Here is a 112,803-nt window from a genome sequence, read left to right as displayed (position 1 = left end):
TCCCCTTGAAACGCTAGGGTTAAACCTATCGCCCCGGACCCGAACGCACTGTAAAGTCGCGAACTCCCACTCAGTGATGGCTTTTTAATATTTCACAGCCATCCGCCCAGGTACATGGCGCACAATGACTTCTAAAAATAACTCTGCCACCGTGGTCTCCGATGTGTTGCCGACAGCTCCTGCGGAAAAACCTTCAGGTTCGAAGTCATTGAGCAGCCCCCGTCCACTGGCGACCCAGCAATACCTGTACTTCACCGAGACCAATACCGACCGCATCCTCGACAACCTCGACGGCCTGCGCGACATGGTGTTCCCGCGCCTGCCCCATCAGGAAGTCGATGGCGAGCCGCGCAGCGAACAGGAATTCCCCTCGGTGTGCCTGATCGGCCTGGGCCGCTGCGGTTCGAACATTGCGCTGGACGTGGCCGAGCTGGTCTATAACGCACGCAAGTTCTACCTCAACGAATTCAGTACCGAAGACAAGTCGACAGACAAGGGCTACAGCCCCGCCCAATGGATTCGCAACAACCTGCGCCTGGGCGTCGGCAAGGCCAGCAAACCGGTGTTCCTGGTGGAGCCGCTGGTGATGCTGGGCGACCTGGACAAAGACATCGCCGGGCGCATCCGATTCTCGCGCAAGGGCGAAAAAAGCGGCTTCCTGCGCGATTACAGCAAGATGAAAATCATGGACCTCTCGGAAGTCCATGCCGGTGGCGCCGGTAACGCGCCGATCCTCGGCCAGTACCTGGCCAAGATCATCCTCAATAAAGACACCCAGCGTTTTTCCAGCCCCGACTGGAAGATGATCCATTCGTACCTGATCGACTCCTGCGGCATCAAGGCCAACCAGTCGCGCCTGTATTTCTCGATCTTCAGCGCCGGCGGCGGCACCGGCTCGGGCATGGCGTCGGAGTTCGGCCTGGCCCAACAGCATTCGTACATGAACAAGACGTTCGACACCAAGCCGGCCGACGAGCACGACAGCAAAAGCGGCCACGCCTTCGTTTTCGAACCGATCTTCACCAGCGGCATCTGCGTGCTGCCGAACATCTCCGACCACCGCAGCGAAATGTCCGAGGCGCTGCACATCAACGCCGGGCGGCTGCTCTGCAAGTATCTGTCAGAAGAATGGGATTTCTCGTACAACTTCGCCAATGAAGACAGCAGCGAAGCCAGCGTCAAGGGCCGTATCCGCCCGTGGAACGCGATGATGCTGATCTCCAACGACATCATGCGTTACGCCGAAGAGAGCGATGACGGCAATATCCAGAACATTGATGTCAATGCCATGGAAAAGCACGCCAACCAGTATATCTCGCAACAGATCTTCAACATTCTTACCGCCCAGGCGGTCACCACCGACTACGACCAGAACTACTTCCGTCGCGCCGGTATCGACATCGGCGAAACCATCCGCCTGGATGCCAACGACCTGTTCATGAGCCTGGCCGGCCCGGTGGCGATTGCCTACGCCGAATCGGTGGTCCCGGAAACCCCGGCGCCGTCGGGTGACAAGTTCAAGGTGTTCGACAAAGAGCCGCAGCGCCTGAACATCGACGACCTGTTCTTCCGCTCCATCGACCTGCCGCACTTCAACAAAGTCACCCAGGCCATCGAAGGCATCAGCCTGCTGCCGATCGAATCCAAGCGCTACAAGGCCTCCCTGGAGCAGTACAAGAACTCCGGCTATGACGCGGCGGCGCTGCACGACCTGCACTTCTTCAAGAACTGCTCGTCGGTGGTGTCGATCGTGTCGCTGCCCAAGGACTACAAACTGTCCTACATGGACCTGAACCGCCTCAAAACCCACCTCAACAGCCTGTTCCCCAACACCACGCTCAAGCGCTACGCCCTGGTAATCGGCGCGTCGGCCAACCTGTCGCTGACCACCCTGATCGCCAAGAGCCCGTGCCTGTCGGATGATTTCCTGACGCTGATCGTGGCGTTCATCAAACGCTGCTTTGCGCGCAACCCGTACCGTTTCGACGACACGCTGGACAACTCGATCCTGGACTTCATCATCCACGAGGATTTCGACGAAGAGCGTATCGACGAACTGCTCAATGAGTTTGAAAACCCGGCGAAGATCCTCGACACCAACTGGTACGCGATCAAGCCGATGTATGAGAAGAAGTACCGTGAGTTGATCAATGACAAAGATAAGTTTGTCTCGATCAATGACATTCGCCTGTCACGGGATTGCGTGAAGAAGGCGATCAAGTACTTGCGTGAGATTTACCGTCATCGGATCGGCAAGACTAAGATTATTTCGTTGAACAACCATACCGGCAAAACCGCCTAGTTGTCTGTGGCGAGGGAGCACGCTCCCTCGCCACAGCGATCTGCTAACACCAAGAAACAATTCCCCGGGCATTTCGCCGTCGGCAAAACTGTTCCCGTGACGCGCACGTCACCCTCAGCTGTGACCTTTCTCCACGGCAAGATGCCATCACCGCATCAGCGGTTACTCCGCTACACACTTGCAGCGGCGCAAACCGCGCACCATTTTCGTGCAGGCTTTTCTTACACTGCCCTTTCCTGGATCAGAATCCACGGCGAAACCACCACCGCCCACAGGCTCGGATCACGCTCCAGCAGGTCCAATGCCCGCGTCGCAGACACTTCGCCCAGGCTCCCCGAGGCCAGCCAGGCAGCGACTTTATCGCGCTGATCCTCGGCCATGCCTTCGGCCGCCTCGATCAAATCCAGGCCGGCGTCGACCCACAATAGGGCACCCTTGGCAAAGAACGGTTCGAGCTCCTTCCAGGAGATTTCGGCGGTTTCACCGAGCAGCTTGGCATAGAGGGTGCTAGGTTCTTGCGTCATGGGGATTCACCTTGGGAAAAAATCGGCGCAATCATAACGTCGTGTCTCTCGTAGAAAAACCCAGTTGCAAATGAGTGAACGATTGAAAGCGTCAGGAAAGCCACGGATTGTCCGCCACTGCGGCAGCGTCCCGGCGCAATTCTGTCTTTTTCTTTCATTTAAGCGACACGCCCGGGTATTGCCCCCAGCAGCCAGCTTTTCAAGCGATCAACCGGCGCTCTACACTGTACCGGTACAGTTGCCAGGGCACTGCCGGGGGGATATTCAAGATATCTGATCCGGTTCTGCAGCTCACAAGGCCGCTAGAACTATAAAAAAGACAACAGTAAGAGTGGAGCACTATGAATAAGGCTACTAAGCAGATTTCCAAACTGTTTGCCGCTATGGTCCTGGCCGGGGTTGCCAGCCATTCGTTCGCAGCCGACACCATCAAGATCGGCATCGCCGGGCCTAAAACCGGTCCTGTCACGCAATATGGCGACATGCAGTTCATGGGTGCCAAGCAAGCGATCGCCGACATCAACGCCAAGGGCGGCGTCGATGGCAAAATGCTCGAAGCCAAGGAATACGACGACGCCTGCGATCCCAAGCAAGCCGTGGCCGTCGCCAACAAAGTGGTCAACGACGGCGTCAAGTTCGTGGTCGGTCACCTGTGCTCCAGCTCCACTCAGCCCGCGTCCGACATTTATGAAGACGAAGGCGTGATCATGATTACCCCGGCAGCCACCAGCCCGGAAATCACCGCCCGTGGCTACAAGCTGATTTTCCGCACCATCGGCCTGGACAGCGCCCAAGGCCCGGCGGCCGGCAACTACATCGCCGACCACGTGAAACCGAAGATCGTTGCCGTGCTGCACGACAAGCAACAATACGGTGAAGGCATCGCCACTGCCGTTAAACAGACCCTCGAGAAGAAAGGCACCAAGGTTGCCGTCTTCGAAGGCCTGAACGCCGGTGACAAGGACTTCTCCTCGATCATCCAGAAACTCAAGCAAGCCAACGTCGACTTCGTCTACTACGGCGGCTACCACCCTGAGCTGGGCCTGATCCTGCGCCAAGCCAAGGAAAAAGGCCTGAACGCCAAGTTCATGGGCCCAGAAGGCGTCGGCAACGACTCCATCTCGCAAATCGCCCAGGGCGCTTCCGAAGGCCTGCTGGTGACCCTGCCGAAATCCTTCGACACCGACCCGGCCAACAAAGCCATCGTTGAAGAGTTCGCCAAGAACAAGCAGGACCCAACCGGTCCGTTCGTGTTCCCGGCCTACTCGGCCATTGAAGTCATCGCCGGTGGTATCAAAGCCGCGAAAAGCGAAGACACCGCCAAAGTGGCCGAAGCCATCCACGCGGGCACCTTCAAGACCCCTACCGGCGATCTGAGCTTCGACGCCAAGGGCGACCTGAAGGACTTCAAGTTCGTGGTCTACGAGTGGCACTTCGGCAAACCGAAAACCGAAGTTTCCCCTCAGTAAGCCAGGCGTTACTGGTCAACAAGCCCACTGTGAGAGCAGTGGGCTTTGTTTTACGAGGTTTATGGGCCTGTCACCCGCGATCCGGGCGCTGGCTCACCTGAAAATCTTAAAACCGTCACCAGCGGTTCGCTGGCAAACGCTTTGCGCAAATGTGCTCACAGAACACAGCGCAGGGCCGGAACATGACTCCACCAGTGAAATGCGTATCGGGTTTTTAGGAGCGTTGTAATGCCTGAGATCTATCATTTTTTCCAACAGCTGGTTAATGGCCTGACCATTGGCAGCACCTATGCCTTGATAGCCATTGGCTACACAATGGTTTACGGCATCATTGGAATGATCAACTTCGCCCATGGCGAGGTCTACATGATTGGTTCCTACGTGGCCTTCATTGCCCTTGCCGGGCTGGCCATGATGGGGATCCACTCCCTGCCGTTGTTGATGACCGCCGCGTTCCTGGCGTCGATCGTCGTAACCAGTGCCTATGGCTACAGTATCGAACGGGTTGCCTATCGTCCCTTGCGTGGCAGCAACCGTTTGATCCCGCTGATTTCCGCCATCGGCATGTCGATTTTCCTGCAGAACACCGTATTGCTGTCCCAGGACTCCAAGGACAAGTCCATTCCCAACCTGATCCCGGGGAGCTTCTCCTTCGGCCCAGGCGGCGCACAAGAAGTGCTGATTTCGTACATGCAGATCCTGGTCTTCGTCGTCACCCTGGTGGCCATGCTGGGCCTGACCCTGTTCATTTCCCGCTCCCGTCTGGGGCGCGCCTGCCGGGCCTGCGCCGAAGACATCAAGATGGCCAACCTGCTGGGCATCAACACCAACAACATCATCGCCCTGACCTTCGTCATCGGTGCCGCGCTGGCGGCCGTCGCGGCCGTGCTTTTGAGCATGCAGTACGGCGTGATCAACCCCAACGCCGGTTTCCTGGTCGGCCTCAAGGCCTTTACCGCAGCGGTATTGGGCGGCATCGGCAGCATTCCGGGCGCGATGCTCGGCGGGCTGGTGCTGGGGGTGGCCGAAGCGTTTGGCGCCGATATCTTCGGCGACCAGTACAAGGACGTCGTGGCGTTCGGCCTGTTGGTTCTGGTGCTGTTGTTCCGTCCGACCGGCATTTTGGGCCGTCCGGAGGTTGAGAAAGTATGAGCAGATATCTTAAATCGGCGTTTTTCAGCGCCCTGTTGGTGTGGGCCGTGGCGTTCCCGGTACTCGGCCTCAAGCTGAGCATTGTCGGCATCAACCTGGAAGTGCATGGCACCGGTCCCGTGACCCTGACCATCATTGCCCTGTGTTCGGTGCTGATGTTCCTGCGCGTGCTGTTCACCCGGCAGGTCGGCGCGTTGTTCAAGGGCAACCGTGGCCCGCTGGTATCGCCCAAGGTCAGCCAATTCCTGACCCTGCCGCGCACCCAGCGCTACATCATCATCGGCCTGATCGTGGCCGCGCTGATCTGGCCGTTCTTCGGCTCGCGCGGTGCGGTCGACATCGCCACCCTGATCCTGATCTACGTGTTGCTGGGCCTGGGCCTGAACATCGTGGTCGGTCTGGCCGGCCTGCTCGACCTGGGTTATGTGGGTTTCTACGCCGTGGGCGCCTACACCTATGCGCTGCTCTCGCACTACCTGGGCTGGAGCTTCTGGATCTGCCTGCCCCTGGCCGGCATGGCGGCGGCGACGTTCGGCTTCCTGCTGGGCTTCCCGGTGCTGCGTCTGCGCGGTGACTACCTGGCCATCGTGACCTTGGGCTTCGGGGAAATCATCCGACTGTTCCTGCGTAACCTGACCGACATCACCGGTGGCCCCAACGGCATCAGCAGCATTCCCAAGCCGACCTTCTTCGGGCTGTCGTTCGAGCGCTCTGCGGCCGAAGGCATGCAGACCTTCCACGAGTACTTCGGGATTGCCTACAACCCGGTGAGCAAAGTGGTGTTCCTGTACCTGGTGGCGCTGTTGCTGGCCCTGGCCGCACTGTTCGTGATCAACCGCCTGCTGCGCATGCCGATCGGCCGTGCGTGGGAAGCGCTGCGCGAAGATGAAATCGCCTGCCGGGCCTTGGGCCTGAACCCGACCATCATCAAGCTGTCCGCGTTCACCCTGGGCGCCGCGTTCGCCGGTTTTGCCGGCAGCTTCTTCGCCGCTCGCCAAGGCCTGGTGACGCCGGAGTCGTTCACCTTTATCGAGTCGGCGATCATCCTCGCCATCGTGGTACTGGGTGGCATGGGCTCGCAGTTGGGCGTGATTCTCGCGGCGATCGTGATGATCCTGCTGCCGGAAATGATGCGTGAGTTCAGCGAATACCGCATGTTGATGTTCGGCGCCATGATGGTGCTGATGATGATCTGGCGTCCTCAAGGCCTGCTGCCCATGCAACGTCCACACATGGAGCTGCGCAAATGAGCCGCGAGATCCTGAAAGTCGAAAACTTGAGCATGCGCTTCGGCGGCTTGCTGGCGGTCAATGGCGTGGCCCTGACCGTGAAGGAAAAACAAGTGGTTGCGCTGATCGGCCCCAACGGCGCCGGCAAGACCACGGTGTTCAACTGCCTCACCGGTTTCTACAAGCCCAGCGGTGGCAGCATCCTGCTGGACGGCCAGCCGATCCAGGGCCTGGCCGGTCACGAGATCGCCCGCAAGGGCGTGGTGCGGACCTTCCAGAACGTGCGGTTGTTCAAGGACATGACGGCGGTCGAGAACCTGCTGATCGCTCAGCACCGTCACTTGAACACCAACTTCTTCGCTGGCTTGTTCAAGACCCCGGCGTTCCGCAAGAGCGAGCGCGAGGCCATGGAATACGCGGAGTATTGGCTGGACAAGGTCAACCTCACCGAGTTCGCCAACCGCCCCGCCGGCACCCTGGCCTATGGGCAGCAACGTCGCCTGGAAATCGCCCGCTGCATGATGACCCGCCCGCGGATCCTGATGCTCGACGAACCGGCCGCCGGCTTGAACCCCAAGGAAACCGAAGACCTCAAGGCGCTGATCGGCGTGTTGCGTGAGGAAAACAACGCCACCGTGCTGTTGATCGAACACGACATGAAACTGGTCATGAGCATTTCCGACCACATCGTGGTGATCAACCAGGGCACGCCCCTGGCCGACGGTACGCCGGAGCAGATCCGCGACAATCCTGAAGTGATCAAAGCCTATCTGGGGGAAGCGTAAAATGCTGCAATTCGAAAACGTTTCCACTTTCTACGGAAAGATCCAGGCCCTGCACAGCGTCAACGTCGAAGTGCGCCAGGGTGAGATCGTCACGCTGATCGGCGCCAACGGTGCCGGCAAGTCGACCTTGCTGATGACCTTGTGCGGTTCGCCGCAGGCCCACAGCGGCAGCATCCGCTACATGGGTGAAGAGCTGGTGGGCCAGCAGTCGTCGCACATCATGCGTAAAAGCATTGCCGTGGTGCCGGAAGGCCGACGGGTGTTTTCGCGCCTGACCGTCGAAGAGAACCTGGCCATGGGCGGGTTCTTCACCGACAAGGGCGACTACCAGGAGCAAATGGACAAGGTGCTGCACCTGTTCCCCAGGCTCAAGGAACGCTTCAGCCAGCGCGGCGGCACCATGTCCGGCGGCGAGCAGCAAATGCTCGCCATCGGTCGCGCGCTGATGAGCAAGCCCAAGCTGTTGCTGCTCGACGAACCTTCCCTGGGCCTGGCGCCGATCATCATCCAGCAGATCTTCGACATCATCGAACAGCTGCGCAAGGACGGTGTGACGGTGTTCCTGGTCGAACAGAACGCCAACCAGGCGCTGAAAATCGCCGACCGTGCCTATGTGCTGGAAAACGGCCGGGTGGTGATGCAGGGCACGGGTGAGCAGTTGCTGACCGATCCGAAGGTGCGTGAGGCGTACCTCGGCGGTTAACACCCGGTTGCTAAATGTGGGAGGGGGCTTGCCCCCGATGGCGCCATGTCAGGCACAGAACATGTGACTGATATACCGTCATCGGGGGCAAGCCCCCTCCCACATTTGTTTCGGGTGATCGCTGAAATTTTTTTCAAACGGCTTGTAACGAATTCCAGCGTCCAGCCTCTAGTGGTACAAGCAGGCAATCATGCCCGCCGACTCATTCCACTGCTGGAGATACACCATGACCGTTAAACACCGTTCGCTGTCCGCTGCTTCCCTCGTCCTCGCCCTGAGTTCCGCCCTGAGCCTGTCCGCCTTGAGCACCAGCGCCCACGCGGCCGACGACATGCAGAAATGCTTCGGCGTCGCCGAAGCCGGCAAGAACGATTGCGCCGCTGGCGCTGGCACTTCCTGCGCCGGCACCTCCAAAACCAAGGATCAGGCCAACGCCTGGAAACTGGTCCCGGCCGGCACCTGCACCCAAACCCCAAGCACCACCTCGTCGACTGGCTTCGGCCAGGAAGCGGCCTTTACCGCCAAGTCCTGAAGCAGCCCGCAGCCTGAGTACTGATGATGACGCTTTCGTTCCTGCAAACGCCCTCAACGGCTCAGGTGCCCGGCCTCCCCCTGCGGGCCGGGCTGGGGCTGAAAAACGAGCACTTCACCGAAGTGCTCGACACCTGCCCCGATATCGGTTTTTTTGAAGTGCATGCCGAAAACTACATGGTGGCCGGCGGCCCGTTTCATCACTACCTGGGTTTGATTCGCGCGCAGTACCCGCTGTCGCTGCACGGCGTGGGCCTGTCCATCGGCGGCGAAAACCCGCTGAACCGTGAGCACCTGGCACGGCTGGCAACACTGATCGAGCGCTATCAACCCCAGGCCTTTTCCGAGCACCTGGCCTGGTCGACCCACGGCCCGGTGTTTTTCAACGACTTGCTGCCCCTGGCCTACGATGTCGCCGCCCTCAATCGAGTGTGCGAACACGTTGATCAGGTTCAGAGCACCCTCAAGCGGCCAATGCTGCTGGAGAACCCGTCGACCTACCTGCAGTTCCAGCGCTCGACGCTCGACGAAACGGACTTCATCGGCGAAATCATCCGCCGCACCGGTTGCGGCCTGCTGCTGGACGTGAATAACGTCTATGTGTCGTGCATCAATCATCAGCGCGATCCGTTGACCTACATCGACGCGCTGCCCTTGCACGCCGTGGCTGAGATTCATCTGGCAGGCTTTGCCGAAGACACCGACAGCCTGGGCGAGCGCCTGCTGATCGATGATCACGGCGCGCCCATCGATAACGCCGTCTGGCAGTTGTACGAACACGTGCTCGCGCGTACCGGCCCGGTGGCCACGCTGATCGAAAGGGATAACCAGGTACCGGCCTTCAGCGTGCTGCTGGCCGAGGCACAGCAGGCCGAACGGCACTTGTCGCGGGGCCGCCCATGAGCCTTCTCGAAGACTTTGCCGCCGCCCTGCTGGCGCCGGACCAAGCCTGCCCGGCCGGCCTGTTCAGCAGCAACGGCGCCGACCCGGCCAGCCGTTTTGCGGTGTATCGCAACAATGTCCACGGCTCGTTGATCAACGCGCTGGCGACCGCTTACCCTGTGACGTTGCAACTGGTGGGCGATGAGTTTTTCCGCGCCATGGCCGGCTGTTATGTACAGGCGTCCCCACCGGCAAGCCCATTGATCAGCGAATACGGCGCGACATTTCCCGGTTTTATCCAGGGCTTTGAACCGGCCGCGAGCGTGCCTTACCTGGCGGATGTAGCACGCCTGGAACGCTTGCGGGTCCGTGCCTATCACGCGGCGGATGCCCTCGCGCTGGAGCCGCAGGCTGTTCTGCAGCAACTGCAAACGCACACCGAGCTGGGCACATTGCACCTGCAACTGCACCCATCCCTGGCCACGCTGGACTCGCGCTACGCCGTCGTCGCGGTATGGGCGGCGCACCAGACCGAGGGCGCGATTGCCACGTTGAATCCCTGGCATGCCCAGGGCGCCCTCGTGTTGCGCCGGGGCCTGGAGGTCAAGGTGTTCGCCATCGACAGCGGCTCGGTGGCGTTTATCGACAGCCTGAACCAGGGCGCGGTGCTGGAGAAGGCGCTCGCGCACGCACTCGAGGCCTCAGCCGAGTTCGATCTGCACCAATGCCTGGCGCTGCTGATCAACCAAGCCGCCATCACTCATCTGTCTCTGGAACACAAGGTATCGCCATGAACCCTCGATCAACGTGCCTGATCAACCGGGCCATCCAGCTTTTCGAAAAAATCCCCTACAGCTTGATCGCCTTTCTCGCACGCTTCTCCATCGCGGCGGTGTTCTGGAAGTCCGGGCAGACCAAAGTCGAAGGCTTTGCCATCGACTTGATCAGCGGCACCTTCCAACTGGGCGAGCCGCGCCTCGCCGCCTCGACGCTGCCGCTGTTTCGCAGCGAATACAAGCTGCCCTGGCTGTCACCGGAAGTGGCCGCGCACATGGCGGCATTTGCCGAACACTTCTTCCCGGTGCTGATCCTGCTGGGCTTGGCCACACGCTTCTCGGCCCTGGCGTTGATCGGGATGACCCTGACCATTCAACTGTTCGTGTACCCCGATGCCTACCCGACCCACGGCACCTGGCTGGCCGTCCTACTGCTGTTAGTGGCCAAAGGCCCGGGGCGCCTCTCCGTCGACCACCTGATCGCCCGCCGCTATCGCTAGAGTCGGTCGAGGGCTTCGCCGCTGCGCTTGAACCAGTCCACCAGGTAGTCGGCCAACACTTGGGTGCGTCGCGGCAAGCCGCCCTGATAGGGATGCACCAGGTACATCGGCAGGCTCCGCGTCTGATAATCCCGCAGCAGCCAGCGCAATCGGCCGTCAGCCAGTTCCGCCGGTAAAACGTAGGAAGGCAGCCGCGCAATACCAGCGCCCACCAGGGCGGCCTTTTTCAACAGGTTGTAGTGATTGGAGGCGAAGGTCCCGCTCACCCGCACGCGTAGCAGCTCGTGCTGTTGGTGGTACAGCCACTCTTCGCGGCCGCTGTAGTGGCTGTTCAGCAGGCAGGTGTGGGACGCCAGATCGGCTGGGGTCAGCGGTTCGCCGTGCTGCTCCAGGTAGGCCGGGCTGGCACAGGTCATCTCGTGCCAGGCCAACAACGGCTTGGCCACCAGGCGCTGATTTTCGATGGCGCCCGAGCGTACCCCCAGGTCGAAGCCATCCCGCGCCAGGTCGCGGTAGCTGTTGTTCAGCTCCAGTTCGATCTGCACCTGCGGGTAGTGCTCGGAAAACTCCAGCAACAAGCCGTCGAAGAAGGTTTCGCCCAACGACACCGGAACCGTCATACGCACCGGCCCGGCCAAGTCGTCCTTGAGCCGGGCCAGCGCCTGACGTGCCCGTTCGACCTGCGCCACCAACGCCTGCGCCTGGGGCAACAACGCAGCGCCGGCCGCGGTCAGGCTGAGCTTGCGCGTGGTGCGATGCAGCAACACCACCGAGTACCCCGCCTCCAGCTGGCTGATGCGCTTGGACAGTTGCCCTTTGCTGCAACCCAGTTGCTCAGCCGCCACGGTGAAACTGCCGGCCTCGATCAGTACGGCAAACGCCGCCAGGTCATCCATCTCGCTCATGGATTGTTTCCATTTGAAAACCAAAGGTTGCCTATTAGCGCGTTTATCCACTTGAAAAGCCACACTAGACTGAACCCTCACTTACCCACTGGAGAAACAGCACGATGAAAATCCTATTGATTGGTGCCAGCGGCACCGTGGGCTCGGCGGTCAAGGCGGAACTGGCGCAGCGTCACGAGGTGATCAGCATTGGTCGCAGCGGCGGCGACTTCCAGGTGGATATCAGCGACAGCGCCTCGATCCGTCGGCTGTTCGAGCAGACCGGCCGGTTCGATGCCTTGGTCTGCGCCGCCGGCAGTGTGAATTTCGTCGCGCTGGGTGAGATGAGCGAAACCGATTTCGAACTGGGCCTGCGCGACAAACTGATGGGCCAGGTCAACCTGCTGCTGATCGGCCGCGAGTACGCCAACGACGGCGCCTCGTTCACCCTTACCAGCGGCATCCTCAACCGCGACCCGATTCGCACCGGCGCCTCGGCGGCACTGGTCAATGGCGCACTGGATGCATTTGTGAAAGCCGCGGCAATCGAATTGCCACGGGGCCTGCGCGTCAATTCCGTAAGCCCGACAGTGCTGCTGGAAGCCATGGGCAGCTATGCACCGTACTTTCGCGGGTACAAACCGGCTGCGGGCGCCGATGTGGCACTGGCCTACGCGAAAAGCGTCGAGGGCTTGCAGACCGGCCAAACCTTTATCGTAGGTTGAACGCCAAAGCTGTAAGAAATGCCTGAAGCTGGCGCGTGGGCTTGTGATGCACCGCCAGCCTGCGTAACGTGGCGGCACTTGTCAGGAGACCCGATAATGCGTGCCGCCCGTACCCTCATGCTGTTTGCCTTGCTCCCCTTGTTCACCGCCTGCCAGTTGTTCGAAAGCGAGCCGGCCAAACCGTCCACTGCCGGGCTGACCCGCATGCAGGGCGAGCTCACGGCAGTCGCCGGCAAGCTGTTGTTCCAACCGTGCCACGACCAGCGCAACTACGTGGTCAAGGACACCGGCGGCACCAGCATCCTGCAGGAAGCCGCTTCCCTGGCCGGCCAGCAAGGCGCACTGTTTGCCGACCTGCGCGGCAAGTTCTCCGGCGTCGCCGCCGGCACCCAGGGCGAAGTGGAGCTGCAACAGCTGTACCGCGTCGAGCGCTCGATCTCGGCCTGCGATGATCCCGACTTCAAGCGCACGATCCTGCGCGCCAACGGCCACAAACCGGCCTGGACGCTGAACGTCACCGCCAAGGGCATGGTGCTGGAGCGCGAAGGCCAGCCACCGCTGCCGGTTCCCTATGTCGAGGAACAACTGGGTGACGGGCGTTTCAACCTGATGACCGAAGCCAATAACCAGCACATCGAACTGTGGGTGGCCCCGCAGCGCTGTGTCGACAGTGCCAGCGGCAGCCTGCAACACATGACCGCCGAGTTGCGGGTCAACGGTCAAGTCCAGCGTGGCTGCGCGGCTTTCGGCGGTTCGCGCGACGATTGATTCGGGCCCGCGCTGTTTTAACATGACGGGAACCTGCCGTTGGGGCTTATAATCGCCGGTTTGCAAAACCGCCGGCCCCACCAAACGCCGCACACCGGATCCTGTCATGTTACGAATCACCGAACTCAAGCTGCCCATCGACCATCCCGAAGAAGACCTGCGGCCCGCCATCGTGCAGCGCCTGGGCATCGCCAGTGATGACCTGCTCGATTTCACCCTGTTCAAGCGCAGCTACGACGCCCGCAAGAAATCGTCGGAGCTGTGCTTCATCTACACCGTCGACGTGAACGTGAAGGGTGAAGCCGCCCTGCTGCTCAAGTTTGCCGACGACCGCAACATCAACCCGGCGCCGGACGTCAGCTACAAGGTGGTGGGCCAGGCGCCCGCGGATCTGGTTGAACGTCCGATCGTCGTCGGTTTTGGCCCGTGCGGGATTTTCGCCGGGCTGCTGCTGGCGCAGATGGGCTTCAAGCCGATCATCCTCGAACGCGGCAAGGAAGTGCGCCAGCGCACCAAGGACACCTGGGGCCTGTGGCGCAAAAGCGTGCTCAACCCGGAGTCCAACGTGCAGTTCGGTGAGGGCGGCGCCGGGACCTTTTCCGATGGCAAGCTCTACAGCCAGATCAAAGACCCGAAATTCCACGGGCGCAAAGTGCTGCACGAGTTCGTCAAGGCCGGCGCGCCGGAAGAAATCCTCTACGTCAGCAAGCCGCACATCGGTACGTTCCGCCTGACCGGCGTGGTGGAAAACATGCGCGAGCAAATCATCGCCCTGGGCGGTGAAGTGCGCTTCGAGCAACGGGTGACTGACGTATTGATCGAAGACGGTCAACTGAACGGCGTGGTCATCGACGGCGGCGAGCAGATCCTCTCCAAGCACGTGATCCTCGCCCTCGGCCACAGCGCCCGCGACACCTTCCGTATGCTCCACGGCCGTGGCGTGTACATGGAAGCCAAGCCGTTTTCCGTGGGTTTCCGTATCGAACACCCACAGTCGCTGATCGACGCCGCGCGCCTGGGCAAATACGCCGGGCATCCGAAACTCGGCGCGGCCGACTACAAACTGGTACACCACGCCAAGAATGGCCGTTCGGTCTACAGCTTCTGCATGTGCCCCGGAGGCACCGTGGTGGCCGCGACGTCCGAGCCGCATCGCGTGGTGACCAACGGCATGAGCCAGTACTCGCGCAACGAGCGCAACGCCAACTCCGGCATCGTCGTCGGCATCACGCCTGAGGTCGATTACCCGGGCGGCCCGCTGGCCGGCATCGAGCTGCAGGAGCGCCTGGAATCCCACGCCTACATCCTCGGCGGCAGCAATTACGAAGCCCCGGCGCAACTGGTCGGCGATTTCATCGCCGGCAAGCCGTCCACGGCCATCGGCAGCGTGGAACCGTCCTACAAACCTGGGGTGTCCATGGGCGATCTGGCCCTGGCACTGCCGGACTTCGCCATCGAAGCGATCCGTGAAGCCTTGCCGGCGTTCGAGAAGCAGATCAAGGGCTACTCGTTGCACGACGCCGTCTTGACCGGGATCGAAACACGCACCTCATCGCCGTTGCGGATTACCCGTAACGAATCGATGCAGAGCCTGAACGTCAAAGGCCTGTTCCCGGCCGGCGAAGGCGCGGGTTATGCCGGTGGGATTCTGTCGGCGGGAGTCGACGGCATTCGGATTGCCGAGGCGTTGGCGCGGGATATGTTGGGTATCGAGGCCTGAAAACAGCGCCGTCCAAAGGTGGGAGCGCGGCCGCTCCCACATTGGTTTTTGTAGCGTGTCAGATATTCGCGCGCAGGATGTCGTCGGGCAGTGGCTCACCGCGCTCGACGCTGGCCGCCACCGCGGCTATCAAGCCCTGCAGTTCATACCCCTGCCCCGCCAGCCACGCCTGATCGTAATAGGTAGTGGCATACCGCTCGCCCCCGTCACACAAGATCGCCACGATCGACCCCGACTCCCCCGCCGCTGTCATCTGCTGCGCCGCCATCAGCGCACCGATCAGGTTGGTCCCGCTGGAGCCGCCGACCCGCCGACCCAACCGCTTGGCTAGGTAATGCATGGCCGCCAGCGACAGCGCGTCCGGCACCTTGACCATCGCATCGATGACCTTGGGCAAAAACGACGCTTCGACCCGCGGTCGGCCAATACCTTCAATCCGCGAGCCGCACTCCAGGCGCAAGCCGGCATCGCCGCTCAGGTAGTAGTCAAAGAACACCGAGCGCTCGGCATCGGCACACAACACGCGGGTGCAATGCTGGCGATAACGCACATAGCGTCCCAGGGTCGCAGTGGTGCCGCCCGTGCCGGGGCTGGAAATCAACCAGCTCGGCTCCGGATGACGCTCGAAGCGCATCTGCTGGAAGATCGACTCGGCGATATTGTTGTTCGCCCGCCAGTCGGTGGCGCGTTCGGCGTAGGTGAACTGGTCCATGAAGTGACCACCGCTTTCCTGCGCCAGGCGTTCGGATTCGGCGTAGATCTGCGTCGGATCTTGTACCAGATGGCTCTTGCCGCCATAGAAGCCGATCTGGGCGATCTTTTCCTGGGAGGTGGTGGCCGGCATCACGGCGATAAACGGCAGGCCGAGCAAGCGCGCGAAGTAGGCTTCGGAGATCGCCGTCGAACCGCTGGAGGCTTCGATCACCGGCGCTCCCGGCTTCAGCCAGCCATTGCACAGCGCATACAGGAACAGCGAGCGCGCCAGCCGGTGTTTGAGGCTGCCGGTGGGGTGGCTGGACTCATCCTTGAAGTACAACTCGATACCCGGTAAGCCGGGCAGCGCCAAAGGGATCAGGTGGGTGTCGGCGCTGCGCTGGAAGTCTGCTTCAATGATACGAATGGCTTCGCGGGCCCAGGGACGGTGGTCGCTCATGAGAGGATCTCTAAGGATTTCAGTCTCAATCTTAGGATGTTTCCTACACCACACACAGATACAGTAACGACTCAATCGGACACACAATTGCTAGGCTCCGCCCCAACTCCGAGCGCGCCCCCTTCTTATAACAAATAAGAATATAACTTTTGTTTTAACAACTAACGGTACGGGTTAGGGTACGCATCTATTGAATCTGGATTGGAGAGCACCCCTTGGCTCTGCGTAGCACGTTCACCCGTTTCTTCCAGCTGGAAGCCGCCAGCGGTCTGTTGTTGATCGCCGCAGCCGCGTTGGCGCTGATCGTCAACAACTCACCGTTGTCGCACCTCTACAGCGCGTTCCTCGACGTGCCCGTGGTAGCGCAGATTGGCGCGCTGAAGATCGCCAAGCCCGCGTTGTTGTGGATCAACGATGGCCTGATGGCCCTGTTCTTTCTGCTGATCGGCCTGGAGGTCAAGCGCGAGCTGCTCGACGGCCACCTGTCCAAGCCTTCGCAAGTCGTCCTGCCAGGCGCCGCAGCGATCGGCGGCATGGTCGTGCCGGCATTGATCTACTGGGCAATCAACAAGGATTACCCGGCGGCGCTTTCCGGCTGGGCGATCCCCATGGCCACCGATATCGCCTTCGCATTGGGCGTCCTGGCGCTGCTCGGCAAGCGCGTGCCGGTGTCGCTGAAACTGTTCCTGATGACCCTGGCCATCATCGATGACCTGGGCGCGATCATCGTGATCGCCGTGTTCTATTCCAGCGACCTGTCCGGCGCCGCCCTGGCGGGCGCGGGCGCCTGCTTGATCGCCTTGATTGCCATGAACCGCCTGGGCGTGATCAAGCTCGGGCCGTACCTGATCATCGGCCTGATCCTGTGGGTCTGCGTACTGAAAAGCGGCGTGCATGCCACCTTGGCCGGCGTGACGCTAGCGTTCTGCATCCCGATGCGTACCAAAAACGCCGAACCCTCGCCGCTGTTGACGCTCGAACATGCCCTGCATCCATGGGTGGCCTATGGCATCCTGCCGCTGTTCGCGTTCGCCAACGCCGGCGTGTCCCTGAGCGGGGTCAGCCTCGAGAGCTTCACCCACCACGTACCGCTGGGCATCGCCCTCGGCCTGCTGATCGGCAAGACCATCGGCGTGTTCGGCCTGACCTGGCTCGCCATCAAGACCGGCCTCGCCGCGCTGCCCAGCGGCGCCAGCTGGGGCCAGGTGTTCGGCGTAGCGATCCTGTGCGGGATCGGCTTCACCATGAGCCTGTTTGTCGGCTCTCTGGCGTTTGTGCCGGGCGCCAGCGAATTTGCCGGGGAAGATCGAATGGGGATTCTGACCGGGTCGATACTCGCGGCGTGTATCGGTTATGCGGTGACGGCGATGGCGAGTCGCAAGAAAGCCTGACTCGCACAAAACACCGCGCACAAAAAACCCCAGCCGGTCACCCGGCTGGGGTTTTTCTTTGCTCGCGGCTTAACGCTTAGCGAGTCACGCGGCTGGTACCATCAACGGTCATGATGCGAACGCGATCACCGATGCGGAAGATTTCATTTTCCTGCACGGCCTGCACGTAGGCGCGCATGCTGCCGTCGTCTTCGCGAACGGTGATTTCCACGCCCTGGGTGCGGGTCAGGCCTTCTTCGGTGGCCGAACCCAACAGGCCGCCGGCGACAGCGCCGATCACGGCGGTCACGATACTGCCACGGCCGCCACCGATGGCGCTGCCGCCCACGCCGCCAATGACGGCACCGGCCGCACCGCCGATTGGGGTCTTGGTGCCTTCGATTTTCACCGGACGCAGGGATTCAATGGTCCCCATGCGAACGGTCTGCACGCGACGCGCTTCGTCACGGGAGTATGAGTCGCCGGTCAGACTCGAGGCGCAGCCACCCAACAACAACGACAGGGTAGTAAAGCAGGCAACTAGTAAAACGGACTTACGCATAGCATCAACTCCAAAGGACAGGTGTTCATTAGACGCGGCCGCTTGACGCCTGTCACGGCAAGCTCCGCAGAAAATTGCTTTCATTCAGCCCTAGTACAGAGTGCCAGCACCAAAACAGACGACAAACGGTAGCTCTCATCTCGTAAACAGGACGCTCATGGATTATTTCATCATTATAGTCACGACCGTAGCCGGCTTGTATTTCCATGGCTGGTTATACCTGCGCATCCGCCGCTGGATCGACCGCGACCTGGCGCTATCCCTGGCGGGCAACGACCTGCACAAGCGGGCCTTCATGCTGCAACAACTGGAAAAAGCCCGCACCCTGAAGATCAACCGCCGCGAGCTGCCGGACTGGTTGAAAAACGCGGCGCAGCAGTACACGCCCGAGGCCTCTTGAACAGAGGCTTCGGGGTGACGGGCAACAGTCAGAAAGGGTGACGCAAGACGACGATCAGGGCGCCAGGCGCTCACGGGTCCAGTCGGCCCCATGCAAGCGGTAGTTCAGGCGGTCATGCAGGCGGCTGGCGCGGCCTTGCCAGAACTCGATGCGCTCGGGCAACAAGCGATAGCCGCCCCAGTGCTCGGGGCAGTGCGGCTGAGTGTCGCTGAACCGCTGTTCGGTGACCTTGAGCAAATCGTGCAACTCTTCGCGGTCACGGATCACCTTGCTCTGCGGGGAAGCCCAGGCACCCAGGCGGCTGCCCAAGGGGCGCACCTGGAAATAGGCATCCGACTCTTCCGGCGTGACCTTGACCACCCGACCCTCGATGCGTACCTGACGCTCCAGGGTCGGCCAGAAAAAGGTCATGGCCGCGAAGGGCCGCGCCGCAAGCTGATCGCCCTTGGCGCTCTCATAGTTGGTGAAGAAGGTAAAGCCCTGCGCATCCAGGCCCTTGAGCAGCAGGATGCGACAGTGCGGGCGACCGTCCTCGTCGACCGTGGCCAGGGTCATGGCATTGGCCTCCACCGGCGGCTGCTCGGTTTTCACCGCATCGCCGAACCACTGATGGAACAAGGCAAACGGCTCGCTCGGGGCCTGGGCCTCGCTCAAACCATCCCGTGTGTAGTCACGGCGCATATCAGCCAATGCCTGGGTCATGCGACTTTATCCTTCTGGTTCAGCGGATCAGTTTTTTGCCTGGTCGTTCGCAGCCGGTGCAGCGGCCTTGGCTTTGGCCGCTGCGGGTTTCTTGGCAGCTGCCTTGGCCGGGGCCTTTTTCGCGGCTGGCTTGGCGGCGGATTTCTTCGCGCCAGCCTTTTTCGCCGGGGCTTTTGCGACCGGTGCCGGCGCGGGAACGTCCTGCACGGCAACCATTTCAGCCACAGGCAGGGTCTTGCCCGAGTTGTACTTGCTCAGCAAGGCCAACATAGTTGTACGCTGAGTAAACATAATTTCCATGCGACGGTTCAGCGCACGGCCTTGGGTGCTGTCGTTGGCAGCACGCGGCATCATGTCGCCCATGCCACGCAGCATCAGACGGTCTTGCTTGAGGCCGCTGAGGCTGAAAATCGATGCGATGGATTGCGCGCGTTCTTTGGTCAGCGCCTGGCTCGCCGGGGCCGCGCCGGTGGCATCAACGTGACCGAGGACCAGTACGGCGGTCTTCGGGTCGGCTTCAACAGCCTTGGCGACGCGAGTGAACGGGCCCAGGGTGACCGGCAGCAACATCGCCGGGCGTTTCGGGTTGTAGGAACCGTCTACCGGGGCAATCACCACCAGTACGTTGTCGCGACGTTCCAGTTGCAGGTTGCTGTCCTTGATCGCGGCGCGCAGGCGCGGCTCATAGTCGTCCAGCCAGGCCTGGGTGATTTTCGGGTCGGGCATCGGCACGTTGGTCACGTCGACCTTGGCCAATGGCTTAGGCTTGGACGTGCTTTCGAACGGCCACCACCAGTGAGTCTCGGAGTCGGTCTTGGCCACGGCGGGGGCGGCAGGAGCAGCGGCTGGCGCCGGGGTGGCGGCCTTGAGGTCGACCTTCAGGTCAGCCTTGGCATCGGCGGCCTTTTCGTCGGCGCTCTTGGAGGAGAACGGCCACCAGCTGGAGCCGGTATCCGCTTTGGCCACCGGGGCTGGCGCAGGAGCGGCGGCTACCGGTGCGGCAGGCTTGGCGCCAGCAGCGGCAGCTACCGGTGCAGCCGGCTTGGCGCTGGCAGCAGCGGCTACCGGTGCGGCAGGCTTGGCGCCAGCAGCGGCAGCTACCGGTGCAGCCGGCTTGGCGCTGGCAGCAGCGGCTACCGGTGCGGCAGGTTTGGCGCCCGCGGCGGGTTTGGCGTCCGGTTTGGCGTCCGGCTTGGCGTCGGTTTGGCTCACTGCGTCCTTGGTAGCAGCCTTGTCAGATCCAAATGACCACCAATGCCCGCCTTCGGCATCATTTTGTGGTGTTTGTGCGCAGCCAGTAATAGATAGGCACAGCGCCAGTGCCAAGGACTTGTTCGATAACATGAGATATCCACAAAATGAGAAAAAACCGAGGGTCTGAATGACCCGTTAAACAGACGCTTCCAGAACATTAAAGTTACAATATTTTGCTCAGCGTCTTCTTATACTTGCATTTGTAACAAAAAAACGTGAAACAGCAAGGGGTTTACAGACAACCGGCCAATATTCTGACCAACTTCTGTGCACGTGGGTCCATAAGTACGTAGGGCCCCAGCGTATTAGTCACAAAACCGAACGCTACATCATGTTCGGGGTCGGCAAACCCCAGCGAACCGCCCGCACCAGGATGTCCAAATGCACGCGGGCCAAGGCCGAAGGTCGCATTCGGCAATTGCGGTTGATCCAACATGCAGCCCAGGCCGAAACGGGTTTGGGTCAATAAGGTTTTATCGGGCCCGATACTGTGTTCACGGGTCAATTGTTCGAGCATGTCGCTTTCCAGCAAACTACCGTCCAATAAACCACTATAAAAACCCGCCAGGCTACGCGCATTACCGTGACCGTTTGCCGCTGGCTGCTGCATACGCCGCCATTCGGGTTTATTAGTGCTGGTCAGAATAGACGGCGGATTGGCAAATGCCCGCGTCGTCATGGCCGTGGGTTCACGCATCATTACTTGCAGTAAACGTTGCGCGGCTTCATCGCCCATGTTGCCTTTGCCGCGCGCTACATGGGCCACGCGATAAAATTCTTCGTCCGCCAGGCCCACATGAAAATCCAGCCCCAACGGGCGTGCAACCCGCGCCACGATGGATTCGCCCGGCCCACGCCCGTCGGCACGGCGCAGCAATTCCCCGACCAGCCAGCCATAGGTGATCGCTTCGTAGCCGTGGCCTTGGCCCGGCGTCCACCACGGCGCTTCGGCGGCCAAGGTGTCGACCATCAACGACCAGTCGTACAGCGCTTCGGTGGGCAGCATCTCGCGGATCGCCGGCAACCCGGCCTGGTGGCAGAGCAACTGGCGCAAGGTGATCGCTTCTTTACCGGCCGCGGCAAATGCCGGCCAGTAGTTGGCCACTGGCGCATCCAGTTGCAGCTTGCCTTCGGCCACCAATTGCAGGGCCGCAACGGCGGTGAAAGTCTTGGTGCAGGAGAACAGGTTGACGATGGTGTCGCTGTGCCAGGCCTGTGCCCCGTCCTTGTCGGCGGTGCCGGCCCACAGGTCGACCACGGCTTCCCCGCCGATCTGGATGCACAGCGCCGCACCACGTTCCTGCGGGTCATCGAACAACGCGACGAACGCTTCACGTACCGCTTCGAACTGGAGTTCGTAATGCCCCTGAACCTGCACCTAAGCCCCCTCGGAAAACGCTGTAAAAAGTGGCCGACATTGTTCCAGCCCTTGTAGGATTTGTGAACCCGTCAACACTCAATCAATGACCATTTCCGGCATGCCCACCGGTGTGTCCGGCGCCCTGCCCCGCACCTTTACCGTCATGCCCGGGCTTGCTGCCTTCATGCTCGCGAACCGCGCGGGCCGCCTTGGCCTTTTCGGCTTCCTTGCCCAGTTGGTCGACCGCCGCCAGGTTGCTTCGACGCACGCTGTCGACAAAGCCCTGGAACGGCACATCGGTAATGCCGACCAGACCGAAGTGGCCGTTTTCGCCGTCCAGCAGACGCCCGGTCACGGGCTGGTCCAGGTACTGGAACCAGTGAACGCCGACAATCGACGGCTCGGCCATGGCCTGCTTGAGGAAGTTGGCATACGCCGCGCCGCGATCTTCTTCCTTGGCCAACTGGGTCACACCGCCCCAGAACGGGCCGCGGTCTGCCGAGCCGAAGTTGAATTCGGTGATCAACACCGGCTTGTCCAACGCGCGCAAGGCGGCGAAGTCATAGCCGTCCTGGGGTTTGAGCGTGTACATGTTGAAGCTCAACACGTCGCAATACTGCGCACAGGACGCCACCGCCTCCGGAGTACTCACCGCGTAACGCCCGCCCAGCAGCAACTGGTTGGGCGCGTGCCATTTGAGTGCATCGGAGATGGTCTTGAAGTACGTATCGGCGAAGGTCTTCTGGAAGTGTTTGAAGTCGGCTTCGATTTCCGGGTGCTCAGGGTTGGGCATCGGCGGTTCGAAGCCCGGGTCTTCCATCAGTTCCCAGCCCGCCAGGTGGATGCCCCAAGCTTTCGACAGGCCTTCTTCGTTACGGTATTTGTCGCGCAGTTGCTTGAGGAACGCGCGCTTGGCCGGTACATCGGTGGTCATGCGCAGGGTGCCGTAGGCCAGGGCGTAACGGGATTTTGCATCGTCACCGGGACCGGCCCAGGCCAGTTCGTTATCGGCAAAAAAACCGATCAGCCAAGGATCGTCACGATGATCGCGGGCAGCGATGGCCACGGCGCGCTCGGTGGCCATGGCGAAACGCGGGTCGAACGGGTCGGGCATGCCGCCCCACCAGTCGGTGCCGGTGCTGATGCTGGCGTAATCGCCGACGATCGACAGCGGCAAGGTGTACGGCACGCGGTCCGCACTGGCCAGTTGTGCAGCGCTCCAGTTGCCGACGGTGTTGAAACCCCAGGCCTGCAGGCGGTCGAGGGTGTGGCTGACCCAGCGCTTCTGGTCGAAACCGTCAGTGTCATACGTGCGCTGCAGGTTGGCGCGGTAGAAATCGTACCAACGCCCGGCGCCAAAGCTACGCCCTTCGCCGGCGCCGTTACCGGTGCGGTTGTCGCCGCTGCCGTAGTACTTGTCAAAGGGTTCCCCGGCCTTGGGCAGCGCCGCGAACATCCATTCACGGCCCGCCACGTAGGTCTGGTTGTTATCCGAAGCCACGGTGTTGACGCCCAGGGAATAGAACGGATGCCCCTCCGGCGTCACCAGATACCAACGACCATCGCGCTTCTCGGTGCGGAAAAAGCCGCTGGCGTCGAACGCCGGGCCTTTGTTCCAACCGCCGTACTGGTCCAGGGAGGATTTATCCCGCTCGGCCAGCCAAGCCTTGAGCTGTTGCTGCTCCTTGGTGGCGGCGGCCTTGAGTTGCTCGTCGCTGCTGACCTTTTCCGGCCAGCGCGCGCGGGTGGACTGGCCATAGGCATCCACCAGTTCGCTGTAGGCCGCCTTCAGCACCGGCTCGCTGTCCTGCACACCAAAGCGCTCCAGCAGAATACTCTGGGCGACATTCGGTTTGATCATCGACAGGGTCACCGACACCACCTGGCTGCGGTCGATGTCTCCGGCGCTGCTGGCCAGTAACACGCGCTGGCCGTCGACGCTGATCGGCATCGGCGGGCCGGCCTTCATGCCCTGGCTCAATGGCGAGTTGGCTTGCAGCGGGATCAGCAGGGTCTGGGCCGGACCGGCCGGCAGGTCGATGCGGCTGACCAGGGTCTTGCCGTCGTTGCTCTGCACCTTGACGTACAGGGTCAGCGCCCAGTCCATGGCACTCTGGATACGCAGGCTGATGGCGCTGGATTGCGACCAGTCCCAGGCGCCGGTCTGCGGGCTGAGCACCAGGCTCGGTTCGGCGGCCGGGTTGAAGGTGATGCGGCGCAGCACCTCGCCTTCAGGGGTTTGTTCGGCGTTGTATTGCGGCAGGCTGGCGTCCTGGGTCGCCACTTTGACCACATCGGCAGGTCGGACGAAGTTGAACAACGTTTGTTGCCCGGCGGGCGCGGCCAGCAGTGGCGCAGCGAACAGCAGGGCAAAAAGGGCGGGCAGCGTGCGAATCATACGAGCAAGGTTCTCCCAAACGGCCGATAAATGGCCTGATGACATAATGCGATGGCAGTGAGATAGACCACGAAGTGGGCGATTTTGCCCACTGTGGCTTAAGAAATTTCGCGCCGGAACGGCGGCAAGGCATTCAGGATGGCCTTGCCATAGCGCTGCGTGACCAGACGGCGGTCCAGCAAGGTGATGGTGCCTCGGTCTTCTTCGGTCCGCAGCAAGCGCCCGCAGGCCTGCACCAGCTTCAGGGACGCATCCGGCACCGATATTTCCATGAACGGGTTGCCACCACGGGCCTCGATCCACTCGGCCAACGCGGCTTCGACCGGGTCATCCGGCACCGAGAACGGGATCTTGGCGATCACCACGTGTTCGCAGTAGGCACCGGGCAAGTCCACGCCTTCGGCAAAGCTCGCCAGGCCGAACAGCACGCTGGAATCGCCGCCATCGACCCGCGCCTTGTGCTTGTTCAGGGTTTCCTGCTTGGACAGGTTGCCCTGGATAAACACCTGCTTGCGCCAGTCGCGGTCGAGGCCGTCGAACACGTCCTGCATCTGTTTGCGCGACGAGAACAGCACCAGGGTGCCGCGTGAACCTTCGACCAGCTCCGGCAAGTCACGGATGATCGCGGCGGTGTGGGCCGGCGCATCCCGAGGGTCGGCCTTGAGGTCAGGCACGCGCAGCACACCGGCGTTAGCATGATGGAACGGGCTCGGCACCACGGCGGTGACGGCTTTTTTCGGCAGGCCGGCGCGCATGCGGAAGCGGTCGAAGGTGCCCAGGGCGGTCAGCGTGGCCGAGGTGACCAGGCAGCCATACGCCACGTTCCACAGGTTGCGTCGCAGCATTTCCGCCGCAAGGATCGGGCTGGCGTTGACCTCGATATCGAACAGCGCACCACTTTCCGACAGGGTCAGCCAACGGGCCATGGGCGGGTTGTCTTCCGGGTCTTCGACGGTAAAGGCCGTCCACAACTCCCAGTTGCCCTGGGCGCGGGACAACAGGCTGCCGAACAGTGGGTACCATTCCTCGGCCTGGTTGCTCGCGATGCCGATGTTGACCTCGCCGTCCATGCCTTCCTTGAGCAGGTCGGTCAGGCGGGTGAACAGGTCGGTCAGGCGCGAAAAACCCTTCTTCAGTTCGACGCCCATTTCACGCATGTGCTCGGGGATCAGCCCACCGACAAAGCGATGGCGCGGGCGCTCGCGGCCCTCGACGTCTTCGCCGGGCTTGAAGTCGGCGACCTGCTCGCAGGCGCTGAACATGAACTGCTGCTGGGTCTTGATCTCCCGCGCCAGTTCCGGCACCTGTTCGATCAGCTTGCCCAGATCGCCGGGCAGCGGGTGCTGGGCCAGCAGTTTGGTGAGGTTCTTGGCGGTGGCCTCGAGCCAGTCGGCGGTGGAGCGCAGGCGCGTGTAATGGGCGAAGTGGCCGATGGCCTTGTCGGGCAGGTGGTGGCCTTCGTCGAATACGTAGAGCGTGTCGCGCGGGTCCGGCAGCACGGCGCCGCCGCCCAGGGCCAGGTCGGCGAGGACCATGTCGTGGTTGGTGACGATCACGTCGACCTTGCCCATGCCTTCGCGCGCTTTATAGAAGGCGCACTGGCCGAAGTTGGGGCAATGACGGTTGGTGCATTGGCTGTGGTCGGTGGTCAGGCGCGCCCAATCGGCGTCTTCCAGGGCGGTGGGCCAGCTGTCGCGGTCGCCGTCCCATTTATTCCCGGCCAGTTTTTCGATCATGCTGGTAAACAGCTTCTGGCTGACTTCATCGACTTCGATCTTGAAGCCTTCTTCTTCGAACAAGGAGGCCGTGGCAGTTTGCGCGTGGCCTTCCTGCAGCAGCACGTCGAGCTTGGACAGGCACATATAGCGGCCACGGCCCTTGGCCAGGGCGAAGGTGAAGTTCAGGCCGCTGTTGCGCATCAGGTCGGGCAGGTCTTTGTAGACGATCTGCTCCTGCAGGGCGACGGTGGCGGTGGCGATCACCAGGCGCTTGCCGGCGGCCTTGGCGGTGGGAATCGCCGCCAGGCTGTAGGCCACGGTCTTGCCGGTACCGGTGCCGGCCTCGACGGCCACGACCGCGGGGTCACCGCTGCGCCGGCCTTCGTCGTCGGTGTCGATATCCCCGAGGACCTTGGCCACTTCGGCGATCATCAGGCGTTGGCCGTAGCGCGGTTTCAAGCTCTTGGCTTCGAGAAAACGCGAATAGGCGCCCTGGATCGTGGTTTTGAGTTCAGTGCTGATCATGGATAGTCGGGCGCAAAAAACGCTGGATAAATTTTCAGTGGTTCGGATCGACCGCTATCATACCCCGCTAATTAATCCCGCGCAGAACGGAGTACCGCAATGACCGTGTTCAGCCTCGTTTACACCCTGCATGTATTGGCCGCCCTGATCTGGGTCGGCGGCATGTTTTTCGCCTGGATGATCCTGCGCCCGGCCGCTGTGGCGGCCCTCGAGGGCCCTGCCCGGCTCAAGCTGTGGGCGAATGTGTTTCAACGTTTTTTCGTGTGGGTTTGGGTGGCGGTGCTGGTTTTGCCGATCAGCGGTGTCGGCCTGTTGCAACTGCGCTTCAGCGGGTTTGAAACCGCACCGCGTTACGTGCAGGTGATGATGGGCTTGTATGTGGTGATGACGGCGCTGTTCATCCGCATCCAGGCGTTGAAGTTCCCCGAATTGCGCGCAGCGGTGGCGGCTGAAAACTGGCCGGCCGGGGCGGCGGTGCTGGGGCAGATCCGCAAGCTGGTGGGCATTAACCTGCTCGTTGGGTTGGTGCTGGTCGCGATTGCTTCGGCGCGGCCGATGTTCTGAGACGTGCCTTAAACGGCCATCGGGAGCACGCCCCCTCCCACATTTGAAATGCATTCCAAATGTGGGAGGGGGCGTGCTCCCGATGACGTCAGATCGAACGACTCAAAGTCGCTGAATGGTCACAGTTCCCGCAGGCCCGGCCGGCCCCGGCTGCCCTTCCACCCCTGGCCGGCCTTTCTCGCCACCATCGGCGCGGTACACCAGGCAACCCTTGGATTGCCCGCCACGCCCAGGCTTGCCCGCCGTCCCCGCCAAACCGCCCGCGCCGCCATCGACCCAGACCTTGATCTTGTCGCTTGGGAAGTCCTGCGGCAGTTCGACCCGCACCTGCGCACCCGCCGCGCCAGGCAACCCGTCGCCACCGTTATCACCGTTGGCGCCGCGCCCAGCGGAGCCCCAAGTGCAACCCGGGTCTTCGCCGTTGGCGCCGTCCAGCCCGGCATAACCTTGGGCGCCAGCGCCACCACGGGCATCCACCGACAGTTCCTGCGCCGTCAGGGCATTGATGCGCAAGGTCAGGTCACGTCCGGCCCTGGCTGGTTTTTCGTGGGTACCGGGAGCGCCACGCGAGGTGATCTGGCTGCCATGTTCCAGTTGCGCACGCCGCGCCTGCAATTGCAGCCCGGTGCTCCCCGGAGCGATGGCGATGCGTGCTTCGCGGCCCAGGTGCAACTCATCCACCGAGACCTGGCTGATCGTGGCCGGGATGAGCAACGTGCCGTAGTCCGCGACGTCCAGGCGTTCCAGCTGCAATACGCTGGTACTGCTGGGCAAGCGCATCAACGAGTTGGTTTCAACACTCACGCTCTGGGCCAGGGCAACGGGGCTGACCAACAGGGCCAACAGAAAAACCTTACGCATCATGGGGCTCCTGAGTGATGGGGAATTTGTTATTTCAAATTTTTCTTTGGGCGCACAGTAACGACTTCTACAGGCGATTTGCCAGTGAAGGATCAAAAAACTTGAGAAGGCGGCGGTTTCAGCGAGGATCGCCAACGATGCCCCTGTGGAATCCCACAGGGGCAAGGCCTGTCAGCGGTTGATCTGGATTTCTACGCGGCGGTTCAGGGCACGGCCTTCAGCGGTTTTGTTGTCAGCCACCGGATGACTTTCGCCCGCACCGGTCACCGACACGAAGTTACTGCGAGGCACACCGGCGCCGATCAGGTAGTCCGTCACCGAATGTGCGCGTTTTTCCGAGAGTTTCTGGTTGTAGGCGTCCTTGCCGACGCTGTCGGTATGCCCGCTGACCCGCAACTGGGCGCTCGGGGCTTCGCGTTTCAGGCGGGTGGCGATGGTGTCGAGCGCGGTTTTATCCGCCGCCGTCAGCTTCGCCGAGTCGAACTGGAAGTGGACATCGCGAATCACGATGGTTTCTTCCTTGACCACAACCACCTCTTCAACCACCGCCGCGGGTGGCGCAGGAGGGCAACCATTGGCATCGACCTGTACGCCTTTCGGCGTGCCGGGGCACTTGTCGCGGCTGTCCGGCACGCCGTCGCCGTCTTCGTCACCATCGCCGTGTACCCAGCAATAGGCGCCGGCCATGCCGCCGATCAACAACGCGCCGTAGCCGGCATAGGCTGAGCTTTCCGTCGCACCGATCGCCGCACCGGTCACGCCGCCCACGGCGGCGCAGGTGGGCCAATCGGTTTTTTGCAAACCTGCACAACCTGTCAATACTCCGGTGAGCAGAACCAAGGGTAGAGCTGTCCGCATGATGCTCATTTGATTTCTCCTGAGGGGATCGGCAGGGGCCGATGGGTGGAGTAAAGACCGCTCCTTTCAACTGCGCCAGTACGCCACACCCCTGGATTCATTGAGGATGGGCGTACTTGAAGGACTTTTCGCAACCACCTGCTCTAGGCCCGCACGCTCAGCCGCGCTAGTCTCTAGGGTCCTGATGTGAGGATCTCTGATGACCGCTGGTATTTCTTCCCGTACACCCCAGCAAGCCCTGGCTGCCTTGCTCGATTTGCACCAGCCCAAACGCCTGTTGCTGTTGGGTGCCAGCCAGTTCCCGGCGCTGGAGGCCTTTCAAAAGGCGCACCCTGAGACCCAGGTGTCCGTCGCGACGCCTGGCGCGCTGCCGGCGGACCTCGCGGCGCAGCGTTTTGACCTGGCGCTGGTGGTCGATTGCCTGGAGCACCTGTCAAAACCACAAGGCCTGACCCTGCTGGGCGGCATCCGTAACCTCAATGCCAGCCGCATTGCGGTGCTGGTCGACCTGGGCGCCTGCGACTGGAAAGACACTGACTTCTTCTCCCTGGCCCTGCATGCCGGCGAGCGCTTCCAGCGCGATGAGCAGGTACTGACGCTGTTTACCTATGATCTGCTTGACTATAAACAGGTGCCGGACTGGCTCAACGCCCGCTTCTGGGCCAACCCGGAAAACTTCGGAAAGTATTGGTGGTAACCCGATGAGTACATCCATTTGCCCCTGTGGCAGCGGCAACCTGCTGGACGCGTGCTGCGGCCATTATCACGCCGGCCACCCGGCGCCGTGCGCCACCGCGCTGATGCGCTCGCGCTACAGCGCCTACGTACTGGGCCTGGTGGACTACCTGGTGGCTACCACGTTGCCTGCGCAGCAGGCCGGCCTGGACCGTGATGCCATCGCCACCTGGAGCGCCCAGAGCACATGGCTCGGCCTGGAAGTGGAAAGCTCCGAGGTGTTCGGCGGCCAGCCGGAACATGCGTTCGTGACGTTTACCGCGCGCTGGCATGACAGCACCGGCGAACACAGCCACCGCGAACAGTCCTCTTTCGTACAGAATGAGGGACACTGGTACTTCATCGACCCCACCGTGGAAGTGAAGGCCGGACGCAATGATGCATGCGTCTGCGGGAGTGGGCAGAAGTTCAAGAAGTGTTGCTCCAGCTACCTCTAACCACCTCACAGGGATCGCGCCATGCTCCGCACTTACAGCTTGTTGCTGGCGTTGACCCTTGGCTTGAGTGGCTGCGCCTCATGGTTCGAGGACGATGCCCCACCGCCCCACGTCGCCCTGGTGAAGGTCGAAGTGGTGCGGGCCAAGTTGCTCGAACAGAAGTTCAAGCTGTATTTCCGCGTGGATAACCGCGACGACGCCGACCTCACGGTGCGCGGCCTGATCTACAAGGTCACCCTGGGTCGCTTGCTGCTGACCGAAGGCGAATCCAACGAATGGCTCACCGTGCCGCCGCGTGGCCACGCCTTTTTCAAGATCTCGGTACGCACCAACCTCTGGCCGCAGATCCGTGACGTCGTGCAGATGCTGAAAAACCCCGACCGGCCCGTGCCTTATCGGCTGGAAGGCGAGCTGAAAACCGGATTATTCATCGGTAATGACGTGCGCGTGGACCACAATGGCGAGATAATCCCCGGCGATTTTATTCCGGAGCGACATCGATGACTCAGCAACCCCATGTCCATGGTCCTGACTGCAACCACGATCACGATCACCATGATCACGACCACGGCCATGTCCACGGCCCGAACTGCGGCCACGCTCACCAGGAGCCGGTGCGCAACGCCCTGAAAGACGTTGGCCGCAACGATCCATGCCCGTGCGGCAGCGAGAAGAAATTCAAGAAGTGCCACGGCGCTTGAAACCTGGCTACTGAAAATAAGCTTTAGCTCCTGCTTGCGTCGTTTCACCGCGCTCACTAACGTAGCGCCTTTACTGACGCTACCCCCCGCAGGAGCTTTGCCATGGCCTCGCCAGCCCTTTCACATTTTCTTCCCCGGTTCGGCGTTGCCGCGGCAGTGGCCAGTGCATTAAGCCTGGCCGGTTGCCAGCTCCAGAGCACCCAGGACACCCTGCCACCCGTTACCGGCGTCCAGCCGATCAAGGGCCTCGCGCAGAATGTTTCGATACGCCGCAATGCCCAGGGCATGCCGCTGATTGAAAGCAATACCTTCCACGACGCGCTGTTCAGCCTCGGCTATGTGCATGCCAGCGACCGCATCACGCAGATGGTCACGTTGCGCCTGCTGGCCCAGGGCCGTCTGGCGGAAATGTCCGGCCCCGAGGTGCTGGATGTCGACCGTTTCATGCGCGCGGTCAACCTGAAAAAAAGCGCCGGCGAGCTCTACAACGCCTCGTCGCCGCGCCTCAAGCGCTTCTTTGAAGTGTATGCCCGCGGCGTCAACGCCTACCTGTTCCGCTACCGCGACAAGCTGCCGCCGGACCTGGCCCAGACCGGCTACAAACCCGAGTACTGGAAGCCGGAAGATTCGGCGCTGTTGTTCTGCCTGTTGAATTTCAGCGAGTCGGCCAACCTGCAGGAAGAATTGTCATCGCTGGTGCTCGCGCAAAAGGTCGGTGTCGACAAACTCGCCTGGCTCACCCCAAGCGCGCCGGACGAGCCGATCCCCCTGGCCGAAGCCGACAAGCTCAAGGGCGTGAACCTGAGCCAGATCACCGGCCTGGCCGGGCTGGACACGGTCAGCCAGCAACTGAGCAGCCTCAACTCACTGGCGGTGACCACTTCGAGCAACTGGGCCATCGGCCCGCAACGCAGCCGCAGCGGCAAGAGCCTGCTGGCCAATGACCTCGCCGCCCAGCCGCAAGCCCCGTCGCCATGGAACTACGTGCAGATCCGCGCACCGAAATACCAGGCCGTCGGCGCCTCGATCGCCGGCCTGCCGACCCTGTTGTCCGGCTTCAACGGCAAAGTGGCGTGGAGCATGAGCACGGTCAAGGGCGACACCCAGGACCTGTTCCTGGAAAAGGTCAAACGCCAGGGCAGCGCGCTGTACTACGAGAACAACGGTAAATGGCTACCGGCCGCTGTGCGCAACGAGACCTTTTTCATCAAAGGCCAACGCTCGATTCGTGAGGTGGTGTACGAAACCCGCCACGGCGCCCTGCTCAACAGCAGCCAGGCGCTGACCAGCGGGCTGGGCCTGGCCCTGCAAACGGCGGACTTCAAGGACGACAAGAGCCTTGATGCGTTCTTCGACCTGTCCCGCGCGCAAAACGCCGCCAAGGCCTCGGATGCGACCCGGGAAATCCGCGCCATCGCCTTGAACATGGTGTTCGCCGACGCCAGCAACATCGGCTGGCAGGTTACCGGGCGCTTCCCCAACCGCCGCGAAGGCGAAGGCCTGCTGCCCTCGCCGGGCTGGGATGCGCGCTTCGACTGGGACGGTTACGCCGACGCGATGCTGCACCCTTATGACCAGGACCCGGCCCAAGGCTGGATCGGCACCGCCAACCAGCGTACCGCGCCGCGCGGTTATGGCATGCAACTGTCCAACTCCTGGGACGCTCCGGAGCGCAGCGAGCGCCTGGCGCAATTGGCCAATGCCGGCAAGCATGACAGCCGCAGCATGATCGCCATGCAATACGACCAGACCACCACGTTCGCAGCCAAGCTCAAGAACATGTTCCAGGCGCCGGGCATGGCGCAGCCGCTGAAACAGGCGATCGCTGCGCTGCCCGCGGCCGAACAGGCCAAGGCCCGTGAAGCGCAGAATCGTCTGATGGCGTTTGACGGCCGCCTGACGCCGACGTCCGCCGACGCAGCGATGTATGAGCTGTTCCTGCAGGAAAGCAGCAAACAGATCTTCCTCGACGAACTCGGCCCGCAAAACAGCGCCAGCTGGAAAGCCTTTGTCAGCAACGCGAGCCTGTCCTACGCCGCCCAGGCCGACCACCTGCTGGGCCGTGAAGACAGCCCGTTCTGGGACGATGTCCGCACCGCGCAGAAAGAAGACAAACCGACGATCCTCGCCCGCAGCCTGGCCGCTGCGATCACTGCCGGCGACAGCCAACTGGGTACCGATCACAAGGCCTGGCAGTGGGGCAAACTGCACAGCACCACCTGGAAGAACCGCAATGGCCAGGTGATCCGCGGCCCGCTGGCCAGCGGCGGCGACCACAACACCCTGAACCCGGCGCCGTACAACTGGGGACAGAGTTTCGACACCACCCAAGTGCCGGCACTGCGCATGATTGTCGACTTCGGCCAGGCAGAACCGATGACGGGCCAGGGCGGTATCGGCCAGTCCGGCAACCCGGTCAGCCCGAACTATGCCAATGGCATCGATCCGTCGCTCAAGGCGCAATACCTGAGCTTCCCGATGCAGCCGCAGAACTTTGACAAGGTGTATGGGAAAGCCAGGCTGACCCTCACGCCCGGCAAATAACCGTACCAACAGGTGGGAGCAGGCAAGCCTGCTCCCACATTTTTTAATCTGCGCTCGATCCAAAATAGTGCAGCCTATTTTTCATGCCCATTTTCGGGCACCTCCTATACTCATAGCTCCCTCCTCTCACCTTTTAAAACGATCATTCGGAGCTGCATTCGGAACTATGGTGCAGAAATTGCTACTTGTGATCCGTCTGACACCGTTCAGTAACAGTCCTAAACGCGCCACAAGCGCTTATCTTGGTTTCCAGGGATTACATAATGAAAAAAGCATTGCTGACCCTTTCTGCACTGGCTCTGTGCATGGCCGCTGGTTCCGCCTTGGCCAAGGAATACAAGGAATTGCGTTTTGGTGTCGATCCTTCCTACGCGCCGTTCGAGTCCAAAGCCGCTGACGGCAGCCTGGTGGGCTTCGACATCGACCTGGGCAATGCGATCTGCGCCGAGCTGAAGGTCAAGTGCAAGTGGGTCGAAAGCGACTTCGACGGCATGATTCCAGGCCTCAAAGCCAACAAATTCGACGGTGTGATTTCGTCCATGACCGTCACCGAAGCCCGTATGAAGGCCATCGACTTCTCCAACGAGCTGTTCTCCGGCCCGACTTCGCTGGTATTCAAGAAGGGCGCCGGCTACTCCACGCCTGAGTCGCTCAAGGGCAAAACCGTGGGCTACGAGCAAGGCACCATCCAGGAAGCCTATGCCAAGGCCGTATTGGATAAAGCCGGTGTAACCACCAAGGCCTACGCCAACCAGGACCAGGTCTACGCTGACCTGACCTCCGGCCGTCTCGACGCCTCCGTGCAGGACATGCTGCAAGCCGAACTGGGCTTCCTGAAGTCGCCGGCCGGTGCCGGTTACGAAGTCAGCGCGGCCATCGACGACCCATTGCTGCCGTCGAAAACCGCGGTCGGTATCAAAAAAGGTAACACTGAGCTGAAGGCCCTTTTGGATAAAGGTATCAAAGCGTTACACGATGATGGCACCTACGCCAGCATCCAGAAGAAACACTTTGGCGATCTGAACCTGTACAGCGGCAAATAATGCCTGGGGCGCCCCTTCCCGGGAGGGGCGCTGTTTTATCGCCATAGGTCCTGATTTATGTTCGAAGAACTGTTGCAAACCCTCGGGCTGAGCGCGTTCAGTTTGAAGGGTTTCGGCCCGCTGTTGCTGCAAGGCACCTGGATGACCCTCAAGTTGTCGGTGCTGTCCCTGGCCGTCAGCGTGTTGCTGGGCCTGCTCGGCGCCAGCGCCAAACTGTCCAGCCTGCCCTTCCTGCGCATTCCCGCCCAGCTCTACACCACGCTGATTCGTGGCGTGCCCGACCTGGTACTGATGCTGCTGATTTTCTACAGCCTGCAAACCTGGCTGACCGGTCTTACCGACTTCATGGAATGGGACTACATCGAAATCGACCCATTCAGCGCCGGGGTGATCACCCTGGGCTTTATTTACGGTGCGTACTTCACCGAAACCTTTCGCGGCGCGATCCTCGCGGTGCCCCGTGGTCAACTGGAAGCCGCCACGGCTTACGGCCTCAAGCGCGGGCAGCGGTTTCGCTACGTGACCTTCCCGCAAATGATGCGCTTTGCCCTGCCGGGCATCGGCAACAACTGGATGGTAATGCTCAAGGCCACCGCACTGGTGTCGATCATCGGCCTCGCGGATCTGGTCAAGGCCGCGCAGGACGCCGGCAAGAGCACCTATCAGCTGTTTTACTTCCTGGTGATCGCCGCACTGATCTACCTGCTGATCACCAGTGCGTCCAACTTTGTCCTGCGCCGTCTTGAACGTCGCTATTCGGCAGGCTCGCGGGAGGCCGTGCGATGATCGAACTCTTGCAGGAATACTGGCGCCCATTCCTTTACAGCGACGGCCAGCACATCACCGGCCTGGCCATGACCATGTGGTTGCTCAGCGCCTCGCTGGTGATCGGCTTCCTGGTGTCGATTCCGCTGTCCATCGCCCGGGTGTCGCGCAATCCCTTGGTGCGCTGGCCGGTGCAGTTCTACACCTACCTGTTTCGCGGCACGCCGCTCTATATCCAATTGCTGATCTGTTACACCGGCATCTACAGCATCGCCGCCGTGCGCGCCCAACCGGTGCTGGATGCGTTCTTTCGCGATGCGATGAACTGCACGGTCCTGGCCTTTGCCCTCAACACCTGCGCCTACACCACGGAGATTTTCGCCGGGGCGATCCGCAGCATGGCCCACGGCGAAGTCGAAGCGGCCAAAGCCTACGGCCTCAGCGGCTGGAAGCTGTACGCCTATGTCATCATGCCGTCGGCCCTGCGCCGTTCATTGCCGTACTACAGCAACGAAGTGATTTTGATGCTGCACTCGACGACAGTGGCGTTTACCGCGACGATCCCGGACATTCTCAAAGTGGCCCGGGACGCCAACTCGGCCACGTTCCTCACCTTTCAATCGTTCGGCATCGCTGCGCTGATCTACCTGACCGTGACCTTTGCCCTGGTCGGTCTGTTTCGTCTGGCGGAGCGCCGCTGGCTGGCCTTCCTCGGGCCGAGCCACTAAGGAGCCTTCATGCGTCATCAGGTTCATGAACTGATCGCGCCCGTGCCTGGCACGGCACGGCAGATTCACAGTTTCCACTTCGGCCCGGAGCTGGCCGAACGCAAGGTCTACATCCAGTCGTCACTGCATGCCGATGAATTGCCGGGCATGCTGGTGGCCTGGCACCTCAAGGCGCGCCTGGCGCAACTGGTCGCCGCCGGGCGCTTGCGCAGCGAGATAGTGCTGGTGCCGATCGCCAACCCGGCGGGCCTCGAACAAGTGTTGATGGACATCCCGCTGGGCCGCTATGAGCTGGAAAGCGGGCAGAACTTCAATCGCCTGTTTGTCGACCTCAGTGAAGAGGTGGGCGATCGGGTCGAGGATGTGCTCGGGGATGATCCCCAGCGCAACGTCGAATTGATCCGCACGGCACTCTCCACCGCGCTGGCCGCACAAACCGCCGCGACGCAGTTGCAGTCCCAGCGCCTGGTGCTGCAACGCCTGGCTTGCGATGCCGACATGGTGCTCGACCTGCATTGCGATTTCGAAGCCGTGGCGCACCTGTACACCACGCCCGAGGCCTGGCCGCAGGTGGAGCCGTTGGCGCGCTATATCGGCTCGGAGGCCAACTTGCTGGCCACCGATTCCGGCGGGCAATCTTTCGATGAGTGCTTCAGCCTGGTGTGGTGGCAATTGCAGCAACGCTTCGGCGAACGCTTCCCGATCCCCATGGGCAGTTTTTCGGTGACCGTCGAGCTGCGCGGCCAGGGCGACGTCAACCACGGCCTGGCCGGCCTCGACTGCCAGGCGATCATCGACTACCTGATTCACTTCGGCGCGATTGCCGGCGACGTGGCACCGCTGCCCGCCCTGCCCTACCCGGCCACCCCGCTGGCGGGAGTCGAACCGGTGGCGACGCCGGTCGGAGGCCTGCTGGTGTTCAGTGCCTTGCCCGGCGAGTACCTCGAAGCCGGGCAACTGATCGCCGAAATCATCGACCCCATTACTGACCGCGTAACGCCTGTGCATTGTCAAAACGCCGGCCTGCTTTACGCCCGTTCGCTACGGCGCATGGCCACTGCGGGGATGGTCATCGGCCATGTCGCAGGTTCAGAGGCCTACCGCAGCGGCTACCTACTTTCGCCTTGAGGATGCACGCCCCATGTACAAACTGACCGTTGAAGGCCTGCATAAAAGCTATGGCGACAATGAAGTGCTCAAAGGCGTCTCGCTCAAGGCCAAGACCGGTGACGTGATCAGCCTGATCGGCGCCAGCGGCTCGGGCAAGAGCACCTTCCTGCGCTGCATCAACTTTCTGGAAACCCCCAACGACGGCGCGATGACCCTCGATGACAAGCCGATCCGCATGGTCAGCGACCGCCACGGCATGCGCGTGGCCGACGATGCCGAGCTGCAGCGCCTGCGCACACGCCTGGCGATGGTGTTCCAGCACTTCAACCTGTGGAGCCACATGAGCGTGCTGGAAAACATCACCATGGCCCCGCGCCGGGTGCTGGGCTGCAGTAAGAAAGACGCCGAAGACCGTGCCCGTCGCTACCTGGACAAAGTCGGACTGCCGGCCCGCGTGGCCGATCAATACCCGGCATTTCTCTCCGGCGGCCAGCAGCAACGCGTGGCCATCGCCCGCGCCCTGGCGATGGAACCGGAAGTGATGCTGTTCGACGAACCCACCTCGGCCCTCGACCCGGAGCTGGTGGGCGAAGTGCTGAAGGTGATCCAGGGCCTGGCCGAGGAAGGCCGCACCATGATCATGGTGACCCACGAGATGAGCTTTGCGCGCAAGGTGTCGAGCCAGGTGCTGTTCCTGCACAAGGGCCTGGTGGAAGAGCAAGGCACGCCGGAGGATGTGCTGGGCAACCCGAAGAGTGAGCGCCTGCAACAGTTCCTGAGTGGCAATCTGAAGTAAGCCTTCGCCGATCTTCCCACGCGCCCCCTGCGCCGCCTAAGCGCTCTGAGAGCCCGCCCAGCCGGCCCATGCGCTTGAGCGCGGCAATCCACGATAAGCGCGCAGGCGGCCCGCTGCCCGCGTTTTGGGGCTTTGCTGGGGATACTGAGTGCAACACGGCAGATATTTGTGATCGGCCGCCAGGAGAAATGGCCAGCCCGCGGAAGGACTGACCATATTCCAATCTGCAGGCATCAGGCCATCGGCGCGGGTGGCGGCTCGTCCGGAAGGGTCGGTTCGCCAGGTGCGGTAGGCTCAGGGGAATCCGGGTCAGGTTGACCGGGGAGACCACCCGCATAGGCAGGGTCGGCCATCAGGGACCACGCCATCACGCCAATCTGGTTGGGTTCAAGCCGGGCGAGTTCGGCGCTGATTCGCGGGTCGAGCTTCATAAGGTACTCCTCAAGCGTGGCTCGGCGCGCATTGCACGCACCGAAGCAGTACACCCAATAGAGTCACTTTCCGCAGACTAATTCCCTTTACGCGTAGGAGCTTTCGATCAAGCGCGTGGCAAGGTGACGCCGCGCTGGCCCTGGTACTTGCCAGCACGGTCCTTATAGGACACTTCACAGGCCTCATCGGACTGCAGGAACAGCATCTGCGCCACGCCTTCGTTGGCATAGATCTTCGCTGGCAGGGTGGTGGTGTTGGAGAATTCCAGGGTGACGTGACCTTCCCACTCAGGCTCAAGCGGCGTCACGTTGACGATGATGCCGCAGCGCGCGTAAGTGCTTTTACCCAGGCAGATGGTCAGCACGTCGCGGGGAATACGGAAGAACTCCACGGTGCGCGCCAGGGCGAAGGAGTTGGGCGGGATGATGCACACGTCGCTCTTGACGTCGACGAAGCTCTTTTCGTCGAAGTTCTTCGGATCGACGATCGCCGAGTTGATATTGGTGAACACCTTGAACTCATCGGCACAACGCACGTCGTAGCCGTAGCTGGAAACACCATACGAAATCACGCGATCGGCGTCGTCACCACGGATCTGGCGCTCAACGAACGGTTCGATCATGCCGTGCTCTTGCGCCATGCGGCGAATCCACTTGTCCGATTTGATGCTCATGGCGGGTGTCCTGATAGCGAGGTGGAAAAATTCTGTTGGGCATCTTACCGGGGCAGGCGTTGGGGTTCAAAGGGCGTGGGGCTTTTGTTGACGAATGTGTTGATCAATGCCCGCCTTGTACAAGCCGCGCCCATTGGGGCCGGGACCCGAATCGGCGTGCACGACGGACGTAAATACCACCGCCAGTCACGAAATTAGAGAAACCTTCGGAAATACCATTGGCACGTTCCGGAAAAAGGGTTAAGGTGGCGCCACTGTGCTGCTTGTGTCACTGAGAATCTCTACACGATATGTTGAATTTCGATCCAACCATCTCCAAGAATTTTTCCTGCTCTTTGCACTCAGTCTCGGCCAGGGCTTTTCCTGAGTCGCAGTTAACTTTGTCCAAGGAGATACACCATGTCTAATCGCCAAACTGGTACCGTTAAGTGGTTCAACGATGAAAAAGGCTTCGGCTTCATCACTCCACAATCCGGTGACGACCTGTTCGTTCACTTCAAAGCTATCCAATCCGACGGCTTCAAAAGCCTGAAAGAAGGCCAACAGGTTTCTTTCATCGCTACCCGCGGTCAGAAAGGCATGCAAGCTGAAGAAGTTCAAGTTATCTAACTTGTACTGACTCAGTCGAAAGAACCCCGCCCTTAAAAGCGGGGTTTTTTTATGCCTGGATTTGGGCATGCATGAGCGCAAAAAATATGGGAGGGGGCTTACTCCCGATGGCGGTGGGTCAGTCAATACATCCAGTGACTGATCCACTGCCATCGGGAGCAAGCCCCCTCCCACATTCAGACTGCGTCGTTACTGAAACAACGACTCGCTCGACAAGCCGTTCTTCTCCAGGATCTCACGCAAGCGCTTGAGCCCTTCTACCTGGATCTGCCGCACCCGCTCACGGGTCAAGCCGATCTCCAGGCCTACATCCTCCAGGGTGCTGCTCTCATGACCGCGCAGGCCGAAGCGGCGAATCACCACCTCGCGCTGCTTGTCCGTAAGCTCCGACAACCACTGGTCAATGCTTTGGGAAAGATCATCGTCCTGCAACAGCTCGCAAGGGTCTGTCGGGCGATCATCCGTCAGGGTGTCCAGCAGGGTTTTGTCCGAATCCGGGCCCAGCGAGACGTCGACCGAAGACACGCGCTCGTTAAGACCGAGCATGCGCTTGACCTCGCCCACCGGTTTTTCCAGCAGGTTGGCGATTTCTTCGGGAGAGGGTTCATGATCGAGTTTTTGTGTCAGCTCACGCGCCGCCCGCAGGTAGACGTTGAGCTCCTTGACCACATGGATCGGCAACCGGATCGTGCGGGTTTGATTCATGATCGCCCGTTCGATGGTCTGACGAATCCACCAGGTGGCATAGGTCGAGAAGCGGAAGCCGCGTTCGGGGTCGAACTTCTCCACCGCCCGGATCAAGCCCAGGTTGCCCTCCTCGATCAGGTCCAACAGGGACAGCCCACGATTGACGTAGCGTCGGGCGATTTTCACCACCAGACGCAGGTTGCTTTCAATCATGCGCTTGCGCCCAGCCGGATCGCCCTTTTGCGACAAGCGCGCAAAATGGACTTCTTCTTCGGGAGTCAGCAGAGGGGAAAAGCCGATTTCATTGAGGTACAGCTGGGTCGCATCGAGCGCCCGCGTGTAGTCAATGTACTTATGTTGCTTTAACGCAGTGGAGTTCTTGGATTTGGTGCGAACTGAAGGTACAGCCATTCCCTCATTCGACATCGATTCCATAGCGATGCCGGTCTCCGTAAGGAGAACCTCATCGTCGATGTCAAACTCCGGCGCTTCTTTACTGAGAGCCATTGTTATAGTCCTTTGGTGAGTTCGACCTCAAGCTCAAGCGACGCCTTTATCCTTGGCAACGCTGGAGCCTGTTCCTTCTACGTGAGGGAACAGGCTGGCAACACATCAACGACGGGGTAGGAATTGCAGAGGATCTACAGGTTTCCCTTGACGGCGAATCTCAAAGTGCAGTTTCACCCGGTCTGTACCAGTTGACCCCATTTCGGCAATTGTCTGTCCGACTTTGACCTGCTGCCCCTCCCGAACCAACAGCCTACGGTTGTGGCCGTAAGCACTGACGTAGGTATCGCTGTGTTTGATGATGACCAGCTCGCCGTAGCCCCGCAAACCACTCCCGGCGTACACCACTGTCCCATCAGATGCAGCTAAAACAGGCTGTCCCAAATCCCCGGCGATATCAATGCCTTTATTCAAACTACCGTTTGAAGAGAATTTTCCAATCAATACGCCGTTCGACGGCCATCCCCAGCCGGTCGGCGCAGGCCCCGCAGGCGGCAGCGGCGCGGCTGCCGGTTTGCTCGCAACCGCAGGCGCGGCGCTGCCTGCAGGCCGCGTGATGATCGTGGTTTTGCTCGAGGACGAGGGCGAAGATGTGGTGTTTGTCACCACTGACGTCGGTGTTGAACCGGTGCGTCCATCGAAGCGAATCGTCTGACCCGGATGTATCGTGTAGGGCACCGGAATATTGTTGCGCGCGGCGAGCGCCTTGTAGTCCCAGCCATAGCGGAAGGCAATCGAAAACAGCGTATCGCCCTTGCGCACCACATACTGCCCCGTGGTCACGGTCGGCTTCTGCGGCGCGGCATTCGTGCGATCAACCACCCTCGCGCCCCCGGAAGGCGTGCTCGAACAAGCCGCCAATAAGGAACTCAAGACAAGGCCAAGCACCAGTCGCTGAAAGCTTGTTTTACTCATACGCTGCGCAAGACCTGTGAGACTCACCCGCCGCTCCCTTTGTGGTGGCTGAACATGAATGCCTGTATCAGGCTTGAAATATGTCGTAAGTATAACTGGGCATTGGCTTTTTACTGGCACACGACTGAAACGAAAGATTCATCGCGTTTAAAACCAACGACCGATCATGTTGACTCTATAGACCCCGCCGTAAGACACATCGCCGCCAACAGAATTCACTGCTCGCGAATAAATGATCAGGCCAGCGGGCCATTGAGCAACGGCACGAAACGCACGGCGCCGAGCACATGCCGGGAAAAGCCTTCGTCTTCACGGATAATGAGCATCAATTGTTGCACTTCGCCGGAACCCACCGGGATCACCAGCCGACCGCCGGGGGCCAGTTGATCGAGCAACGCCTGCGGTACATCGGTGGCGACCGCGGTGACGATGATGCCGTTATACGGCGCCAGCGCCGGCCAGCCTTCCCAGCCATCGCCCCAGCGGAACACCACGTTGCGCAGGTTCAGTTCCACCAGGCGTTCCTTGGCGCGGTCCTGCAGCACCTTGATGCGCTCCACCGAGAACACGCGCTCTACCAACTGCGACAGCACGGCAGTCTGGTAGCCGGAACCGGTGCCGATCTCCAGCACCTTGTCCAACGGGCCCGCCGCCAGCAGCAGCTCGCTCATGCGCGCAACCATATACGGCTGGGAAATGGTCTGGTTATGCCCGATCGGCAACGCCGTGTCTTCATAGGCGCGATGGGCCAGGGCCTCATCGACAAACAGGTGCCGGGGCGTGCGCCGGATCACTTCCAGTACCTGGGCGTTGGACAGGCCTTCTTCGTACAGGCGCTGGATCAGACGCTCGCGGGTGCGCTGGGAGGTCATCCCGATGCCGCGACGCAACAGGTCGTCTTGTTCACGAGCCATCAGCGCAAGTCCTCCAGCCAGCCATCGAGACTACTGAAGGCATCACTGAAGGTGCGATCGAGCTGCAACGGGGTAATCGATACATAGCCTTGCATCACCGCATGAAAGTCAGTGCCCGGCCCACCGTCTTCGGCATCGCCCGCAGCGGCGATCCAATAACCTTCCTTGCCACGCGGGTCGACCACCTTCAACGGCGCCGCTGCGCGGGCGCGATGGCCCAGGCGCGTGAGCTGGATACCGCGAATATGCTCGAGGGGCAAGTTGGGGATATTGACGTTAAGCACCGTCCGGGGCGGCAGATCGAGGGAACCGTGGGCCTCCACCAGCTTGCGCGCGAAATGCGCGGCCGTCGGCAGGTTGTCCAATTGACGCGAGGTCAACGAAAAGGCAAACGAGGTCCGCCCCAGGAAACGCCCTTCCAGGGCCGCCGCCACCGTGCCGGAATACAGCACGTCATCCCCCAGGTTGGCGCCGAGGTTGATGCCCGACACCACCAGGTCCGGCTCCTGATCCAACAAACTGTTGATCGCCAGGTGTACGCAGTCGGTGGGGGTGCCGTTCACGCTGATATAGCCATTGGCCAGAACGTGCACGTGCAGCGGACGGTCGAGCGTCAGCGAACTGCTGGCGCCGCTCTTGTCCTGGTCGGGGGCAACCACCACGCACTCGGCGTAATCCGCCAGCGCAGCATGAAGCGCGGCGAGGCCGGGTGCGGTGGCACCGTCGTCATTTGATATCAGAATACGCATGGGCTGTCCGTCTGCCCCACCGGCACCAGATCAACAAGCTCGCGCACCAAGACAGTGGCGAAGCATCCGGCCGGCAGGACGAATTCCAATTGCAGAATGTCAGGCCCGGGATAATGCCACGTCAACCCGCCAATGGGCAGTCGCAGAATGCGACGTTCCTGGCTCATGCCGGCATTCACCAGCCAATCGCGCAGGTCGGCCTCACTGGCGGCAACCGCCTGCTCCAGCGCCTGGGTTGCACCGCTGGCTGGCGAATCGCCTTCGCCCCACTGCGGTCCGGTGGGGTGCAGATCGAGGATCGCCAGGCGCGGGTCGCTGCATTCAGCCTCCCCCGCCGGGAAAAAACTGCGGCTGTCGGTGAAGGCCAGCAGATCGCCGACCTGCGCACGCTGCCAGGAACCGTCCGCGACACGGGCCGCCAACACTTTGTTGAAGAGGTAACTGCGCGCCGTCGACAGCAACCGCGAACGCACGTTGCGCTGCTCCGGCAAGGCCTTGCGGGCCGCCCACTCACGCGCATCCACCACATTGCCGCCGTTGTGGCCAAAGCGCTGGGTGCCGAAATAATTGGGAATGCCGTGCTGGGCGATCAGTTGCAAGCGCGCATCGATGGCCGCGTGATCCCCCGCCAGTTGCGTCAGGCGCAAGGTAAAACCGTTGGCCGAATGAGCACCGCGTTGCAGCTTGCGCTTGTGGCGGCCGGTCTTGAGGATCTTGAGGGTGTCGTTTTCCGCGCCGCTCAGGTCCGGATCGGCCTTGCCCGGCAGTTGCACACTGAACCACTGGCGGGTCAACGCCTGGCGATCCTTGAGCCCGGCATAGCTGACGGTGCGCAACGGCACGCCGGCGGCCTTGGCGATCCGGCGCGCGGCTTCTTCGGTGTTGAGGCCACGCTTTTCCACCCACAGCCACAGGTGCTCACCCTCACCGCTCAGCGGGATATCGAGCACTTCGTCGACCTGGAAATCTTCCGCGGTAGCCTTCAGCACGGCGCTGCCCAAGGCCTCGCCATAGGCCCGTGGGCCCAGCAGTTGCAAGTCGTTCATGCGCGCAGCAACAAAGCGACGGAATGTACCGCGATGCCCTCTTCGCGACCGGTAAACCCGAGCTTTTCGGTGGTGGTGGCTTTCACGTTCACTTGATCCAATTCAATGTGCAGATCCGCCGCGATCAGCACGCGCATCGACTCGATGTGGGGGGCCATTTTCGGCGCCTGGGCCACGATGGTGTTATCGACGTTGCCGACCTTCCAGCCATTGGCGTGGATCAGGCCGACCACATGGCGCAGCAATACCCGGCTGTCCGCGCCCTTGAAGGTCGGGTCGGTGTCCGGAAAGTGCTTGCCGATATCGCCGAGCGCCGCGGCGCCGAGCAAGGCGTCGCTCAACGCGTGCAGCAGGACATCGCCGTCGGAATGAGCCAGCAACCCATGGTGGTGCGCGATCCGCACACCGCCCAGGGTGATGAAATCGCCTTCAGCGAAACGGTGCACATCGTAGCCGTGGCCAATACGCATAAAAAAACGCCCCGATTTAATTCAGGGCGTGATTCTACCTACTTTTGTCGCATATTAACCGAGCAAAGCACGGCCATGATGTCGCAAATGATCTTCGATGAAGCTGGCGATAAAGAAGTAGCTGTGGTCGTAGCCCGGTTGCAGGCGCAGTTCGAGCGGATGGTTGGCCGCTTTCGCCGCTTGCTGCAGGGCTTCGGGCTTGAGCTGCACCGCGAGGAAGTCGTCGCGGTCGCCCTGGTCCACCAGCAACGGCAGCTTTTCCGCGGCTTCGCTGATCAGCACGCAAGCGTCCCACTCGCGCCACTTCGAGCGCTCTTCGCCCAGGTAACGGGAGAAGGCTTTCTGGCCCCATGGGCAATCCATCGGGTTGTTGATCGGCGAAAACGCCGACACCGATAGGTAACGCCCGGGGTTGCGCAATGCACATACCAGCGCACCGTGGCCGCCCATGGAGTGGCCGCTGATACCGCGCTTCTGCGAAGCCGGGAAATGCGCCTCAACCAACGCCGGCAATTCCTGCACCACGTAGTCATGCATCCGATAGTGCTTGGCCCAGGGTTCCTGGGTGGCATTCAGATAGAAACCGGCCCCCAGGCCGAAATCCCAGGCGTTGTCCGGATCGCCCGGCACCCCAGGACCACGCGGGCTGGTGTCCGGCGCAACAATGATCAGCCCCAGTTCGGCCGCCATGCGCTGGGCGCCGGCTTTCTGCATGAAGTTTTCATCGGTGCAGGTCAACCCGGACAGCCAGTACACCACTGGCAGCTTGCCGCCCTGCTCCGCTTGCGGCGGCAGGTAGACGGCGAAGGTCATGTCGCAACCGAGCACCTCGGAATGATGCTTGTAGCGTTTATGCCAGCCGCCGAAGCTCTTCTGGCACGACAGGTTTTCCAGACTCATGGCCGACCTCAGAAGTGAATGACGGTACGAATGCTCTTGCCTTCATGCATCAGATCAAACGCTTTGTTGATGTCTTCCAGGCCCATGGTATGGGTGATGAAGGTGTCCAACGGGATCTCGCCGTTCTGGGCCATTTCCACGTAGCTGGGCAGCTCGCTGCGACCACGCACGCCGCCAAAGGCCGAACCGCGCCAGACGCGGCCGGTCACCAGCTGGAATGGACGGGTGGAAATTTCCTGGCCGGCACCGGCAACGCCGATGATCACCGACTCGCCCCAGCCTTTGTGGCAGCACTCGAGGGCGGCGCGCATCAGTTGCACGTTGCCGATGCACTCGAAGGAAAAGTCCACGCCACCGTCAGTCAAATCGACAATCACGTCCTGGATCGGGCGATCGTAGTCTTTCGGGTTGATGCAGTCGGTGGCGCCCAGTTGCTTGGCGATTTCGAACTTGGCCGGGTTGATGTCGATGGCGATGATGCGACCGGCCTTGGCTTTTACCGCGCCGATTACCGCCGACAGGCCGATACCGCCCAAGCCGAAGATGGCGACGGTATCGCCGGGCTTGACCTTGGCGGTGTTGATCACCGCACCGATACCGGTGGTGACGCCACAGCCGAGCAGGCAGACTTTTTCCAGCGGCGCGTCTTTAGGAATCTTCGCCACGGAAATTTCCGGCAGCACGGTGTACTCGGAAAAGGTCGAGGTGCCCATGTAGTGGAAAATCGGCTGACCCTTGTAGGAGAAACGCGTGGTGCCATCGGGCATCAGGCCTTTGCCCTGGGTGGCACGAATCGCCTGGCACAGGTTGGTCTTGCCCGACAGGCAGAATTTGCACTTGCCGCACTCCGGGGTGTAGAGCGGGATCACATGGTCGCCGACTGCAACCGAGGTCACGCCCTCGCCGATCGCCTCAACCACCGCACCGCCTTCATGGCCGAGAATCGACGGGAAGATGCCTTCCGGGTCGGCGCCCGACAACGTGTAGGCGTCGGTATGGCACACGCCGGACGCAACCACGCGCAACAGCACTTCGCCGGCCTTGGGCATGGCGACATCCACTTCTACGATCTCGAGGGGCTTCTTGGCTTCGAAGGCTACGGCGGCGCGGGACTTGATCATCCGGGTTTCTCCTGGGAGTTAAAAACTAAGACGGCGAGTGTAAAACATGCCCCGCTGATTAATAATCCAGGCAAAAGCAAAACTTTATTGCTGTACAGGGATAATCGTCATGCTGGAAAACCGCTGGGAAGGTATCGATGAGTTCGTCGCCGTCGCTGAATGCAGCCAATTCACCGCGGCGGCGGAACGCCTTGGGGTGTCTTCGTCGCACATCAGCCGGCAAGTGGCTCGCCTGGAAGAACGGCTGCAAACGCGCTTGCTGTATCGCAGTACGCGCAAGGTGACCCTGACCGAAGCCGGCCAGACCTTTCTGCAACACTGCCAGCGCCTGCAGGATGGCCGCGAAGAGGCCCTGCGCGCCGTCGGCGACCTCGCCAGCGAGCCCAAGGGCATGCTGCGCATGACCTGCGCCGTGGCGTATGGCGAACGATTCATCGTGCCGTTGGTGACGCGGTTCATGGGGCTTTACCCGCAACTGCGGGTGGACATCGAACTGAGCAATCGTCAGTTGGACTTGGTACACGAAGGCCTCGACCTGGCGATTCGCCTGGGACGCCTGCAAGACTCGCGCATGGTCGCCAGCCGCCTGGCGCCGCGCCGCATGTACTTGTGCGCGTCGCCGTCCTACCTGGCGCGGTATGGGCGGCCGCACAGTTTGTCGGAATTGACTCGGCACAACTGCCTGATCGGCAGCTCGGACATCTGGCAACTGGCCCAGGACGGGCGCGAATTTTCCCAAAGGGTGCAGGGCAACTGGCGCTGCAACAGTGGGCAAGCGGTGTTGGACGCGGCGTTGCAAGGGGTGGGCTTGTGTCAGTTACCGGACTATTACGTGCTCGAGCATTTGCACAGTGGCGCGCTGGTGTCGTTACTGGAAGCGCATCAGCCGCCGAATACGGCGGTGTGGGCGTTGTATCCGCAGCAGCGGCATTTGTCGCCGAAGGTCAGGAAGCTGGTGGATTATTTAAAGGCAGGGTTGGCCGAACGGCCCGAGTACGGTACTGAGCATTGATGGCGTTTATCGTTTATGTAGGAGCGAGCTTGCTCGCGAAAAACGTCAACGATAACGCGGACAATCTGGATTGAAGCGGCGCTCTCAAGTTTTTCGCGAGCAAGCTCGCTCCTACAGCCGATTGGCCCAGCGTAGTCGCAGCCATTCCAGGTCCTCGGGCCGGGTCACCTTGATATTGTCCGAGCGCCCTTCGATCAGGCGCGGCGCCTGGCCAGACCATTCCATGGCCGACGCTTCGTCGGTAATGACCGCATCGGCCACAAGGCTATCAGCCAGTGCACGGTGCAGCGCACCCAGGCGGAACATCTGCGGCGTGTAGGCCTGCCAGATCAAGCTGCGGTCAACGGTCTCGATGACGCGACCATGCTTGTCTACACGCTTGAGGGTATCGCGGGCCGGCACAGCCAGCAGGCCACCCACCGGATCGTCCGCGAGTTCGGCGAGCAGTTTGTCGAGATCATCACGACTCAGGTTAGGCCGCGCCGCATCATGCACCAAGACCCAATCATCATCGCTGGCGCCCAGGGCATTGAGCTGCAGCAACGCATTGAGTACCGAGCCCGAACGCTCCGAGCCACCGTCCGCCCGCTGGATACGCGGGTCAGCGGCACACGCGAGGTGAGGCCAGTAAGGGTCATCAACAGCAAGACTGACCACCAGGCCCTTGAGCGAGGGGTGGTCGAGAAAACAGCCAAGGCTGTGTTCGAGAATAGTGCGCCCGCCCAGTTGCAAGTACTGCTTGGGACGGTCCGCAGCCATACGGGCACCGATGCCCGCGGCAGGAATCACGGCCCAGAAGGCCGGCAAACGGTGATTCATTGGGCCAACTGGTAGAGGGTTTCGCCCTCCTTGACCATGCCCAACTCATGGCGAGCCCGCTCTTCGACGGTCTCCGTGCCTTTTTTCAGCTCAAGCACCTCGGCATCGAGAACGCGATTGCGCTCCAGCAGGCGTTCGTTTTCGGCGTGCTGGTCGGCAATTTGCTGGGTCAAGTCTTTTACCTGCGCAAAGCTGCCATTACCCACCCATAGGCGGTACTGCAGGCCAGCCAGCAACAAGAGCAAGACGAGGAACAACCAATTGGGACTGCGCATCGAATATCGGGTATCCAGTGAAAAAAGACCGCCATACAAAACTTTTGCAGCAACGGATAGCACGAAGCCTGGAAGACCCAGGCTTGTGCTTGATCGTCATCAGATTAGCGTCGAATTGCACACTCTCGTGATTTTTCCGACACAATCTGCCGACTTTTTACCATTTACTGATCAGCCGCGAAACTCGCTGCGACCGTTGTACTTGGCTTTACCCGCCAGTTGCTCTTCGATACGCAGCAATTGGTTGTACTTGGACACGCGATCGGAACGGCACAGCGAGCCGGTCTTGATCTGGCCCGCCGACGTGCCCACGGCCAGGTCGGCAATGGTCGAGTCTTCGGTTTCGCCGGAGCGGTGCGAGATCACGGCGGTGTAGCCCGCGGCCTTGGCCATCTGGATGGCTTCCAGGGTTTCGGTCAGGGTGCCGATCTGGTTGAACTTGATCAGGATCGAGTTGGCGATCTTCTTGTCGATGCCTTCTTTCAGGATCTTGGTGTTGGTCACGAACAGGTCGTCGCCCACCAGCTGGATTTTTTCGCCGATCTTGTCGGTGAGGATTTTCCAGCCGTCCCAGTCGGACTCGTCCAGGCCGTCTTCGATCGAGATGATCGGGTAGCGCTGGGTCAGGCCCTTGAGGTACTCGGCAAACCCTTCGGAGTTGAACACCTGGCCTTCGCCGGACAGGTTGTACTTACCGTCTTCGTAGAATTCGCTGGCAGCGCAGTCCAGGGCCAGGGTCACGTCGGTGCCCAGGGTGTAGCCGGCGTTGGCTACGGCTTCGGAGATGACTTTCAGTGCATCTTCGTTGGACGCCAGGTTCGGCGCGAAACCACCTTCGTCACCCACGGCGGTGCTCAGGCCACGGGCCTTCAGCACAGCCTTGAGGTGATGGAAAATCTCGGTGCCCATGCGCAGGCCTTCGGAGAAGGTCTTGGCGCCAACCGGCTGCACCATGAATTCCTGGATGTCGACGTTGTTATCGGCGTGCTCGCCGCCGTTGATGATGTTCATCATCGGCACCGGCATCGAGTACACACCCGGAGTGCCGTTGAGGTTGGCGATGTGGGCGTACAGCGGCAGGTCCTGGTCCTGCGCGGCGGCCTTGGCGGCGGCCAGGGACACGGCGAGGATGGCGTTGGCACCCAGGCTGCCTTTGTTTTCAGTGCCGTCGAGTTTGATCATCGCGTGGTCCAGGGCTTTCTGGTCCAGCGGGTCTTTGCCCAGCAACAGGTCGCGAATCGGACCGTTGATGTTGGCTACCGCCTTGAGGACACCCTTGCCCAGGTAACGGCTCTTGTCGCCATCACGCAGTTCCAGCGCTTCGCGGGAACCTGTGGAAGCACCGGACGGCGCGCAAGCGCTGCCGATGATGCCGTTATCGAGAAGCACGTCGGCTTCGACGGTGGGGTTGCCACGGGAGTCGAGAACTTCACGACCTTTGATGTCGACGATTTTTGCCATTGTTGTAAACACTCCAAAGTTGACGAAAATGCTCTATACCGCTCGATTTAACTTGTCGCGCACATTGCAATATTTGGAACGAACTTGCCAGTAATAGTGCCCTCTCGGGCCTCATCGCGAGCAAGCTCGGCTCCTACACGGAGAAATGGCGCTTACGCGGTCTCTACCGTCGGAAAACTCTTGACCAGTTCGTCCAACTGCTTGAGCTGGGCCAGGAATGGCTCCAGTTTGTCCAGGCGCAGGGCGCAAGGACCGTCGCATTTGGCGTTGTCCGGGTCCGGGTGGGCTTCCAGGAACAGGCCGGCCAGGGACTGGCTGATGCCGGCCTTGGCCAGGTCCAATACCTGGGCACGACGCCCGCCAGCGGAATCGGCGCGGCCACCCGGCATTTGCAGCGCGTGGGTCACGTCGAAGAACACCGGGTATTCGAACTGTTTCATGATGCCGAAACCGAGCATGTCCACCACGAGGTTGTTGTAGCCGAAGCTCGAACCGCGCTCGCAGAGGATCAACTGGTCGTTACCCGCTTCCACGCACTTGTTCAGGATGTGCTTCATTTCCTGGGGCGCGAGGAACTGGGCTTTCTTGATATTGATCACCGCACCGGTCTTGGCCATGGCGACCACGAGGTCGGTCTGGCGCGACAGGAAGGCCGGCAACTGGATGATGTCGCACACCTCGGCGACCACGGCAGCCTGTTCAGGCTCGTGGACGTCGGTGATGATCGGCACGCCGAAGGCTTGCTTGATGTCCTGGAAGATCCGCATGCCTTCTTCAAGGCCCGGGCCGCGATAGGAGGTCACGGACGAACGGTTGGCCTTGTCGAAGCTGGCCTTGAACACATAAGGGATACCCAGTTTCTGGGTAACCTTGACGTACTCTTCACAGACCTGCATCGCCATGTCGCGGCTTTCCAGCACGTTCATGCCGCCGAACAGCACCATGGGCTTGTCGTTGGCAATCTCGATGTCGCCTACGCGAATGATCTTCTGGGCCATCAGCTTCACGCCTTCTTCTGATGTTGCGTCAGTGCTGCTTTAACGAAACCGCTGAACAACGGGTGACCGTCGCGCGGCGTCGAGGTGAACTCAGGGTGGAACTGGCAGGCCACGAACCATGGATGATCCGGCGCCTCGACCACTTCGACCAGCTTGCCGTCACCGGAGCGACCGGAGACTTTCAGGCCGGCTGCTTTGATCTGCGGCAGCAGGTTGTTGTTCACTTCGTAGCGGTGACGGTGACGCTCGACGATCACGTCCTTGCCATAGCAGTCGTGGACCAGCGAACCCGGCTCCAGCAGACAGTCTTGCGCGCCGAGGCGCATGGTGCCGCCCAGGTCGGACGATTCGGTACGGGTTTCAACGGCGCCGGTGGCGTCTTCCCACTCGGTGATCAGGCCTACGACCGGGTGGCCGCTGGAATGATCGAACTCGGTGGAGTTGGCGTCTTTCCAGCCCAGCACGTTACGAGCGAACTCGATAACGGCCACTTGCATGCCCAGGCAGATCCCCAGGTACGGCACCTTGTGCTCACGAGCGTACTGCACGGCGGTGATCTTGCCTTCCACGCCACGCAGGCCGAAACCGCCTGGAACGAGGATCGCGTCGACGCCTTCGAGCAGCGCGGTGCCTTGGTTCTCGATGTCTTCGGAATCGATATAGCGCAGGTTGACCTTGGTACGGTTGCTGATGCCGGCGTGGCTCATCGCTTCGATCAGCGACTTGTACGCGTCCAGCAGCTCCATGTACTTGCCGACCATGGCGATGGTGACTTCGTGCTCAGGGTTGAGCTTGGCGTCGACCACGGCTTCCCACTCGGACAGATCCGCGCCGCCGCATTGCAGGCCGAAACGCTCGACCACAAAATCGTCCAGGCCCTGGGAATGCAGGATGCCCGGGATCTTGTAGATGGTGTCGGCGTCTTCCAGGGCAATCACCGCACGCTCTTCAACGTTGGTGAACTGCGCGATCTTGCGACGCGAGGAAATATCGATCGGGTGATCGGAACGGCACACCAGCACGTCCGGCTGCAGGCCGATGGAACGCAGTTCCTTGACCGAGTGCTGGGTTGGCTTGGTTTTGGTTTCGCCGGCGGTGGCGATGTAGGGCACCAGTGTCAGGTGCATCAGCATCGCGCGCTTGGCGCCGACTTCGAAACGCAACTGGCGGATGGCTTCGAGGAACGGTTGGGATTCGATGTCACCCACGGTGCCACCGATCTCGACCATCGCCACGTCGGCATCGCCCGCGCCCTTGATGATGCGGCGCTTGATTTCGTCGGTGATGTGCGGGATCACCTGGATGGTTGCACCCAGGTAGTCACCACGACGCTCCTTGCGCAGCACGTGTTCGTAGACACGGCCGGTGGTGAAGTTGTTGTTCTGGGTCATGGTCGTGCGGATGAACCGCTCGTAGTGGCCCAGGTCCAGGTCGGTCTCGGCGCCGTCGTGGGTGACGAACACTTCACCGTGCTGGAACGGGCTCATGGTGCCCGGGTCAACGTTGATGTACGGGTCCAGCTTGAGCATGGTGACCTTAAGTCCCCGCGCCTCCAGGATGGCCGCCAATGAAGCGGAGGCAATGCCTTTCCCCAATGAAGAAACAACACCGCCCGTGACGAATATGTAGCGCGTCATGAAAAACCCTAGAAGTCTGCGTTAAAGCGGTCCGAGCCGCCGGGGAAAGCGAAGGAAGGCCGAAGCCCCCGATCACCTGCATTAATCACAGTGCACCTTTCAAAAAAACCGCCGCGTGGTGACAGACCAGCAATGAAACACCGGTACGTTGATCGCTACACATTTTTTGGAATCGCCCAGCAAAGACTGCTTGGTAATCGGCAACTGCTGCGATTCAGGCGAATCCACAGAAGTTGTATCAAGAAGGGAGCGTAGTCTACCGGAAAGGCGCTATCAGCTCAAACCTTGATCGCAGGTCTGTGGCATCCAATGTAATTGCCAGCCGTCATTCGACGTCTTCCAAAGCCCTGCAAGGCTGGGCACAGCCAGCAATTGCTCGCCCCGATACAGCAGCGGCAATCTGCCACGGACAAAACCCGGCAGCCCACTTTCGTTGAGCAGACGCTTCAAATCGCGCCGACCGCGCCCCGGAATGTCGATGATTTCGCCGCCCTGGCGATAGCGAACCTGCAACACGCCCTCGGGAACCCGACCGATCAACCGGAGTTGGCCATTACCCGGTAACTCTAGCGGGTTTTGCGGCTGCGCCCAGCTCACCGATGCGTCGGAAAACTCCGACCAACTGGAGGGCAGCCACCAGATGCGCTCGCCGCAACGGTGCAGATCGCCGTTGGCCAAGCGCCACAGGGGTTGTGCATCGAGCTTGGCGTCGCGCAGGGAATGCCAGCCGGCCCAGTGGTCGCTGTCGGGTAAACGCGTCAGCGGGCTCAGCCAATGGCGCAGGGCGTTGCGTTGACGCGCGTCGGAAAGCTCACACAGCGGCGCCAGGGCCAAGGACGGCAAGGGCAGCCACGGAAAAGGCGAAGGCTGCTCGGCGGCTTGCAGGTCGATGTGCGCCAACTCGTCCAACAGACCTTGGGCTTCGCTCAAATGTTCAGCGGCGCGGGCCAGGTTGGCCACGGCCTGGGGCCAGCGCTCGGTCAGGCGCGGGAATACACGATGGCGCAGGTAATTGCGCGAAAAGCGGGGATCGGCGTTGGAAGGGTCTTCGATCCACGTCAACTGGTGCTCCTCGGCGTAGGCCTGCAGTTGCGCGCGTGAACTGCGCAGCAACGGCCGCAGCAGATGACCGCCCGCCAGCGCACGCTGCATCGGCATGGCCGCCAACCCTTGCACCCCCGCGCCGCGCAACAGACGAAACAGCAAGGTTTCGGCCTGATCGTCGCGGTGCTGGCCGATGAGCAACACTTCCCCTACCCCGACCACCTCACTGAATGCCTGATAGCGCGCATCACGGGCCGCACGCTCCAGGCTTGCGCCAGCCCGCACCTGCACGCACATCACCCGCAACGGCACGCCAAGGGCGTCACAGACCGACTGACAATGAGCGGGCCAGGCATCGGCCGCAGCTTGCAGGCCATGGTGGACATGAACAGCGTCGAGCGTAGGAAGCTTCTCAGTTTTGGCGAGATTTGCCAGGAGGTGCAGCAGGACGGTGGAATCAAGCCCGCCGGAAAAAGCGATATGCCAGGCCGAAGCGTTGCGCCAGGGCGCCAGGGTTTGCAGGAGTTTGGCGGAGAGTAATGGTTTCATCAGATGTTACCGCCGCAAACCTGGAATACGTTGGCCAAGCATACACAAAGCAAATGTGGGAGGGGGCTTGCTCCCGATTGCGGCAGGTCAGTCACCAGATGCATTGACTGACACTCAGCAATCGGGAGCAAGCCCCCTCCCACATTTTTTACGGCTGCGGTTTAGAGACCGTAGCTCATCAGGCGCTCGTAACGCCGGGCCAACAGTGCTTCGGTATCCAGCTTCTTGAGCATCGCCAGTTGCGAACCCAGTTCGGCACGGATGGTCGCGGCAGCGGCGGCCGGGTCGCGGTGGGCGCCGCCCAATGGTTCGGCGATGACTTTATCCACGATCCCCAGGCCCTTGAGGCGATCGGCGGTGATGCCCATCGCTTCGGCAGCGTCCGGCGCTTTCTCGGCGGTTTTCCACAGGATCGAGGCGCAACCTTCCGGCGAGATCACCGCGTAGGTCGAATATTGCAGCATGTTCAGTTGGTCGCAGACACCAATGGCCAACGCACCGCCGGAACCACCTTCACCAATCACGGTGGCAATGATCGGGGTTTTCAGGCGGGACATGACGCGCAGGTTCCAGGCGATCGCTTCGCTCTGGTTGCGTTCTTCGGCGTCGATACCCGGGTACGCGCCCGGGGTGTCGATGAACGTCAGGATCGGCATTTTGAAGCGCTCGGCCATTTCCATCAGGCGGCAAGCCTTGCGGTAGCCTTCCGGACGCGGCATGCCGAAGTTACGGCGGACTTTCTCGCGCACTTCACGGCCTTTCTGGTGACCGATCACCATCACCGGCTGGTCGTCCAGGCGAGCGATACCGCCCACGATAGCGGCGTCGTCGGAGAAGTGACGGTCGCCGTGCAGCTCGTCGAACTCGGTGAAGATGTGCTGAATGTAGTCCAGGGTGTACGGACGGCGCGGATGGCGGGCCAGGCGCGCAATCTGCCAACTGGTCAACTTGCCGAAGATGTCTTCGGTGAGCGAGCTGCTCTTGTCTTGCAGGCGAGCGATTTCATCGCCGATATTCAGCGAGTTGTCATTGCCGACCAGGCGCAGTTCTTCGATCTTGGCTTGCAGGTCAGCGATCGGCTGTTCGAAATCAAGAAAATTCGGGTTCATAAGCGTCCGTCTTGGGTCGACGGCCAAGGAGTGCCTGGCCAGCCGGTTGTCTATTCGCGCCCTACCTTAAGGGAGAGGCGCGTCTAGGTCGAGATTAAATGTTTGGTCGAGATCAGGCTATTTGCCATCACCTGATCGTCAACGGTATTGGAGGAAGACGTTGTCACGACCGAACTGGTCACGCAATGCTTGAATCAAGCCATCAGCGGGATCAATTCGCCAGGTCTCGCCGAACTGCAGCATGGCCTTGGCGTCGTTACCGGTGTATTCCATGGTCACCGGGCATGCGCCACGGTGGCGTTTGAGCAAGTCCCCCAACCAGCGCAGCTGATCGCCCTTGAGCGCCTCGGTCTTGACTTTCAAGCGCAGGCTTTCGGCCAGGTTGGTGCGCGCGTCTTCCATGCTCATCACGCGCTTGATCCGCAGGCGCAGGCCGCCGGAGAAGTCGTCGTTGCTGACCTCCCCTTCCACCACCACCATGGCGTCGGTCTGCAACAGCGACTGCGCCGAATGGAACGCATCGGCAAACAGCGACGCCTCGATCCGGCCGGAGCGGTCGTCGAGGGTGATAAAGCCCATCTTGTCGCCCTTTTTGTTTTTCATCACCCGCAGGGCGATGATCATGCCGGCGACGGTCTGGGTGTCGCGCGCCGGTTTCAGGTCGATGATGCGCTGACGGGCGAAACGACGGATTTCCCCTTCGTATTCGTCAATCGGATGACCGGTCAGGTACAGGCCCAGGGTGTCTTTCTCACCTTTGAGGCGTTCCTTGAGGGTCAGCTCCTTGGCCTTGCGATGGTTGGCGTAGACATCCGCGTCTTCTTCGACGAACAACCCGCCAAACAGGTCGGCGTGACCGCTGTCGTGGGTGCGGGCGGTCTGTTCGGCGGCCTTGATCGCTTCTTCCATGGCGGTCAGCAGCACCGCGCGATTGCGGTCGATATTCGCCTGGTAGGCCTTCGGCTCATCATGGAAATACGGGCCGAGACGGTCGAGGGCGCCGCTGCGGATCAAGCCATCGAGGGTACGTTTGTTGATGCGCTTGAGGTCGACCCGCGCGCAGAAATCGAACAGATCCTTGAACGGGCCGTTTTGGCGCGCCTCGGTGATCGCTTCCACCGGGCCCTCGCCCACCCCCTTGATCGCGCCCAGGCCATAGATGATGCGGCCTTCGTCGTTCACGGTGAACTTGAACTCCGAGGCGTTCACGTCCGGCGCGTCGAGGCGCAGCTTCATGGTTCGCACTTCCTCGATCAAGGTCACGACCTTGTCGGTGTTGTGCATATCCGCCGAGAGTACCGCGGCCATGAACGGCGCCGGGTAGTGGGCCTTCAGCCAGGCGGTCTGGTACGACACCAGGCCGTAGGCAGCGGAGTGAGATTTGTTGAAGCCATAACCGGCGAATTTTTCCACCAGGTCGAAAATGTTACCGGCAAGGTCGGCGTCGATATTGTTGGTGGCGCAACCCTCGATGAAACCGCCGCGCTGCTTGGCCATTTCCTCGGGCTTTTTCTTACCCATGGCGCGACGCAGCATGTCCGCACCACCGAGGGTGTAACCGGCCATGACCTGGGCGATCTGCATCACCTGTTCCTGGTACAGGATGATGCCGTAGGTCGGTGCCAGTACCGGCTTGAGGCCTTCGTACTGGTAGTCCGAGTGCGGGTAGGCCAGTTCGGCGCGACCGTGCTTACGGTTGATGAAGTCATCCACCATGCCCGATTGCAGCGGGCCCGGACGGAACAGGGCGACCAGTGCGATCAAGTCTTCCAGGCAGTCGGGCTTGAGCTTTTTGATCAGCTCTTTCATGCCGCGGGATTCCAGCTGGAACACCGCCGTGGTTTCGGCTTTTTGCAGCAGGCTGTAGGTCGGCTTGTCATCCAGCGGGATAAACGCGATGTCCAGCGGTGCTTCGCCGACCTTGGCACGGTCGCGGTTGATCGTCTTGAGCGCCCAGTCGATGATCGTCAGAGTCCGCAGGCCGAGGAAGTCGAACTTCACCAGGCCGGCCGCCTCCACGTCGTCCTTGTCGAACTGGGTCACCAGGCCATCGCCTTCTTCGTCGCAATAGATCGGCGAAAAGTCGGTGAGCTTGGTCGGCGCGATCACCACGCCACCGGCGTGTTTACCGACGTTACGCACCACGCCCTCGAGCTTGCGCGCCATCTCCCAGATTTCGGCGGCTTCTTCGTCGACCTTGATGAAGTCGCGCAGGATTTCTTCCTGCTCGTAGGCCTTTTCCAGGGTCATGCCGACTTCGAACGGGATCATCTTCGACAGGCGATCCGCCAGGCCGTAGGACTTGCCCTGCACCCGGGCCACGTCGCGGATTACCGCCTTGGCCGCCATGGAACCGAACGTGATGATCTGGCTCACGGCGTTGCGGCCATACTTATCGGCCACGTATTCGATCACGCGATCGCGACCGTCCATGCAGAAGTCGACGTCGAAGTCGGGCATGGAGACCCGTTCCGGGTTAAGGAAGCGTTCGAACAGCAGGTCATATTCCAGCGGGTCGAGGTCGGTGATCTTCTGCACATAGGCAACCAGCGAGCCGGCACCCGAGCCCCGGCCTGGACCGACCGGCACGCCGTTACTCTTGGCCCACTGGATAAAGTCCATCACGATCAGGAAGTAACCGGGGAACCCCATCTGGATGATGATATCCAGCTCGAAATTCAGCCGATCGACGTAGACCTGGCGCTTGGCTTCGTAATCTTCGGTGGTGTCCTTGGGCAGCAGGACCGAGAGGCGTTCCTCCAGGCCATCGAACGATACCTTGCGGAAATACTCATCGATGGTCATGCCTTCGGGAATCGGGAAGTTGGGCAGGAAGTGCTTGCCCAGCTTCACTTCGATATTGCAGCGCTTGGCGATCTCGACGGAGTTTTCCAGGGCCTCGGGCAGGTCGCTGAACAGCTCGGCCATTTCCTCGGCGCTTTTGAGGTATTGCTCTTCGCTGTAGTTTTTCGAGCGGCGCGGGTCATCCAGGGCCCGGCCTTCGCCGATGCACACGCGGGTTTCGTGGGCTTCGAAATCTTCCTTCTTGATGAAGCGCACATCGTTGGTCGCCACCAGCGGCGCGCCCAGCTTGTCGGCCAGGGCCACGGCGGCGTGCAGATGTTCTTCATCGTTGGGGCGGTTGGTGCGCTGGACTTCCAGGTAGAAGCGGTCAGGGAACACGGCCATCCACTCGCGGGCCAGCACTTCGGCTTCCTGCGGGTTGCCGCCCAGCAGCGCGATCCCGATTTCGCCCTCTTTGGCCGCCGAGAGCATGATCACGCCCTCGCTGGCCTCGGCCACCCACTCACGCTCGATGATCACCGCGCCGTTGCGCTGGCCGTCGATGAAGCCACGGGAAATCAGTTCGGTGAGGTTGCGATAACCGACGCCGTTCATCGCCAACAGGCTGATGCGGCTCAGAGGGTTATCCGGGTCTTTGTTCGACAGCCACAGGTCGGCGCCGCAGATCGGCTTGATGCCGGCGCCCATGGCGTTCTTGTAGAACTTGACCAGGGAACACATGTTGTTCTGATCGGTGACCGCGACGGCAGGCATGTTCATGCCCACCAGGGTTTTGACCAGCGGTTTGATCCGTACCAGGCCGTCGACCAGGGAGTATTCAGTGTGCAGGCGTAGGTGAACGAATGAAGCCGGCATAGTGATCCTGTCTTAAACGTAGAAACAACAAGGCCCGGGATTGTACCGGGCCTGGGCAAAAACATCAGCCTCGCGACTAAACCTCGCTGAGGCTCTCGCGCTGTTCGTAAGCCAGGCGCACCGGGGCGAACGAGCGGCGGTGGATCGGCGTCGGGCCGAGACGGGCCAGCGCTTCCAGATGAACGGGCGTCGGGTAGCCTTTATGGCCCGCAATGCCGTAGCCGGGGTAGATCAATTCGAACGCAGCCATTTCACGGTCACGGCTGACCTTGGCCAGAATCGAGGCGGCCGCGATGGCGGGCACCTTGCTATCACCCTTGACCACCGCTTCAGCCGGCATCGCCAGTTTCGGGCAGCGATTGCCATCGATCATCGCCAGTTTCGGGGTGATATGCAGGCCCTCGACGGCGCGCTGCATGGCAAGCATGGTGGCGTGGAGGATATTCAACTCGTCGATCTCTTCGACTTCGGCCCGGGCAATATGCCAGCTCAGGGCTTTTTCACAGATCTCGTCGAAGAGTTTTTCCCGACGCGCTTCGGTGAGTTTCTTCGAGTCGTTGAGGCCGAGGATCGGCCGGTTCGGGTCAAGAATCACCGCCGCCGTCACCACGGCACCACAGAGCGGGCCGCGCCCGACTTCATCCACGCCGGCCACCAGTTCGTGGGCTTGCGCGACCAGGCTGAAATCCAGCCCCATTTGCGTCGTCATAGGGCTTCCTGTTTATGGCCGATCAAGGTCAACACGGCATCCGCCGCCTGGTTTGACGCATCGCGCCGCAGGGTGCGGTGGATCTCGTCAAAGCCGCGGGTCTGCTCTTCGCCGCCGTCGATCAAGGGGAGTAGCGTCTGCGCCAGGGCTGCGGGCGTTGCATCGTCCTGCAACAATTCCGGCACCAACAGGCGCTGGGCCAGCAGATTGGGCAAGGAGATGTAGGGGCTTTTAACCATGCGCTTGAGAATCCAGAAGGTCAGCGGCGCCAGGCGGTAAGCCACGACCATCGGACGCTTGTACAGCAACGCCTCCAGGGTCGCGGTACCCGAGGCGATCAGCACCGCGTCGCACGCCGCCAGGGCCAGGTGCGACTGACCATCGAGCAGGGTCAACGGCAGGTTGCGTCCTTGCAGCAAGGTTTCGATCTGTGCGCGACGTTGCGGGCTCGCACACGGCAGCACAAAGCGCACGCCAGGCTTCATGATCAGCAGGCGCTCGGCGGCATCAAAAAACAGCGCGCCCAGGCGGCCCACTTCGCCACCCCGACTGCCCGGCATCAGCGCGACCAGCGGGCCGTCCGGCAAGCCCAGTTCGGCACGCGCCGCAGCACGATCGGCGTGCAGCGGGATGGTGTCGGCCAGCGTGTGCCCGACAAACCGCACCGGCACGCCCTTCTCTTCGTAGAAACGGGCTTCGAACGGCAGCAAGGTCAGCATCAAATCACAGCCTTCGCGGATCTTCAGCACGCGCTTCTGCCGCCACGCCCACACGGACGGGCTGACGTAATGCACGGTCTTGATCCCGGCCTGACGCAACTTGAGTTCGATATTGAGGGTGAAATCCGGCGCGTCGATTCCGATGAACACGTCAGGCTTTTCTTGGATCAGGGTCTGAATCAGCAGCTTGCGCCGTGCCAGCAGCTCACGCAGACGGCCCAGCACTTCCACCAACCCCATGACCGACAAGCGCTCCATGGGGAAGTAGGAGGTGAGGCCTTCAGCCTGCATCAACGGGCCGCCCACGCCAATGAACTCGACCGCCGGATGCTGGGCCTTGAGCGCCCGCATCAGCCCCGCGCCCAGGATATCGCCGGAAGCTTCCCCGGCGACCAATGCGATACGCAGATTGGCCATGATCAGCGCGTGATGCCGCGGGTCGACGCCTGGATCGAGTCACGGAACACCGCGACTTCCGGGAACAACATTGCCGGCTCGGTCAGTTCGGCCAATGCCTGCTCAACCGTCAGGCCCTGGCGGTAAACCACCTTGTAGGCGCGACGCAGGGCGTGGATCGCATCGTCGCTGAAACCCCGACGACGCATGCCTTCGAAGTTCATGCTGCGGGCTTCGGCAGGGTTGCCGAACACCGTGACGAACGCCGGGACATCCTTGCCGATAGCCGTGCCCATGCCGGAAAAACTATGGGCGCCGATGTGGCAGTACTGATGCACCAGGGTGAAACCGGACAGGATCGCCCAATCGTCAACGTGTACATGGCCTGCCAACGCGGTGTTGTTGACCAGGATGCAGTGGTTGCCGATCACGCTGTCGTGGCCGATATGCGCGTAGGCCATGACCAGGTTGTGATCACCCAACGTGGTCTCGGCACGGTCCTGCACGGTGCCACGGTGAATGGTCACGCCTTCACGAATGATGTTGTGATCACCGATTACCAGGCGTGTTTCTTCCCCCTTGTACTTCATGTCGGGGGTGTCTTCGCCTATCGAGGAAAACTGATAGATGCGATTGTGCCTGCCAATGCGGGTCGGTCCCTTGAGGATCACGTGCGGCCCGATGACAGTCCCCTCGCCGATTTCCACACCTGCGCCGACGATCGACCAAGGGCCGACCTCAACGTCGGCGGCCAGTACGGCCGACGGATCGATGATTGCGCGAGGGTCAATCAAACTCATAGTTTGCGTTCCGCGCAGATGATTTCGGCGGAGCACACCGGCTTGCCATCCACCGAGGCCTGGCATTCGAACTTCCAGATCTGGCGCTTGCAGCTGATGAACTTGGCTTCCAGGATCAACTGGTCACCCGGGGTGACCGGGTTGCGGAAACGCAACTTGTCGGAGCCCACGAAATAATAAAGCGTGCCGTCGGCAGGCTTGAGGTCGAGCATTTTGAAACCAAGGATACCGGCAGCCTGGGCCATTGCTTCAATGATCAACACGCCCGGCATGATCGGATGCGCGGGAAAGTGGCCATTGAAGAACGGTTCGTTGATGCTGACATTCTTGTAGGCACGAATGCGCTTTTCCTCAACATTGAGGTCCACTACACGGTCCACCAGCAGGAACGGGTAACGGTGAGGCAGGTATTCGCGAATCTCGTTGATGTCCATCATTTCGGGGGGAAGCCTGTAATAAAGATTGGGGGCGGGCGACTAAACGCACGCCCCGCTAGCAAATCAAGGAGGCAGTCTAGCGGCTGTGCACACTTGATATGGAAATGGTATCAGCCTTCTGATGAAGCATTACCGCCAGGGGTCACGTCCCCAACACGCTTTTCCAGCTGCTTGAGACGTCGAGCCATGTCGTCGATGTGCCTCAAACGCGCTGCACTCTTGCGCCATTCAGCCGCAGGCTGCATGGCGGTACCGGACGAATAGGCACCGGGCTCGGTAATCGAGTGGGTGACCATGGTCATGCCGGTGATGAAGACGTTGTCGCAAATATCGATGTGGCCCACCAGCCCTACGCCACCGGCGAGCATGCAATGCTTGCCGATCTTGGTGCTGCCGGATATGCCTACGCAGGCCGCCATGGCGGTGTGATCGCCAATCTGTACGTTGTGGGCAATCTGGATCTGGTTATCGAGCTTCACGCCATTACCGATCACGGTATCGGCCAAAGCCCCGCGATCAACAGCGGTATTGACGCCGATTTCCACATCGTCGCCGATCAATACGCCGCCGACCTGGGCAATCTTGTGCCAAACGCCTTTCGAATTGGCAAAACCGAAGCCTTCGCCACCGATCACTGCGCCCGACTGAATGACCACCCGCTGCCCGATACGCACATCGTGGTACAGGGTCACGCGGGGCGCCAGCCAGCCATCGGCACCGATTTCACAGCGTGCGCCGATAAAGCACTGAGCGCCCACGGTGACACCGGCGCCAATGCGCGCGCCACTTTCGATCACGGCAAAGGCGCCAATGCTCGCCGCAGGATCAACCTGGGCATCATCGGCGATCACCGCCGTCGGGTGGATCCCTCCAGCCGCCTTGGGTTTCGGATCGAACAGGTGGGATACCCGCGCATAAGCGAGGTACGGATCAGGCACCACCAGCGCATCCCCGGCGTAACCCTCGGCGTCAGCAGCCTTCAGCAGCAGGGCTGCGGCTTGGCTATCGGCCAGGTATTTACGGTATTGGGGATTTGCGAGGAAGCTCAACTGAGATGGGCCAGCCTCCTGCAAGGTGGCTAGCCCAGTGATTTCTTTCTCCGGGGAACCACGCAAGGTGGCTCCCAGGAACTCGGCCAACTCGCCGAGCTTGATAGTCGCGGTCATGGCTTACTTCAGCTGGTTCATGCGCTCGATCACCTGGCGGGTGATGTCGTATTGAGGCTTGACGTCAATCACGGCGCCGCGCTCGAACACCAGGTCAAAGGCACCTTTCTTGATGACTTCTTCCACAGCGCTGTCGAGTTTCGGCTTGAGCTGCTTGAGCATTTCGCGGTCGGCAACAGCCTTGGCTTCGTTCAGCTCCTTGGACTGGAACTGGTAGTCACGGGCCTTTTGCTTGAATTCAAGCTCCAGGCGCTCGCGCTCGCCTTGCTGCATCTTGTCGCCACCGGCTACCAGACGATCCTGGATGCCCTTGGCACTGCTTTCCAACGTTTTGAGCTTGGTCAGTTGCGGACCGAACTTCTTCTCGGCATCCACCGCGTACTTCTTGGCCGCGTCGGATTCCAGCAGGGCCATCTGATAGTTCAGGACGGCGATTTTCATCTCGGCGAAGGCCGGGGTGGTTACCAGCACAGTGGCCAGCAGAACCAATTGAGTCAACTTACGCACGATGTACTCCTACAGATCCGTTGTCGTTATCTTGGGTCAGACGCTTAGAACGTCTGGCCGAGGGAGAATTGGAAAATCTGGGTTTCAGCGTTATCCGGTTTCTTGACTGGCATGGCCAGAGCAAAGCTCAACGGACCAAGCGCAGTCACCCACGTCACGCCAACACCTACGGAGCTCGCCAGGTTGCTGAGGCTTACTTCGTTACACTGGGTATTGGACTTCACGCCAGTCGGGTTGGTGACCTGATCGCACTTGGAGTCGAATACGTTACCCACATCCCAGAAAACCGAAGTACGCAGGGACCGCTGATCTTTCACGAACGGCAGCGGGAACAGGATCTCGGCACCACCCTGGATCAGCACGTTACCACCGAATGGCAGTGCGCTAGTGTCCGTATCCGCCACGGTGCCGGTGTTACCGGTCACGCCAGCGCCACGGCTAGGGGTACCACGAGGACCCAGGGTGCTGTCCTTGAAGCCGCGAACCGAGTTGAAACCACCTGCATAGTAGTTCTCATAGAACGGCAAGCCGCTGGTCGAACCATAACCGTCGCCATAGCCCAGTTCAGTGTGCAGGCGCATGGTGTAGTTGTCGCTCAAAGGCTGGAACAACTGGCCACGGTAGTCGAGCTTGAAGAACGACAGGTCGCTGCCCGGCGTGGTGGCTTCCAGGGTCACGCTCTGGGAGTGACCACGGGTGGCCAGTACGCCTTTGTTCAGGGTCGACTCGGACCAGCCGGCAGACGCCTTGAAGTTCAGGAACTGGTCGCCTTCACGACGGGTGAAGTCGAAGATCTCATCCACGGTGTACACACCGGTTTTGATCTTATCCTGCTGCGCGGTCAGGCCGAAGGTCAGACGCGAGGTCTCACTGATCGGGTAACCGATGTTGACGCCGGCACCCAGGCTGTCGATCGCATAGCTGGCAACGTTGACGTCGAGGTCTTTGTAGTCGGTGGTGCGATAGAAGGCGTTGTAGCCCAGGCTCACACCGTCAGCGGTCCAGTAGGGGTCGACATAACCGAAGTTATAGCGGCTCTGGTATTGGCTGCGAGTCAGGCCGATGGAAACCTTGTTACCGGTACCGAGGAAGTTGTTCTGGGTGATCGAACCACCGAGGATCAGGCCGGCACTCTGTGCGAAACCGACGCTGGCGGTGATCGAGCCCGAGGCTTGTTCTTCAACGGCGTAGTTCACGTCAACCTGGTCGTCCACACCCGGTACGGCCGGGGTTTCGACGTTGACTTCCTTGAAGAAGCCCAGACGTTCAAGACGGGTCTTGGACTGGTCGATCAGGTAGGTCGACGCCCAGCCACCTTCCATCTGACGCATTTCACGACGCAGCACTTCGTCCGCAGACTTGGTGTTGCCACGGAAGTTGATGCGGTTCACGTAGGCACGCTTGCCCGGGTCGACCACGAAGGTGATGTCCACGGTGTGGTCGTCATCGTGCGGGGTCGGCACGCCGTTGACGTTGGCGAAGGTATAGCCTTCGTTACCCAGGCGACGGGTGATCAGTTCGGACGTGGTGGTCATCAGCTTGCGCGAGAACACCTGGTCTTTCTGCACCAGCAACAGGGCCTTGACCTGGTCTTCAGGCACTTTCAAGTCGCCGCTGAGCTTGACGTCGCGGACCTTGTACTTCTCACCCTCGTTGACGTTGACGGTGATGTACACATGCTTCTTGTCAGGGGTGATGGACACCTGGGTCGAAGCGATATCCATGTTGATATAGCCACGATCCAGGTAGTAGGAACGCAAGCGCTCCAGGTCACCGGAGAGTTTTTCACGGGCGTACTTGTCGTCGTTCTTGAAGAACGACAGCCAGTTGGTGGTCTTGAGCTCGAACAGGCCGATCAGGTCTTCATCAGGGAACTTGGTGTTGCCCACCACGTTGATGTGCTGAATGGCCGCCACGGTGCCTTCGTTGATGTTGACCTTGAGGCCGACACGGTTACGAGGCTGCGGGACCACTTCCGTTTCCACGGTCGCGGAGTAGCGGCCCTGGGCAACGTACTGGCGTTGCAGCTCGTTACGCACACCCTCGAGGGTGGCGCGCTGGAAGATCTCGCCCTCGGCCAGGCCGGATTGCTTGAGGCCCTTCATCAGGTCTTCAGTGGAGATCGCCTTGTTACCCTCGATCTCGATACTGGCGACAGAAGGTCGCTCGACGACGGTGATGACCAGGACGTTACCTTCGCGACCCAGTTGGATATCTTGAAAGAACCCGGTTTTGAACAGCGCACGAGTGGATTCCACCAGGCGACGGTCATCAGCCTGTTCCCCGACGTTCAACGGCAAGGCACCAAAGACGCTACCCGCGGAAACCCGCTGGAGGCCGTTGACGCGAATATCGGAGATAGTGAAGGACTCGGCGTGAACTTCGGCGATCATCAATACGGTGAGAACCGCAGTTAGCAGCAGACGTTTCATGAAGTCCTTTCTTATTCCAACTGGCAATAAACAAACTGCCGCAAAATGCGGCAGATTCGCAATTCAGCGAAGCGTTACAGTCGTCCCAGATCGTTGACCAAGGCTAACAACATCACCCCGACCACCAAACTGATACCGATCTGTATCCCCCAACCCTGCACCCGATCCGACAAGGGGCGACCACGCACCCACTCGACCAGATAAAACAACAGATGCCCCCCATCCAATACTGGAATGGGCAACAAATTCAGAACCCCAAGGCTAATACTCAGATAAGCCAGGAAATTCAGGAAATCCGCGACACCCGACTGGGCAGAAGCGCCCGCCACTTTAGCAATGGTTATCGGCCCACTCAAGTTTTTTACCGAGAGCTCGCCGAACAACATTTTCTTGAGCGATTCGAGAGTCAGCACGCTCATGGTCCAAGTGCGTTTCGCACCCTCGCCAATTGCCGCCAACGGCCCGAAACTGACTTCGCGCATCATCGACGGCGGCCACTCCGGGCTTTTTACGCCAGCACCGAGGTAACCCCCGGCCGCCTTGGCTTCCCCGCGAACCGCCAGGGTCACGGGGACGTCGATTTGAGCACCATCGCGCTCAACTTTCAGCACAATTTTGGTATCAGGCCGTACACGCACCAGATCGACCACTTGCTGCCAGTCGCCCAGCGCCTGACCATCGAGGGCCAGCAGGCGGTCGCCGGTTTTCAGACCTGCGGCCTGGGCCGGGCCTTTCGGGTCGAGCTCGGCGAGCACCGGCGGCAAGGCCGGGCGCCATGGGCGAATGCCCAGGGACTTGATCGGGTCCGGCTCATCGGCCCCCTTGAGCCAATGGTCGAGGGCCAGTTCACGCGGGGTCTCGGCGGAAGAGTCCTGCTCGCGCACCACCACCTTGACGGTGCCGCTTTCGCCCAGGCGACGTACCAACTGCAAATTGACCGCACCCCAACCGGTGGTTGGTTCGCCATCAATAGAAACAATTTCCTGCCCGGCGACCAATCCCGCCTTCGCCGCCATGCTGTCCGCTTCAACCGCGCCGATCACCGGACGTATCTGTTCGCTGCCGAGCATGGCCAGGAACCAGAAGAACACCATGGCCAACAGGAAATTGGCGATCGGGCCGGCGGCGACAATAGCGATGCGCTGACGAACGGTCTTGCGATTGAAGGACTGGTCCAGTTGATCCGCCGGCACTTCGCCTTCGCGCTCATCGAGCATCTTGACGTAGCCGCCCAAGGGGATGGCCGCGATCACGAACTCGGTGCCGCGGCGGTCGTGCCAGCGCAGCAACGGCATGCCGAAACCAACGGAAAAGCGCAGTACCTTGACGCCGCAACGACGCGCCACCCAGAAGTGGCCGAATTCGTGGAAGGTAACCAGCACACCCAGAGCAACCAGGGTGCCGACAATCATGTAAAGCGCACTCATCTAATTTCTCCGCATTCCAATCCAGTGCCTGAAGACGCAAACACGCCCAAAGACTAACGCGCGTTGCGGTTCAACCATTGTTCGGCCAGGGCGCGGGCCTTGGCATCCGCCTCGAACACTGCCCCCAGATCATTCACAGCCACCACGGGTTCAAGACTCAGAACATCCTCGATGATACTCGCGATCTGCGGAAAGCGGATGCGCTGTTCGAGAAACGCCGCCACCGCCACCTCGTTAGCCGCATTGAGCATCGCTGGCGCGCTGTTGCCCGCCTCCGCAGCTTGCCGCGCCAGGCGCAGGCATGGAAAGCGCTGCTCGTCCGGCGCCTCGAAGTCCAGGCGTGCAATCGCGAACAGGTCCAACGGTGCAACACCGGAATCGATCCGCTCAGGCCAGGCCAGGGCATTGGCGATCGGCGTCCGCATGTCGGGGTTACCCAACTGCGCCAGCACCGAGCCATCCACATAGTCGACCAGGGAATGAATCACACTTTGCGGATGAATCACCACCTCGACCTGATCGGGCCGCGCATCGAACAACCAGCAGGCCTCGATCAACTCCAGGCCCTTGTTCATCATGCTGGCCGAATCCACGGAGATCTTGCGCCCCATGGACCAGTTCGGATGGGCGCACGCCTGATCCGGAGACACATGCTCCAGGTCCGCCAGCGGAGTTTTGCGAAAAGGTCCACCGGATGCTGTCAGCAAAATCCGGCGTACACCGACCTGGCTCAGGCCGCGGGCAAAATCGCCGGGCATGCACTGGAAAATCGCGTTGTGCTCACTGTCGAGCGGCAGCAATACCGCCCCGCTCTTGCGCACCGCCTGCATAAAGAGCGTGCCGGACATGACCAGCGCTTCTTTATTAGCCAGCAGGATCTTCTTGCCCGCATCGACGGCGGCCAGGGTCGGGCGCAAGCCAGCGGCGCCGACGATGGCCGCCACCACGGCATCCACCTCGGCATCGGCCGACACCTGGCACAACCCTTCCTCGCCCACCAGCACCTGAGTGGCCAGGCCGGCGGCGCGCAGGTCATCCTGCAAGCCTCGCGCGGCGGCGACCCCAGGCACGACGGCAAAACGTGGCGCATGGCGCACGCACAGCGCCAGCAGCTCAGTCAGGCGAGAGAAGCCGGTCAATGCGAAAACTTGATAGCGTTCCGGGTGGCGCGCGATCACATCCAGGGCGCTCAACCCTACCGAGCCGGTCGCACCCAGCACGGTAACCTGTTGCAGGCGGCTCACGACGCAGCCATCCACAACAGCACGGCAAAGATCGGGATCGCAGCGGTCAGACTGTCGATACGGTCCAGCACGCCGCCATGTCCCGGCAACAGATTGCTGCTGTCCTTGATCCCGGCCTGGCGCTTGAACATGCTCTCGGTGAGGTCGCCCACGACCGAGATCAATACGACGATGGCCGCGCCCAGCAAGGCCAGGCACAGCTCTTTCACCGACCAGCCACGCACAACACCAACCACGAGCGTGATCACCAAGGTCAAGGCCAGGCCGCCGTACACGCCCTCCCAGCTCTTGCCCGGGCTGACCGCCGGCGCCAGCTTGCGCTTGCCGAAGGCCCGACCGGAGAAGTAGGCACCGATATCGGCACCCCAGACCAACACCATCACCGCCAGGATCAACTCATTGCCGATCGGAAAACGCTTGATCTCCACCAGCCCTTGCCAGGCCGGCAGCAGAATCAACAAGCCGATCACCAGCTTGCAGGCAACACTGGACCACTGGCTGCTGGTGCGCGGATAAGTCAACACCAGGAAGGTCGCCAACGCCCACCACAGCACTGCCGCACCCAACACCCAAGGAGCGAGATCCGGGAGGATGTACATCAGGAACAGCAACAGCGCCACGATGGCGGCATACACCACCCGCGGCAACTGCGCACTGAAGCCGGCCAGGCGCGCCCATTCCCAGGCACCAAGCGTCACGACCAGGCCGATGAACAGCGCAAAGCCGGATCCGTCGAGCAGAAAAAAGCCACACAAGGCAATCGGCAGCAGGATCAGTGCAGTGATGATTCGTTGTTTAAGCATTAAACCCGGGCTCCAGCTTCGATCTGCTCGCTCGTTTTACCGAAGCGACGCTGACGGGAAGCGAAATCGGCCAGCGCTTTACGCATGGCATCGTGTTTGAAGTCCGGCCAGAACAGGTCGGAGAAATACAGCTCGGTATAGGCCAACTGCCACAACAGGAAATTACTGATGCGGTGCTCGCCACCGGTACGGATGCACAAGTCCGGCAGCGGCAGGTCGCCGGTAACCAGGCAGGTCTGCAACAGTTCGGGCGTGATTTCGTCCGGCTGCAGGTGGCCGGCCTGCACTTCGCGGGCAAGCCGTTGCGCAGCCTGGGCGATGTCCCACTGGCCACCGTAGTTGGCGGCAATCTGCAGCACAAAACGGTTACTGCCGGCGGTAATGGCTTCAGCCTCACGCATGGCCGCTTGCAGCTCCGGGTGGAACCGCGAGCGATCACCAATGATGCGCAGCGTGATGTTGTTGTCGTTGAGGCGCTTGGCCTCACGACGCAGGGCCCTGAAGAACAGATCCATCAAGGCACTGACTTCCTCGGCCGGGCGCTGCCAGTTTTCACTGGAAAACGCGAACAAGGTCAACACTTCGACCTTGGCCTCGGCGCACACCTCGATCACTGCCCGTACCGCATCGACACCCGCTTTGTGCCCGGCGACGCCAGGCAAGAAGCGTTTTTTCGCCCAGCGATTATTCCCATCCATGATGATCGCGACATGGCGCGGCACCACGGAGGGCACAGTCTGCTTGGTCTTTTCCATGAAAGCGCCCTGACCCTTATACGGCCATCAAGTCCGCTTCTTTTTGCTTGGTGGCCGCATCGATATCAGCTTCGGCCTTGTCGGTCAGCTTCTGGATGTCAGCCGCCGCACGGCGTTCTTCGTCTTCGCTGATTTCCTTGTCCTTGACCAGCTTCTTCAGCTCGCCCAGGGCATCGCGACGGATGTTGCGCACGGCAACACGTGCATCTTCTGCTGCGCTGCGCGCCTGCTTGGTGAAGCCCTTGCGGGTTTCTTCAGTCAGGGCAGGCATGGAAATCAGCAGCAACTCGCCCAGGTTGGTCGGGTTGAGGTTCAGGCCGGCGCTCTGGATCGCCTTGTCGACCGCCGCGAGCATGTTGCGCTCGAAGGCAACGACTTGCAGGGTGCGCGAGTCTTTTACGGTGATATTGGCCACTTGGGTGATGGAGGTGTCGGCACCGTAGTACGGCACCATCACGCTACCCAGAATGCTGGGGTGCGCCTTGCCTGTACGAATCTGGCCGAACGCATGGGCCAGAGACTCCAGGGATTTGTGCATACGCGCTTGGGCGTCTTTCTTGATTTCGTTGATCATTGTTGGCCTTCCTCGATCAGAGTGCCTTCCGCGCCGCCGTGTACGATGTTCAGCAGGGCGCCGGGCTTGTTCATGTTAAATACGCGCAGCGGCATCTTGTGGTCGCGGCACAGGCAAATTGCCGTCAGGTCCATCACGCCCAGCTTGCGATCCAGCACTTCATCGTAGGTCAGATGATCGAACTTCTCGGCATGCGGGTCTTTGAATGGATCTGCAGTGTATACGCCGTCGACTTTGGTCGCTTTCAACACGACGTCAGCATCGATTTCAATCGCACGCAGGCATGCGGCCGAGTCGGTGGTGAAGAACGGGTTGCCGGTACCGGCGGCGAAGATGACCACCTCCTTGGCGTTCAGGTGGCGCATGGCTTTGCGACGGTCATAGTGATCGGTCACGCCTACCATGGAAATAGCCGACATCACGATCGCCGAGATGTTGGCGCGCTCCAGGGCATCGCGCATGGCCAGGGCGTTCATCACAGTGGCCAGCATGCCCATGTGGTCGCCGGTGACCCGGTCCATGCCCGCCGCACTCAGTGCGGCACCGCGGAACAGGTTGCCACCGCCAATCACCAGGCCGACCTGCACGCCGATGCCGACCAATTGGCCAACTTCCAGCGCCATGCGGTCGAGTACCTTGGGATCGATCCCGAACTCTTCCGAGCCCATCAGGGCCTCGCCGCTGAGCTTGAGTAGAATGCGTTTATAGCGAGCCTGATAACCACTGCCCTGCTGAGCCATTGCGAATCTCTCCTGCGGCGTATTTTAAAAAATTCTTGGCGAGCCGTTTACGGCTTGCGTTCACTCTAGCTGGACGCTATCACAGCGCCATCGGAACACGGCTTTGTAAGCCAGTTCCGAAGGGAAGCCAAATAAAATTAGCCTTCCCATTTGAAAAGAGGCTGCGCGCGTGAGCGGGCAGCCTCTTTCGGGCGACAGTTGAAAACCGTCTTATTGCTTGGCGGCAGCCAGCTGGGCAGCAACTTCTTCAGCGAAGTTGTCGACCGGCTTCTCGATGCCTTCGCCTACTTTGTAGTAAGTGAAGGAAACGATTTCAGCACCGGCTTTCTTGGCCAGTTCGCCAACCTTGATTTCAGGGTTCTTGACGAACGCCTGCTCAACCAGGCTCGCTTCAGCCAGGAACTTGCTGATACGGCCTTTGATCATGTTTTCAACGATGTTTTCTGGCTTGCCCGCGATCTTGTCAGCGTTGAGGCTCAGGAACACCGCTTTTTCGCGTTCGATGGCTTCAGCGGACACTTCCGATGGCAGCAGGAATTCAGGGTTGCTGGCCGCTACGTGCATAGCGATGTCTTTGGCCAGCTCAACGCTGCCGCCTTTAAGGGCAACCACAACGCCGATCTTGTTGCCGTGCAGGTAACCACCGACAACATCACCTTCAACGCGAGCCAGGCGACGGATGTTGACGTTTTCGCCAACCTTGCCGACCAGTACCAGGCGATCAGCTTCTTGAGCGGCGATCAGCGGAGCGGCGTCAGTCAGCTTGTCAGCGAACGCTTTCTCAATGCTGGCAGCAACAAATGCCTTGAAGTCGTCCTGCAGAGCCAGGAAGTCGGTCTGCGAGTTCACTTCCAGCAGAACTGCGGATTTACCGTCTTCTTTCAGCGCGATGGCGCCTTCAGCAGCAACGTTGCCTGCTTTCTTGGCAGCCTTGATGGCGCCCGAAGCACGCATGTCATCAATGGCTTTTTCGATGTCGCCGCCAGCCTTGGTCAAGGCCTTTTTGCAATCCATCATGCCTTCGCCGGTACGCTCACGCAGTTCTTTAACCAACGCTGCAGTAATCTCTGCCATTTCAAAATCCTCTTGGATAGGTTTTCAACCATTCCACCCGATCAAACGGGCGATCAATTCTTCCCGAATCACCCTTGTAGGCCGCTGCACGTTACAGATGTTGTAGCTGCGCTGCCGACAAATGGTTTTCGAGGGGGCAAAAAGGGGGCCAAGCCCCCTTTTTGCTTACTGAGTCAACGCCAGGGCGTCAATTACTCAGCTGCGGCTACCGGAGCTTCTTCAGCGAACTGCTCGGTACCACCAGCAACGTGGTTGCGACCGCGGATGACAGCGTCAGCCATCGAACCCATGTACAGCTGGATAGCGCGGATGGCGTCATCGTTGCCTGGGATGATGTAGTCAACGCCTTCTGGGCTGCTGTTGGTATCGACTACGCCGATAACAGGGATGCCCAGCTTGTTGGCTTCGGTGATCGCAATGCGCTCGTGATCAACGTCGATAACGAACAGTGCGTCAGGCAGACCGCCCATGTCCTTGATACCACCCAGGGAACGATCGAGCTTTTCCAGGTCGCGAGTACGCATCAGCGCCTCTTTCTTGGTCAGCTTGGCGAAAGTACCGTCTTCGGCTTGCACTTCAAGGTCACGCAGACGCTTGATGGAAGCACGGATGGTTTTGAAGTTGGTGAGCATGCCGCCCAACCAGCGGTGATCGACGTACGGCGAACCGCAACGTGCTGCTTCTTCAGCAACGATCTTGCCAGCGGAACGCTTGGTGCCGACGAACAGAATCTTGTTTTTGCCCTGGGCCAGACGCTCTACGAAAGTCAGAGCTTCGTTGAACATTGGCAGGGTTTTTTCAAGGTTGATGATGTGGATCTTGTTACGCGCGCCGAAAATGTATTTACCCATTTTCGGGTTCCAGTAACGGGTCTGGTGACCGAAGTGCACACCGGCCTTCAGCATATCGCGCATGTTGACTTGGGACATGATAGTTCCTTAATAAGTCGGGTTTGGCCTCCACGTATCCCAATGACCAACCAGCGGCATCAAGGCCTCCGGCACCCAGGTCATCGTGTCGACACGTGTGTGGATTTAAGCTTCGCGGGGTATCCCCGGAAAGCGGCGCATTTTATACCACACGAAGGGAAAAAACGAAACCCGCAATCACATTTGCCGCCAACGACTTTTGCGCAACCCTTTGAATCGCGCCACTATAGCCCCACCTTATAGAGATAACCGATGGCCAGACGCTCATGGTTTGCCGCCCGCGTCTGGTAGAATCGCGTTTTTCAGGGCTTGTGCGAATTCTGCAACCTTTTGTCGCACACCCGTAAACCGTATTGATTTCAGCGCCTCGCGCTAGAGAGAGAGCCTGTATGACCGTTACCTTGAAAACCGCCGAAGACATTGCCGGCATGCGCGTTGCCGGCAAACTGGCGGCCGACGTGCTGGAAATGATTGCCGAACACGTCAAGCCCGGCGTCACCACCGAAACGCTGGACCGCATTTGCCACGACTATATAGTCGACGTGCAAAAAGCTATCCCTGCCCCGCTGAACTACAAGGGCTTCCCCAAGTCGATCTGCACCTCGATCAACCACGTGGTCTGCCACGGGATTCCCGGCGACAAACCGCTGAAAGACGGCGACACCCTGAACATCGACGTCACCGTCATCAAAGACGGCTACCACGGCGATACCAGCCGCATGTTCCATGTCGGCACCGTGCCGGTCTGGGCCGAGCGCCTGTCCCAGGTGACCCAGGAATGCATGTACAAGGCCATTGAAATCGTCAAACCCGGCTGCCGCCTGGGCGATATCGGTGAAGTGATCCAGAAGCACGCTGAAAAGAACGGCTTCTCGGTGGTCCGTGAGTTCTGCGGCCACGGCATCGGCAAGGTGTTCCACGAAGAGCCGCAGATCCTGCACTACGGCCGCGCCGGCACCGGCATGGAACTCAAAGCCGGCATGACCTTTACCATCGAGCCGATGATCAACCAGGGCAAGGCCGACACCAAGGTGCTGGGCGACGGCTGGACCGCCATCACCAAGGACCGCAAGCTCTCCGCCCAGTGGGAACACACCCTGCTGGTCACCGACACCGGCTACGAGATCTTCACCCTGCGCGCGGACGACACCATCCCACGCATCTCGGCGTAACGGCTGCCCTGGTTTTCCCAGACTGTGTTGTGACTGACTGATAGATAGAAAGGAAAGCCGAACGATGCCCCAGGTGGATCCCGAACTCTTCGACCGTGGCCAGTTCCAGGCCGAACTGGCGCTGAAGGCCAGCCCTATCGCCGCCTTCAAGAAGGCTATCCGCCAGGCCCGCGAGGTGCTCGACGAGCGCTTTCGCAGCGGCCGGGACATCCGTCGGCTGATCGAGGACCGCGCCTGGTTCGTCGATAACATCCTGCAAAAGGCCTGGGAACAGTTCAGTTGGAGCGAAGACGCCGATATCGCCCTGGTGGCGGTCGGCGGCTACGGCCGCGGCGAGCTGCACCCCTACTCGGACATCGACCTGCTGATCCTGCTGGACAGCGCCGACCATGAGATCTTTCGCGATTCCATCGAGCGTTTTCTGACGCTGTTGTGGGACATCGGCCTGGAAGTCGGCCAGAGCGTGCGCTCGGTGGCCGAATGCGGCGAAGAAGCCCGCGCCGACCTCACCGTCATCACCAACCTGATGGAAAGCCGCACCATCGCCGGTCCCGAGCGTCTGCGCCAACGCATGCTCGAAGTCACCAGCACCGCGCACATGTGGCCGAGCAAGGAGTTCTTCCTGGCCAAGCGTGCCGAGCAGAAAGCCCGGCACCACAAGTACAACGACACCGAATACAACCTGGAACCCAACGTCAAAGGCTCCCCGGGGGGCTTGCGCGATATCCAGACGATCTTGTGGGTCGCCCGTCGCCAGTACGGCACCCTGAACCTGCGCGCCCTGGCCGGTGAAGGCTTTCTGGTGGAAAGCGAAAACGCCCTGCTCGCCTCGTCCCAGGAATTCCTCTGGAAAGTGCGCTACGCCCTGCACATGCTCGCCGGGCGTGCCGAAGACCGCCTGCTGTTCGACCATCAGCGCTCCATCGCCACCCTGCTGGGTTTCGAGGGCGAAGACGCGAAGACCAGCATCGAAAGTTTCATGCAGCAGTACTACCGGGTGGTCATGAGCATCGCCCAGCTCAGCGACCTGATCATCCAGCACTTCGAAGAAGTGATCCTGGCCCCGGAAGACGAAGCGCCGCCGCAGCCGATCAACCCCCGTTTCCAGCTGCACGACGGCTATATCGAGGCGCGCAACGACAACGTGTTCCGCCGCACGCCGTTTGCCATGCTGGAAATTTTCGTGCTGATGGCCCAGCAGCCGGAAATCAAAGGCGTGCGCGCCGACACGATTCGCCTGCTGCGAGAAAACCGTCACCTGATCGACGATGACTTTCGCAACGACATCCGCAACACCAGCCTGTTCATCGAGCTGTTCAAGTGCAAGATCGGCATCCACCGCAACCTGCGGCGGATGAACCGCTACGGCATCCTCGGGCGTTACCTGCCGGAGTTCGGCTTTATCGTCGGGCAGATGCAGCACGACCTGTTCCACATCTACACCGTCGACGCCCACACCCTGAACCTGATCAAGCACCTGCGTAAGCTGCAGTACACCCAGGTGTCAGAGAAATTCCCGCTGGCCAGTAAGCTGATGGCCAAGCTGCCCAAACCCGAACTGATCTACCTGGCCGGCCTGTACCACGACATCGGCAAAGGCCGCCACGGCGACCATTCGGAAGTCGGCGCGGTCGATGCCGAGGCGTTCTGCCAGCGTCACCAGTTGCCGTTGTGGGACAGCCGCCTGATTGTCTGGCTGGTGCAGAACCATCTGGTGATGTCGACGACCGCCCAGCGCAAGGACCTGTCCGACCCGCAGGTGATCCATGACTTCGCCGGGATCGTCGGCGATGAAACCCGTCTCGACTACCTGTATGTGCTGACGGTTTCCGATATCAATGCCACCAACCCGACCCTCTGGAACTCCTGGCGCGCGAGCCTGTTGCGCCAGCTGTACACCGAGACCAAGCGCGCCCTGCGCCGGGGCCTGGAAAACCCGGTGGACCGCGAAGAACAGATCCGCCGCACCCAAAGCGCGGCCCTGGATATCCTCGTGCGCGGCGGCAACGACCCGGACGACGTCGAACAATTGTGGTCGCAACTGGGTGACGATTACTTCCTGCGTCACACCGCCGGCGACGTGGCCTGGCACAGCGATGCAATCCTGCAGCAACCGGCCGATGGCGGCCCGCTGGTGCTGATCAAAGAGACGACTCAACGCGAGTTCGAAGGCGGCACGCAGATCTTCATCTACGCCCCCGACCAGCACGACTTCTTCGCCGTGACCGTAGCGGCCATGGACCAGCTCAACCTGAACATCCACGACGCCCGGGTCATCACCTCCAGCAGCCAGTTCACCCTCGACACCTACATCGTGCTCGACACCGAAGGCGAGTCCATCGGCGATAACCCGGCGCGGGTGAAAAAGATCCGCGAAGGCCTGACCGAAGCGTTGCGCAACCCGGACGACTACCCGACCATCATCCAGCGCCGCGTGCCACGCCAGCTCAAGCATTTTGCGTTTGCGCCCCAGGTGACCATTTCCAACGACGCCCAGCGCCCGGTGACGGTGCTGGAACTCAGCGCGCCGGATCGCCCGGGCCTGCTGGCGCGGATCGGCGGGATTTTCCTGGAGTTCGACCTGTCGTTGCAGAACGCCAAGATTGCGACCCTCGGCGAGCGCGTGGAAGACGTGTTCTTCATTACCGACGCCGACAACCAGCCGCTGTCCGACCCCGAACTGTGCCGCCGCCTGCAGGATGCAATCGTCCAGCAGTTGAGCGTTCACCAGGAGCCCGGGGTCGAGCTGACGCGCCTGACGATTTGATACCCGCCCAGTTTTTAACGCCTTGCACGAGATCCACCGATGAACAACGCCCTGAACCAGCTGCAGCCCTACCCGTTCGAAAAATTGCGCGCCCTGCTCGGCAGCGTCACGCCGAACCCGGACAAACGTCCGATCGCGTTGTCCATCGGCGAGCCCAAGCATAAATCGCCGACCTTCGTCGCCGAGGCGTTGAGCAATAACCTCGACCAGATGGCGGTGTACCCGACCACCCTGGGCATTGCGGCGCTGCGCGAGGCCATCGCAGCCTGGTGCGAACGCCGCTTCAATGTACCCAAGGGCTGGCTGGACCCGGCGCGTAACATCCTGCCGGTCAACGGCACCCGCGAGGCACTGTTCGCCTTCACCCAAGCCGTGGTCAATCGCAGTGACGACGCGCTGGTGGTAAGCCCGAACCCGTTCTACCAGATCTATGAAGGCGCGGCGTTCCTGGCCGGCGCCAAGCCGCACTACCTGCCGTGCCTGGACGCCAATGGCTTCAACCCGGATTTCGACGCCGTGTCGCCAGACGTCTGGAAGCGCTGCCAGATCCTGTTCCTGTGCTCCCCCGGCAACCCGACCGGCGCGCTGATCCCGGTCGACACCCTGAAAAAGCTCATCGCCCTGGCCGACGAATATGACTTCGTGATTGCCGCCGACGAGTGCTACAGCGAGCTGTACTTCGACGAACAAAGCCCGCCGCCGGGCCTGTTGAGCGCCTGCGTCGAACTCGGCCGCCAGGACTTCAAACGCTGCGTGGTGTTCCACAGCCTGTCCAAGCGCTCCAACCTGCCGGGCCTGCGCTCCGGCTTCGTGGCCGGCGACGCCGACATCCTCAAGGCCTTCCTGCTGTACCGCACCTACCACGGCTGCGCGATGCCCGTGCAAACCCAACTGGCAAGCATCGCCGCCTGGCAGGACGAAGCCCACGTCCAGGCCAACCGCGACCTGTATCGGGAAAAATTCGACGCTGTGCTGGCGATCCTCAAGCCGGTGCTGGACGTACAAGCCCCCGATGGTGGTTTCTACCTGTGGCCGAATGTAGAGGGTGACGACGCCGCCTTCTGTCGCGATCTGTTTGTGCAAGAACACGTGACCGTAGTACCCGGTTCGTACCTGTCGCGGGAGGTGGACGGCGTCAACCCAGGCGCCGGGCGCGTTCGCATGGCATTGGTTGCACCACTGGCGGAGTGCGTGGAAGCGGCTGAGCGCATTCGCGATTTCATTCAACGCAGGAAGTAACCTCGCCACATCCCGCACTGTGTCGCACAGTGCGGGAACCTTGTTCACTCGCTCACCACCAATAGGCAAACTTCCTACGAGTAATGCCTATGAGCCTAATCACCCCGTCGCTCGCCCCTCCCCCCGCTTATGAGCCGCTCCCGAATAACCACACCTCCCCTCCCGAATCCGCCGGGCGAACCAAAAGAGGCATCGCCGACAGCGACAAGCGCTGGCCGGCCGGCGTGGTCACCGTTGCGCTCGACCTGAGCAGCGAAAAAAGCAAAGCGCTGGTGGTGGACGCTATCCGCGAGTGGGCCCACCACACGCCGGCCCTGCGCTTCAATATCGTCGAAGGCAAGACGGGCGATATTCGTATTTCTGACGATGAAGGGCTCAAGGGCAATTGGTCCGCCATTGGCACAGAGGCCAAGCGCATCGATGAAGATCAACCCACGATGCACCTCAACCGGACCGACGACTCGAAGAAGTTGCGCAGTACGGCCCTGCACGAATTCGGCCACGCCCTCGGGTTATTGCACGAACACCAACACCCGCAGAACAGCCTGGATTGGGACAGCCCCCAAGTGTATGACTACTACACCAGCGACTCTTTCAACGAAGCCATGGTACGCGAGCATATCCTTGAGCCAGACAACCGGCCCGGCCTGCAGATCACCCCATACGATCCACAGTCCGTGATGCATTATGAAATTCCGGCAGCATTGAGGCGCAACGGCCAGGCCATTCCTAAAAACACAACCCTTTCCGCGGGCGACAAGCAAACGATCAGAACGCTGTACCCCCCGGTCAACCCGACGTAGCGGGCCCAGGGGTAAACATCGGCTCACGTATTCACTCAACACCGCCGGGAACTTTCCTGTAATTGGCACGAATCAACCAGTGTCTCGTCTCGACCTGCCGCAGGAAACGCTCAATGATAAACCCCGCCCCCGAAGCCTCGTATCAGCCTGGCACGCACTGGTCGCCTGGCGAAAGCAGCGATAGCGCTACGCCAACGCACAGTCTTTCGAGACGTCGACGCAATGTCGGCGAGCCGGGCAAATACTGGCCCCAGAACACTACGCTCACGATCGCCATGTATGAGTATGGGGTGGACGACGAATACGTGCTGGCCGTGAAAAAAGCCGCCAGCCGTTGGCTGCCCCATATCAACCTGAAGTTTGATTTTGTCTCGGGCGCGAGAGGCGATATCCGTATTGCGCAGAATCCGCCGGGCGATAACGGCGGCGCTTCATCCATAGGCACCGATGCGCGCAACATTCCGTTCGGGCTGCCGACCATGAGCCTGCCCATGGATCACAACGCGCCCCGCTTCGAAGACACCGTCCTGCATGAATTCGGGCATATGCTCGGTGCCCATCACGCCCACCAGCACCCCGATGCCAACATTCCGTGGAACCGTGAAACCATCCACCAGACCTACCGCAACACCCCCAACCCGCAGGAGGTGGAGGACAACGTCCTGCCGCTGACTCGCAGCAGCGCTTATGACTTGCTGCCTTATGACCCTGACTCGGTCATGCACTACGCTGTCAGCCCGGACCAGACCAATGGAAAGCGGGCGCACAGCGAGAACAGGTCACTGAGTGACGGAGACATTGCCTGGGCCCAAAAAGCCTACCCTCAAGCGGCGCCCATACCCGCCGTGATCCGTCATCCACGCTTTCGTGATGCCGACTCAGACTGCACCGTTTAAGGCAACGCATACTCAGCGCCGGCGGCACGGCGGCCCCCAATTGCCTACTTCGGCGACCCCAGGTTCGCCTCACTCATGTCCAGGTCGTCCAACACCTCCCTCAACACGTCATCCCCGATCCGGTGATGACGGCTCAGGCTATACAACTCCAAGCGCTGCGCCCGCAACGCCTTGAGCCGTAGCTTTCGCTCCAGTTGGTCCATCTGCGACGCCAGTGCCTGGGCTTCGGCGGAGTCGTTGAAGACGTCCAACTGATGCCGGTATTCCGACATCAGTCGCGCCTTCAGTTCGGTAGCCAATGCGGCCTGGGCGGCGTCCGCGGGAGCGCTCTCGGTGGGTTCTTCGACCTCAAGCGCATGGATCGCCGCCACGGCGGTCTTTTTCCACGCCTCGCGCACTTCATTGTGGTGTTTTTCATCGGGGCTTTTTTCAATGCCGCGCAGCAGCAGCGGCAACGCAATACAGGCAGCGATGAGCGACAACAGGATCACCCCGGCCGCGATAAAGATCAGCAGATCGCGTTCCGGGAACGCCTTGCCCGGCGCCAGCAGCAAGGGCACCGACATCACACCGGCCAACGTCACCGCCCCGCGCACACCGCCCACGGTCAACAGCCAGCAGGAACGTGCCGTCGGCACCAGGGTAAGCTCGCTTTTCCCACGCAGGCGCCGGAGCACGCCCGACAGACGCCAGATGCTTTGCACCCAGATGAAGCGTAATACCAACAACACCAGGAAGATCGCGACCACGTCCAGGCAGCGATACAGCAGGGTCGGCCACAGCGTGGTTTCATGACTCACCACCGCCTTGATGATGTCCGGCAGTTGCAACCCCAATAGCAGGAAGATCAAGCCATTGAAGGCAAACTCCAGCAGCGACCACACACTGCGATTGAGCAAGCGCGTGCTGGTCTGGCGGGGCAGCAGGTCCAGCCAGCTTTGCATCATGCCCGCCGCCACGGCAGAAAGAATCCCCGATGCGCCCAGGCGTTCGGCCAGAACATAGGCGGCGAACGGCAGCAGCAACATGAACACAACGTGGGTGGCCGGGTCGTCCCAGCCTCGCGCAATCATCCAGACACGCAAGCGCCCCACCAGCCAGCTCAACGCGATCCCGACCGCCAGACCGCCGATGGCCACCAGTACAAAGGTCAGGCTGGCATCCGCCAGGGAAAACACCCCGGTCAAGGCTGCCACCAGGGCGAACTTGAAGGTCACCAGGCCCGAGGCATCGTTCATCAAGGCTTCGCCCTGGAGCATATGCATCAACGGCGTGGGTAAACGGTTCTGGGAAATGGCCGACACCGCCACGGCGTCCGTCGGCGATAACACCGCCGCCAGGGCAAAGGCCACCGGCAATGGAATCGAAGGCAACAACCAATGAATGAAGTAGCCAGCGCCGACCACGGTGAACAGCACCAGCCCCACCGCCAACGTCAGAATCGGCCCGCGCAGGCGCCACAGTTCACGCTTGGGCATGCGCCAGCCATCGGAGAACAACAGCGGCGGCAGGAACAGAAACAGGAACAACTCCGGGTCCAGCGCGACATGCAGCCCCAGCGTGGGCCAGGCCAGCAAGGCCCCGGCGGCAATCTGCACCAGCGGTAACGGCAGTGGGATGACTCGCCAGACCAGCCGCGAAACGCTGACCAGCATCAGCAAGATAAGAACGGTGTAGGCGGTTTGCATAACGCGGTTTTCCCGGACAATCGACTTGCAACGACACACATCAGGCAACAACTCACCATTGAAGTGCCATATTAGCCGCCTATGCTGCGCGATGGCTTTCGCACAATAGTCGCACCGGGCAATCCACGCTAGAGACGAGCGGCACCCAAACCCGCTGGTCGTGGCATAATCCCAGACCTTTCATCTTCATTGGTCCAAAGGGGGGCAATTCCTTGACCGTATCAAGTAAAACCTTGCACCTTTTCGGCATCAAAGCCTGCGACACCATGAAAAAAGCCCGCACCTGGCTCGACGAGCACGGCGTGAGCTACGAGTTCCATGACTACAAAACCGTCGGTATCGACCGCGAACACTTGACCCAATGGTGCAACGAGCACGGTTGGCAGGTGGTTTTGAACCGTGCGGGCACCACCTTTCGCAAACTCGAAGACGAACGCAAAGCCGATCTCGATCAGTCGAAAGCCATTGAATTGATGCTCGCACAACCCTCGATGATCAAGCGCCCGGTGCTTGATCTCGGAGACAGAACCCTGATTGGCTTCAAGCCAGATACTTATTCGGCAGCCCTCAAGTAGGCCGGCCATCCCATTTTTGTAGAGGTAACAGCATGTCCAATTCCCTGTTCAGCCTGGGCTTCGGCGTCGGCACTCAGAACCGCCAAGGTGCTTGGCTGGAAGTGTTTTACGCACAACCCGTACTCAACCCGTCGGCAGAAGTCGTCGCCGCCATCGCGCCGATCCTCGGTTACAGCGAAGGCAACCAGGCGATCACCTTCACCGTCGCCCAAGCCCTGCAACTGGCTGACGCGCTCAAAGGCGTCGACGCGACCCAGGCAGCCCTGCTGACCCGCCTGGCTGAAAGCCATACCCCGCTGGTCGCCACCCTGCTGGCCGAAGACGCCGCACTGACTTCCACGCCTGAGGCCTACCTCAAGCTGCACCTGCTGTCCCACCGCCTGGTCAAGCCCCACGGCCTGAGCCTGGCCGGTGTATTCGCGCAACTGCCGAACGTGGCCTGGACCAGCCAGGGCGCGATCGACATCAATGAGCTGGCCGAACGCCAACTCGAAGCGCGCCTGCGTGGCGAGCTGCTGGAAGTGTTCTCGGTGGACAAGTTCCCGAAAATGACCGATTACGTCGTACCCAGCGGCGTGCGTATCGCTGACGCCGCGCGTATCCGCCTGGGCGCCTACGTGGGCGAAGGCACCACCGTGATGCACGAAGGTTTCGTCAACTTCAACGCTGGCACCGAAGGCCCGGGCATGATCGAAGGCCGTGTCTCGGCCGGCGTATTTGTCGGCAAGGGTTCGGACCTGGGCGGCGGTTGCTCCACCATGGGCACCCTGTCGGGTGGCGGCAACATCGTGATCAAGGTCGGCGAAGGCTGCCTGATCGGCGCCAACGCCGGTATCGGGATCCCGCTGGGCGACCGCAACACCGTGGAATCGGGCCTGTATGTCACCGCCGGGACCAAGGTTGCCCTGCTCGACGAGCGCAACCAGCTGGTTAAAGTGGTCAAGGCGCGCGAGCTGGCCGGCCAGCCGGACCTGCTGTTCCGCCGTAACTCCGAGACCGGTGCCGTGGAGTGCAAAACCCACAAGTCGGCCATCGAACTGAACGAAGCGCTGCACGCTCACAACTAAGCAGCGACTCGATGCCACTCGCGGGCCCCGATCCTGGGGCCCGTTTATACGAGTCTTGAACACCATGCTTGTGCCCTCTCCCTGGCGCGTCGACTTTCCGGCCATCGCCGCCCTGCAACGGCAAGACCAGACCTATCTGGACAGCGCCGCCACCGCGCAAAAACCTCAAGCCCTGTTGGACGCGATCAGCCATTACTACGCCAATGGCGCCGCTAACGTTCACCGTGCCCAGCATTTGCCGGGCGCCCACGCGACCCAGGCTTTCGAGGACAGTCGCAACAAGGTCGCGCAGTGGTTGAATGCAGGAGACAGCGGGCACATCGTCTTCACTCATGGCGCGACGTCGGCGCTGAACCTCTTGGCCTACGGCCTCGAGCACTTATTCAATGCGGGCGATGAACTAGTCATCAGCGCCCTGGAACACCACGCCAACCTGCTGCCCTGGCAGCAACTGGCCAAACGTCGCGCGCTGGAACTGGTGATCCTGCCGGTTAGCGACGACGGTATGATCGACCTTCAGGCCGCCGCCACGCTGATCGGCCCGCGCACGCGCCTGCTGGCGGTGAGCCAACTGTCCAACGTGCTGGGCACCTGGCAACCGCTGGAACCCTTGCTGGCCATGGCCAAGGCCGAGGGCGCGCTGACCGTGGTCGATGGCGCCCAGGGCATCGTCCATGGCCGCCACGACGTACAAGCGCTGGGCTGCGACTTCTACGTATTTTCCAGCCACAAACTCTACGGCCCGGACGGCGTCGGCGTGCTGTACGGCCGCACCCAAGCCCTGCATCAGTTGCGCCACTGGCAGTTCGGCGGCGAAATGGTGCAACAGGCCGATTACCACAGCGCCAGCTTCCGTCCCGCGCCGCTGGGGTTCGAGGCCGGCACCCCACCGATTGCCAGCGTGATAGGCCTGGGCGCCAGCCTGGATTACCTCAATTCACTGGATCAACCGGCGCTCATCGCCCACGAAGCCGCCCTGCACGAGTACCTGTTGCGCGGGCTGAAAGCGCGCAATGGCGTGCGCGTACTGGGCGCGCCGCAGGTGGCGTTGGTCAGTTTTGTGGTGGAAGGCGTGCATAACGCCGATCTAGCGCACTTGCTGACCGAACAGGGCATTGCCGTGCGCGCCGGCCATCATTGCGCGATGCCGCTGCTCAAGGCGATGCACTTGTCGGGAGCGATTCGCGTGTCCCTGGCGCTGTACAACAATTCCGATGATCTGGAGCGATTCTTCGAAGCGCTGGACCAGGCCCTGGATATGCTGCGATGAGCCTGCCGGCCGAGGCTGTCGGCGCGCTTGAGTCGTTTCAGGCAGTGGGCAGTTGGGAGCAACGCGCGCGCCTGCTGATGCAATGGGGCGAACGGCTGCCGCCGCTGGCGGACGAAGACAAGGTCGAGGCCAATCTGGTGCAAGGCTGCGAGAGCCTGGTATGGCTGGTCGGGCGTTTATCCGACGGCCACTGGCAGTTCGCCGCCAGCAGCGAAGCGCGCATGATCCGTGGGCTGGTGGCGTTGCTGCTGGCGCGGGTCAACGGGCTGTCGGCCGCCGAGTTGCAGGCGGTCGACTTGCCGGACTGGTTCAATCAACTGGGGCTGTCCCGCCAGTTGTCGCCGTCGCGCAGCAATGGCCTGAACGCCGTGCTGCAGCGCATGCGCGAACTAAGCCGTACATAAAACCCAATGTGGGAGGGGGCTTGCCCCCGATAGCAGAGTGTCAGTCACTGAATACATTGACTGAACCACCGCTATCGGGGGCAAGCCCCCTCCCACATTTGAATGGTGCAAGGCCTTGAGGTTTAAGAAGGTTTGACCCGATCGGAAGGCCGGCGCACCCCGGCCACGATCTTGTCCACCGCCTTGGTCGCCGCCACCATGCCGAAGGTTGCAGTGACCATCATCACCGCGCCAAACCCGCCGGCGCAGTCCAGCTTCACGCCGTCGCCGACAAAACTCTTCTGCAAGCAGATGCTGCCGTCCGGCTTCGGATAGCGCAGTTGCTCGGTGGAAAACACACACGGCACGCTGTAATGGCGGGTCACCGTGCGCGAGAAGCCATAGTCACGGCGCAGGGTGGAGCGCACTTTCGAGGCCAGCGGGTCGTTGAAGGTGCGGTTCAGGTCGCAGACCTGGATCAACGTCGGGTCGATCTGCCCGCCAGCGCCGCCGGTGGTGATGATCTGGATCTTGCGGCGCTTGCACCAGGCGATCAGTGCCGCCTTGGCGTTGACGGCGTCGATGCAGTCGATCACGCAGTCGATGTTGGGGGTGATGTACTCGGCCATGGTCTCGCGGGTCACGAAATCCGCCACGGCATGCACCGTGCAGTCCGGGTTGATGCCGCGCAGGCGCTCAGCCATCACCTCGACCTTGGGCTTGCCCACGGTGCTGTCGAGGGCATGCAGCTGACGGTTGCTGTTGCTGACGCAGACATCATCCAAATCAAACAACGAGATCTCGCCCACCCCACAACGGGCGATGGCTTCCGCCGCCCATGAGCCTACGCCGCCGACGCCGACGATCGCCACATGGGCCGCTTTCAAGCGCTCCAGGCCTTCAATGCCATACAAGCGGGCGACGCCTGCAAACCGCGGATCTTCTGTACTCATGACCATTACCCCAAAAACCGGCGCGCATTATAGGGCTTTGCCAGGACAAGTTCGAAACTTCGCGATACACGTAAAGAACTTAGCTGGAGATTCGCGGACTAACGTCCGGCTTTTCTCAGTCTGCTGTACGCTCAGGGAAGGGCCGGTGTAGGATGCGCGCCGTTCGGCGTAGGCCGACACCTCTTTTCGTTCCACACCTTTTGGAACCCGAAATAGCCATGTCATCGCGTAAATTTGGACTCAACCTGGTGGTGGTGCTGGCAATTGCCGCGCTGTTCACCGGCTTCTGGGCGCTGATCAACCGCCCGGTCACTGCCCCCAACTGGCCTGAACAGATCTCCGGTTTTTCCTACTCGCCGTTTCAACAAGGCCAGTACCCACAGAAAGACCAGTACCCGACCGACGACCAGATGCGTCGCGATCTGGAGATCATGAGCAAGTTGACGGACAACATCCGGACCTACTCGGTCGACGGCACTCTGGAAGACATCCCCAAGCTGGCGGAAGAGTTCGGCCTGCGCGTCACCCTGGGGATCTGGATCAGCCCGGACCTGGAACGCAACGAACGCGAGATCCAGCGCGCCATCGAGATCGCCAACAGCTCGCGCAGCGTCGTGCGCGTGGTGGTCGGCAACGAAGCGTTGTTCCGTAAAGAGATCACCCCCGAAGCACTGATCGTGTTGCTGGATCGCGTGCGCGCGGCCGTCAAGGTGCCGGTGACCACCTCCGAGCAATGGCACATCTGGGAGCACAACCCACAACTGGCCAAGCACGTCGACTTGATCGCCGCGCACATCCTGCCGTACTGGGAACATATTCCGGTGGACCAGGCGGGCCAATTCGTACTCGACCGCGCACGGGATCTGAAGAAGACCTTCCCGAAAAAGCCGCTGCTGCTGTCGGAAGTCGGCTGGCCGAGCAACGGCCGCATGCGTGGCGGTGCTGATGCGTCTCCCGCCGACCAGGCAATTTACCTGCGCACGCTGGTGAACAAGCTGAACCGCCAGGGCTTCAACTACTTCGTGATCGAGGCCTTCGACCAACCGTGGAAAGCCAGCGACGAAGGCTCGGTCGGCGCCTACTGGGGCGTGTACAACGCCGCGCGTCAGCAGAAATTCAACTTCGAAGGACCGGTGGTCGCGATCCCGCAATGGCGCGTGCTGGCCATCGGTTCGGTGGTGCTTGCACTGCTGTCGTTGACCCTGCTGATGATCGACGGCTCGGCCCTGCGCCAACGCGGCCGGACCTTCCTGACCTTTATCGCGTTCCTGTGCGGTTCGGTGCTGGTGTGGATCGGCTACGACTACAGCCAGCAATACAGCACCTGGTTCAGCCTGACGGTCGGCTTCCTCCTGGCGCTCGGCGCCCTGGGCGTGTTTATCGTGCTGCTGGCCGAAGCCCATGAACTGGCGGAAGCGGTCTGGACCCACAAACGTCGGCGTGAATTCCTGCCGGTCGTGGGGGACTCGGACTACCGCCCGAAAGTGTCGATCCATGTGCCGTGCTACAACGAGCCGCCAGAGATGGTCAAACAGACCCTCGATGCCCTGGCCGCCCTCGACTACCCGGACTACGAAGTCCTGATCATCGACAACAACACCAAAGACCCGGCGGTGTGGGAACCGGTGCGCGACTACTGCGCAACCCTGGGCCCGCGCTTCAAGTTCTTCCACGTCGCGCCCCTGGCCGGTTTCAAGGGCGGCGCGTTGAACTACCTGATCCCGCACACCGCCAAGGATGCCGAAGTGATCGCGGTGATCGACTCGGACTACTGCGTGTCGCCGAACTGGCTCAAGCACATGGTGCCGCACTTCGCCGACCCGAAAATCGCCGTGGTGCAGTCGCCGCAGGATTATCGCGACCAGAACGAAAGCACCTTCAAGAAGCTCTGCTACGCCGAATACAAAGGCTTCTTCCATATCGGCATGGTCACCCGCAACGACCGCGACGCGATCATCCAGCACGGCACCATGACCATGACCCGTCGCTCGGTGCTCGAAGAGCTGGGCTGGGCCGACTGGTGCATCTGCGAAGACGCCGAACTCGGCCTGCGCGTGTTCGAGAAAGGCCTGTCGGCCGCGTATTACCACGAAAGCTACGGCAAGGGCCTGATGCCCGACACCTTCATCGACTTCAAGAAACAGCGTTTCCGCTGGGCCTATGGCGCGATCCAGATCATCAAGCGTCACACCGCCAGCCTGCTGCGCGGCAAGGACACTGAGCTGACCCGTGGCCAGCGCTACCACTTCCTCGCGGGCTGGTTGCCGTGGGTGGCGGATGGCATGAACATCTTCTTCACCGTCGGCGCGCTGTTGTGGTCGGCGGCGATGATCATCGTGCCGACCCGGGTCGACCCGCCGTTGCTGATTTTCGCGATCCCGCCGTTGGCGTTGTTCGTGTTCAAGGTGGGCAAGATCATCTTCCTGTACCGTCGTGCCGTGGGGGTTAACCTCAAGGATGCGTTCTGTGCGGCGCTGGCCGGCCTGGCGTTGTCCCACACCATCGCCAAAGCGGTGCTGTATGGCTTCTTCACCACCAGCATTCCGTTCTTTCGTACACCGAAAAACGCGGATAACCACGGCTTCTGGGTAGCGATTTCCGAAGCCCGCGAAGAGATGTTCATCATGCTGCTGTTGTGGGGCGCGGCGCTGGGGATCTACCTGGTGCAGGGCCTGCCGAGCGCCGACATGCGCTTCTGGGTGGTGATGCTGCTGGTGCAGTCGCTGCCGTATGTGGCGGCGTTGATCATGGCGTTCCTGTCGTCGCTGCCGAAACCGGCGCCGAAGGCAGAGCCGGCCACCGCGCTGTAAAAACGTGTGCAATGCACTAAACGGCGGCCTCTGGCCGCCGTTTTGCTATAAGATAACGGCCGTTTTGTAAGCCTTGCACATATCACTGTAGGAGCGAGCTTGCTCGCGAAAATCATCAACGATCACGCGAACATCTTGAATGAACGCGGTGCTCTTGCGTTTTTCGCGAGCAAGCTCGCTCCTACAGTCAATTAGAACGTCGCCGCCTCGATTTCCGGAGTTTCCCATGACGGCCCATGCCGACCTTTCGCCGACCCTTCAACTTGCCATCGACCTGATCCGCCGTCCCTCGGTGACGCCGATCGACGCCGATTGCCAGAAGCTGATGATGCAGCGCCTGGGCGACGCCGGTTTCCAGCTTGAGCCGATGCGTATCGAAAACGTAGATAACTTCTGGGCCACCCACGGCAAGCACGACGGCCCGGTGCTGTGCTTTGCCGGCCACACCGACGTGGTCCCGACCGGGCCGGTGCAGGCCTGGCAGAACGATCCGTTCGACGCGCTGATCGACGACCACGGCATGCTCTGCGGCCGCGGCGCAGCGGACATGAAAGGCAGCCTGGCGGCGATGCTGGTGGCGTCGGAGCGCTTCGTGCAGGACTACCCGGACCACAAGGGCTCGGTGGCCTTTCTGATCACCAGCGATGAAGAAGGCCCGGCGCACCACGGCACCAAGGCCGTGATCGAACGCCTGGCCGCGCGCAAGGAGCGTCTGGACTGGTGCATCGTCGGCGAACCGTCCAGCACCAGCCTGGTCGGCGATGTGGTCAAGAACGGCCGTCGCGGCTCCCTCGGCGCTACCCTGACCGTGCGCGGCGTGCAAGGTCACGTGGCCTACCCGCACCTGGCGAAGAACCCGATCCACCTGGCTGCCCCGGCACTGGCGGAACTGGCCGCCGAGCATTGGGACGACGGCAACACCTTCTTCCCGCCGACCAGCTTCCAGATCTCCAACCTCAACGCCGGCACCGGCGCGACCAACGTGATCCCCGGTGACCTGACAGCGGTGTTCAACTTCCGCTTCTCTACCGAATCCACCGTGGAAGGCCTGCAACAGCGCGTTGCCGCGATCCTCGACAAACACGCCCTGGACTGGCACATAGACTGGGCGCTGTCCGGCCTGCCGTTCCTCACCGAACCGGGGGCCTTGCTCGATGCGGTGTCCGCCAGCATCAAGGCAGTCACCGGTCGCGAGACCCAGGCGTCCACCAGCGGCGGTACGTCCGACGGGCGCTTCATCGCGACCCTCGGCACCCAGGTGGTCGAGTTGGGCCCGGTCAACGCGACGATCCATCAGGTCAACGAGCGCATTCTGGCCAGCGACCTCGACGTGCTGACCGAAATCTACTACCAGACCCTGATCAAGTTGCTCGCCTGATGCTGGCCTGTCCCATTTGCAGCGCACCGCTCCACGCGGTGGACAATGGCGTGGCGTGCCCGGTCGGACACCGTTTCGACCGCGCGCGCCAGGGTTACCTGAACCTGTTGCCGGTGCAGCACAAAAACAGCCGCGACCCGGGCGACAACCTCGCCATGGTCGAGGCGCGCCGCGACTTCCTCAACGCCGGCCACTACGCCCCGGTGGCCAAGCGCCTGGCGCAACTGGCCGCGCAACAAGCACCGCAGCGCTGGGTGGACATCGGTTGTGGCGAGGGTTACTACACCGCACAAATCGCCGACGCCCTGCCCCACGCCGATGGCTATGCCCTGGATATCTCCAAGGAAGCGGTCAAGCGTGCGTGCAAGCGCAACCCGGCACTGACCTGGTTGATCGCCAGCATGGCCCGCGTGCCGTTGGCCGATGCCAGCTGCCAGTTTCTCGCCAGCGTGTTCAGCCCGTTGGACTGGCAAGAGGCCAAACGCCTGCTCAGCCCCGGCGGCGGCTTGATGAAAGTCGGCCCGACCCGCGGTCACCTGATGGAGCTGCGCGAGCGCCTGTACGACGAAGTGCGCGAGTACACCGACGACAAACACCTGGCCCTGGTGCCGGACGGCATGAGCCTTGCGCACAGCGAAACCCTCGAGTTCACGCTGAGCCTGGCGGACCCGAAAGACCGTGCCAACCTGCTGGCCATGACCCCTCACGGCTGGCGCGCCAGCGCCGAGCGCCGCACCGAGGTAATCGAGCATGCCGAACCGCTGCGGGTCAGCGTATCGATGCGCTACGATTATTTCGTGCTTCAATAACCGACTTTTCGGGCACTCCGCCCACCCTGAATCCGCGAATGGATTTTCGAATCCCGCAACGAGGAACATCCATGCGCCAACCTGATATCGAGATTTACCTGAAGGACGCCGACGTCGACCACAAGGCCATCGCCGCCTGGCTGGGCGCCGCCCTTGGCCCTTGCACCGCCTGGGTCCAGCGCGGCCAGACCTACAAGTGCACGGCCGGCGACGTGCCTGTTACCTGGCTGCCCAAGGCGGTAGGCAAATGGAACAGCCTGTACCTGGAAAGCGATCAGACCCCGTGGGAAGACGACATCGCCTGCGCCCGCGCCGCCTTTGCCGCGCTGAACGTCGAAGTGCGTTGCGCACCGGGCAGCTGGGTTGAGGAAGAAGGCGAGGAAAGTGCCGACACCTGGATTCGCATCAGCGAAGACGGTGAAGAACAGATCACCTGGAAAACCACCTGATCCGCAATTGCGAACCCAATCAAATGTGGGAGGGGGCTTGCCCCCGATCGCGGTGGGCCAGTCAATACATTTAGTGACTGATCCAACGCGATCGGGAGCAAGCCCCCTCCCACATGGGTTCTACGGTGTAACAAAAACCCGCATTACAAACCCACCACATCCTCTGCCTGCAAGCCCTTCTCGCCGCTCACCACGGCGTATTCCACCTGCTGGCCTTCGGCCAGGGAACGGTGCCCTTCACCGCGGATGGCGCGGTAGTGTACGAACACATCCTTGCCGTCTTCACGCTGAATAAAGCCATATCCCTTGGCATCGTTGAACCACTTCACATTACCGGTTTCGCGCGTTGTCATCTGTTCACTCCCACATGATTGTTATTGTCGAGTCGGTCGCGTTGAACTGCCGAGTATAAGACAGGCTCAAAAACGATCAACTCAACTTTACATCGCTGCTTTTTTGCCGATTTTCGGTGAATACGGCACACTACCCACCCGAGCACCTGCTCGGTTTTTTCCACTTGAAGCAGCTCGCCTATGACCCGCTCCCCGTTCCGCCGTCTGGTGTTTGGCACCTTGCGCCGACTGTTGTACCTCTGGGTTCGCTCAGAGACGATCAACCAGTCGTCCCTTACCCTTAACCTCGACCGCAGCCGGCCGGTGTTCTACGTCCTGCAATCACCCTCCCTCACCGAATTGGCCGTGGTCGATACCGAGTGCACCAAGGCCGGCCTACCGCGCCCGGTGCTGCCGGTAGCGGTCGGGCCGTTGCTGGAACCCGCGGCGTTCTTCTACCTCACGCCAGAGCCGGACTGGCTCGGCCGCCAGGACAAACGCGGCGCGCCGCCGACCCTGACCCGCCTGGTCAATACCCTCAGCGCGCACGCACAAGAGAATGCACAAATCATTCCGGTCAGCGTGTTCTGGGGACAGTCGCCCGACAGCGAGTCCAGCCCATGGAAACTGCTGTTCGCCGACAGCTGGGCCGTCACCGGGCGCCTGCGCCGGCTGCTGAGCATCCTGATCCTGGGGCGCAAGACCCGCGTCCAATTCTCCGCGCCTATCAACCTGCGTGAATTGATCGAGCACAATAAAGGCCACGAACGCACCGTTCGCATGGCCCAACGCATCCTGCGCGTACACTTTCGCAACCTGAAAACCGCAGTGATCGGCCCCGACCTGTCCCACCGCCGCAACCTGGTGAAGGGCTTGGTGAATATGCCGCTGGTGCGCCAGGCCATCCTCGATGAAGCCGAACGCGAGAAGATCAGCCCGGAAAAAGCCAAGGCCCTGGCCCTGCGCTACGGCAACGAAATCGCCTCGGACTACACCTACACCGCGATCCGCTTCCTGGAAGTGGTACTGAGCTGGTTCTGGAACAAGATCTACGACGGCATCAAGGTCAATAACATCGAGGGTGTGCAACAGGTTGCCCAGGGTTACGAGGTGATCTACGTACCCTGCCACCGCAGCCATATCGACTACCTGCTGCTGTCCTACCTGCTGTTCAAGAACGGCCTGACCCCACCGCACATCGCCGCCGGCATCAACCTGAACATGCCGGTGATCGGCAGCCTGCTGCGCCGCGGCGGTGCGTTTTTCATGCGCCGCACCTTCAAGGGCAACCCGCTGTACACCTCGGTGTTCAACGAATACCTGCACACCCTGTTCACCAAGGGTTTCCCCGTGGAGTACTTCGTCGAAGGCGGACGCTCGCGCACCGGGCGCATGCTGCAACCGAAAACCGGCATGCTGGCGATCACGTTGCGCAGCTTCCTGCGCTCCTCGCGCATGCCGATCGTGTTCGTGCCGGTGTATATCGGTTACGAGCGTGTGCTCGAAGGCCGTACCTACCTCGGTGAGCTGCGCGGCGCGAGCAAGAAGAAAGAGTCGATCTTCGATATTTTCAAGGTGGTCGGTGCGCTCAAGCAGCGCTTTGGCCAGGTCGCGGTCAACTTCGGTGAACCGATCAAACTGGCGCAATTCCTCGACGCCGAACAACCGGGCTGGCGTGCCCAGGAACTGGGCCCGCACTACAAACCGGCGTGGCTCAACCAAACCACCAACCGCCTCGGCGAGCGGGTGGCGCGCCATTTGAACGAAGCGGCGGCGATCAACCCGGTGAACCTGGTGGCCCTGGCGCTGCTGTCGACCACGCGCCTGGCCCTGGACGAACAGGCCATGGCCCGCCAGTTGGACCTGTACCTGGCGCTGCTGCGCCGGGTGCCCTACTCGCCGCATACCACCCTGCCCGAAGGGGATGGCATGGCGTTGATCAAGCACGTCAAGGACATGAACCTGCTGTCGGAACAGAGCGATGCTCTCGGCAAGATTCTGTACCTGGACGAGCAGAACGCCGTCCTGATGACCTACTACCGCAACAACGTGCTGCATATCTTTGCCTTGCCGGCGCTGCTGGCGAGCTTCTTCCAGAGCAGCTCGCGGATGAGCCGCGAGCAGATTCTGCGCTACACCCGTGCGCTGTACCCATACCTGCAGTCAGAGCTGTTTATCCGCTGGTCGCTGGAGGAACTGGACACGGTGATCGACCAGTGGCTGGAGGCGTTTGTCGAACAAGGCCTGCTGCGTTTCGAGAACAACGTGTACCTGCGCCCGGCGCCGAGTTCGCGGCACTTTGTGCTGCTGACACTGCTGTCCAAGAGCATCGCCCAGACCCTGCAACGCTTCTACATGGCGATTTCGCTGCTGCTCAACAGCGGCCGGAACAGCATCAGCGCCGAAGAGCTGGAAGACCTGTGTACGATCATGGCCCAGCGCCTATCGATCCTGCATGGCCTCAATGCCCCGGAGTTCTTCGACAAGAGCCTTTTCCGACATTTTATTCAGACGTTGCTGGAGCAAGATGTGCTGCGCCGCGACGAAGCCGGCAAGTTGAGCTATCACGACCTGCTCGGCGAACTGGCTGAAGGCGCGGCGAAACGGGTGCTGCCGGCTGAGATTCGCCTGTCGATCCGCCAGGTTGCCCTGCACCGCGTCGACGGCGCGGCCGAAGCGCCGGTCGAAGCCGAAGCCCGCAAACCGGAAGAAAGCCGCTAAATTGAATAAGGCGTCGCTGGGTTACGGCGCCGTTGAAAAGGAGCTGCACCATGAAAAAGATCATCCTCCTGGGCCTGACCGCCCTGCTCGGCGCCTGCCATTCCATGAATCCCGCGCCCAAGGCCAGCCTCGATGGCGAAGTGTTCTACCTGCAACGCATCGCGCTGCCGCCGACAGCCATCTTGAGCGTCAGCCTGCAGGACGTATCGCTGATGGACGCGCCGGCCGTGACCCTGGCCGAACAGAAAGGCCCGGTCAAAGGCCAGGTGCCATTGCCGTTCCACTTGAGCTATGACCCGGCCCAGGTCAAGCCGGGCCACAGTTACTCGGTCAGCGCTCGCATCGAAGTGGAGGGCAAGCTACTGTTCATCACCACCGAGCGGCACCCTGTGCAACTCAATGGCCAAGACGTTCAACCGCTGCGCCTGCGGGTTGATGCGGTCGCACACTGATTATTTCCAGATCATAAGGAAGCGCCCATGCTCCGTAATTCCCTTCGTCTCACCGCCCTGTGCGCCGGCCTGCTGCTCGGTGCCAACGCCATGGCCCTGGATCTTGGCAGCCTGTCCCAGGGCGACGCCGCCGGCGGCCTCAAGGATGCATTGACCCAAGGCGCACAGATCGCCGTGAAACAACTGGGTGTACCGGGTGGTTTCAGCAACAACCCCGACGTCAAGATCGGCCTGCCGGGAAAACTGGGCAAAGTCGCCGACAAGCTGAAGATGTTCGGCATGGGTGACCAGGTCGAGCAGTTGGAAACCAGCATGAACAAAGCCGCCGAAACCGCCGTGACCCAAGCCCAGCCAATCCTGGTCAACGCGGTGAAAAACATGAGCGTGAGCGATGCCAAGGGCATTCTCACCGGCGGCCAGGATTCGGCCACCCAGTACCTGAACAAAAGCAGCCGCGAAGCCATCCGCGCCAAGTTCCTGCCGATCGTCAAGGCCGCCACCGACAAGGTCGGCGTGGCGCAGCAGTACAACGCGCTGGCCGGCAAGGCCGCGGCGTTTGGCGCGGTCGATGCCAAAAGTGCCAACGTCGAAAACTATGTGACCGAACAAGCGCTGGATGGTTTGTTCAAGATGATTGCGCAGCAGGAAGAGACCATTCGCAAAAACCCGGCGGCAGCGGCGACCAGTCTGGCGAAGAAGGTGTTTGGCGCGCTGTAACGCCACGCGACCTGAGCTGAAAAAAAGGCCCTGACATCGTCAGGGCCTTGATTTTTCGCCGAACCGTCTATCAGGCCCCCGAACCAGGCGCCGCACGCTCACGCCCGGCAGCGTCGATGAGTAGGCTCAATAATGGATGTGCGACGCTCGTCGGGCACCACCGTGAGACATGTGTGAGTGATGAGAGCTGGACGACGACGCATTGAAGTTATGGCTATCGTTGTTGATATTAATATTGATATCGCGATTGGCGTTTGGCTGATTCTGTCCAAACATATTTCCCAGCCCAAGCATCGAGCCCGCGACTTGCATCGGTAACGCCAGCAAAGGTAGTAAAAGCATACACACTCCTTCCTATTCAGATTAGCGCCAACTCACTGCCCCGCATCTCATACACGGGAACCGCTCGGTCGACTAATCCTGTGTGGAAGCAAGGGCAAAAATGGTTCCGTCCTGCGTGTGAAATACTGCCTCGCGTCAGTTGAAAATAGAATCGGCCAGGCGCCCCAATAGAACCGTGGCAAAACACCCGATGACCATCGAGGTTGCTCGGTTGATTCTCAACGGCGTCAGCCACGCCTTTTGCCCCCCTTCGAACCGACTGCCCAGCAAGATCCAGGCAAACCCTACAGGTATCACCACCAACGCGAGCGTGGTCATGAACCGGGCGTACCCTTGCAACGTGGCAAATGCGCTGATCGGCGCAATAAACGAAACAATCAACAGGCCCTTGGGGTTCATCACCGTCAGCCAGAAGAAGTGCAGCCCAGAGAAACGGTCCGTACCTGGGTCGACGGCTGTGCTCTTGCGCTGCCACAACGTGAAGGACAGTTGGAGCAGATAGCAGATGGCAGCCGTCTGCGTCACTTTCACGACCCAGGGGGACCAGGCCGACACATAGAACAACACCGCCCCCCAAACAGAGACCTGAAGCAGGTACGCCAGGCATTCGATAAATGCCATGCGCCATGATGCTGCAAACCCAAACAGAACCCCTGCGCGCATTAACAGGGTATTGGTCGGTCCAGGCACGACCAGTAATAACACCAGAGCAGACACAGTCCCAAACATGAAAACTATCCTCGGGCGGAACTATTCAATGGTCTTCCCAGCGAAAGCGCTATTGCGTCAGCGTGATTGACCAGGCAACCGTCGCGACCATCAAAATCGCGAAGCTTACGTTAAGTCGTCGGCTCCAAGTGGGGTGGATGAATAACTTGCGCATTCGACTGCCGGCAAAGAGCCACAGAACGTCGAATACCACACACACCAGCAGACAGATCAAGGCTTTCGCACCTTGCTCCCAGGCAGGTGCGGCGCCCAGGGTGAAACTGCCCAGCAACGCGGCGAATGCGGCATAGGCCTTGATATTCGCCACACCCAGCACAAACCCGGCGCCCCAGCCCGGCGTGATCACGGACTGCTCATCCCTGATGGGCGGCGCGGTAGCAATCTGGTAGGCCAGCCACACAATATAAACAATGGAGATGACCGTCAGTGCCGTCGCCAGCATCGGAAAACTGTGCAGAACCACATAGAGGCCGGAAGCAACCAATGCCATCGCGATCACCAGGCCCAACGTGATCCCCACGAAAAACCGAGTTGAACGCCTCATGCCATAAGCAGCCCCACTCGCCGCCAGCGCCAGGGTCGCCGGGCCTGGACTGGCAAGCAGCGCGATGGCGGCGACGGCGAAGGTAAATATCGCCTGGTAAACGGACAGTGCAATGTCGGGCATACGCTTCCCCTTTGAAGAACATTCGTGACGGCTTAGCGAGGCAGCCCGTGTTCATGGCAGTAGTAGACGGCTCTGTGGTTTTTCATGAAGTCGATCACGCCATTGGATCCTCTTATGTCGGGCAAACTCATGACGCAGCGAAAATACTTTTTCGGCAGGGAAGTTATTATTGTGAAGTGATTGCAAGCGAGCTTGCATCAAGTATGTAGCTCATCTCGCGCCCTCGACAATATAGATAAAGTTGCAATAGAAACATCACAACACAGCGTTAAGTGAGCGGCGCAATATTGCAGGGCCCGCTGATCAAACAATAGGTGGGCACCTTGAAAAGGTCTATTCTTTTTTCATCCGTGTATGGTATGTAAGATTTTCACGCGATTTCATCAAAATTCGTAAGGTCCATCTAATGAAAAAGCTTACAAAGGGCGACCAGACACTTGACCCTATTGATCGTGCGCTGATTGTCGCCCTCCACCAGAACGCCCGCGCGTCTATTCGCGCCCTCGGCCGACAGGTGGGGTTATCGGCCCCCGGCTGCAGCGAACGCCTCAAGCGTCTGGAAGGGTCGGGGGTCATCAGCGGGTTCAGCGTGGAGTTGGATGCCCAGGCCCTGGGCTTTGCATTGCAAGCGCTGGTCAGGGTTAAACCCCTGACTGGAAAATTCCAACAGGTTGAACAGTTGCTCGCGCAAATGGCTGAATGTGTGGTGTGCTACAAAATCACCGGGGACGACAGTTTTGTCTGCCATCTTTATATCGACTCAGTTGCCCACCTGGACCTGACCCTTCAAAAGATCGCCCCCCTGGCCGACACTAATACATCGATTATAAAAACCGTCGAGAAGAAACTGCCGGCCCTCTGATTAGTCCTGCGAGAGATATCCTGGCACCATTAACCGCTGTCGCGGCTTCAGGCATTCCCCACTCACCTTACACTTTCTTCAGCGTGCATCAGGCGTAGGCACTTATATACATACGCCTGTTCTCCTTACTCTTGGTCACCCGTTTTCCTGACACGAAACCATGCAGCATAAAGCGCGGGCAGGAACAGCAACGTCAATGCCGTCGCCACAATCAACCCGCCCATGATCGCCACTGCCATCGGCCCGAAGAACACACTGCGTGACAGCGGGATCATCGCGAGTACCGCCGCGAGCGCTGTGAGAACAATCGGCCGGAAGCGTCGGACAGTGGCTTCGATAATCGCCTGCCACGGCGCCAGCCCTGCCTTGATGTCCTGTTCGATCTGGTCCACCAGAATCACCGAGTTGCGCATGATCATTCCTGACAGGGCGATGGTGCCGAGCATGGCCACGAAGCCGAAGGGTTGGCGGAACACCAGCAGGAACAGCGTGACCCCGATCAGCCCCAGGGGCGCCGTGAGAAATACCATTACCGTGCGTGAGAAGCTGCGCAGTTGCAGCATCAGCAGCGTCAGCACCACCACGATAAACAGCGGCACACCGGCCTTGACCGAATTCTGCCCGCGGGCCGAGTCCTCGACGGTACCGCCGACGTCCAGCAGGTAGCCGTCCGGCAGTTCGGCACGCACGCCTTCGAGGGTCGGCAGGATCTGCTGAACCAGGGTCGCCGGTTGTTCCTTGCCGTAGATGTCGGCGCGCACGGTCACGGTGGGCAGGCGGTTACGGTGCCAGATGATGCCTTCCTCGAAGCCGTATTCGAGGGTGGCGATCTGCGACAGAGCGACGCTTTTGCCGTTGTCGGTCGGCACGGCCAGGCTCGGCAGCAGCGACAGTTCAGTGCGCTCATGGACAGTGCCGCGCAGGAGGATTTCGATCAACTCGTTGTCTTCCCGGTACTGGCTGACGCTGGCGCCGGTCAGAGAACTCTGCAGGAATTTCGACAGGTTGGCGGTACTCACACCGAGGGCGCGCGCACGGTCCTGGTCGATATTGAGGTAGACGATCTTGCTCGGTTCCTCCCAGTCCAGATGCACGTTAGCTACGTGGGTATTTTCGCGCACCTTGGCCGCCACTTTACGCGCCAGGGCACGGACTTCGTCGATATGCTCGCCGGTCACGCGAAACTGCACCGGGTAACCCACGGGCGGGCCGTTTTCCAGGCGTGTGACCCGTGAACGCAGGTCGGGGAACTGCTCGTTGAGGGTTTCGATCAACCAGATGCGCAAGCTTTCGCGCTCTTCGATGGACTTGGCCAACACCACGAACTGCGCAAAGCTGGCGGCCGGCAGTTGCTGGTCGAGGGGCAGATAGAAGCGCGGCGAACCGGTGCCGACATAGGCCACGTAGTTGTCGATGCCGGCGTGTTCCTTGAGCAGGGCTTCCAGGCGCTTGACCTGGCCAGCGGTGTTGCTCAGGGACGCGCCCTCGGCGAGTTTCAGGTCGACCATCAACTCCAGGCGGCCGGAAGCCGGGAAGAACTGTTGCGGCACAAAACGAAACAGTGCGACCGAGCCGACAAACAGCAGCAGCGTCAGCACGATCACGGTCTTGCGCCGACTGACACACCACTCCAGCAAACGTCTGACACGCTGGTAGAACGGTGTGCCGTAGGGATCGGGACCGTCAGCGCCGTGTTTAGCCGCATGAATTTTCGCCAAGTCCGGCAGGAGTTTTTCGCCCAGGTACGGCACGAACACCACGGCCGCGACCCACGAGGCGAGCAACGCGATGGTCACTACCTGGAAGATCGAACGGGTGTATTCACCGGTACTCGACTGCGCGGTGGCAATCGGCAGGAAGCCGGCCGCCGTGATCAGCGTACCGGTCAGCATCGGGAACGCGGTACTGGTCCAGGCAAAACTGGCCGCTTTAAGGCGGTCGTAACCCTGCTCCATTTTGATCGCCATCATTTCCACGGCGATGATCGCGTCATCCACCAGCAAGCCCAGGGCCAGCACCAGCGCGCCGAGGGAGATCTTATGCAAGCCGATGCCGAGGTAGTACATGCAGGCAAAGGTCATCGCCAGCACCAGCGGAATCGCCAGGGCCACGACCATGCCAGTGCGTATACCGAGGGAGAAAAAACTCACCAGCAAGACAATGCCCAGCGCCTCGGCCAGTACCCGGACGAATTCTCCGACACCGGTTTTCACCGCCGCCGGTTGGTCCGACACCTTGCGCAGTTGCATGCCCGCCGGAAGGTTCTTCTGCAGGCGTGCGAACTCGCCTTCGAGGGCTTTGCCCAACACCAGAATGTCGCCGCCCTCGTGCATGGCGACGGCCAGACCGATCGCGTCTTCGCCCATAAAGCGCATGCGCGGCGCCGGTGGATCATTGAAGCCACGGTGGATGTCGGCCACATCGCCAATACGGAAGGTTCGGTCACCTACGCGAATCGGGAAGCTGCGAATCTCTTCCACACTCTTGAAGTTACCCGACACCCGCAGTTGCACGCGCTCAGTCGGAGTTTCAAAGAAGCCGGCAGTGGAGACCGCGTTCTGCTCCTGCAGCGCTTGTTGAACAGCGGCCAGCGGTAAGCCGAGCGTGGCGAGTTTGAGGTTGGACAGCTCGATCCAGATCTTCTCATCCTGCAGGCCGAGCAGTTCGACCTTGCCCACATCCGGCACGCGCTGCAGTTGAATCTGGATGCGGTCGGCGTAGTCCTTGAGCACGGCATAGTCAAAGCCGTCGCCGGTCAGGGCGTAGATATTGCCGAAGGTGGTGCCGAATTCATCGTTGAAAAACGGTCCCTGGATATCCGGCGGCAAGGTCTGGCGAATATCGCTGATCTTCTTGCGCACCTGGTACCACAGCTCGGGAATCTGCGCCGAGCGCATGGCGTCGCGGGCGATGAAGGTGACCTGGGATTCGCCGGGGCGCGAGAAAGACACAATGCGCTCGTACTCACCGGTCTCCATGAGCTTTTTCTCGATGCGTTCGGTGACCTGGCGCGACACGTCCTGGGCCGTGGCACCGGGCCAATTGGTCTTGATCACCATGGCCTTGAAGGTGAACGGCGGGTCTTCGCTTTGCCCAAGCTTGGTGTAGGACAAAGTGCCGACCACCGCCAGCAGGAGCATCAGGAACAGTACGATCTGGCGATTACGCAACGCCCATTCGGAAAGATTGAAACCCATCGGGGACTACTCCTTGACCGCCAGATTCACCACCCGGTTGGAGCGATCCACCGGGCGCACTTGCTGCCCCTCATGGAGCACATGAACCCCGGCGGCAATCACCCAGTCGGTAGGGCTCAAGCCTTCGAGCACGGGTACGGTTTTTTCGCCAAAGGCGCCGATACGCACCGGGGTACGCACAAGGGTGTCATCCGGCTGCACGCGCCAGACGTAGGACACGCCGTTCTCCGCGCTCAAGGCTGACAGCGGCACCGACAGCGGAATAACACCGTCTGCCTGTATGAAAACGCGGGCGCTCTGGCCCAACTCGGCCGGAACCTTACCGCCGGTGAAGGCGATGCGCGCAGCGAAGGTGCGCGATTTCGGATCGGCTGCGGGCGACAGTTCGCGAATACGTCCGGCAAATCGCTGGTCCGGCTGGCTCCATAACTCGACCGACACCGGCTGGCCGATCTTGAACCGGCCGAAGCCTTGCTCGGGCAGGCTGATCAGCACTTCACGCTCGCCATCGGTGGCCAGGGTGAACACGGTCTGGCCGGCGGACACCACCTGGCCGACTTCCACCGCGCGCTTGGCAACCACGCCGTCCTGAGGAGCGCGGAGTACGGCATAACCGGCCTGGTTACTGGACACATCGAACTCGGCCTTGATCTGCTTGAGGCGCGCCTCACCTGATCGGTACAGATTTTCAGCATTGTCGTACTGGGAACGGCTGACCAACTGACGATCCATCAGGGTCTTGTAGCGGTCACGCTCGGCACGCACCAGCCGCAGGTTGGCCTCGGCGGCGGCCACCTGGGCGCGGGTGGCTTCCAGTTGCAGGCGCACATCCTGAGGGTCGAGTTCCGCCAGCGGTTGATTGGCCTTGACCCGCTCGCCCTCCTCCACCAGCCGTTTGCTGACCTTGCCGCCGATGCGAAAGGCCAGGTCCGGTTCGTACCGGGCACGCACCTCGCCTGGATAACTGTCCATCGTCTGCGCCGCAGGCTGTGGTTGCACCACCATGGCCGGGCGGAGGGTAGTCTGGGGCGATTCTTCATGGCCGCAGGCGGCGAGTAGAAAGACCAGGCTGGCAGGCAACGCAAGGGGCAGGAGAATGCTGCGCATGCTGAAGGACCTTTCGCAAATGGTGCTAGGAATAATTATACTGGGCAGTATGTTATTAATACCAAACTCACCAGTCCAGTATTAAAGGTGGAAATGTCCGACAATCTTGTCAATACCAGTAGCCCTGGGCGTCCCAAGGACATGGCAAAACGCCAGGCAATCCTCGAAGCAGCGAAAATCCTGTTTTTGAGCAACGGTTACGCAAATACCAGCATGGATGCCGTGGCCCTTGAGGCCGGCGTATCAAAACTGACCGTCTACAGTCACTTCACCGACAAAGAGACCTTGTTCACCGCCGCCGTGATGGCCAAGTGCGAAGAACAGTTGCCGGTGATGTACTTTGAGCTGCCCGAGGGTGTGCCTGTGGAGACGGTGCTGCTGAATATCGGGCGCCGCTTCCATCGCCTGGTCAACAGCAAGGAATCGGTGAACCTGCACCGCCTGATGATGACCACGGGCAATCAGGACGTGAAACTCTCGCAGATCTTCTTCGAAGCCGGGCCGATGCGGATGTTGCAAGGCATGGAGCGTCTGCTCGGGCACATCGACCAGAGCGGCGCGCTGAGCATCGACAAGCCTTTTACCGCAGCCGAACACTTCTTCTGCCTGCTCAAGGGCACGGCGAACTTCTGCTTGTTGTATGGCTGCGGCGGGCAATTGAGCGAGGAAGCGGCCGAAGCCCACGTGCAGGATGTGGTGGGATTGTTTATGCGGGCCTATCGCCGAGAACCCGCTGCAAGCGGCAACGGGTGACCGCTTGCAGCGCGAGGCTCAGGACTTGAGTGCCTTTTTCGGATAGATGTCGTAGCGGCTGGATTTACCATCCAGCGCATGGCTCGGCTTGGGCCCCTCGATGCACGGCGCCTTGCGCGGGCGCTTGACCACCACGCGGTGACTGGCCAGGGCCAGCGCCGCCGCCAGCAGGGCCGGTGCGTCTGGATCATCGCCGACCAAGGGGCGGAACAGGCGCATTTCCTTCTTCACCAGGGCGGTTTTCTCACGGTGCGGGAACATCGGATCGAGGTAGATCACCTGGGGCGGCTCGCCTTGCCAATTGAGCATCACCTCGATGGAGTTGCCCTTGAGCAGCGTCATCCGCGCCACGATCGGCGCCACCTCAAAATCCTCCGCCGCGCGTGCCAGGCCATCCTCGAGCAATGCGCCGATCAGCGGCTGACGTTCGATCAGGCTCATCTCGCAGCCCAGGCTGGCCAGCACGAATGCGTCCTTGCCCAGCCCGGCCGTGGCGTCCAGCACCCGTGGGCGCACGCCCTGGGCGATGCCCACGGCCTTGGCGATCATCTGCCCGCTGCCGCCGCCGTACAACCGCCGATGCGCCGCGCCGCCTTCGACGAAATCCACGCGCACCGGCCCTGGCGCGTCAGGCCCGAGCTGTTGCAACTGCAGGCCTTGCTCCCCGACTTGCAGGGAAAACTCCGCATCCGCCAGCTGTAGCGGCAAGCCCAGCAGCGCAGCCCACTGTTCGGCGCGGGCCTGGAAGCCGTCGGCCAAGGCCTCGACCTGGATGCGGCTGGCCGCTGGTTGTTCGCTCATGAATCGCTACGCTCAAAAATATTAAGGATCGGCCAACAACGGCCGATAGAAACAAGGATCAGGTATTTTGCCAGAGCTGAGCGTCGACCGAGAAAAATGTCAGACATTCTTCCGCTAACCATCGGTGTACTGCCGACCCACAACCACTACGGCCTGCGCAATACTCAAGCGCTGGCCGGCGTCAGTCATGTGTGGCAGGACTTCTTCGCCCGCGCGTTGGCCGAGCAGCTCGGCGAAACGCCGGACGCGCTCGCGGCCAAGGCGCCAGCGCCGCTGGACCCAGCGGTGGAACCCAGTGCTGGTGCTGACCTGCTGTCGCAGATCCTCACCCAGCGTGAGTGCGACGTGAAAGACACCGAGATCGCCCCGCCTGAACCGCTGTTCCTGCCGATTGCCGAATTCGAAACCGAGTTGTTGCCACCGGCCGCCACGCCATTCCCGCAAGAAGAGATCGTCGCCCAGCAGCGCCAGCAGAATTTCGAAAGCACTTGGGTGCGCCCGATCGTGCTGAGCGCCGGCCAACCGCTACCGGAACCCGGCGCTGCGCCGGAACCGCGCCCATTACATTTGCCGATCGCCGAGTTCGAACTGGACCTGCTGCCACCGGCCGCCACGCCGTTCCCGCAAGAAGAGCTGGTCGCCCAACAAAAGGCCCTGGACTTCGACTACCACTGGGCGCGTCCGCTGATCGTCAACAACCTGCGCCTGGCGGCATAAGCCTCAACGCCGCGCCCCACGCCGTGCGAACACGCGCCGCTTAATCCTTGAAGAATTGGCTGGCCTGGCTGTAGGGCATCGAGCGCTCGGTGAAGGTAAAGGTGCCGGACTGGTACACCTCCTGCGCCGCGCGGTAAAACTCGCCATACGCCGCCAGCGCCATGGCCGAGCCCACGCTGATGCGCTTGACGCCCATCGCGCTCAACTGCGCCACACTGAGTTTCAGGCCGCCGGACATCAACACATTCACCGGTTTGGGGGCCACGGCCTTGACCACCGCCAGCACCTCCTCGGCACTGCGCAGCCCCGGCGCATAGAGCACGTCCGCACCGGCTTCGGCGTAGGCCTGCAGGCGGCGAATAGTGTCAGGCAAATCCAGGCGACCATGCAGGAGGTTTTCTGCACGGGCCGTCAGCATGAACGGGAATGGCAGGCTGCGCGCAGCAACGACCGCAGCTTCCACACGCTCGACGGAAAGGTCAAAGGAATAGATCGGGTCGACGGCGATACCCGTGGCATCTTCGATGGAGCCACCGACGATACCGCTGGCCGCCGCGCGCAAAATGGTTCGGGCGCAACCGTCGGGGGTGTCGCTGAAGCCGTTTTCCAGGTCGGCGGCCACCGGCAACGCGGTGGCCTTGGCGATCATCGTGGCGTTGACCAGGGTGTCTTCCAGGGACAGCGCCCCTTCGGCATCCGGGCGCCCCAGGCTGAACGCGTAGCCCGCGCTGGTGGTGGCCAGGGCTTCGAAGCCGAGGCTGGCGAGCATGATCGCCGAGCCTGCGTCCCACGGGTTGGGCATCACAAACGCACGATCGCGTGCATGCAGGGCCTTGAAGGTTTCGGCGCGAAGGGTTTGGGCATCCATGACTGACTCCTGGCGGGAAAAGGAGCCTTAGAGTAACCCCAGTTGCTGCGCTGCGGGTTCGCGGTGCAAGGTCGGCAACGCGGGCAAGCCGGGCAAACGTGCCATCAGCTTGGCGTGAAAACGCAGCGCCAGTTGCGCGGCGAGGCGATTATCCGAGGTGTGCAGGAACACGTAGGGGGTGCGTCCCTCTTCGATCCAACCGGCGATCTTTTCCACCCACGGGATCAGGAAGGGGTCGTTGGCTTCAAGCTCGGGGTGGCCGATGAAGCGCACCTGGGGAAACAGGGTCAACGCCGCCGGACGCGGTGGTACCTTGGGTTTTTTCGCCTGGGCATGCAGCACCGCGGCCGAGGTGGATGTGCAACTGAACAGGGCGCGAGGGTCGAGGCAGATCCGTTCGACGCCACGGTCGCGCAGCAGGCGGTTGAGCATGCGCTCGGCATCGCCCTTGGCGAAGAATTGCGGGTGGCGCACTTCCACGGCCAGGGGGCGTTCCAGCCCGTCGATAAACCCGGCCAGTTCAGCGAGGCGCTGCGGCGAAAAGCTGGCCGACAATTGCAGCCACAGCGGCGAAACGCGCTCACCCAACGGGCTCATCAAGTCGACGAAACTATGTGCCGCCGGCAGTTGCTCACGCAGGTCGCCACCGTGACTGATGTCACCGGGGAACTTGGCAGTGAAGCGAAAATCCGCGGGCATGATCTCGGCCCAGCGTTGCACGGTGGCGGCCGACGGGCGCGCATAAAACGTGGTGTTGCCTTCCACCGCGTTGAAGACTTGCGAGTAGAGGGCGAGGTAATCGCTGGAACGGGCATCGACAGGGTACAGATACTCGCGCCAGGCGTTTTCACTCCAGGACGGGCAACCGATGAAATAAGGCAGGCGCATCAGATGTGGATGTCGAGACCCAGCACTTCCATATCCCATTCGACAAAGCCGGCGGTGGTCAGGTAGCTGGCCAGGGCGGTGGCGACGCTTTTGCTCATGGAGCGCGGGAAGACCATGTCTTGCTGGCGGGCAGGAAGACCACTGGTACGCGCGTTTGCAGCGCCTTGGGGGCTGGACGCTTCGGACTGGACCTCGATGAAGTCCGGCGAATCCTCGACGGACTCGTCTACCGTGACGTTTGCCTTGCGCGGCTTACGCTTGAGGGGGTAGGACTGTGAGGAAAAGCCGTCTATACGCATCGATGCGAACTCGGTATCAGTAATGGCATTTTAGTGGCGCAATCCGTAGCGCGCAAATGCTCTGGTGATAACTAGAACACATAAATGGAAAAAGGTTTAAACGCCGGGGCAAATTCTGACGATTGGCGCGCTTTGGCCAAAAACACCCGTACTTTTGACGTCAAATTATCCCGCGTTCGGCCTTGGTCTGCGCGACTTTATCGCGCAGATACACCGGCGCCGCCTGGTCCGCAGCAATCGCTTCGCCACGCTCGAACGCAAAGCGCGCCAGGGTCAGCAGGTCTTCGGCATGCGGCAGCATTGTGGCGTCCTGGCCAACCAGCGGCACACCGATGCGCTCGCCATAACCCCAGCCCGTACCGGCACCGAACCAATCACCGCTGGCATCGCTCGGCAACTCCGCCGCTTCGGGGGGCAGCACGGCCTCAACGCCGGCCAGGCGCATCTCGCCGTCGGTTTCGCGGTAGCAGCCCCAATAGACTTCATCCATCCGCGCATCGATCGCCGCCGCCACTTGCCGTACACCGTGTTCACGCAACGCACGCTGGGCCAGTACGGCGAGGTTGGACACCGGCAACACCGGGCGCTCCAACGCAAAGGCCAGGCCCTGGACCACGCCGATGGCGATACGCACGCCGGTAAAGGCGCCCGGGCCACGGCCGAAGGCGATGGCGTCCACGGCCGACAGGCTCGTGCCGGCGTCCTCCAGCAGTTGCTTGATCATCGGCAACAGCTTCTGCGCGTGCAGGCGCGGGATCACCTCGTAGTGGCTGGTGACCTTGCCATCGTGCAGCAAGGCAACCGAGCAAGCTTCAGTCGCAGTGTCCAGGGCCAGCAGGGTGCTCATCGGTGTCGGTGTCCAAGTCGAAAAAAAGTGCGCCAGTATAAACAACAACGGCCCGCAAGCGGGCCGTTGTGCGTAAAGCCGATGGTTCGATCAGCTCAGTGCTTGCAGCACCTTGCCGGTGATCGCTTCCACCGAGCCGACGCCAGGGATGTGGCTGTACTTCGGCTTGCCTTGGGCAGCCGACAGCTTCTGGTAGAAATCCACCAGCGGCTTGGTCTGGGAATGGTAGACCGACAGGCGATGACGCACGGTTTCTTCGGTGTCGTCTTTACGCTGCACCAGGTCTTCACCGGTGACATCGTCCTTGCCTTCGACTTTCGGCGGGTTGTAGATGGTGTGGTACACGCGACCCGAGGCCTCGTGAACGCGGCGACCGGCGATACGCTGCACGATCTCTTCGTCTTCAACCGCGATTTCGACCACGGCGTCCAACTCGACACCTGCCGTCACCAGGGCTTCTGCCTGGGGAATGGTGCGTGGGAAGCCGTCGAACAGGAAGCCATTGGCGCAATCGGGTTGCGCGATACGGTCCTTGACCAGCGCGATGATCAGGTCATCGGAAACCAGACCGCCAGCATCCATGATGCTTTTGGCTTTAATGCCCAGCTCGGTGCCTGCTTTTACCGCAGCGCGCAGCATGTCACCGGTGGAGATTTGTGGAATGCCAAATTTTTCAGTGATGAACTTTGCCTGAGTACCTTTACCGGCCCCGGGAGCTCCCAGCAGAATGACGCGCATCGATGTGCTCCTCAATTTTTTATAGAGATGACGCTCGGATTCGCCGCGTGGGGCCAATCTCGTAAAAATGTGGGTCCAGGCCGCCCAAACGGCCAAAGGCTGATCAAGATACACAGCAGGCCTTAACCACACAAGCCGCCAAAAGTAGGAAAAACCCGCACCACACATGCGTCATAGGAGAGGTGTGCCTGAGTGCAACCCGCCCCCCTAAACGCCGACCGCCCTGTTAAGGACGGCCGTCGTGGGTTATCTGCAAGCCGTTGAGCACACGCAAAAAACCTCAGCCTGTATTGCGCAAGCCGGCGGCGATACCGGCCACGGACACCAGCAACGCCTGTTCCAGAGGGCTGTCCTGTGCCGCTTCCTGGCGACGCGAGCGCGCCAGCAATTCGGCCTGCAACAGGTGCAAGGGGTCGAGGTAGGTGTTGCGCAGGCGGATGAACTCCAGGGTGTCCGGGCTATGGGCCAGCAGTTGCGACTGGCCAGTCAGGCCAAGCACCACCTGGCAGGCCTGCGACAATAGGTCGCGTAAATGCGCGCCCAACGGCAACAGCTCGGGCTGTACCAGGCGCTCGTCATAGAGCCGCGCGATATCGGCATCGGCCTTGGCCAGCACCATTTCCAGCATATCGATGCGGGTGCGGAAGAACGGCCATTGCTCGCGCATCTGCCCCAGCAACTCGCCTTCCCCGCGCTCCAGCGCCTTGCTCAACGCCGCTTCCCAGCCGAGCCAGGCGGGCAGCATCAGGCGGGTCTGGGTCCAGCCGAAGATCCACGGGATCGCCCGCAGGCTTTCAATACCACCGGCACGGCGTTTGGCCGGGCGACTGCCCAAGGGCAGGCGCCCCAGCTCCTGCTCCGGGGTGGACTGGCGGAAATACTCGACGAATTGCGGATTTTCCCGCACCACCGCGCGGTAGGCGCTGACGCCGTCCGCTGCCAATTCATCCATCAAATGGCGCCAGTCCGGCTGCGGTGGTGGCGGCGGCAACAACGTCGCTTCCAACACCGCCGCCAGGTACAGATTGAGGTTCTGCTCGGCGATGTCCGGCAGGCCGAATTTGAAGCGGATCATTTCGCCTTGTTCAGTGGTGCGGAACCGCCCCGCCACCGAGCCCGGCGGTTGCGACAGAATCGCCGCGTGGGCCGGGCCGCCGCCTCGTCCGACGGTGCCGCCGCGACCATGGAACAACAGCAGTTCCACCTGTTGCTCGCGACAGATATCCACCAGACGTTCCTGCGCCCGGTACTGCGCCCAGGCGGCGGCGGTGGTGCCGGCGTCCTTGGCCGAGTCCGAGTAGCCGATCATCACTTCCTGCGGGCCTTGCAGCCGTGCGCGGTAACCCGGCAGCAGCAACAGTTTTTCGATCACCGGGCCGGCGTTGTCCAGGTCGGCCAGGGTTTCGAACAGCGGCGCCACGCGCATCGGCCGTTGCACGCCCGACTCTTTGAGCAACAGTTGCACCGCCAGCACATCCGACGCGGCGCCGGCCATGGAAATGACATACGAGCCCAGGGACGCGGCCGGGGCGGCGGCGATTTCCCGGCAGGTGTTCAACACCTCGGCGGTATCCGCCGACGGCTTGAAATAGCCCGGCAGCAGCGGTCGACGATTGACCAGTTCCTTCATCAGGAAGCCGATACGCATCTCTTCGTTCCAGTCTTCGTAACGCCCCAGACCGAGGTAATCGGTGATTTCGGTCATCGCCGCGGTGTGGCGGCTGGCGTCCTGGCGCACATCCAGGCGCACCAGGAACAGGCCAAAGGTGACGGCGCGGCGCAGGCAATCGAGCAACGGACCATCGGCGATCACGCCCATGCCGCACTCATGCAGCGACTGGTAGCACAGCTCCAGCGGGTCCAGCAGGTCGCGGTTGTGTTGCAGCACATCCGCCGGTGCCGGGATGGTCGCGCTCAATGCGGCTTGGGCCCATTGGCGGGTCGCCCGCAGGCGATCACGCAGTTGCTTGAGCAGCACGCGATACGGCTCGACGCTGTCGCCGACCTTGGCCTGCAACGCCGGGCTGGCCTGCTGCATCGACAGCTCCGAGGCCAACTGATCGATATCGCGCAAGTACAGATCGGCCGCCATCCAGCGCGCCAGCAGCAAGACTTCGCGGGTGACCGGCGCGGTGACATTCGGGTTGCCGTCACGGTCGCCGCCCATCCACGAGGCGAAGCGAATCGGCGCCGCTTCCAAAGGCAGGCGCAGGCCGGTGGCGGCCTGCAACGCATGGTCGGCCTTGCGCAGGTAATTCGGGATCGCCTGCCATAACGAGTGCTCGATCACCGCGAAGCCCCATTTGGCTTCATCCACGGGCGTGGGCCGGGTACGGCGGATTTCCTCGGTGTGCCAGGCCTCGGCGATCAGCCGTTGCAGGCGCTCGCGGATCTGTTCGCGCTCGGCGGTGGTGAGGTCACGGTGATCCTTCAGCGCCAGTTGCGCGGCAATCGCGTCGTATTTCTGGATCAGGGTGCGACGGGCCACTTCGGTGGGGTGCGCGGTGAGGACCAGCTCGATCTCCAGGCGCCCCAACTGACGGGCCAGGGATTCATTGCTGTGGCCTTCGCGTTGCAGGCGCGCCAACAACTCCGGCAACACCCGCGATTCGAAAGGCGCCGGTTGCGACTCATCGCGCCGATGAATCAACTGATACTGCTCGGCGATGTTGGCCAGGTTGAGGAACTGGTTGAAGGCCCGGGCGACCGGCAACAGTTCGTTTTCCTGCAGTTGGTTCAGACTGGCGCTGAGTTCCTCGCCCGCCGCCTGATCGGCCACCGCGCCACGCCGGTCAGCCTTGGCGCCTTTGCGGATCTGCTCGATCTTGTCGAGAAAATCATCGCCGTACTGCTCTCGAATGGTGTTGCCCAACAGTTCACCCAGCAGGTGAACATCCTCACGCAAGCGTGCATCGATATCACTCATCAGCCAATCTCCAGCCAGAAATCCGGGACGCGCAGGCCTTCCAGAGTGCCGCCCGCGTCACTTTCTGACAAGGCCAAGCACAAACCACTTTAAACCTTGTGGCTTACAGCTAGTCTCATGAGTGAGTCGCCGCGTTTATCCACGCTGGCGGCTGGTCGCTCATCACCGCCCGTTACCCAGGGTTTTATTGAGGTTGCCATGAAAATTCGAGAACTGGCCCAGCATTGGGAAGAAAACGCCAAGGGTCGCCTGACCAAGACGGAGTACGCGATCCATCTGGACGTGGAATCCGCCGCCCGCCTGGCGGCCATTGCGGAGATGTACCCCAAGCGCCACCCCGAAGAATTGCTCGGCGAGCTGATCGGCGCCGCCCTCGAAGAGCTGGAAACCAGCTTTCCGTACATCAAGGGCCAGCATGTGATTGCCACCGACGAAGAGGGTGATCCGTTGTATGAAGACGTTGGCCCCACCCCGCGCTTCCTGACATTGTCGCGCCGCTATCTGCACGACATGTCGGCCGGCGCCGACGAACCGAAGCACTGATCAGCCGTTCTTAAACACCCTCCATCCCGCGTATTTCCGGGCCTCACAAGGGCCCGGCATACCTCTGCGCGCGGCAAAAGTTCAAGCCAAAAAGCACTGACCGATCAGTCAGGTATTTTTTCAGGCCAATAGCCATCTTCTCTGAACTTTTGAAAAAAGCCGCAGGTCACAACCAGTAAGCCATCACTTGGAACGGCCGTTTGAA

The 112,803-nt window shown here is 61.1% G+C and carries 106 protein-coding genes; 48 read left to right on the top strand and 58 right to left on the bottom strand.

Annotated elements, in window-relative coordinates; genetic code table 11:
* Positions 1-124 precede the first annotated feature (124 nt).
* Entirely contained in the window at positions 125-2,302 is a 2,178-nt protein-coding gene (locus tag LQ249_RS07995; protein WP_026139772.1) for a hypothetical protein, read from the top strand.
* A gap of 221 nt (positions 2,303-2,523) precedes the next feature.
* Here the strand turns inward: LQ249_RS07995 and LQ249_RS07990 are convergent, their stop codons facing one another.
* Positions 2,524-2,826, bottom strand: a complete 303-nt coding sequence (locus LQ249_RS07990) for a DUF2288 domain-containing protein (RefSeq protein ID WP_046384436.1) — start codon at positions 2,824-2,826, stop codon at positions 2,524-2,526.
* 341 nt (positions 2,827-3,167) lie between these two features.
* Here LQ249_RS07990 and LQ249_RS07985 point away from each other — a divergent pair, with 341 nt between their 5' ends.
* The 9 genes from LQ249_RS07985 to LQ249_RS07945 all read left to right on the top strand — a co-directional run bounded on the left by LQ249_RS07985 (position 3,168) and on the right by LQ249_RS07945 (position 10,853).
* On the top strand, positions 3,168-4,295 hold the full coding sequence (locus LQ249_RS07985) for a branched-chain amino acid ABC transporter substrate-binding protein (protein WP_017844801.1): 1,128 nt from the start codon (positions 3,168-3,170) through the stop codon (positions 4,293-4,295).
* A gap of 228 nt (positions 4,296-4,523) precedes the next feature.
* Positions 4,524-5,447 carry a high-affinity branched-chain amino acid ABC transporter permease LivH gene (livH, locus tag LQ249_RS07980; RefSeq protein WP_003231100.1) on the top strand — a complete coding sequence of 308 codons (924 nt, stop codon included), beginning with the start codon at positions 4,524-4,526 and terminating at the stop codon, positions 5,445-5,447.
* On the top strand, positions 5,444-6,697 hold the full coding sequence (locus tag LQ249_RS07975; RefSeq protein WP_017844800.1) for a high-affinity branched-chain amino acid ABC transporter permease LivM: 1,254 nt from the start codon (positions 5,444-5,446) through the stop codon (positions 6,695-6,697). The genes livH and LQ249_RS07975 overlap by 4 nt, the downstream gene beginning before the upstream one ends.
* Positions 6,694-7,461: a high-affinity branched-chain amino acid ABC transporter ATP-binding protein LivG gene (gene livG, locus LQ249_RS07970; RefSeq protein WP_012722652.1), complete on the top strand. Its 768-nt coding sequence runs from the start codon at positions 6,694-6,696 to the stop codon at positions 7,459-7,461. The genes LQ249_RS07975 and livG overlap by 4 nt, the downstream gene beginning before the upstream one ends.
* A 1-nt stretch (position 7,462) precedes the next feature.
* Positions 7,463-8,164: an ABC transporter ATP-binding protein gene (locus LQ249_RS07965; RefSeq protein ID WP_017844798.1), complete on the top strand. Its 702-nt coding sequence runs from the start codon at positions 7,463-7,465 to the stop codon at positions 8,162-8,164.
* A 226-nt stretch (positions 8,165-8,390) separates the two neighbouring features.
* A complete protein-coding gene (bufA1, locus tag LQ249_RS07960) occupies positions 8,391-8,696 on the top strand; it encodes a BufA1 family periplasmic bufferin-type metallophore (protein WP_017844797.1) in 306 nt (101 codons plus the stop codon).
* 23 nt (positions 8,697-8,719) lie between these two features.
* The gene (bufB, locus tag LQ249_RS07955; RefSeq protein WP_128191900.1) at positions 8,720-9,598 is read left to right on the top strand and encodes an MNIO family bufferin maturase; all 879 of its coding nucleotides are present in this window, start codon (positions 8,720-8,722) and stop codon (positions 9,596-9,598) included.
* Positions 9,595-10,371 carry an HvfC/BufC N-terminal domain-containing protein gene (locus LQ249_RS07950; protein WP_232566344.1) on the top strand — a complete coding sequence of 259 codons (777 nt, stop codon included), beginning with the start codon at positions 9,595-9,597 and terminating at the stop codon, positions 10,369-10,371. Before bufB ends, LQ249_RS07950 begins: the two co-directional genes overlap by 4 nt.
* A complete protein-coding gene (locus tag LQ249_RS07945; protein WP_046384439.1) occupies positions 10,368-10,853 on the top strand; it encodes a DoxX family protein in 486 nt (161 codons plus the stop codon). Before LQ249_RS07950 ends, LQ249_RS07945 begins: the two co-directional genes overlap by 4 nt.
* Here LQ249_RS07945 and LQ249_RS07940 read toward each other — a convergent pair.
* Entirely contained in the window at positions 10,850-11,758 is a 909-nt protein-coding gene (locus LQ249_RS07940) for a LysR family transcriptional regulator (RefSeq protein ID WP_017844793.1), read from the bottom strand. The two genes, LQ249_RS07945 and LQ249_RS07940, sit on opposite strands and share 4 nt — an antisense overlap.
* 104 nt (positions 11,759-11,862) lie before the next feature.
* On the opposite strand from LQ249_RS07940, the gene LQ249_RS07935 reads away from it, so the two are divergent.
* The 3 genes from LQ249_RS07935 to LQ249_RS07925 all read left to right on the top strand — a co-directional run bounded on the left by LQ249_RS07935 (position 11,863) and on the right by LQ249_RS07925 (position 14,950).
* Positions 11,863-12,462, top strand: coding sequence for a short chain dehydrogenase (locus tag LQ249_RS07935; RefSeq protein WP_057004732.1), 600 nt, complete (start codon positions 11,863-11,865; stop codon positions 12,460-12,462).
* Between the two features lie 96 nt (positions 12,463-12,558).
* Positions 12,559-13,230 carry a COG3650 family protein gene (locus LQ249_RS07930; RefSeq protein WP_057004731.1) on the top strand — a complete coding sequence of 224 codons (672 nt, stop codon included), beginning with the start codon at positions 12,559-12,561 and terminating at the stop codon, positions 13,228-13,230.
* 106 nt (positions 13,231-13,336) lie between these two features.
* The gene (locus LQ249_RS07925) at positions 13,337-14,950 is read left to right on the top strand and encodes an NAD(P)/FAD-dependent oxidoreductase (RefSeq protein ID WP_046384441.1); all 1,614 of its coding nucleotides are present in this window, start codon (positions 13,337-13,339) and stop codon (positions 14,948-14,950) included.
* A gap of 58 nt (positions 14,951-15,008) precedes the next feature.
* Here the strand turns inward: LQ249_RS07925 and LQ249_RS07920 are convergent, their stop codons facing one another.
* Positions 15,009-16,103: a PLP-dependent cysteine synthase family protein gene (locus LQ249_RS07920; RefSeq protein ID WP_232566343.1), complete on the bottom strand. Its 1,095-nt coding sequence runs from the start codon at positions 16,101-16,103 to the stop codon at positions 15,009-15,011.
* A gap of 215 nt (positions 16,104-16,318) precedes the next feature.
* Between LQ249_RS07920 and nhaA the strand changes: the two genes are divergently transcribed.
* On the top strand, positions 16,319-17,494 hold the full coding sequence (gene nhaA, locus LQ249_RS07915) for a Na+/H+ antiporter NhaA (RefSeq protein ID WP_057004729.1): 1,176 nt from the start codon (positions 16,319-16,321) through the stop codon (positions 17,492-17,494).
* A gap of 76 nt (positions 17,495-17,570) precedes the next feature.
* Here the strand turns inward: nhaA and LQ249_RS07910 are convergent, their stop codons facing one another.
* Positions 17,571-18,035 (bottom strand): glycine zipper 2TM domain-containing protein, encoded by a 465-nt coding sequence (locus LQ249_RS07910; RefSeq protein ID WP_003189251.1) that lies wholly within the window; start codon positions 18,033-18,035, stop codon positions 17,571-17,573.
* Positions 18,036-18,192: 157 nt separating this feature from the next.
* On the opposite strand from LQ249_RS07910, the gene LQ249_RS07905 reads away from it, so the two are divergent.
* Positions 18,193-18,435 carry a hypothetical protein gene (locus tag LQ249_RS07905; RefSeq protein ID WP_017844787.1) on the top strand — a complete coding sequence of 81 codons (243 nt, stop codon included), beginning with the start codon at positions 18,193-18,195 and terminating at the stop codon, positions 18,433-18,435.
* 54 nt (positions 18,436-18,489) lie between these two features.
* Here LQ249_RS07905 and pdxH read toward each other — a convergent pair whose 3' ends face one another.
* The 5 genes from pdxH to dinG all read right to left on the bottom strand — a co-directional run bounded on the left by pdxH (position 18,490) and on the right by dinG (position 26,392).
* A complete protein-coding gene (pdxH, locus tag LQ249_RS07900) occupies positions 18,490-19,137 on the bottom strand; it encodes a pyridoxamine 5'-phosphate oxidase (RefSeq protein ID WP_046384443.1) in 648 nt (215 codons plus the stop codon).
* 27 nt (positions 19,138-19,164) lie between these two features.
* Positions 19,165-20,481: an OmpA family protein gene (locus LQ249_RS07895; RefSeq protein WP_232566342.1), complete on the bottom strand. Its 1,317-nt coding sequence runs from the start codon at positions 20,479-20,481 to the stop codon at positions 19,165-19,167.
* Positions 20,482-20,623: 142 nt separating this feature from the next.
* Positions 20,624-21,769, bottom strand: a complete 1,146-nt coding sequence (locus LQ249_RS07890) for a serine hydrolase domain-containing protein (protein WP_057004727.1) — start codon at positions 21,767-21,769, stop codon at positions 20,624-20,626.
* A gap of 82 nt (positions 21,770-21,851) precedes the next feature.
* Complete coding sequence (locus tag LQ249_RS07885) at positions 21,852-24,149, bottom strand: beta-galactosidase (RefSeq protein ID WP_108525972.1); 2,298 nt, start codon at positions 24,147-24,149, stop codon at positions 21,852-21,854.
* Positions 24,150-24,247: 98 nt separating this feature from the next.
* On the bottom strand, positions 24,248-26,392 hold the full coding sequence (gene dinG, locus LQ249_RS07880) for an ATP-dependent DNA helicase DinG (RefSeq protein ID WP_017844782.1): 2,145 nt from the start codon (positions 26,390-26,392) through the stop codon (positions 24,248-24,250).
* 99 nt (positions 26,393-26,491) lie between these two features.
* Here dinG and LQ249_RS07875 point away from each other — a divergent pair, with 99 nt between their 5' ends.
* Positions 26,492-26,956 (top strand): CopD family protein, encoded by a 465-nt coding sequence (locus LQ249_RS07875; protein ID WP_079442997.1) that lies wholly within the window; start codon positions 26,492-26,494, stop codon positions 26,954-26,956.
* A gap of 102 nt (positions 26,957-27,058) precedes the next feature.
* On the opposite strand, the gene LQ249_RS07870 is transcribed toward LQ249_RS07875, so the two are convergent.
* Both LQ249_RS07870 and LQ249_RS07865 read right to left on the bottom strand, forming a co-directional pair.
* The gene (locus LQ249_RS07870; protein ID WP_128191898.1) at positions 27,059-27,817 is read right to left on the bottom strand and encodes a collagen-like protein; all 759 of its coding nucleotides are present in this window, start codon (positions 27,815-27,817) and stop codon (positions 27,059-27,061) included.
* A 171-nt stretch (positions 27,818-27,988) separates the two neighbouring features.
* Positions 27,989-28,684: an OmpA family protein gene (locus LQ249_RS07865; RefSeq protein WP_046384448.1), complete on the bottom strand. Its 696-nt coding sequence runs from the start codon at positions 28,682-28,684 to the stop codon at positions 27,989-27,991.
* Positions 28,685-28,874: 190 nt separating this feature from the next.
* On the opposite strand from LQ249_RS07865, the gene LQ249_RS07860 reads away from it, so the two are divergent.
* The 10 genes from LQ249_RS07860 to LQ249_RS07815 all read left to right on the top strand — a co-directional run bounded on the left by LQ249_RS07860 (position 28,875) and on the right by LQ249_RS07815 (position 37,534).
* Positions 28,875-29,372 (top strand): DUF6231 family protein, encoded by a 498-nt coding sequence (locus LQ249_RS07860; RefSeq protein WP_232566341.1) that lies wholly within the window; start codon positions 28,875-28,877, stop codon positions 29,370-29,372.
* A 4-nt stretch (positions 29,373-29,376) separates the two neighbouring features.
* Positions 29,377-29,847 (top strand): YchJ family protein, encoded by a 471-nt coding sequence (locus LQ249_RS07855; protein WP_017844777.1) that lies wholly within the window; start codon positions 29,377-29,379, stop codon positions 29,845-29,847.
* Positions 29,848-29,868: 21 nt separating this feature from the next.
* A complete protein-coding gene (locus tag LQ249_RS07850; protein ID WP_046384449.1) occupies positions 29,869-30,351 on the top strand; it encodes an LEA type 2 family protein in 483 nt (160 codons plus the stop codon).
* Positions 30,348-30,548 carry an SEC-C metal-binding domain-containing protein gene (locus LQ249_RS07845; RefSeq protein WP_003189235.1) on the top strand — a complete coding sequence of 67 codons (201 nt, stop codon included), beginning with the start codon at positions 30,348-30,350 and terminating at the stop codon, positions 30,546-30,548. The genes LQ249_RS07850 and LQ249_RS07845 overlap by 4 nt, the downstream gene beginning before the upstream one ends.
* Before the next feature lie 102 nt (positions 30,549-30,650).
* The gene (locus LQ249_RS07840; RefSeq protein WP_232566340.1) at positions 30,651-33,092 is read left to right on the top strand and encodes a penicillin acylase family protein; all 2,442 of its coding nucleotides are present in this window, start codon (positions 30,651-30,653) and stop codon (positions 33,090-33,092) included.
* A gap of 263 nt (positions 33,093-33,355) precedes the next feature.
* Positions 33,356-34,135, top strand: coding sequence for a transporter substrate-binding domain-containing protein (locus tag LQ249_RS07835; RefSeq protein ID WP_046384451.1), 780 nt, complete (start codon positions 33,356-33,358; stop codon positions 34,133-34,135).
* 57 nt (positions 34,136-34,192) lie between these two features.
* On the top strand, positions 34,193-34,921 hold the full coding sequence (locus tag LQ249_RS07830) for an ABC transporter permease (protein ID WP_057004724.1): 729 nt from the start codon (positions 34,193-34,195) through the stop codon (positions 34,919-34,921).
* Positions 34,918-35,628, top strand: coding sequence for an ABC transporter permease (locus LQ249_RS07825; RefSeq protein WP_017844772.1), 711 nt, complete (start codon positions 34,918-34,920; stop codon positions 35,626-35,628). Before LQ249_RS07830 ends, LQ249_RS07825 begins: the two co-directional genes overlap by 4 nt.
* A 9-nt stretch (positions 35,629-35,637) precedes the next feature.
* A complete protein-coding gene (locus LQ249_RS07820; RefSeq protein ID WP_169864453.1) occupies positions 35,638-36,756 on the top strand; it encodes a succinylglutamate desuccinylase/aspartoacylase family protein in 1,119 nt (372 codons plus the stop codon).
* A 13-nt stretch (positions 36,757-36,769) separates the two neighbouring features.
* Entirely contained in the window at positions 36,770-37,534 is a 765-nt protein-coding gene (locus LQ249_RS07815; RefSeq protein WP_010563548.1) for an ABC transporter ATP-binding protein, read from the top strand.
* A 233-nt stretch (positions 37,535-37,767) separates the two neighbouring features.
* Here the strand turns inward: LQ249_RS07815 and LQ249_RS07810 are convergent, their stop codons facing one another.
* Positions 37,768-37,965 (bottom strand): hypothetical protein, encoded by a 198-nt coding sequence (locus LQ249_RS07810; protein WP_057004722.1) that lies wholly within the window; start codon positions 37,963-37,965, stop codon positions 37,768-37,770.
* Positions 37,966-38,072: 107 nt separating this feature from the next.
* Positions 38,073-38,639, bottom strand: coding sequence for a dCTP deaminase (gene dcd / locus LQ249_RS07805; RefSeq protein WP_017844768.1), 567 nt, complete (start codon positions 38,637-38,639; stop codon positions 38,073-38,075).
* A gap of 399 nt (positions 38,640-39,038) precedes the next feature.
* Between dcd and LQ249_RS07800 the strand changes: the two genes are divergently transcribed.
* Positions 39,039-39,248, top strand: a complete 210-nt coding sequence (locus LQ249_RS07800; RefSeq protein WP_002554837.1) for a cold-shock protein — start codon at positions 39,039-39,041, stop codon at positions 39,246-39,248.
* A gap of 189 nt (positions 39,249-39,437) precedes the next feature.
* Here the strand turns inward: LQ249_RS07800 and rpoS are convergent, their stop codons facing one another.
* From rpoS to LQ249_RS07760, 8 genes are all read right to left on the bottom strand, one after another.
* On the bottom strand, positions 39,438-40,442 hold the full coding sequence (gene rpoS / locus LQ249_RS07795; protein WP_017844767.1) for an RNA polymerase sigma factor RpoS: 1,005 nt from the start codon (positions 40,440-40,442) through the stop codon (positions 39,438-39,440).
* Positions 40,443-40,547: 105 nt separating this feature from the next.
* Positions 40,548-41,384, bottom strand: a complete 837-nt coding sequence (locus LQ249_RS07790; protein WP_026139769.1) for a peptidoglycan DD-metalloendopeptidase family protein — start codon at positions 41,382-41,384, stop codon at positions 40,548-40,550.
* Between the two features lie 209 nt (positions 41,385-41,593).
* A complete protein-coding gene (locus LQ249_RS07785; protein WP_169850588.1) occupies positions 41,594-42,229 on the bottom strand; it encodes a protein-L-isoaspartate(D-aspartate) O-methyltransferase in 636 nt (211 codons plus the stop codon).
* Positions 42,230-42,270: 41 nt separating this feature from the next.
* The gene (gene surE / locus LQ249_RS07780; protein ID WP_017844765.1) at positions 42,271-43,020 is read right to left on the bottom strand and encodes a 5'/3'-nucleotidase SurE; all 750 of its coding nucleotides are present in this window, start codon (positions 43,018-43,020) and stop codon (positions 42,271-42,273) included.
* Positions 43,008-44,066 (bottom strand): tRNA pseudouridine(13) synthase TruD, encoded by a 1,059-nt coding sequence (truD, locus tag LQ249_RS07775; protein ID WP_046384456.1) that lies wholly within the window; start codon positions 44,064-44,066, stop codon positions 43,008-43,010. The genes surE and truD overlap by 13 nt, the downstream gene beginning before the upstream one ends.
* Entirely contained in the window at positions 44,063-44,536 is a 474-nt protein-coding gene (ispF, locus tag LQ249_RS07770) for a 2-C-methyl-D-erythritol 2,4-cyclodiphosphate synthase (protein ID WP_108525966.1), read from the bottom strand. Before ispF ends, truD begins: the two co-directional genes overlap by 4 nt.
* A 54-nt stretch (positions 44,537-44,590) precedes the next feature.
* A complete protein-coding gene (gene fghA / locus LQ249_RS07765; RefSeq protein ID WP_017844762.1) occupies positions 44,591-45,436 on the bottom strand; it encodes an S-formylglutathione hydrolase in 846 nt (281 codons plus the stop codon).
* An 8-nt stretch (positions 45,437-45,444) separates the two neighbouring features.
* On the bottom strand, positions 45,445-46,557 hold the full coding sequence (locus LQ249_RS07760) for an S-(hydroxymethyl)glutathione dehydrogenase/class III alcohol dehydrogenase (protein WP_057004721.1): 1,113 nt from the start codon (positions 46,555-46,557) through the stop codon (positions 45,445-45,447).
* A 109-nt stretch (positions 46,558-46,666) separates the two neighbouring features.
* Here LQ249_RS07760 and LQ249_RS07755 point away from each other — a divergent pair, with 109 nt between their 5' ends.
* Entirely contained in the window at positions 46,667-47,569 is a 903-nt protein-coding gene (locus LQ249_RS07755) for a LysR substrate-binding domain-containing protein (protein WP_046384458.1), read from the top strand.
* Between the two features lie 111 nt (positions 47,570-47,680).
* On the opposite strand, the gene ispD is transcribed toward LQ249_RS07755, so the two are convergent.
* The 23 genes from ispD to rpsB form a co-directional block, all read right to left on the bottom strand.
* A complete protein-coding gene (ispD, locus tag LQ249_RS07750) occupies positions 47,681-48,388 on the bottom strand; it encodes a 2-C-methyl-D-erythritol 4-phosphate cytidylyltransferase (RefSeq protein WP_017844759.1) in 708 nt (235 codons plus the stop codon).
* Positions 48,385-48,663 carry a cell division protein FtsB gene (gene ftsB / locus LQ249_RS07745; RefSeq protein WP_003172294.1) on the bottom strand — a complete coding sequence of 93 codons (279 nt, stop codon included), beginning with the start codon at positions 48,661-48,663 and terminating at the stop codon, positions 48,385-48,387. Before ftsB ends, ispD begins: the two co-directional genes overlap by 4 nt.
* A gap of 171 nt (positions 48,664-48,834) precedes the next feature.
* The gene (gene eno / locus LQ249_RS07740; RefSeq protein ID WP_017844757.1) at positions 48,835-50,124 is read right to left on the bottom strand and encodes a phosphopyruvate hydratase; all 1,290 of its coding nucleotides are present in this window, start codon (positions 50,122-50,124) and stop codon (positions 48,835-48,837) included.
* Positions 50,125-50,276: 152 nt separating this feature from the next.
* On the bottom strand, positions 50,277-51,122 hold the full coding sequence (kdsA, locus tag LQ249_RS07735; protein WP_010563535.1) for a 3-deoxy-8-phosphooctulonate synthase: 846 nt from the start codon (positions 51,120-51,122) through the stop codon (positions 50,277-50,279).
* A 5-nt stretch (positions 51,123-51,127) separates the two neighbouring features.
* Positions 51,128-52,759, bottom strand: coding sequence for a CTP synthase (locus LQ249_RS07730; RefSeq protein WP_026139768.1), 1,632 nt, complete (start codon positions 52,757-52,759; stop codon positions 51,128-51,130).
* A gap of 273 nt (positions 52,760-53,032) precedes the next feature.
* Positions 53,033-54,352, bottom strand: coding sequence for a tRNA lysidine(34) synthetase TilS (tilS, locus tag LQ249_RS07725; protein ID WP_232566339.1), 1,320 nt, complete (start codon positions 54,350-54,352; stop codon positions 53,033-53,035).
* A 161-nt stretch (positions 54,353-54,513) separates the two neighbouring features.
* Positions 54,514-55,461, bottom strand: a complete 948-nt coding sequence (locus tag LQ249_RS07720) for an acetyl-CoA carboxylase carboxyltransferase subunit alpha (RefSeq protein WP_017844753.1) — start codon at positions 55,459-55,461, stop codon at positions 54,514-54,516.
* 138 nt (positions 55,462-55,599) lie between these two features.
* On the bottom strand, positions 55,600-59,121 hold the full coding sequence (dnaE, locus tag LQ249_RS07715) for a DNA polymerase III subunit alpha (protein WP_046384461.1): 3,522 nt from the start codon (positions 59,119-59,121) through the stop codon (positions 55,600-55,602).
* Positions 59,122-59,197: 76 nt separating this feature from the next.
* Positions 59,198-59,830, bottom strand: coding sequence for a ribonuclease HII (rnhB, locus tag LQ249_RS07710; RefSeq protein WP_017844751.1), 633 nt, complete (start codon positions 59,828-59,830; stop codon positions 59,198-59,200).
* Complete coding sequence (gene lpxB, locus LQ249_RS07705) at positions 59,827-60,966, bottom strand: lipid-A-disaccharide synthase (protein ID WP_017844750.1); 1,140 nt, start codon at positions 60,964-60,966, stop codon at positions 59,827-59,829. Before lpxB ends, rnhB begins: the two co-directional genes overlap by 4 nt.
* Positions 60,967-60,968: 2 nt before the next feature.
* On the bottom strand, positions 60,969-61,745 hold the full coding sequence (gene lpxA / locus LQ249_RS07700; RefSeq protein WP_046384462.1) for an acyl-ACP--UDP-N-acetylglucosamine O-acyltransferase: 777 nt from the start codon (positions 61,743-61,745) through the stop codon (positions 60,969-60,971).
* Positions 61,742-62,182 (bottom strand): 3-hydroxyacyl-ACP dehydratase FabZ, encoded by a 441-nt coding sequence (gene fabZ, locus LQ249_RS07695; protein ID WP_003172281.1) that lies wholly within the window; start codon positions 62,180-62,182, stop codon positions 61,742-61,744. The genes lpxA and fabZ overlap by 4 nt, the downstream gene beginning before the upstream one ends.
* Before the next feature lie 110 nt (positions 62,183-62,292).
* Complete coding sequence (gene lpxD, locus LQ249_RS07690; protein WP_017844748.1) at positions 62,293-63,348, bottom strand: UDP-3-O-(3-hydroxymyristoyl)glucosamine N-acyltransferase; 1,056 nt, start codon at positions 63,346-63,348, stop codon at positions 62,293-62,295.
* A gap of 3 nt (positions 63,349-63,351) precedes the next feature.
* Complete coding sequence (locus LQ249_RS07685) at positions 63,352-63,855, bottom strand: OmpH family outer membrane protein (RefSeq protein WP_003172279.1); 504 nt, start codon at positions 63,853-63,855, stop codon at positions 63,352-63,354.
* Between the two features lie 44 nt (positions 63,856-63,899).
* On the bottom strand, positions 63,900-66,287 hold the full coding sequence (gene bamA / locus LQ249_RS07680) for an outer membrane protein assembly factor BamA (RefSeq protein WP_057004719.1): 2,388 nt from the start codon (positions 66,285-66,287) through the stop codon (positions 63,900-63,902).
* Between the two features lie 74 nt (positions 66,288-66,361).
* Positions 66,362-67,714, bottom strand: coding sequence for a sigma E protease regulator RseP (gene rseP, locus LQ249_RS07675; protein ID WP_017844746.1), 1,353 nt, complete (start codon positions 67,712-67,714; stop codon positions 66,362-66,364).
* Between the two features lie 53 nt (positions 67,715-67,767).
* Complete coding sequence (ispC, locus tag LQ249_RS07670; RefSeq protein WP_017844745.1) at positions 67,768-68,958, bottom strand: 1-deoxy-D-xylulose-5-phosphate reductoisomerase; 1,191 nt, start codon at positions 68,956-68,958, stop codon at positions 67,768-67,770.
* A complete protein-coding gene (locus LQ249_RS07665; protein WP_017844744.1) occupies positions 68,955-69,761 on the bottom strand; it encodes a phosphatidate cytidylyltransferase in 807 nt (268 codons plus the stop codon). The genes ispC and LQ249_RS07665 overlap by 4 nt, the downstream gene beginning before the upstream one ends.
* Complete coding sequence (gene uppS, locus LQ249_RS07660) at positions 69,761-70,516, bottom strand: polyprenyl diphosphate synthase (RefSeq protein ID WP_017844743.1); 756 nt, start codon at positions 70,514-70,516, stop codon at positions 69,761-69,763. The genes LQ249_RS07665 and uppS overlap by 1 nt, the downstream gene beginning before the upstream one ends.
* A 16-nt stretch (positions 70,517-70,532) precedes the next feature.
* Positions 70,533-71,090 (bottom strand): ribosome recycling factor, encoded by a 558-nt coding sequence (gene frr, locus LQ249_RS07655; RefSeq protein WP_046384466.1) that lies wholly within the window; start codon positions 71,088-71,090, stop codon positions 70,533-70,535.
* Positions 71,087-71,830: a UMP kinase gene (pyrH, locus tag LQ249_RS07650; protein WP_003172271.1), complete on the bottom strand. Its 744-nt coding sequence runs from the start codon at positions 71,828-71,830 to the stop codon at positions 71,087-71,089. Before pyrH ends, frr begins: the two co-directional genes overlap by 4 nt.
* 210 nt (positions 71,831-72,040) lie before the next feature.
* Positions 72,041-72,904, bottom strand: coding sequence for a translation elongation factor Ts (gene tsf, locus LQ249_RS07645; protein WP_046384467.1), 864 nt, complete (start codon positions 72,902-72,904; stop codon positions 72,041-72,043).
* 191 nt (positions 72,905-73,095) lie between these two features.
* Positions 73,096-73,833, bottom strand: coding sequence for a 30S ribosomal protein S2 (gene rpsB, locus LQ249_RS07640; protein WP_017844740.1), 738 nt, complete (start codon positions 73,831-73,833; stop codon positions 73,096-73,098).
* Positions 73,834-74,222: 389 nt separating this feature from the next.
* On the opposite strand from rpsB, the gene map reads away from it, so the two are divergent.
* From map to LQ249_RS07615, 5 genes are all read left to right on the top strand, one after another.
* Positions 74,223-75,005: a type I methionyl aminopeptidase gene (gene map, locus LQ249_RS07635; protein WP_017844739.1), complete on the top strand. Its 783-nt coding sequence runs from the start codon at positions 74,223-74,225 to the stop codon at positions 75,003-75,005.
* Positions 75,006-75,069: 64 nt separating this feature from the next.
* Positions 75,070-77,772, top strand: coding sequence for a [protein-PII] uridylyltransferase (locus LQ249_RS07630; protein WP_046384468.1), 2,703 nt, complete (start codon positions 75,070-75,072; stop codon positions 77,770-77,772).
* Positions 77,773-77,811: 39 nt separating this feature from the next.
* Complete coding sequence (dapC, locus tag LQ249_RS07625; protein ID WP_046490180.1) at positions 77,812-79,011, top strand: succinyldiaminopimelate transaminase; 1,200 nt, start codon at positions 77,812-77,814, stop codon at positions 79,009-79,011.
* 89 nt (positions 79,012-79,100) lie between these two features.
* Positions 79,101-79,814, top strand: a complete 714-nt coding sequence (locus tag LQ249_RS07620) for a M12 family metallopeptidase (RefSeq protein ID WP_169864445.1) — start codon at positions 79,101-79,103, stop codon at positions 79,812-79,814.
* A 113-nt stretch (positions 79,815-79,927) separates the two neighbouring features.
* On the top strand, positions 79,928-80,710 hold the full coding sequence (locus tag LQ249_RS07615) for a M12 family metallopeptidase (protein ID WP_232566338.1): 783 nt from the start codon (positions 79,928-79,930) through the stop codon (positions 80,708-80,710).
* 44 nt (positions 80,711-80,754) lie between these two features.
* Here the strand turns inward: LQ249_RS07615 and LQ249_RS07610 are convergent, their stop codons facing one another.
* Entirely contained in the window at positions 80,755-82,398 is a 1,644-nt protein-coding gene (locus LQ249_RS07610; protein WP_046384470.1) for a Na+/H+ antiporter, read from the bottom strand.
* Positions 82,399-82,610: 212 nt separating this feature from the next.
* Here LQ249_RS07610 and LQ249_RS07605 point away from each other — a divergent pair, with 212 nt between their 5' ends.
* From LQ249_RS07605 to LQ249_RS07590, 4 genes are all read left to right on the top strand, one after another.
* Entirely contained in the window at positions 82,611-82,973 is a 363-nt protein-coding gene (locus LQ249_RS07605) for an ArsC family reductase (protein ID WP_026139766.1), read from the top strand.
* A gap of 32 nt (positions 82,974-83,005) precedes the next feature.
* Positions 83,006-84,040: a 2,3,4,5-tetrahydropyridine-2,6-dicarboxylate N-succinyltransferase gene (dapD, locus tag LQ249_RS07600; protein ID WP_046490174.1), complete on the top strand. Its 1,035-nt coding sequence runs from the start codon at positions 83,006-83,008 to the stop codon at positions 84,038-84,040.
* Between the two features lie 64 nt (positions 84,041-84,104).
* Positions 84,105-85,310, top strand: coding sequence for an aminotransferase class V-fold PLP-dependent enzyme (locus LQ249_RS07595; RefSeq protein WP_232566337.1), 1,206 nt, complete (start codon positions 84,105-84,107; stop codon positions 85,308-85,310).
* Positions 85,307-85,714: a SufE family protein gene (locus LQ249_RS07590; RefSeq protein ID WP_017844731.1), complete on the top strand. Its 408-nt coding sequence runs from the start codon at positions 85,307-85,309 to the stop codon at positions 85,712-85,714. Before LQ249_RS07595 ends, LQ249_RS07590 begins: the two co-directional genes overlap by 4 nt.
* Before the next feature lie 122 nt (positions 85,715-85,836).
* Here the strand turns inward: LQ249_RS07590 and tcdA are convergent, their stop codons facing one another.
* Entirely contained in the window at positions 85,837-86,646 is an 810-nt protein-coding gene (tcdA, locus tag LQ249_RS07585; protein ID WP_026139765.1) for a tRNA cyclic N6-threonylcarbamoyladenosine(37) synthase TcdA, read from the bottom strand.
* A 218-nt stretch (positions 86,647-86,864) separates the two neighbouring features.
* On the opposite strand from tcdA, the gene LQ249_RS07580 reads away from it, so the two are divergent.
* From LQ249_RS07580 to LQ249_RS07565, 4 genes are all read left to right on the top strand, one after another.
* Positions 86,865-89,456: a glycosyltransferase gene (locus tag LQ249_RS07580; protein ID WP_046384473.1), complete on the top strand. Its 2,592-nt coding sequence runs from the start codon at positions 86,865-86,867 to the stop codon at positions 89,454-89,456.
* A gap of 226 nt (positions 89,457-89,682) precedes the next feature.
* The gene (gene dapE, locus LQ249_RS07575) at positions 89,683-90,834 is read left to right on the top strand and encodes a succinyl-diaminopimelate desuccinylase (protein ID WP_232566336.1); all 1,152 of its coding nucleotides are present in this window, start codon (positions 89,683-89,685) and stop codon (positions 90,832-90,834) included.
* On the top strand, positions 90,834-91,643 hold the full coding sequence (locus LQ249_RS07570; protein WP_017844726.1) for a putative RNA methyltransferase: 810 nt from the start codon (positions 90,834-90,836) through the stop codon (positions 91,641-91,643). The genes dapE and LQ249_RS07570 overlap by 1 nt, the downstream gene beginning before the upstream one ends.
* A gap of 71 nt (positions 91,644-91,714) precedes the next feature.
* Positions 91,715-92,092: a hypothetical protein gene (locus tag LQ249_RS07565; RefSeq protein ID WP_046490163.1), complete on the top strand. Its 378-nt coding sequence runs from the start codon at positions 91,715-91,717 to the stop codon at positions 92,090-92,092.
* Positions 92,093-92,235: 143 nt separating this feature from the next.
* Here LQ249_RS07565 and LQ249_RS07560 read toward each other — a convergent pair whose 3' ends face one another.
* Positions 92,236-92,445 carry a cold-shock protein gene (locus LQ249_RS07560; RefSeq protein WP_017844724.1) on the bottom strand — a complete coding sequence of 70 codons (210 nt, stop codon included), beginning with the start codon at positions 92,443-92,445 and terminating at the stop codon, positions 92,236-92,238.
* 180 nt (positions 92,446-92,625) lie between these two features.
* Here LQ249_RS07560 and plsB point away from each other — a divergent pair, with 180 nt between their 5' ends.
* Genes plsB through LQ249_RS07545 form a run of 3 tightly spaced genes read left to right on the top strand, consistent with a single transcriptional unit; the run spans position 92,626 to position 96,314 of the window.
* A complete protein-coding gene (gene plsB / locus LQ249_RS07555) occupies positions 92,626-95,145 on the top strand; it encodes a glycerol-3-phosphate 1-O-acyltransferase PlsB (protein WP_046384476.1) in 2,520 nt (839 codons plus the stop codon).
* A gap of 50 nt (positions 95,146-95,195) precedes the next feature.
* Entirely contained in the window at positions 95,196-95,597 is a 402-nt protein-coding gene (locus LQ249_RS07550; RefSeq protein WP_046384477.1) for a YbaY family lipoprotein, read from the top strand.
* A gap of 27 nt (positions 95,598-95,624) precedes the next feature.
* Entirely contained in the window at positions 95,625-96,314 is a 690-nt protein-coding gene (locus LQ249_RS07545) for a DUF4197 domain-containing protein (RefSeq protein WP_017844721.1), read from the top strand.
* Positions 96,315-96,791: 477 nt separating this feature from the next.
* Here LQ249_RS07545 and LQ249_RS07540 read toward each other — a convergent pair whose 3' ends face one another.
* Together LQ249_RS07540 and LQ249_RS07535 are read right to left on the bottom strand one after the other, a co-directional pair.
* Complete coding sequence (locus LQ249_RS07540) at positions 96,792-97,385, bottom strand: LysE family translocator (RefSeq protein ID WP_057004712.1); 594 nt, start codon at positions 97,383-97,385, stop codon at positions 96,792-96,794.
* A gap of 49 nt (positions 97,386-97,434) precedes the next feature.
* Positions 97,435-98,052 (bottom strand): LysE family translocator, encoded by a 618-nt coding sequence (locus LQ249_RS07535; protein WP_079442981.1) that lies wholly within the window; start codon positions 98,050-98,052, stop codon positions 97,435-97,437.
* 406 nt (positions 98,053-98,458) lie between these two features.
* Between LQ249_RS07535 and LQ249_RS07530 the strand changes: the two genes are divergently transcribed.
* Positions 98,459-98,914: an Lrp/AsnC family transcriptional regulator gene (locus LQ249_RS07530; RefSeq protein ID WP_046490157.1), complete on the top strand. Its 456-nt coding sequence runs from the start codon at positions 98,459-98,461 to the stop codon at positions 98,912-98,914.
* Positions 98,915-99,039: 125 nt separating this feature from the next.
* On the opposite strand, the gene LQ249_RS07525 is transcribed toward LQ249_RS07530, so the two are convergent.
* Together LQ249_RS07525 and LQ249_RS07520 are read right to left on the bottom strand one after the other, a co-directional pair.
* Positions 99,040-102,111: an efflux RND transporter permease subunit gene (locus tag LQ249_RS07525; protein WP_079442980.1), complete on the bottom strand. Its 3,072-nt coding sequence runs from the start codon at positions 102,109-102,111 to the stop codon at positions 99,040-99,042.
* A gap of 6 nt (positions 102,112-102,117) precedes the next feature.
* Positions 102,118-103,218, bottom strand: coding sequence for an efflux RND transporter periplasmic adaptor subunit (locus LQ249_RS07520; RefSeq protein ID WP_046384480.1), 1,101 nt, complete (start codon positions 103,216-103,218; stop codon positions 102,118-102,120).
* Between the two features lie 93 nt (positions 103,219-103,311).
* Between LQ249_RS07520 and LQ249_RS07515 the strand changes: the two genes are divergently transcribed.
* Positions 103,312-103,971 carry a TetR/AcrR family transcriptional regulator gene (locus LQ249_RS07515; protein WP_026139764.1) on the top strand — a complete coding sequence of 220 codons (660 nt, stop codon included), beginning with the start codon at positions 103,312-103,314 and terminating at the stop codon, positions 103,969-103,971.
* An 18-nt stretch (positions 103,972-103,989) separates the two neighbouring features.
* Here the strand turns inward: LQ249_RS07515 and LQ249_RS07510 are convergent, their stop codons facing one another.
* Positions 103,990-104,772 carry a class I SAM-dependent methyltransferase gene (locus LQ249_RS07510; RefSeq protein WP_017844714.1) on the bottom strand — a complete coding sequence of 261 codons (783 nt, stop codon included), beginning with the start codon at positions 104,770-104,772 and terminating at the stop codon, positions 103,990-103,992.
* Positions 104,773-104,868: 96 nt separating this feature from the next.
* Between LQ249_RS07510 and LQ249_RS07505 the strand changes: the two genes are divergently transcribed.
* Complete coding sequence (locus tag LQ249_RS07505; RefSeq protein WP_017844713.1) at positions 104,869-105,489, top strand: hypothetical protein; 621 nt, start codon at positions 104,869-104,871, stop codon at positions 105,487-105,489.
* Positions 105,490-105,529: 40 nt separating this feature from the next.
* Here the strand turns inward: LQ249_RS07505 and LQ249_RS07500 are convergent, their stop codons facing one another.
* The 6 genes from LQ249_RS07500 to ppc all read right to left on the bottom strand — a co-directional run bounded on the left by LQ249_RS07500 (position 105,530) and on the right by ppc (position 112,055).
* Positions 105,530-106,357 carry an isocitrate lyase/PEP mutase family protein gene (locus LQ249_RS07500; RefSeq protein WP_017844712.1) on the bottom strand — a complete coding sequence of 276 codons (828 nt, stop codon included), beginning with the start codon at positions 106,355-106,357 and terminating at the stop codon, positions 105,530-105,532.
* A gap of 27 nt (positions 106,358-106,384) precedes the next feature.
* Complete coding sequence (locus LQ249_RS07495) at positions 106,385-107,245, bottom strand: DUF72 domain-containing protein (protein WP_046384482.1); 861 nt, start codon at positions 107,243-107,245, stop codon at positions 106,385-106,387.
* Entirely contained in the window at positions 107,245-107,544 is a 300-nt protein-coding gene (locus LQ249_RS07490; RefSeq protein WP_017844710.1) for a hypothetical protein, read from the bottom strand. Before LQ249_RS07490 ends, LQ249_RS07495 begins: the two co-directional genes overlap by 1 nt.
* Positions 107,545-107,704: 160 nt before the next feature.
* Positions 107,705-108,391: a tRNA (adenosine(37)-N6)-threonylcarbamoyltransferase complex dimerization subunit type 1 TsaB gene (tsaB, locus tag LQ249_RS07485; protein WP_079442976.1), complete on the bottom strand. Its 687-nt coding sequence runs from the start codon at positions 108,389-108,391 to the stop codon at positions 107,705-107,707.
* A gap of 90 nt (positions 108,392-108,481) precedes the next feature.
* Positions 108,482-109,129: an adenylate kinase gene (adk, locus tag LQ249_RS07480; RefSeq protein WP_046384484.1), complete on the bottom strand. Its 648-nt coding sequence runs from the start codon at positions 109,127-109,129 to the stop codon at positions 108,482-108,484.
* Positions 109,130-109,409: 280 nt separating this feature from the next.
* Positions 109,410-112,055, bottom strand: a complete 2,646-nt coding sequence (ppc, locus tag LQ249_RS07475; protein WP_046384485.1) for a phosphoenolpyruvate carboxylase — start codon at positions 112,053-112,055, stop codon at positions 109,410-109,412.
* Positions 112,056-112,253: 198 nt separating this feature from the next.
* On the opposite strand from ppc, the gene LQ249_RS07470 reads away from it, so the two are divergent.
* Positions 112,254-112,598: a hypothetical protein gene (locus LQ249_RS07470; RefSeq protein ID WP_017844706.1), complete on the top strand. Its 345-nt coding sequence runs from the start codon at positions 112,254-112,256 to the stop codon at positions 112,596-112,598.
* Positions 112,599-112,803: the final 205 nt, after the last annotated feature.

The organism is Pseudomonas sp. 7-41 (genome assembly GCF_021233075.1).
In the GTDB taxonomy this organism is placed as follows: Bacteria; Pseudomonadota; Gammaproteobacteria; order Pseudomonadales; family Pseudomonadaceae; genus Aquipseudomonas; species Aquipseudomonas veronii.
Note: the sequence above shows the minus strand (reverse complement) of the source record. Positions and strands in the feature narration are given on the sequence as shown.

What these genes read in the sequence shown, in the direction of transcription:
- LQ249_RS07860 (WP_232566341.1), top strand. Translation starts at nt 28,875, where the DNA reads ATGACCGCTGGTATTTCTTCCCGTACACCCCAGCAAGCCCTGGCTGCC.
- LQ249_RS07515 (WP_026139764.1), top strand. Translation starts at nt 103,312, where the DNA reads ATGTCCGACAATCTTGTCAATACCAGTAGCCCTGGGCGTCCCAAGGAC.
- LQ249_RS07580 (WP_046384473.1), top strand. Translation starts at nt 86,865, where the DNA reads ATGTCATCGCGTAAATTTGGACTCAACCTGGTGGTGGTGCTGGCAATT.
- pyrH (WP_003172271.1), bottom strand. Translation starts at nt 71,830, where the DNA reads ATGGCTCAGCAGGGCAGTGGTTATCAGGCTCGCTATAAACGCATTCTA.
- LQ249_RS07905 (WP_017844787.1), top strand. Translation starts at nt 18,193, where the DNA reads ATGGATTATTTCATCATTATAGTCACGACCGTAGCCGGCTTGTATTTC.
- livH (WP_003231100.1), top strand. Translation starts at nt 4,524, where the DNA reads ATGCCTGAGATCTATCATTTTTTCCAACAGCTGGTTAATGGCCTGACC.
- fabZ (WP_003172281.1), bottom strand. Translation starts at nt 62,182, where the DNA reads ATGATGGACATCAACGAGATTCGCGAATACCTGCCTCACCGTTACCCG.
- LQ249_RS07525 (WP_079442980.1), bottom strand. Translation starts at nt 102,111, where the DNA reads ATGGGTTTCAATCTTTCCGAATGGGCGTTGCGTAATCGCCAGATCGTA.
- LQ249_RS07975 (WP_017844800.1), top strand. Translation starts at nt 5,444, where the DNA reads ATGAGCAGATATCTTAAATCGGCGTTTTTCAGCGCCCTGTTGGTGTGG.
- eno (WP_017844757.1), bottom strand. Translation starts at nt 50,124, where the DNA reads ATGGCAAAAATCGTCGACATCAAAGGTCGTGAAGTTCTCGACTCCCGT.
- tilS (WP_232566339.1), bottom strand. Translation starts at nt 54,352, where the DNA reads ATGAAACCATTACTCTCCGCCAAACTCCTGCAAACCCTGGCGCCCTGG.
- LQ249_RS07510 (WP_017844714.1), bottom strand. Translation starts at nt 104,772, where the DNA reads ATGAGCGAACAACCAGCGGCCAGCCGCATCCAGGTCGAGGCCTTGGCC.
- tsaB (WP_079442976.1), bottom strand. Translation starts at nt 108,391, where the DNA reads ATGAGCACCCTGCTGGCCCTGGACACTGCGACTGAAGCTTGCTCGGTT.
- LQ249_RS07930 (WP_057004731.1), top strand. Translation starts at nt 12,559, where the DNA reads ATGCGTGCCGCCCGTACCCTCATGCTGTTTGCCTTGCTCCCCTTGTTC.
- livG (WP_012722652.1), top strand. Translation starts at nt 6,694, where the DNA reads ATGAGCCGCGAGATCCTGAAAGTCGAAAACTTGAGCATGCGCTTCGGC.
- LQ249_RS07800 (WP_002554837.1), top strand. Translation starts at nt 39,039, where the DNA reads ATGTCTAATCGCCAAACTGGTACCGTTAAGTGGTTCAACGATGAAAAA.
- lpxD (WP_017844748.1), bottom strand. Translation starts at nt 63,348, where the DNA reads ATGACCGCGACTATCAAGCTCGGCGAGTTGGCCGAGTTCCTGGGAGCC.
- LQ249_RS07720 (WP_017844753.1), bottom strand. Translation starts at nt 55,461, where the DNA reads ATGAACCCGAATTTTCTTGATTTCGAACAGCCGATCGCTGACCTGCAA.
- LQ249_RS07855 (WP_017844777.1), top strand. Translation starts at nt 29,377, where the DNA reads ATGAGTACATCCATTTGCCCCTGTGGCAGCGGCAACCTGCTGGACGCG.
- pdxH (WP_046384443.1), bottom strand. Translation starts at nt 19,137, where the DNA reads ATGACCCAGGCATTGGCTGATATGCGCCGTGACTACACACGGGATGGT.
- LQ249_RS07825 (WP_017844772.1), top strand. Translation starts at nt 34,918, where the DNA reads ATGATCGAACTCTTGCAGGAATACTGGCGCCCATTCCTTTACAGCGAC.
- LQ249_RS07530 (WP_046490157.1), top strand. Translation starts at nt 98,459, where the DNA reads ATGAAAAAGCTTACAAAGGGCGACCAGACACTTGACCCTATTGATCGT.
- dinG (WP_017844782.1), bottom strand. Translation starts at nt 26,392, where the DNA reads ATGATCAGCACTGAACTCAAAACCACGATCCAGGGCGCCTATTCGCGT.
- dapD (WP_046490174.1), top strand. Translation starts at nt 83,006, where the DNA reads ATGTCCAATTCCCTGTTCAGCCTGGGCTTCGGCGTCGGCACTCAGAAC.
- rpsB (WP_017844740.1), bottom strand. Translation starts at nt 73,833, where the DNA reads ATGTCCCAAGTCAACATGCGCGATATGCTGAAGGCCGGTGTGCACTTC.
- LQ249_RS07815 (WP_010563548.1), top strand. Translation starts at nt 36,770, where the DNA reads ATGTACAAACTGACCGTTGAAGGCCTGCATAAAAGCTATGGCGACAAT.
- kdsA (WP_010563535.1), bottom strand. Translation starts at nt 51,122, where the DNA reads ATGGCCCAGAAGATCATTCGCGTAGGCGACATCGAGATTGCCAACGAC.
- LQ249_RS07570 (WP_017844726.1), top strand. Translation starts at nt 90,834, where the DNA reads ATGCTGGCCTGTCCCATTTGCAGCGCACCGCTCCACGCGGTGGACAAT.
- LQ249_RS07615 (WP_232566338.1), top strand. Translation starts at nt 79,928, where the DNA reads ATGATAAACCCCGCCCCCGAAGCCTCGTATCAGCCTGGCACGCACTGG.
- LQ249_RS07885 (WP_108525972.1), bottom strand. Translation starts at nt 24,149, where the DNA reads ATGATTCGCACGCTGCCCGCCCTTTTTGCCCTGCTGTTCGCTGCGCCA.
- LQ249_RS07920 (WP_232566343.1), bottom strand. Translation starts at nt 16,103, where the DNA reads ATGAGCGACCACCGTCCCTGGGCCCGCGAAGCCATTCGTATCATTGAA.
- LQ249_RS07965 (WP_017844798.1), top strand. Translation starts at nt 7,463, where the DNA reads ATGCTGCAATTCGAAAACGTTTCCACTTTCTACGGAAAGATCCAGGCC.
- LQ249_RS07950 (WP_232566344.1), top strand. Translation starts at nt 9,595, where the DNA reads ATGAGCCTTCTCGAAGACTTTGCCGCCGCCCTGCTGGCGCCGGACCAA.
- LQ249_RS07785 (WP_169850588.1), bottom strand. Translation starts at nt 42,229, where the DNA reads ATGACCTCCCAGCGCACCCGCGAGCGTCTGATCCAGCGCCTGTACGAA.
- LQ249_RS07470 (WP_017844706.1), top strand. Translation starts at nt 112,254, where the DNA reads ATGAAAATTCGAGAACTGGCCCAGCATTGGGAAGAAAACGCCAAGGGT.
- LQ249_RS07610 (WP_046384470.1), bottom strand. Translation starts at nt 82,398, where the DNA reads ATGCAAACCGCCTACACCGTTCTTATCTTGCTGATGCTGGTCAGCGTT.
- LQ249_RS07935 (WP_057004732.1), top strand. Translation starts at nt 11,863, where the DNA reads ATGAAAATCCTATTGATTGGTGCCAGCGGCACCGTGGGCTCGGCGGTC.
- adk (WP_046384484.1), bottom strand. Translation starts at nt 109,129, where the DNA reads ATGCGCGTCATTCTGCTGGGAGCTCCCGGGGCCGGTAAAGGTACTCAG.
- LQ249_RS07810 (WP_057004722.1), bottom strand. Translation starts at nt 37,965, where the DNA reads ATGAAGCTCGACCCGCGAATCAGCGCCGAACTCGCCCGGCTTGAACCC.
- LQ249_RS07870 (WP_128191898.1), bottom strand. Translation starts at nt 27,817, where the DNA reads ATGCGTAAGGTTTTTCTGTTGGCCCTGTTGGTCAGCCCCGTTGCCCTG.
- LQ249_RS07590 (WP_017844731.1), top strand. Translation starts at nt 85,307, where the DNA reads ATGAGCCTGCCGGCCGAGGCTGTCGGCGCGCTTGAGTCGTTTCAGGCA.
- LQ249_RS07560 (WP_017844724.1), bottom strand. Translation starts at nt 92,445, where the DNA reads ATGACAACGCGCGAAACCGGTAATGTGAAGTGGTTCAACGATGCCAAG.
- LQ249_RS07620 (WP_169864445.1), top strand. Translation starts at nt 79,101, where the DNA reads ATGAGCCTAATCACCCCGTCGCTCGCCCCTCCCCCCGCTTATGAGCCG.
- LQ249_RS07550 (WP_046384477.1), top strand. Translation starts at nt 95,196, where the DNA reads ATGAAAAAGATCATCCTCCTGGGCCTGACCGCCCTGCTCGGCGCCTGC.
- LQ249_RS07850 (WP_046384449.1), top strand. Translation starts at nt 29,869, where the DNA reads ATGCTCCGCACTTACAGCTTGTTGCTGGCGTTGACCCTTGGCTTGAGT.
- lpxB (WP_017844750.1), bottom strand. Translation starts at nt 60,966, where the DNA reads ATGGCCAATCTGCGTATCGCATTGGTCGCCGGGGAAGCTTCCGGCGAT.
- bufA1 (WP_017844797.1), top strand. Translation starts at nt 8,391, where the DNA reads ATGACCGTTAAACACCGTTCGCTGTCCGCTGCTTCCCTCGTCCTCGCC.
- LQ249_RS07540 (WP_057004712.1), bottom strand. Translation starts at nt 97,385, where the DNA reads ATGTTTGGGACTGTGTCTGCTCTGGTGTTATTACTGGTCGTGCCTGGA.
- LQ249_RS07940 (WP_017844793.1), bottom strand. Translation starts at nt 11,758, where the DNA reads ATGAGCGAGATGGATGACCTGGCGGCGTTTGCCGTACTGATCGAGGCC.
- LQ249_RS07840 (WP_232566340.1), top strand. Translation starts at nt 30,651, where the DNA reads ATGGCCTCGCCAGCCCTTTCACATTTTCTTCCCCGGTTCGGCGTTGCC.
- LQ249_RS07535 (WP_079442981.1), bottom strand. Translation starts at nt 98,052, where the DNA reads ATGCCCGACATTGCACTGTCCGTTTACCAGGCGATATTTACCTTCGCC.
- rpoS (WP_017844767.1), bottom strand. Translation starts at nt 40,442, where the DNA reads ATGGCTCTCAGTAAAGAAGCGCCGGAGTTTGACATCGACGATGAGGTT.
- LQ249_RS07835 (WP_046384451.1), top strand. Translation starts at nt 33,356, where the DNA reads ATGAAAAAAGCATTGCTGACCCTTTCTGCACTGGCTCTGTGCATGGCC.
- lpxA (WP_046384462.1), bottom strand. Translation starts at nt 61,745, where the DNA reads ATGAGTTTGATTGACCCTCGCGCAATCATCGATCCGTCGGCCGTACTG.
- LQ249_RS07565 (WP_046490163.1), top strand. Translation starts at nt 91,715, where the DNA reads ATGCGCCAACCTGATATCGAGATTTACCTGAAGGACGCCGACGTCGAC.
- LQ249_RS07985 (WP_017844801.1), top strand. Translation starts at nt 3,168, where the DNA reads ATGAATAAGGCTACTAAGCAGATTTCCAAACTGTTTGCCGCTATGGTC.
- LQ249_RS07990 (WP_046384436.1), bottom strand. Translation starts at nt 2,826, where the DNA reads ATGACGCAAGAACCTAGCACCCTCTATGCCAAGCTGCTCGGTGAAACC.
- LQ249_RS07865 (WP_046384448.1), bottom strand. Translation starts at nt 28,684, where the DNA reads ATGAGCATCATGCGGACAGCTCTACCCTTGGTTCTGCTCACCGGAGTA.
- LQ249_RS07500 (WP_017844712.1), bottom strand. Translation starts at nt 106,357, where the DNA reads ATGGATGCCCAAACCCTTCGCGCCGAAACCTTCAAGGCCCTGCATGCA.
- uppS (WP_017844743.1), bottom strand. Translation starts at nt 70,516, where the DNA reads ATGGAAAAGACCAAGCAGACTGTGCCCTCCGTGGTGCCGCGCCATGTC.
- plsB (WP_046384476.1), top strand. Translation starts at nt 92,626, where the DNA reads ATGACCCGCTCCCCGTTCCGCCGTCTGGTGTTTGGCACCTTGCGCCGA.
- LQ249_RS07945 (WP_046384439.1), top strand. Translation starts at nt 10,368, where the DNA reads ATGAACCCTCGATCAACGTGCCTGATCAACCGGGCCATCCAGCTTTTC.
- truD (WP_046384456.1), bottom strand. Translation starts at nt 44,066, where the DNA reads ATGAACGACTTGCAACTGCTGGGCCCACGGGCCTATGGCGAGGCCTTG.
- ispF (WP_108525966.1), bottom strand. Translation starts at nt 44,536, where the DNA reads ATGCGTATTGGCCACGGCTACGATGTGCACCGTTTCGCTGAAGGCGAT.
- bufB (WP_128191900.1), top strand. Translation starts at nt 8,720, where the DNA reads ATGATGACGCTTTCGTTCCTGCAAACGCCCTCAACGGCTCAGGTGCCC.
- LQ249_RS07875 (WP_079442997.1), top strand. Translation starts at nt 26,492, where the DNA reads ATGACCGTGTTCAGCCTCGTTTACACCCTGCATGTATTGGCCGCCCTG.
- fghA (WP_017844762.1), bottom strand. Translation starts at nt 45,436, where the DNA reads ATGAGTCTGGAAAACCTGTCGTGCCAGAAGAGCTTCGGCGGCTGGCAT.
- dapC (WP_046490180.1), top strand. Translation starts at nt 77,812, where the DNA reads ATGAACAACGCCCTGAACCAGCTGCAGCCCTACCCGTTCGAAAAATTG.
- LQ249_RS07755 (WP_046384458.1), top strand. Translation starts at nt 46,667, where the DNA reads ATGCTGGAAAACCGCTGGGAAGGTATCGATGAGTTCGTCGCCGTCGCT.
- LQ249_RS07520 (WP_046384480.1), bottom strand. Translation starts at nt 103,218, where the DNA reads ATGCGCAGCATTCTCCTGCCCCTTGCGTTGCCTGCCAGCCTGGTCTTT.
- LQ249_RS07490 (WP_017844710.1), bottom strand. Translation starts at nt 107,544, where the DNA reads ATGCGTATAGACGGCTTTTCCTCACAGTCCTACCCCCTCAAGCGTAAG.
- tsf (WP_046384467.1), bottom strand. Translation starts at nt 72,904, where the DNA reads ATGGCAGAGATTACTGCAGCGTTGGTTAAAGAACTGCGTGAGCGTACC.
- LQ249_RS07925 (WP_046384441.1), top strand. Translation starts at nt 13,337, where the DNA reads ATGTTACGAATCACCGAACTCAAGCTGCCCATCGACCATCCCGAAGAA.
- LQ249_RS07495 (WP_046384482.1), bottom strand. Translation starts at nt 107,245, where the DNA reads ATGCGCCTGCCTTATTTCATCGGTTGCCCGTCCTGGAGTGAAAACGCC.
- LQ249_RS07505 (WP_017844713.1), top strand. Translation starts at nt 104,869, where the DNA reads ATGTCAGACATTCTTCCGCTAACCATCGGTGTACTGCCGACCCACAAC.
- tcdA (WP_026139765.1), bottom strand. Translation starts at nt 86,646, where the DNA reads ATGAGTACAGAAGATCCGCGGTTTGCAGGCGTCGCCCGCTTGTATGGC.
- surE (WP_017844765.1), bottom strand. Translation starts at nt 43,020, where the DNA reads ATGCGTATTCTGATATCAAATGACGACGGTGCCACCGCACCCGGCCTC.
- LQ249_RS07995 (WP_026139772.1), top strand. Translation starts at nt 125, where the DNA reads ATGACTTCTAAAAATAACTCTGCCACCGTGGTCTCCGATGTGTTGCCG.
- bamA (WP_057004719.1), bottom strand. Translation starts at nt 66,287, where the DNA reads ATGAAACGTCTGCTGCTAACTGCGGTTCTCACCGTATTGATGATCGCC.
- map (WP_017844739.1), top strand. Translation starts at nt 74,223, where the DNA reads ATGACCGTTACCTTGAAAACCGCCGAAGACATTGCCGGCATGCGCGTT.
- dnaE (WP_046384461.1), bottom strand. Translation starts at nt 59,121, where the DNA reads ATGCCGGCTTCATTCGTTCACCTACGCCTGCACACTGAATACTCCCTG.
- dapE (WP_232566336.1), top strand. Translation starts at nt 89,683, where the DNA reads ATGACGGCCCATGCCGACCTTTCGCCGACCCTTCAACTTGCCATCGAC.
- LQ249_RS07760 (WP_057004721.1), bottom strand. Translation starts at nt 46,557, where the DNA reads ATGATCAAGTCCCGCGCCGCCGTAGCCTTCGAAGCCAAGAAGCCCCTC.
- LQ249_RS07665 (WP_017844744.1), bottom strand. Translation starts at nt 69,761, where the DNA reads ATGCTTAAACAACGAATCATCACTGCACTGATCCTGCTGCCGATTGCC.
- LQ249_RS07545 (WP_017844721.1), top strand. Translation starts at nt 95,625, where the DNA reads ATGCTCCGTAATTCCCTTCGTCTCACCGCCCTGTGCGCCGGCCTGCTG.
- LQ249_RS07910 (WP_003189251.1), bottom strand. Translation starts at nt 18,035, where the DNA reads ATGCGTAAGTCCGTTTTACTAGTTGCCTGCTTTACTACCCTGTCGTTG.
- LQ249_RS07630 (WP_046384468.1), top strand. Translation starts at nt 75,070, where the DNA reads ATGCCCCAGGTGGATCCCGAACTCTTCGACCGTGGCCAGTTCCAGGCC.
- LQ249_RS07830 (WP_057004724.1), top strand. Translation starts at nt 34,193, where the DNA reads ATGTTCGAAGAACTGTTGCAAACCCTCGGGCTGAGCGCGTTCAGTTTG.
- ppc (WP_046384485.1), bottom strand. Translation starts at nt 112,055, where the DNA reads ATGAGTGATATCGATGCACGCTTGCGTGAGGATGTTCACCTGCTGGGT.
- rnhB (WP_017844751.1), bottom strand. Translation starts at nt 59,830, where the DNA reads ATGACGACGCAAATGGGGCTGGATTTCAGCCTGGTCGCGCAAGCCCAC.
- LQ249_RS07820 (WP_169864453.1), top strand. Translation starts at nt 35,638, where the DNA reads ATGCGTCATCAGGTTCATGAACTGATCGCGCCCGTGCCTGGCACGGCA.
- ispD (WP_017844759.1), bottom strand. Translation starts at nt 48,388, where the DNA reads ATGAATCACCGTTTGCCGGCCTTCTGGGCCGTGATTCCTGCCGCGGGC.
- rseP (WP_017844746.1), bottom strand. Translation starts at nt 67,714, where the DNA reads ATGAGTGCGCTTTACATGATTGTCGGCACCCTGGTTGCTCTGGGTGTG.
- LQ249_RS07845 (WP_003189235.1), top strand. Translation starts at nt 30,348, where the DNA reads ATGACTCAGCAACCCCATGTCCATGGTCCTGACTGCAACCACGATCAC.
- LQ249_RS07595 (WP_232566337.1), top strand. Translation starts at nt 84,105, where the DNA reads ATGCTTGTGCCCTCTCCCTGGCGCGTCGACTTTCCGGCCATCGCCGCC.
- dcd (WP_017844768.1), bottom strand. Translation starts at nt 38,639, where the DNA reads ATGAGCATCAAATCGGACAAGTGGATTCGCCGCATGGCGCAAGAGCAC.
- frr (WP_046384466.1), bottom strand. Translation starts at nt 71,090, where the DNA reads ATGATCAACGAAATCAAGAAAGACGCCCAAGCGCGTATGCACAAATCC.
- ftsB (WP_003172294.1), bottom strand. Translation starts at nt 48,663, where the DNA reads ATGCGCAGTCCCAATTGGTTGTTCCTCGTCTTGCTCTTGTTGCTGGCT.
- LQ249_RS07730 (WP_026139768.1), bottom strand. Translation starts at nt 52,759, where the DNA reads ATGACGCGCTACATATTCGTCACGGGCGGTGTTGTTTCTTCATTGGGG.
- LQ249_RS07895 (WP_232566342.1), bottom strand. Translation starts at nt 20,481, where the DNA reads ATGTTATCGAACAAGTCCTTGGCACTGGCGCTGTGCCTATCTATTACT.